This window comes from Streptomyces chattanoogensis (assembly GCF_001294335.1).
Taxonomy (GTDB): domain Bacteria; phylum Actinomycetota; class Actinomycetes; order Streptomycetales; family Streptomycetaceae; genus Streptomyces; species Streptomyces chattanoogensis.
The window spans coordinates 113,767-228,221 of the sequence record NZ_LGKG01000101.1 but is presented as its reverse complement, the minus strand read 5'-3'; the positions used below and the strand labels follow the sequence as shown (position 1 = coordinate 228,221).

The following is a 114,455-nucleotide window of genomic DNA, read 5'->3' as shown; positions in this document are numbered from 1 at the left end:
GCGGTTGACGCTCACCGGACCGTAGCCCTGTGGCCCGCCGAGGTCGGCGACTTCCACCGGTGAGGATTCGTTGCTCGGCCACCGGGATGTGTGCGATCGCGCGGATACGAGGTCGGCTGCGCGAAGCCGAGCGGTCCGTACGTTCCCGGAGCGGGGTTTGCGGAAGTAGACGCGGATGCCGTCGCCGTCTCGCCGGACGGTCAACGGCAAGGTGGTGGGCGGCAGCCCGGTGGGCAGCGGACCGTGAGCGGATGTGCCCGGCTGGTCCCTGACCCAGGCCAGCACGGAGTGTGGCGTGCTGGCCAGGACGTAGGTGCGGCCCATGCTGTCCCTGCCGACGACCGGGTCACCGTGCACCTCCTCGCCGCCCAGGTGTCGCCAGGGCGTCCAACTTCCGCCTGCGAGCCTGGTGCGGGCGGTCAGCTGATGCCTGCTGTCGCGCAGGAACACCGTCATCGTGTGGTCGGCGTCCACCGAGACCGCGGGGGCACTGATATCCGAGGTGCCGGCATGGTCGCACGACTCTGGGGTGCCCAGCGAATGCCAGGGTTCGAATGAGTGGTCCGACTCCCGCTGAACGGTGAAACCCACCTCCCTGCGATAGTCCCCTGGTTGCTTGCCGGTGAGGGTGCGGGTGCCGAGGACGGCGATGCGTCCGTCGGGGAGCGTGATCGGACGGACGCCCGCATCGATGCCGATCCCCGGGAGGAACGTGGGCCCACGCCACTGCCCCTCGCTCAACAGACCGGTGCCGCCCGCCGGACGGTGCCAGAACACGATCCGGCCGCTGAGCACGGCGAAGGCCCACAGGCTGTCGTCCTTGCCGGTCTGCAGCCAGCAGGTGCCGGTGTCGCGGGCGTGGTGGATGCTGTGCGACCAGTGGCGCTTGGGGTGGGCGGCCACGTTTTTATCGCCACAGCCCGCCGGATCCTGGCAGGAGTTCCGCGGCGCACCGCTCCAGGAATATGTCTCCATGGTGCGGGCCTTGGATTCGCCAGAGGCCGGGTCGAGAGTGCCTGGCAGGCCACCGTTGAAGTAGCCGAGGTAGGTCTGGACGGTGAAGTGCGGGCGCTCGCAGGCGGAGGCGTAGCGTGCGAGAGCCCGCTGGACGAACCGGGCGCCGTACAAGTGATCCTGATGGTCGGCGTACTTGTGGTTGCGGTCCAGTCGACCGGGGGTCGGGTCCTGCATCCGGACATGGGTCGGCCGGAAGAGCCTTAGATAGCCGACCAGGGTCTGGATGAGCTGTTCCGCGCTGTAGGAGAAGTCGCGGATGACCAGACCGCCGTACGCAAGCTGGGAGCGGATGCTGCGGGTCCGGCCGTCCCACAGCGCATGCAGGCTCTGCGGGCGGTCACCAGTGATGCTGCCGGCCTCGTGAAGCAGCGTCCAGACCAGGTGGATGTGGGGATGCCCTTGGAGCGTGTCAAGCTCGGCGAGGCCGCCGCCCGCTGTGGCGATGACGGTGCGCCGCCAAGGATGGACGGCGTCGCCGGTCACCATCTCGGCATAGGCAGCGCGGATGCCGTTCTGCCGCGCCTTCGCGTACTTCGCCTTGTCCGGCACGGGTCGGCACAGTCCGGAGTGCACGCCCGGGTCCGGGCCATTGACACCGTTGGACTCGCCAGACGTCAGATAGACCGAGGCCAGCGGTCGGCCACTGCGCAGTGACTGGCCGACCTCCGGGTTGATGAAGAACAGGTCGTCGTCAGGGTGGGCGACGATCTGCAGGACCGACTCCTTGGTTCTGGCTGGCCCGGCGGCCGCCCAGGAACCCGCGGATGCCGCCGTGCTCAGAACCGGCGGCCAATACTTCGGCCTGGCCCGTGAGTCCCGTTTCCCCAAGCCCGCCAGCACCCCTACAGGGACGGTGGCGCCCAGCACCGCGGCGGTGAGTACATCACGGCGGGATACTGATGCGAAACCTCGCACTAGAGGGAGCATGAGGCGGTCGGCTTTCTACAGAGTGCTTGTCGTGAGCCAATGAACATGGTGATAGATCACTTGGGCAACTGGGCAAGGTGGCATTCACCTGGGCGGGTTATGCCTGTGGTGCCGTCGCCAGGCGACAGGGTTCGTCCCGCGAGGGAAGGACTCATAGCGGTTGACGATGCCGAGCGCTTCACGGCGATGTACCGCGCCCGTCAATCACCATGGTCGCCATGGCTTCGGCTGTTTTGGCCGGCACATCTGCCGACGAGTTGGTGACTTCTGTGGCGCCCACTGTGATGCCGCAGACTGGTGGCGACTCCTGACAAACGCCGTCACGAGAGGCCCTCTGCCTGCTTGGCGGCGACGTTCCCTGTGCGAGTCCGTCGGCACGGGTGCGCCAGCCCGTCGTGCGTACGCGTCGACCGCTTCGAGAATCCCACTGGGCCGTATGGGCGAAGGTGTGTTGACGTCCGCCCCTTGAGGGGGAGGTGCCATGCCTGAAAAGACGGCACACGCAGTCTGCAGCAGCGGTAGGAACAACGGGACGCATGCGTATTTCATTCCTGATCCACCATGCCTACGGAATCGGCGGGACCATCCGCACCACGTTCAACCTGGCCAACGGTCTTGTCGAGCGGCACAAAGTCGAGATCGTCTCCGTGTTCCGGTACCGGACGGAACACCAACTCTTCCTCGACCCGCGAGTGCGGCTGCGATACCTCGTGGATCTGCGGAAGAAGAGCGCGTCCTACGAGGGCGATCACCCGCTTGCCAAGCGCCCCTCGGGGGTCTTCCCACGCGAGGACGGCCGCTACCCTCAGTACAGCGAACTGACAGACGAACGGCTCGGCGCCGATCTGCGGGGCTTGGACGCCGACATCGTGATCGGAACCCGACCGGGCCTGAACGTGCACATCGCCCGGCAGGCCCCACGCCGGCTGGTGCGGATCGGTCAGGAGCATCTGACGCTGAACACCCATCCCACCCGGTTGGTGCTCAGAGTGCGCCGTCTGTATCCACGGCTGGACGCGATCACGACGACCACCGAAGCCGATGCCGCCTCCTACCGCCGCAGGCTGTGGCTACCAGGTGTGCGGATCCAGGCGATGCCCAACAGTGTCCCTCATCCGGGGATCGCGCCCAGCACTCTGGACGCCAAGTATGTGGTCGCGGTCGGCCGGCTGGCTCCTGTGAAACGGTACGGGGACCTGATTCTGGCCTTCGCCAAGGTCCGGGCCGAGCGGCCGGACTGGCGTCTCCGGCTGTACGGCGGGGGACCCGAGAAGGAGGAGCTGTCACGGCTTGTCAGCCAACTGGATCTCGACGACGCCGTAACGTTGATGGGCTCGGTCGCGCCCGTCGAACCAGAGATGGCCAAGGGCTCCATGCTGGTCGTCTCCTCAAACATGGAGTCCTTCGGCATGACCATCGTCGAGGCGATGAGGGTCGGTCTGCCGGTCGTGAGCACCAACTGCCCACTGGGACCGGGAGAGATCATCGAGCACGGCGGGGACGGCCTGCTGGTCCCGCCGCGTGATCCCCAGGCGTTGGCCGACGCGATACTGGATTTGATCAATGACGACGAGCGCCGCAAGCGTATGGGCCGGGCAGCCCTGGAGAAGGGCTGCAGGTATGACACGGCGCGGATCGTCGCGATGTACGAGGCGGTCTTCCAGGAGTTGCTGGACCGCAGGGCGGGCACAAGGGGACGCTTGCGGGGACTCAGTCACCAGACGGCAGCGTACGGCGTGAGGGTATGGTACGGGGCCAAGGGGCTGGCCAAGGCGGTGGTCCGCAGGGCCTTTCCCCCTCGTCGAAATCCCGTCGTCTCCCCGGAGGACAGGCGGGAGCCTGGCGACAGGCCGTAGGGCCTGTGGCGCCCGGCTGGTGGCCGGACGCCGACACCCGTCAGGTCAGGCCGGTGACGTGACGGCCCGACCGAGATGCCGGGCGAAGAACCGGACCGCGCTGTCGGCCTCGAACCTGGGCAGCTCCTTATGCCTGCCCGCGTTGGCGTGCAACGTCTTTTCCTTCGAGACGAAGGCATCGAACAACGCGAGACCGGATGGGCGCGGAATGTGCTCGTCGTCCCACTGGAGCACGAACTCGACCGGAATGGTGATCTGGCCAGTGCTGTGACCGCGTAGGTTCGCCGGGTTGGTGGTCGTGGCAGTTGGATGTGCGGTGACGTCCGATCCGACCGCTGGAGGCGCGGTGGCTGAGCCTGTCCGTGTGCGCAGACTGACCGACCAGGAGGGGCAGCGGCTGCAGCAGATCGTGCGCCGCGGCAGCACGAGTTCGGTGCGCTACCGGCGCTCGATGATGCTGCTGGCCTCGTCCGGCGGGAACCGAGTGCCGGTGATCGCCCAGTTGGTGCAGGCCGACGAGGACACGGTCCGGGAGGTGGTCCACCGGTTCAACGAGATCGGCCTGGCCTGCCTGGACCCTCAGTGGGCGGGAGGCCGTCCCCGCCTGCTCAGCACTCACCACGAAGACTTCGTCGCCCAGACGGCCACCACCCGCCCCACCAAGCTCGGCCAGCCCTTCACTCGCTGGTCATGGATTCCACGGACCCCTTCTACGGCGACGCCAGCAAGCTCGGCACCTCCATCACCGTCTCGTCACCGGCCGACGACCCCTCCTACCTCGAAATCCCGCTGGCCTGACCGTGTCCTGTAGCAGTCGTCGAGAACGGCGAGCCGGACCACAGCAGGACCGCGTCGAACACCACGCAGCAGGCTCGTTCCCGAACGCAGAAACCCCCGCCGGAGCCAGCCGACGGGGGTTCCTCACCTCTCACTTGCTATCACAGGCGTCTCACCAACAGCGTCGACGCACCTGGACCACAAGGACCTGACCTGCGAAATCGATCCTGAGCTAGACCACCTGGACGGCACAAGACGCTTCCGACAACATATGCCATGTGGTTCCGCAGTTGCCGCCGACGTCCCTGCTTCCGCTGCGGAGGCGACCGGTACCGCGCAGGGCAGCGGTGAGGTCGTCCCCGAGTCAACCGTCGAACGCGCCGCGCCCCTCCTCAGCGCCGGGGCCTGGCAACGGTCATCCTCCCGAGCAGTGCCAACAGCCCTTCCTGAGTTTTCGGATGGTGAGGCCAAGATCCGGACCATGCACGGACCAACACGCTGCCGACAGCAGGCACGGCCGCCAATTCAGCAGGTCAGCACCACTATGAGCGCTGTACCACCAGCAGACGAAGAACCTGCTTGTACTTTGGGCGCCTCACGTTCGGAAGTCACTAACCGTGACTACTAGAGCTCGTCGTGGTCTCCGCAACGGCGAATGCGTGTAGGCGCGCGCCAGCGAAAGTCCCCTTGCCACTCCCCCAGCCCTCACCGAAGTCTTCATCCGGCGTAGTGCGGACAGCGCGTACGGCACGCACCACCTTCGCCAACCAAACCGTTGCCTCCGCTCACTGACCTGGCCTATCGTCAGCGGTTCCGATACTGCTTTCCTCAGAACTTCGCAGGGCCATTGACAGCCCTCCCCACGCTGGCCCACAGTCTCGTGTGCGACCCGGACCCCGTTCCACCGGGTGGCGTCGGCACCGTGCGGATCATCTTTGGTTGCCCCACGGATGCCGCTGAGGTGCTGTGCGACGGCATCTCTGTCAAGGTGAACGCCGGGGGCTCCCCTGCCGATCTGGTACCTCTCAACGCGCTTCCGGTACCACAGGTGTCCTCCGTGAGAGCGACTCCGGACCCTGGCTGGACCATTTCCGCCGAATGGCGTGAAGACGGCGGACCCGGAAGATCATCGAACTCGTGGATCGCCGCGCCCGACGCCGACTACGTCAGGTTCATCAGCAGGAACCCTCAGAAAAATCCGGATGTCCCGGAGCAGATGGGGCTGGTCATCTCCTTCGACGGGATTCCCATCACCCAATGCGCCGGGATCGCCCATGTGACCGTACAAGCGCGGGCGAAACGCGGAAACACGGAGGAATCAGAATGGGGAGCTGAGCACCGGCTCGTCGTCGTCAAGACCGCCTGGAGGAAAACCGTCGTTCCGGCTCCGCCGTTGACGTGTTTCCACGGAGATCGCAGCAGTTATCCCGCCGGCCCGGTCTCCGCCGGTTCGCCCGTCGTACTCAATTGGGACGGGCCCACTGCAGCCGTCTTCGGGGTCCAGTACTTCCACGATGCATACCCGGTGGAGAAGGTGAAGGACGGCCTGAAGAACCTGGCCGTCGCGGGCGGCACCGACGTCTTCCTGTACGAGATCGGACTTCCGGAGAGCCGGGTACCCGACACGGCCGGCGACCTGCTGTCCGATGGTGAAGCACGGCAGTACGGTCAAGGGGCGGACGCCTTCTGGGCGTATCGCGCCGAGGGGATGGTATGGCTGCCGGCCTGCCTCTCCGCGGTGAACGACACGCGCCAGTACGTTCTCCCGTCGGCGATCCGGAGCCAGTTGGTGAAGGACACGACACTCGCCGTGCGGTTCCGCTGCCTGAACGGCGGCATGGTGAGGCAAGAACGCACCACGACGACCCTCAACGTGGACCAGCCGCAGCTGCTGCACACGCCACCTCACCGTGGGCCGCACCGCGGCCGTCATTGGCACGCCGAGCTATAGCTCGTTCATCTTCAACAGCTACCCTGACCAGTGGTCTCCCGGCGGCTGGACGTTCAAGATCTTCAGGGACGGGCAGGACGTCACCACATGGTGGGTGTATCGCACAATTACCTATGACACCCGCACCGCACTCGTCAGTGTGGATGCCCGGCTTCATGGGACGGAGCCTCCGAACCTCACGCTGCAGGTCGCTCCCTCCGGGAACGACATCTATCCCGGTTTCGCGCTCAAGCCGGAAGAGCACAGGAGGATGGTGGGCCTCGCCGAAGACCGGTTCGGCGGCAGGGAGATCCATCTGGGGCTGCTTTACGAAATCCAGCCAGGGTTGAACAAGCCGAAACCGTCGAAACCGGTGTATGCCCAATTCGAGACAGCTGTCCTGCCGCTCGGACACTGACGGTCAATGGGCAATAAAAGGAAGAGGCCCTTCTGATGCTCCACATCAACCAGCAATTGGAAGGCACCTCATGACTTTTCGTCAGGTCGAGGTCACAAGGCGCGAGCGGCGACGTGCGACGCATGGGCCCGCGCTTCATTGTCAATGGGGAGCAAACGGCGGACGAAAACGGGCACATCGAATTCTTCCGTCGGCCGCGGACAGCACCACGACACGGCACCAGGAGGCCGCCTTCCGGCGGGCTCTGCCATGACAGGTGACCCCTGGCATGGGTCTTGCGGCCCTTGAGTGCTCGGTGTCAGCCTGGTCCGCGGCACCTCCGCGGTGCCAGTGTCACCGCGGGCGCGCGGGGACCTGACGGGCGGACCTCCGACGGGTACGTAGTCGCCGGGTAGGGGCCGCGAGTTGTTCGCCGGGCACACGGTGCCTAAGAGGTGATCTCGCTTGGTGTCGAAGTGGCAGGAGTTAAGTTCAGTCGGTTCAGTTCAGGGACAGGGAACGTCGTTAGCCTCGATCTTGCATGAGGGCCCGTCAGCTTGCTGACGGGCCCTCATGCAAGATCGAGGCTAACGATCCATCGTGTCTTGTTACGGAGAGATTGCTGGATCTACCGTGCTCACGGTGCCGGCCGACTCGCTCCCGAATGCGCACTGCGTCTGAATCGCCTGAAAGACCAGCGCCTGGTGCTGACCGTGCGCCCTCGAAGCATCGAGGGGCTCTGAATTAAGCCTTGCCGACAAAAAGAGATGATTCTCGGATATGAGTAATCAGAAGATCACTCGGTCAGGTCGCTGCCATTCGCGAGTTAAAGTACGCATGCTCTGAACTGGAATAGTTGAGGGGTACGATCCCCTATATCGTGATGTCTGTTGTGCAGGGAGTGTCATGCAGATGATTGCTAGCCAGGCGACTGACGAGGGCGCGGCACAGTTGGTCGATGGGCTCGTGGAGTCCCTGTTCTTCACTCCCGAGGGGTACGAGAGCCCGTATCCGCTCACGGCCAGGATTCGCGAACTGGCTCCTGTTCATTACGTTTCGGCGCTGAATATGTACACGGTCAGTTCCTATGACGGATGTGTACGCGCCTATGGCCGGGATATGCGCTTGGGGACTTTGGAGGAGCACGACAAGGAGCAACCTGGTTGGCGTGACCATCCGGGGCTGCACATGTTCTTTCGGTCCATGCTCATGAGTAATCCGCCTGAGCACACTCGGCTGCGGCAAGCCGTTGTTCCGTTCTTCACCGGTCGGCGCGTTGCTGAGCTGAGTGCCACGGTCGAGGGTGTCGTGGATCGGGCGCTGGATGCGTTGGCGGATGCGGGATCGGACGGCAGCGCCGTCAACTTCCAGGAGTTTGTGGGATTTGCTATTCCTTCGGCGGTTGCGGGACGTCTCATGGGGGTGGCGGAGGAGGACCGTGCCAGATTCCAGTGGATCGCTGAGGCGACGAGCAGCCTCACAGACCCTGTTCTGACTCCGGAGGTCCTGGCCAAGGGAGACGAAGCGGTTTTGGAGGCGATCGAATACTTTCGGCGGGTTATCGATGACCGTCGTGCGCACCCCGTGCAGGACATCCCCTCGATGCTGGTGGAGACAGGAGATCTGAGGGACGACGAACTCGCTGAGCTCCTGGTGTTGATGTACGCGGCCAGCTACGAGACAACCGCGTGTCTGCTGGGCAGCGGGGTGGCGGCGCTCCTCACACATCCGCAGGAGAACCGCAAGCTTCAGCAGGACCCCGGACTCGCTGCGAACGCGGTGGAGGAGATGCTCCGCTGGGAAGCACCCGCGCAACTCGCGTACCGGTACACGACCGTGGACACGGAAGTCGCCGGTACGGTGGTCCCGCAGGGTACCGGCATGATCTTGCTGCAGGGCGCGGCCAACCGTGACCCGCTGCGGTTCGCGGACCCGGACCGTTTCGATATTTCGCGCCAGGATGCCCGGCACGTCGCTTTCGGCGGCGGCATCCACCTGTGCCTGGGTGCGCACCTCGCGCGCCTGGAGGCCCGCCTGTTGTTCGAGCGGCTGCCGCAGCGGTTCCCGCGCCTGGCGCAGGCCGGGGAAGTGCAGGTCCGCAAGGCGGTCGACATCCGCGGGCCGCTGATCCTCCCCGTGACGGTGTGACGTGACCGAGACCGTGCTCCTCACCGGCGCGTCCGGGGCTGTCGGCCAGGGGCTCCTGCCGGCCCTGTGCCGACGCCACCATGTCATCGCGCTGGCCCACTCCATGCCTGTCGCCGGCGTGGAGAACATCGTCGGGGAACTCGCGGAGGACCGCTTCGGCCTGGACGCCGGAGCCTACCGGGCACTGGCCAGGCGGGTGGATACCGTCCTGCACTGCGCTGCTGTCACCCGGTTCGACGCCGATCCGCAGACCCTCCACAGGGTGAATGTGGCCGGCACGCGGCGCGTGGCCCAGTTCGCGGCAGACGCCGGCAGCCGCCTGCTTTTCATGAGCAGCGCGTTCACCGCGCGGGCCCACCTCGCGGGCGGTACGGGCCATGGTGCTCCGGCCAATCACTACGTGCTGAGCAAGGTCGCTGCCGAGGAGGCGCTGGCGGAGAGCGGCGTGCCCGTGGTGGTGTTGCGGCCGTCGATTCTCATCGGGGACTCCCGTACAGGGAGGATGTCGCAGACCCAGGGAATCCATGTGCTGATGAGCTCGGCCGTGGAGCGCCGGATCGCCATGATTCCCGCGCACGACAAGGCCCCCATCGACTTCATCGCCCAGGACGTACTCGCTCGGGCGACCACGGCGCTGATGGACTCCGGCAGGACCACCGGGGAGTTCTGGCTGACTGCTGGTGAGGAGAGCATGTCGCTTCGGCAGGTGACTGACCTGTGCCTGAAGTACAGCGCGGGAAGTGCCCTGAACCGGGTCGGGCCCCGTCTGATCCCCCAGCAGACGGTGGAGCGCCTCATCCGGCCGGCATTCGCCGATTCCCTCAGTACCCGGGAGCTTCGCGGACTGGACCGATTGCAGTTGCTCATGTCCGTCCTCGACGTGGATACCCCTCTGCCCTCAAGTTTCGGGTCCACGCCGGAACTGCCCGCGCTCGGTGCGGCGCACTTCCTCGCAGCCCTCGAGGCGACGGTTGCCCACCTCGCCGCCCCCCGCCGACGGGCCGCAGCACGGTGACGGCGCCCGTGCTGGATCTCGGCGACCGCAACCAGGTACTGGCGGTCTACCGCAGCCACCTCAGCAAGGGCCGTGCGTCACTGGTCCAGCTGCTCGGAGCGCCCCTGGAGGTCTCCTCCAGCGGCACACGGGTCATGGACTCGCAGGGAATCGACTACCTCAGCTGCGGCGGCTACGGGGTATTCCTGCTCGGACACTGCCACCCGGCCGTTACCGAGGCCGTGGTCCGGCAGGTCGGACGGCACCCGCTGGCGACCAGGCTGCTTCTTGAACCGTCGGCGGCCGGGGCGGCGCAGGCCCTGGCACGGGTGACGCCGCCCGGTCTCGACTGGGCGCACTTCGTCAACTCCGGTGCGGAGTCGGTGGAAGCCGCGCTCAAACTTGCCCGCGCGCACGGCAGACGCACGGTGATCACCACCTCGGGCGGCTACCACGGCAAGACCCTGGGAGCACTGAGCATCACCGCGAACCCGCTGTACCAAGGGCCGTTCGAGCCCCTGCTGCCCGGTGTGTACGAGGTCCCCTACGGCGACTCCAGGGCGCTGGGAGCCGTGCTGGACGAGTACCCCGAGTCCTGCGTGGTCCTGGAGCCCGTTCAGGGCGAGTCCGGCGTCGTCATTCCGCCCTCGGGCTACCTGCGCGAAGTCCGGGAACTGTGTTCCCGCTACGGAGCCTTCATGATCCTCGACGAGGTGCAGACCGGCCTGGGCCGCACCGGGCGCTGGTGGGCGGCACAGCGTGAGGACGTCGTCCCGGACATGCTCCTGATCGGCAAGGGTCTCTCGGGCGGGGTCGTCCCGGTTGCTGCGCTCGCCACGACCACGGAGCTGTACAAGCCCTTCAGCAGTGACCCCTATCTCCACACGTCGACCTTCGGCGGCTCGCCCCTCGCGATGGCCGCCGCGCAGGCCACCATCGAGGCCATCGAGTCCGAAGGGCTCGTCGAGCGGGCCCGCGACCTGGGTGCCGATCTTCTTGGGCAACTCCGGTCGATCACGGCCCGTTGCCCGGGCAACGCCGTCACCGAGATCCGTGGGGCCGGGCTGCTGATCGGTATCGAGTTCCGCGACTCGGGCAGTGCAGCGGAGTTCCTGCTGAACATGATCGAGCAACGGGTCCTGGTGAATCACTCCCTCAACTCGCAACGAGTCGTACGCCTGACGCCTCCGGCGATCCTCTCGCACGACGACGTCAGCTGGCTTCTCGACGCCTTCGAGAAAGCAGTGCACTCCACCACCGATCGCATCTGATCAGCGAAGGAAGCACCCAGTGCCATCTGCCACCATCCGCGCCACGCTCCCTGATGCCGGCCCCGACGCCACCTTGGAGACACTCCGGGACTTCGCGTCCTTCCCCGACCACACCTCCGTCGTCCACGAAGTGCAGGTCGTCGAAGACGCCCTCGGCACCTTCTCCAGCTGGAACGTCGAATTCCGCGGTGGACTGCTGCTCTGGACCCAGCGCGACAGCATCGACTGGGCCAGCCGCACCGTCTCCTTCGAGCAGACCGAAGGAGACTTCGAACAGTTCAACGGGTCATGGCAGGTGCACCCCGAGGGAGACGCCACCTGCATCGAGTTCACCGCGCACTTCGACTTCGGTATGCCGAGCCTGAGCGCCGTCATCGACCCCTTGGCACAGGTCGCGCTCCGCGACGCCATCCACGCGGTCCTCCGCGGCATGTTCGGCGACTCATTGATCCTGCACGAGCTCTCCCCGGTCCCGGCCGGGCTGTAGCCACCTGCCCCCGAACCGTGGCATCCGGGCCCACCACGCAACTCCCGCCGTCAACTCAACGACCGACGGAACGTCGGCGCGAGGCGGCCGGGCCATTTCCCACCCTCCCACCACGTAAGGACCACGCTCATGGCTGACGTCACCGTCATCGGAACCGGATACATGGGGACCGCCCTCGCCAAGGCAATGATCGCGTACGGACTCAAAGTCAACGTATGGAACCGCACACGGTCGAAAATCGCGGAGTTCGTGGACAGCGGCCACGCCGTCGACAGTCTCGACGAGGCCGTCCGCTCCGCCCCCGTCCTCATCCTCGGCCTGCCCGACTACCCCACGACCCAACAGGTCCTCTCCACGGTGACGGACTCCCTTGACTCAACCGTGCTCGTACAGACTGCCGCCGGCACCCCGGACGAAGCCCGCGGACTGCAGCAATGGATCACCGAGAAAAACCCCGACGCCCGCTACCTGGAGTGCGGAATCCTGTGCTACCCCCGCCACATCGGAACGGAGATGAGCGCCGTCATGTGGTCAGGTGCCCCACAAGACCGGGCCGCCGTCGAGGAGATCGCCAAGGCGTGGGGGAACAACCACGACTATCTCGGCCCCGACATCGCCGCCGCGAACGCCTACGAGGCATCGCTGCTCGCTCTGTACTACGGAACGGTGCGAGGAGCCATCGAGGCCGTCTGCATGGCCAGGGCCGAGTCACTGCCCATGGCAGCCTTCAGCCAGGCAGCGATCCGCAGCATCCCGACCCTCGCGGACACCCTCGAACGGGCACTGACCAGCGCGGCCACCGGGAACTACAGCACCAACGACTCGACGCTCGGCACCCACCTGGCCGCCATCGAAGGAGTCACCCGCTCTGCCCGGGCAGCGGGCCTGTCCGACCCCGTCACCACCCCGATGGCCGAGTACCTTCAGCGGCGCATGGCCAAGGGCCACACAGACGACGACATGATGTCCGTCGTGGAGGAGCTCTGACGTGACGTTCCCCCTGTGCCACCGGGCCATGGGAGAGGGTTTCTACTCGGCCCGCGCCGGCCGTATAGGCCGGGGCCGCGTCATGAGGCTGGTCACCGAGCTCAAGCAACATCGTTGACGGCGAGGGCGGATCGACAAGCTCATCCTCCCAAGCTGCGTTCGGCGGTTGCGAACGTGTACTCGCCCGCTGCGGGGAGCATCCTGCGGCGGGTTGTACTCCGGCCCCGATCGAATCAACTGACCTTGCGGGGACTCATGTTACTAATCGCTCGTTTAGGTGCAGTTGTCCGCGGATCGGCAAAACACCAGGCACTCAGCTGGATGATTTGGAGTGTCCCAATACTTACGCACAGTGCAGGGGTGCCCATGCCGAGTGATCTGCGGACCCGTAAATTCGACCGCTTCTTCAACCTGCTCGACACCGACGGCAACGGCTTCATCGAGGCGCAGGACTGGCCGAGGGCGGCCGAGGAACTCGCGCGCGGCTTCGGCCACGCTGAGAGGTCCCCGCGGGCGATCGCCCTCCGCGAGACCTACGAACAGGTTCACCGGAACATCTGCTCGTCCATGGACGCCGACGGCGACGGACGGGTCAGCCGGCAGGAGTTCCACGACGGGCTGCACCGCCACGTCGCTGACCCCGCACTCCTGGACCGCACCTTCCGACCCGCGGTCGACGCGGAGTTCGACACCGCCGACACCGACGGAGACGGCGTGCTCGACGGCGCCGAGATCCAGCGCGTCTGGGACCTCTGGGGCATGACCGCAGAAGACGCGAAGACCGCGATGAAACACATGGACCGCGACGGAGACGGCCGCATCTCCCGGGATGAGTACTACGCCACCTGGCGGGAGTACCTGCTCAGCGAGGACCCCGACGCGCCCGGAAGCTGGATGCTCGGACAGCTGTGACAACCGAGCCCGGCTCTCGCCTGGAGGACACCCGCTGTGGGTAGCAGCTTCTGACCCGACTCAGGCGCTCGTTGCGCAGCTTCCCGGACCAGCCCCCACTCCACAGCCGTACAAGAACGCGCAACGAGCCGTCTCCCGCCCCTTGCGGGCGTACCGACAGGAACGGCAGCCCAGCATCAGACCTTCCACGCCGTGGCCAGCAGACCGGGACAAGCGGGCCTATGGAGTGATCTGCTGGGCAGCTTCCCGTTCGGGCCGTTTCCTGCGCCATCGACGGAGACGGGGCCTGCCCGCGCCAATGCCCACGGTCACCTGCGCCGCGTACGCGACGTCACTCGCTTGCTCCACGGGCGTCTGGCACTCGTAGGCGTCTACCTCGCCGACCAAAGCCTCGCGGCAGCCACTACCAGCTTGGTAATCGCGGTTCGAATTGCCGGCTCACCCGTCCGCCATGCGTGAGCGATGCGTGAGCGGACGGCGCAGCAGAGGCCGTCCGGCGCTGGACCAGGCGTCAGGAAAGTCGTCCCTGAACAGGCAAAACCGGACCGCGGTGGACCAAGCAGCAGTGTCGGTCATGAACCCGCCGGGACTTGCAAAGCGAAAGGTCGTCGGTTCGAATCCGACAGGGGGCTCTGAGCACACCGCGCTGACCCGGGGTTTCTCCCCAGGGCGGCGTCCTATTCGGCCCCGGACTCCTCGGCCGGGGCCGTTTGTGTGCACGGGGCGTGAGTGGATGGGCGCCAGGGCCCTGCCAACCGCTCGTACGTCCACTACGGCTTCACCGGCACCGACATGTGGATCTCCCCAAACGAGGAACCTGAGCCGTCCTGCTGACGAACAAGCTCTACTACACCCGCGACCGCGAGCCGTTGCCCCTTATCCGCAGCCTTCCGAACCCTGATCTTCAGTGGAAGAAGCTGCACGATCCGAGCCCATCTCAGGCATGAATAAACCGCGGTCTCTCGCTCCTGCGCCACCACCCAGCTCGCTCGCCGGAGCCTGGCGGTGAGTACACGCACAGCGCCCGCGGGGACCACCCCGAACTTCTCCCTGCGCTTCAGTACCTTGCAGCAGAACTGTTCTGACGGCGTCACTTCACTCCGGCGACTCGATCCGTTCACCACAGCCGTGGGAAGCCGCACGTCGGCCGCTCTGCGTCAAGCGCCGCTCGTAGGCACGGCAGCCGTTGTGTTTCGGTCACGCCGATCGGTCTGACGACGCAGATCGATGGTTCGCAATGTGGCGGGGAGGTCTGCCCGGTAGGGAGTCAAGCCGAATCGCCGATGCTTGATGGTGGCTGCCACCGTCACGTGGGCCTGAACGGGAGCGCCGGCAGCGGCCTTGACGATCAGCGTGAAGGTCTCGTCGCCGATCAGGGGGTGACGCCTGGTCGCCTGGACACGCCATTCCGGGTCGCTGTCCCTTTCGCCCATTCCGATGACGAAAAGGTCCTCCCGACCTTGGCCGGGGGTGATTTCGAGCGTGGATTCGACGATCGCGAGCTTGGCACTGAGCCCAATGGTCGTTGCCCGCTCCACCGGGTGGGAGCGCTTCTTGGGGGAGATCGACCAAGCGATCGGCTGTCGCTCCGCAGGCTCACCAGGGGACTCCAGGAGAACGCCGACGGCAGCGTCAGCGAAAGGATCACCGTTTGCCGATGGGCGGAAGGCGCACGTGAGGCTGAGGAGGAGATAGTCGCTGTGCGACGCCTCCGCGGTCAGGAAGCCGAGCCAATCCGCCTCGCCTGCAGCTGCCTCCTCCGCAGTCAGGGGGTGAACGACGGCCGTACTGAGCGATACCCGCCCTTCGATGCGATGCTGCGGGGCGGGCAGCTGCAGCCGGGGCACCTCCACCAGGTCGATCTCGTGGAGCGGGGTCAGGGGCAGTTCCAGATGGGTCACGAGGCAGCTCCTTGGTTCGAATCCGAATGGCGCCAGTCGCCGATGAAGCAGAACGAGCACCAGTCCCGGAATGCCGGATGGCGGTCGCGGACGGCCGACTGCGCAGCATGGAAGGCGGTCCGTGGACCTGGTGATCACCACGCACCTGCACACCGACCACGTCGGCTGGAACACCCGCCTCGCCGGCGAGGACTGGGTTCCCACGTTCCCCAACGCCCGCTACCTCACCAGCCGCATCGAATGGGACCACTGGGCCGCCACCGACCTGGACGAGGCCCGCCGCCAGATGTTCCGCGACTCCGTCACCCCCGTACGCGACGCCGGACAGTACGACCTCGTGGACGTGCCCGAGCGGGGGCACGAGGTCGCGCCCGGCGTCTTCCTGGTCCCTGCCCCGGGCCACACCCCGGGGCAGGTCGCCGTGGAACTGCGCGGCAGCGACCGCCGCGCGCTGATCACCGGGGACAGCATCCACCACCCCGTGCAGCTGTCCCACCCTCATGTGACAGCTGCGTCGACATCGACGCCGCCCAGGCGGTGGGTACCCGCCGCCGACTGCTCGACGCCCTGGCAGACACCGACGCACTGCTCCTGGGCACCCACTTCCCGCAGCCCACGGCCGGCACCGTCCGCCGGGAGAACGGCCGCTACCGGCTGCTCGCCGAGCACGGCAGCGAGATCCCGACCACCGCGGCCTGACCATGCGACCGGCCCCGCCCGGCCGCCCCCGCAGGGGCCGCCGAGCAGCCATGGCGTCTGCCCGTTACATAAAGCGAATTCTTGGCCTTTAGGGCCTCGCTTGCTCCGCCGCTCCAGCCTTGACCGAGAGGGAGAACATCCATGTCCGCCGTCGAACTCACACCTCCGGAGGCCGCCCGCTGGGCCGCCCGCGCCGGACTTGTGCTGCCCGCCGAGCGCCACGCCGCGGTTGCCGCGGTCGCCAACCACATCCACAGCGTCGTCGCGGTCCTGCGCGAGCTGGACTTCGCGGACGTCCCGCCCGCCGCCGCCTACCGCGCCGGAGAGGAGAAGCACGATGCAGCCGTATGAGCTGTCCCTGGCCGCCGCCGCGGACGCGATACGTGCCCGGCGACTGTCCCCCGTCGAACTGGTCGACTCCGTCCTCGATCGCATCGAGAAGGCGGAGCCGCACCTCGGCGCCTACGTCACGGTCGCCGCGGAGCAGGCGCGCCGGGCGGCGAGCGAAGCCGAACACGAAGCGGCGCAAGGCCGTTACCGGGGACCGCTGCACGGCATCCCGATGGGGCTCAAGGACCTGATCGATGTCAGCGGGATGGCCACCACGGCCAGCTCGCGGGTCCGCGCCGGCCATCGCGCGACAGCGGACAGCACGGTCGCCGCGCGTCTGAGCGCAGCCGGCGCGATCCTGCTCGGCAAGACCCACACCCACGCATGCGCGTTCGGCCTGACCACCCCGCAGACCCGCAACGCCTGGGACCACGGCCGGGTGGCCGGTGGCTCCAGCGGCGGCTCCGCGGTCGCCGTCGCGTCGGGCACCGCGACCTTCGCCCTGGGCACCGACACCGGCGGGTCGATCCGGGTGCCCGCCGCGCTCAACGGGGTCGTCGGCCTCAAGCCGACCTACGGTCTCGTCCCCCGTCACGGCGTCACCTCCCTGTCCCGGTCGCTGGACCACGTCGGTCCGGTCACCCGCACCGTCGAGGACGCGGCCCTGGTCCTGACCGCGCTGGCCGGACACGATCCGCGCGACCCCGCCTCGCTGTCCGTGCCCGCCGCGGACTACCGGCCCGTTGCCGGCACGGACCTGACGGGGCTGCGCATCGGACTGCCGCGCACCTACTACTTCGACAACGTCCACGCGCAGGTGGGGACCGCCGTCCGGCACGCCATCGGGCAGCTGGAAGCCCTGGGCGCACAGCTCGTCGAGGTCGACATCCCGATGACCCGCTACATCCAGGCCACCCAGTGGGGCCTGATGGTGCCCGAGGCCGGGGCCTACCATGAAGGCAGCCTGCGCACGGTCCCCGAGCTGTACCAAGAGGACGTCCGCATCCTCCTGGAGGCAAGCGAGTTGATGAGCGCCGGTGACTACCTGCGCGCTCAACGCTCCCGCACGCTCATGCGCGCCGAGTGGGCCCGGATGCTGGAGGAGGTCGACGTGATCGCCGCCCCGACCGTTCCGATGCCGGCGGTCGGGGCCGACGAGGAGACGGTCACCTGGCCCGACGGCACGGTCGAGGGCGTCTCCGACGCCTACGTGCGCCTCTCTTCCCCCGCCAACATCACCGGAGTGCCCGCCCTGACCGTTCCGGTCGGCCACGACGCGGCGGGCATGCCCATCGGCATGCAGCTGCTCGGCCGGCCCCTCGGCGAGCCCACACTCCTGCGGGTCGGCCACGCCTACGAGCAGACGCAGCCCGCCCGGGCACTCGCCACAGCGGCCTGAAAGAGCGTTTTCCCGGTGAGGTTGATTGGTTCGAGGTTCAGGTGGCTTTGTTCACGACACACCGACAAAGCCACCTGAGTACACAACAGGCCGTGCACTGCGTCACCGACCTCGTACTGCTCGAGACAAAATCGATCCTCGATGAAGGGGGCCGTAGACCAGTTCGCTGATGAAGCACCGGTCGAGGAGGATCCGCCCGGCCCCGGCAAGGATGCTCCGGTCGCGGCTCGCCAGGTCGAGGTGGTCGGGAGTCTTAGGGGAGTGCACCACAGCGAAGCCGTAGTCCGTCGATAAGCGTTCGCCGAGTGTGCTCTTGCCGACCCCGTCGCAGCCTTCGAGGACCAGGGTCTGGTGCTCGCCGGTGACCTCGTCAAGGCTCATGGGGCCAGCCAGGACAGCGTCGCTGTTATCGAGGTGGGCGTCGGAGGCGTACTGGATCATGAGGTTCCGCCAGTTGGGCTCCCGGCCGTGGGCGTGCGTGAACGTCGGTCGTGGCTGGAAGGCCGCGATCCGTACGCCGCTGGCCGCAGCCGCGCCGATGAGCAGAGCAGTTCCCGGCGGCGTCTCCGGGCCGGAGACGTCTGCCAGCAGCCGGGCAGACGAGCACACCGCGGTCAGGTCAGCAAGGGCCCCTACCACGGGGTCCGCCGCCGCGAACCGCTGGCGGCCCACGCGCCGTCCCGGATGGCGCCGTCCGGTTCCACGGCCACCGTCCAAAGCGGCGGCGGGAATCTTCAGGACGGCCCGGTGCATGGCGTCGGTGATGGTCATGCCGACCGAGTACGACAACCACATTCCGCGCTGGGCGAGCCAGGCGACGAACTCGTGGGTGCCGCCGCCGGAGTCGGCTCGGCCGACATCGGCCCCGCCGAGTGCAGGGCGTCGAACCCGCCGGTCTCCCACGCCCGCCGCCAGCTCCGCAGGTGTCAGCCCGCCCCCTTGTGCGTACCGCATGGTGATGTCGTACCGCGACGATCACGCCGTGCCGCGAGTAGCGGAGACCACGAGTTCAACCTGAGTATGTGTGGTACTCAGGTTGCGGGCCGGGCCTCAAGGAGGGAAAGGCCCGATGAACTGATGGCAGTTCGAGCGACCATGAATCCTGCCCGTTCCAGAAGCTCTTCGTACTCCCTGGCGGTTCGGTCCATGCTGCCGAACAGCACAAGCATGACCATGTCGCGGATGGCCGCTTCCCTTGGATTGTCCTCGCCCATCGCGCGTTCAATGAGCAGGAGGGTGCCGCGACCGTCCATTGCGGTGCGGCAGTTCTCCAGGATCCGCAGCGCCGCCTCGTCATCCCAATTGTGGATAACGGACTTGAGGATATAGAGATCGGCGCCCCTCGGCACTTCGTCCAGCAGGCTCCCGGGGACGTACTCGCAGCGGTCGCCGAGTTGCCGCTTCTCCAACGACCGGTGGGTGTGCTCGATGACCGAGGGCTGCTCGAAGACGATGGCCCGCAGCTCCGGAAAGCGGGAGACGAGCCCCGCCACCAGCGCCCCGTCACCTGCGCCGAGATCGGCGACGAGGCCGCGTGCCGGGAAGGCGTAGAGACCGAAAATCTCGTCCAAGGCGCGCTCGGTGTTGGTCCGCATGGTACGGGTGAACGCGGCGGCGACTTCAGCGCTTTCGGCGAACCGCCCCCACAGACTGCTGCCGTGATGGTGTTCGAATGCCGATTCCCCGGTGCGGAGCGAGTAATCTAAATGAGCCCAGGCCTCATAATAGTCCCCGCCTGCCATCAGCGCCTGTCCGTACAGGCCGCCGGCGTCCCGCTGCAGATGCCTGGCCAGGGGGCCGGCGCGATACCCGTCTGGTGCGGCCTTCTCTACCACGCCCAGCCCCTGAAGAGCACGCAGGAAGCGAGTCAGTTCCCGCGGCGCGATGCCGGTTTCGTGGCTCAGCCGCTGGGTGGAGACCGGTCCTTCTTTCAGCAGGTCGGGAACCCCGAACCGTACAGCTGAAGCGATCAATTGGGTGGTGATGTGACCGTCGATGATGGCGGCGAGGTGCTGTTCCTCGCTCATTGTCATGACCCTCCAGACCTTCCCTCGGCAAGACCGACCTTGATGGTCATCACGATTTCCTCACGCAGGCTCTCCCACTCACCCCGGTCGGCGTGGTAATACACCTCGGAATGCCAGGCCTCCACAGCCGCAACCGGGCCATCGGCACGGCGATAGGCGGGCAGTGCGCCCCAGCGGTACAAATGGCTTCCCGGGGCCTTCAGCAGCCGGAGGCCGCAAGGCAACGGGCTCTTGGTCACGCCGGCGTTCAGCTGCGTGAAAAAGGACCGCAGATAGTCGGCATGGGCTTCTCGGAAGTCCTCCCGGGCGCAGGAGAAACCGAAGTCCTCCTTGATCAGGGCGATATCGGCCGGCCCTGACGCCCGAAGAAGGCGCCCGTACAACCGTTCGTCCTCGACGCCCCCGAGGGGGAATGTGACGAAGGGTTCGCTCGTGAGTCCGCTGCCGAGGTCTCGTCCGTACTCACGATCGTGGGGACTCATCAGGTGGTTGTACATGCCCCTCCGGCTGCCGTCCGCCGTGACGACTGTCCAGTGCACACGGGCGGCCAGCGGACTGTCCCACCAGGCCAGCCACGCTGGGGACCAGCCGCGGCCCGCTAGGACCAACGCGTACATCACACCGGAAAGCAGCCATGGCGCCCAGCCGAACGCCACCGAGGCCACGTCATCCGGCAGTTGGGCAACGGTCACGGCCAGCACGAGGGCCATGGCGATGTTCTCCCAGAACAGCAGCCCTGAGCAGACAGCCACCACCCCGTTGAAGGCCGCTGCGCCAGCCAGGGCCGCGACCAGCGCCCAAGGACCCAGAAGGGCGGCGAGACCCAGAGCCTCCACCACCAGGGTCGCGATGTTGAGCGGCACACGGAACGGTGCCATAGCGCGGATCACAACGGCGACGGCCCGCTCGGGCAGGAAACGCGCCCATCCCCATGTGTAGGACGAGGCAACCAGGGTCTCCGTCCGGTTGCGCACGGCCCAGTCCCATGGCCTGCGCCCCAGACGCAGTTTGGCCACAAACGCCACCACGTAGTGCGAGAGCAACAGTGTCGAGGCCAGCACTAGCCACGCCGCGGAATCCACGGCGGGCTCCCGGTGTCCGCTCAGTAACAGCGCCACGTTGTCCGCTGCCATCCAGGCGACATACGCCTTCACGAGGCGAAGACTCGCCATCGCGTGATGGGTCCAGGCACCCAGTCGACCGCACAACATCACGACCGCGACCGGCATCAACGGGGGCCAGACGAGCGCCCCCACGCCGACCGCCGCGGTCGCCAACCGGTCCCAGCGTTGCCAGCGCAGGTCATGGGCGATGTCGAAATCCGCGGTGAGGGCCTTCCACAGCACGAGTGCCAGGGCGCACACCGGGACGAGGCCCAGCCCCCCGGCAGGGCGCTGCGGGGACAGCGCATCCACTATCACCAGCGGCAACACTGCCGCGACCGCCCGGGCACCTGCCGTCGGCGTGGCCGGAGCTGTTGGGTAGGCGCCGTTGCTGGCCCGCTCCGGATACCGTCCGGCTCCGGCCGCGCGGGCGCCCCAGCGGACCGCCGGCGAGACGGCCCACCGATAGAGCACGAAGGCGCCCACCATCTCGGCGCACAGCCGGAACAGCTGGCCCTCTGCCGTCATTGTCTCCTCATCACGGCCGGTTCATCTTGGTGACCACGTCCTCCGCCGCGCTGAGCGATGCCCGGCACTCCGCCTCGTCCGCGCCCTCGACGATGACCCCGCCGACGACGGCCCCCGAGTGGTCCCGGCTGGCTGGCATCGTCTCGCCGACAGCGAACCCCATCGCCACCTCGACCACTCCGGGCAGCGCGCTCAGGTCCGTGGCGGCGACCCGGTTGGTCTGCCCTGGTGTGATGGGCAGGCCGACGTATCCGAAGGTCCTCAGGGAGGGAGTGCGGGGTGGCGGCTTCTCGCCAGTTGCCGCTTTCACGGCACACTCCCAGACATCGATACCGAGCACGTGGCGCATCAGAGAGGGCATCATCTGACCGCCCGGCCGTGCCGCGAGTTCCCCGGCGGCGAAGGCTCCAGGGGTGCCGAAGACCTCGAAGTGGAAGGTGGAGTCGCGCAGTTCCAGCGCGGTGACCGCGCGGCGCGCGAAGTCGGTCGCCGAGGCATACCAGGCGGCATGGCCGGCCGGTGGAAGGGAGATGATGCGGACTGGGTTGTCCACGGTGCACTCGATGATCGGCGCCAGGAACCGCGAGAGCATGATCCACGCGATCTCGCCGCCGGACACCATCCCGTCGATGATCCATTCGGTGCCGTCGTTGCGCTCCTCGATCATCAGACGGGCCAGTTCAGGATGGTCCCGCGTCACACCCGCGACCAAGGTGTCGAGCTCGGCGCGATCATCGACGATGAACGTATGCATCGCTCCAAGACCCGCCACCGGTTTGACGACGAACGGGGCACGCAGGCTGGCCCGCTCCACCAGATCGGCTGGGCTGGCTTCGCACCCAGTGGTCACGATATGGCGGGCCGTGGAGATCCCGGTTTCCTGCCAGGCGCGCTTCTGCATCGCCTTGTCACGACACCGCAGCGCGGTGTCAGGACTGATCGCCCGTGCCCCGAGCAGCGACGCCACCACCGCCGCAGGGACGACCGCCTGCTCGGTGAGGGCGACCACCACGTCCACCCCTTCGGCGATGGCCTTCATGTGGTGGAGGGCCGACCACAGGGATTCCACTGTCCTGTACGAGTCGATGACACACATGTGCCTGAGCCGATCCCGGTAGGGAGCTAAGCGTTCCCAGTTCTGAGGGGTGTTCTCGAACACTGCGGTGACTTCGTGCCGGCTACCGAGCAGGGCGTCGAGGACCTGCGGCCGGGGGCCGCCCACGATGACGACGTGCATCTCAGCGCCCTAGTCCGGTCTCACCGACGAGCTGGTCGAAGAAGGCCGACCACAGCATCCACATCTCGTCGGCGGCGGCCACCACCTGGTCCTCGTCGGCCTCGGTGAAGCCCTCCATCAGGGTGTGGCCGGCCTCCTCGACGTGGTCGGGTTCCTGCTCGACATGGATGGCCACCCAGGCGTTGTCCCGGTCGCCGGAAGCCTTCTCCACGGCCGTCCCGATACTGGAGACCATGAGCAGGTCTGTGACCTCGGTGGCATAGACGCCGCCCAGCGCGGTCAGCCGCTCGCCGGACAGCCGTTCGTACCCCCGCAGCAGAGCCGAGGTCGCGGGCAGCGGCGCGGCGCCAACGACCGCCTCGCGGTCGAACCCCGCCCGCGTCATGCTCTCCACGTATATCGACTCGTGGGCGCGCTCGGGTTTGCCGTGCCCGACCTCCTGATCGAGGATCCGGGTGATCGCGCTTTTCGACTTGATATCCGGCAGCACAGCAACGCAGCGTGCGAGGAACGTCGGGAAGTAGCGCAACGGGTGCCACCACTGGCCGAGGAAGCAAACCGCCTGGCGGGCCGTTACCTCGGAGTCCTGTATCCCGCGGAAGAAGGGGTTCGCGACGAAGCGCTGACGCGCCTCACTCGTCTCAAGCCGCTCGGACAGCGGCGACTGGATTAGCTGCGCCATCATTATGCTCCTGCCATTCAAATTGATCTGAGCGAATATACGGTGCGCTGTGTCATACGCCCGGCGAGCAGCCCCGGCCGGTCGCGGTGAACCGGCCGGGGTTGCGTGTCGACTCATTGATTCGGATCACGCTCAGTGGTTGTACATCATGGCGACGTCTCCTCTCTTTCGGGTTCTTCATACGCGGCCGCGAAACAATTCGACCGCAGCTTCGCAACAAATTCCGTAAAACCAGGATTAGTTCGAAGCACGGCGACACTAACTATGGCGGCTCGGGGGTGTCAACGGTGCGCCAATTGCACGGATAACAGAACAGGGAATTGACACCTCTTGCACGCGGAAGGCAGCGCGACATCCAGGAGAACCCCTTGGGTCCCTGGGTCAGTCGGCCAGACGTGCGATGAGCTCCCGAATCTCACCGTAGGTCTCGGCGATTTCCTTGGCCCAGCCGAAGCGGTGGTACTCCAGCAGCAGTCCCACGGCGTGTTTGGCCTCATAGACCAACGCCCGCCAGCGGGCGTGCTCGCTCTGCCCGACCTGACCGTAGCTCTCCCAGAACGCGTCCCGCTCGCCGCCCGGCTTCCGCTGAGCCAAGTAGATCGGCCAGTCGGCCTGCGGATCGCCCCACCAGGTGCGGTCGCAGTCGAATACACCGGTGATGGTGGGTTGCGCCACTCCCTGGGCCAACATCACGTTGCCGACCCACAGATCGCCGTTCAACAGCCGCGGCTCGACGACTTCGTCGAGCAGGGCGCGGTTGCGGTCGGCCACCTCGACCAGCTTCGCTAGGTCGCCTGCCTCATGCCCGTTGTCGGTCAGGTCGGCGGCAGCCCGGTCGAACCAGGTGAACAGCGCGTCGCTCCACCGTTCGTGCGTGGGGCCGGCGACGCGACCGAACCCCGGTCCGCGTACCTCGTGGATAGCCCGCGCGATGCCGCCGAGATCGCGGAAGAATGACGCGCGTTCTGGCTGCGGATAGGAGTTGAGGGCCGACGCCGCGGGCACCCCGTCGAGCATCGTCTGGAACAGGTAGTCGCGGCCGATCACCTGGTGGGTGAAGTCGGCCGCGAGGTTGCGGGGCAGCAGGTTGGCCACCGGCGCCAGATACGGCACGCTGATGTACTCGTTACGCATCAGTTCCGGATCCGCGTGCGACTGCCGCCCAGGTTCCGGGGCGATCCGCAGGATGACCGGCTTCCCCTGCCCAAGGTCAACCCGGAAGGTGGTGTTGTAGTAGCCGCCGCCGAGTTCGATCGCGGATAACACCTCGACGTCCGCGCCGAACGCCGCGCGGCTGACCGCTTGGATCTCCGCTGCGCTCACCGGCCGCTGAAAGTCGCCTGCCTCGCGGGTGATGGGTTGATAGTCCATGGCTCTCTCGAACACCTCAGGTCGGAATCTCTTTGCTGCGACGCCGCCGCACTGCCGCACAGCCATACCGATACAGCGGACTGCGGCCGTGTGCCTCCGCGTAGGGTTCACCCACCACGAGAGGTGAACTCGCGGGCCAGTCGGGTGCGCAGGTCCTCACGCCTCTCGTGGGTGTCATAGACGAGGCAGAACATGAACGCGGCGCCGCCGTCCTCGTCCCACAGCGGGGCGGTGGACACCAGTGCGCCCAGGCGAGTTGACGGGTCGTAGAGGCAACCGGCTGCCCGCGCGCCCGCGACGAAGTCGGTGACGTGCCGTAGGCCCCACTGCTCGGGCACCTCGTACTCGGCGACGGTCCGCTCGGGATACGTGGAAACGCCGACCAGCCGCTCGGCTATCGCGTCGTAGAGGTGCAGCGACCCGGAGACATGCGCGTTGACCTCGGTAAAGACGATCCGGCCCCGTGTGTCGACAATCGCGTCGGCTGAGAGGTGCCCTCGGTACCCGGTGGCCCGGTATGTCTCGGCCAGCCGTTCGCCCTGCGCCAGCAGGAGCCGGTGCGCCTCCGCCCCGATGTCCGCCGGACGCAGCGGGACCACCTGCACGTCGAGCAGGCGGTCCGCATAGCCGAGGATCCCGGCCCCGGTGTGCGCCACACCGTCGTCGGTGACGCGGTACTCGGCGTATACCGAGACCGCACCTGGCACGTACGCCTCGACAACCACGGGAAAGCGACCGCCCGCCGATGCCCAGCTCCACTGCCGCTCCCAGAACTCCCGCACCTCGCCAGGCCCGGACCCGAGCACGGAAACGTGCCGGGCACCGGCGTGTCCGGTGTCCGCGGTCGCACCGCCGAAGACGATGTGGTTGCCGTTGCCGGAACCGTTGTGCGCCTGCTTCACCACCACGGCGGCTCCGGACTGAGCGATCCGCTCGGCCAACGCCTGCTCTGCCTCGGCGCGGCCATGGCACACCGTACCCTCAGCCACCGCGACCCCGGCGCCCGCCGCGAGCGCGCGGAAGAACGCCTTGGAATTGACCGGTTCGCCACCGCCTTGCGCGATAAACGCGGCTCCGGGCAGCGCGTGGGCGATGCCGAGCGAGTCCGCGAACCGGGCCACCGAGGCGGAGGGCCACAGCGCGAAGACCTCGCTGACCGCCTCCGGGTCCAGCCCGGCGGCTACCGTGCGCAAGAAATCCGGGTCGGTCAGACCCTGCGGATCGAGCAGCCGCCCGCCGTGCCTGTCCGGCGGCGTCACACACACCCGCAAGGTGGACGGGTCCGTGCCGGTAAGTCCGGTTACGTGCGCCACGTAATCAGGGTCCGGCACGGTGGGCAGCACCAGCAGGTCGTGGTCGTTCGCGAACCACAGCACCCGCTGCGCGGCCGCGCTCATGTCGCCGACCCCCCGGATCGTGTCGTCGATCTGGTTACCGAGCAGAATCCTCATGACTGCTCCCAATTTGCTGGCAGGCAGGAGTGACGACGTGGCGTCACGGCAGGTCGGCGTAGCGGGTCGTCGCTTCAAGGATGGCGTCTCGCACGGACGGGCTCGCCGGCGTGTGGCCGACGCCGGGCAGGGTGCGGAATTCGGCGGTGGGCCAGGCCCGCGCCAGCAGCCAGGCCATGTCATAAGGGTTCGCGCGGTCGTCGCGGCCGTGGATGATCACGCCAGGGATGTCCATCAACCGATGCGCCTCGTTCAACACCTGGTTGGGCTCAAGGAAAGCGTCGTTGCTGAAGTAGTGCGTGGTGATCCGGGAGAACTGCAGCACGAAGTCGGGGTCCCCGTAGAACGGACCAGGCCGCCAGCCCGGATCCAGGCTGGAAATGACGTCCTCCCACGCACACCAGTTACTCGCCGCGGCCCGCCGCACCGACTCGTCCGTGGTTTCGTTGAGGAGATTGTTATACGCACTGAGCAGGTCGTCTTCGTTCTCCTCCCCCGCGCCCGCGCGGAACCGCTCCCACTCCGCCGGAAAGTAGCGCCCCATCTCCTGGTAAAGCCAGCGGAGGTCGCCGCGGCGGGCGAGCATCATGAACACCAGCACCATGGCGCGCACCCGCTCGGGGTGCTGCTGCGCGTAGACAAGCGCCAGCGTGCTGCCCCACGACCCGCCCCACAGCACCCAGCGGTCGACGCCGAGGTGTTCACGCAACTGCTCGATGTCGGACACCAGGTGCTGGGTGGTGTTGTCCGTCAGGCGTACCGCCGGGTCGGCCGCGGACGGCGTGCTGCGCCCGCAGTTGCGCTGGTCCATCTGAATAATCCGGTAGCGCTGGGGGTCCCACATCCCCCTCTGTCCGGGGCTACTGCCAGTGCCGGGGCCACCGTGCAGAATCAGGGCAGGTACTCCCAGCGGACTGCCGCTGGCCGTCCAGAACACCTTGTGTCCGCCGCCGACATCGAGGTATCCCTCGTCGTGCGGTTCTGTGGTCGGGAAGTACTCCACGTGTCCGTCCTCCTCACATCAGGCCGTAGGGCGGCGTTCAACTGAGCGCGGCGCTCAGTTGAACGCCGCCAGGAAGCAATTCGACCGCAGCTTCGCAACAAATCCCACAAACCCAGGATTGGCTCTGAGCGCAACGAAACTAACTACGGCGCATCAGGGTGTCAATGGTGAGCTCATTGCACGAATAAACCCCTGAACAATTGCGTTTGACCAGCCGAAGGCCGTGCTGCACAATCGCCAGCACATTCCCACTTGCGCCCGGCCGTCAGATTGCTCCCGCATGCCGGGATATTCCTCCGAATGTCAAGGAAGAGACCGTGAAACTCAACAGCCACAACGAATGGTCTCCACTGAAAGAGATAGTCGTCGGCTCGGCGGAGAATTACGTCTCGCACGACCGTGAGCTGTCGTTCGACATCTTCTTCCACGAGAACTTGTTCCACTCCGCCTGGGCCTACCCCCGGCTGACCCAGGCGACCGGGTCCTCGTTGGAGTCCCGCAGCTACAAGATCAAGCAACGCTACGCCGACGAGCTGCACGAGGACGTGGAGAACCTCGTCGAGACGCTTTCTGGGCTCGGGGTACGGGTACACCGGCCGCTGACCCTCCCGCCCAACCCCGAGCCGATAGCCGGGTTCGGTTGGACCGCGCCGCCGGTACCGCCGCTGAATATCCGGGACAACACGCTCATCATCGGCGACGAGATCATCGAGACTCCTCCCGCGATCCGCTCGCGCTACCTGGAGACCCGCCTGCTCGCCCCGGTCTACAAGCAGTACTACGACCAGGGCGCCAAGTGGACGACCATGCCCCGACCGATCCTCACCGACAGCTCGTTCGACCTGTCCTACGCCCGCGACACCGAGACCACGCTGGGCGGCCCCACCGAGCCCATCGAGGATCCCGCGCCCTCGCCGTACGACGTCGGCCACGAGATGATCCTGGACGGCGCGCAGGTCCTGCGACTGGGCAGGGACCTCATCGTGAACGTGGCCAACGCCAACCACGCGGCGGCCTGCGGATGGCTGGAGCGGCACCTGGCGGACACCCACCGCGTACACCGCGTCCACCGCATGAGCGACAACCACATCGACAGCATGTTGTTGGCGTTGCGGCCAGGCGTGTTCCTGGCCCGCCACGAGGCCATCCGCGACCTGCTGCCGTCCCCGTTCAACACCTGGAAGCTGATCGTCCCACCTGCGCCGGAGGAGGGCCACTTCCCGGTATACGAGGACGACGATCTGATCCTGACCAGCCCTTACATCGACCTGAACGTGCTGTCTGTCGACGAGAACCTGGTCATGGTCAACGAGGCGTGCGTGGAGTTGATGCGCACCCTTCAGAACGAGGGCTTCACGGTGGTCCCCGTACGTCATCGCCACAGGCGTCTGTTCGGCGGCGGCTTCCATTGCTTCACCCTGGACACCGTCCGGGATGGCGAACTGGAGGACTACACCGCCTAATCCACCCAGGCGCACAGCGACAAACGGTGCCGGCGCGCCGTGAGGAGCGCGCAGCAGAGTGAGTTGGAATGGTTTTCGCAAACACGACCGCCTCGCCGGGCACGCGTGGCAGACCGCTGCAGCACCCAGCGTTCCGGTGGTACCTGTTCGGCACTTCGGTGTCTCAGCTGGGCAATTCGGTCGCACCAGTGGCACTGGCATTCGCCGTGCTCAGCTTCTCCGGCAGTACGTACGACCTGGGGCTGGTGCTGACAGCGCGCAGCGTGCCGCTGGTGGTCTTCCTACTCATTGGCGGCGTGGTGGCCGACCGGTTCCCGCGTACGACCGTGCTCATCGTCGCCAACGCGGGGGCCGGGCTGACTCAGGGGGTCAGCGCCTTCCTGCTGATCACCGGCCGGGCAGGGATCGGTGCGCTGGTGGGGTTGGCCGCGCTCAACGGTGCCCTGGGCGCCTTCTCCCTGCCCGCGATGCGGGGGATCGTACCGAGGCTGGTCCAGCCAGACGAACGGCAGCGGGCCAACGCGTTGCTTGGCTTGTCCCGCAGCGCCGCCCAGGTGCTCGGTCCCGCACTGTCCGGCGCGATGTTCGCGGTCGTCGGAGGCGGCTGGGCGGTGGCGGTGGACGCTGCCACGTTCGCGTGCGCCGCGTGCTGCGCGCTCATGCTGCCGCGTACGTCCGCCAAGCCCGCCCGCGGCCGGCGCGGCCCCTGGGCGGACTTGCGCGAGGGCTGGTCCACCTTCCACGGCATCTCGTGGCTGTGGAAAGCGGTGTGCTCGTTGTGTATAGCCAACCTGCTCGTAGCCGGCACGTGGGGCGTGCTCGGCCCCGCGATCGCCGCCACCACGATCGGCGCGGGTGCGTGGGGGCTCGTGCTCGGCGCGCGGGCGGTCGGTCTCTTCCTCACTACCGCACTGGTCTACCGGATACGGATCGCCCGACTGCTGCTCGTCGCTCAGGTGGGCTTCGCCGTCACCGCACTTCCGTTGCTCGCCCTCGGACTGTGGCCGGCCTTGCCGGTCCTCCTGGTGACCTCGTTCGCAGCGGGGCTGGGCTCAGGCGTGTTCAGTCCGGTGTGGCAGACCCTGCTGCAGGATCAGATACCCGAGCATCAGCTCTCTCGGGTATCCGCCTACGACGATCTCGGAGCCTCACTCGCCGTCCCGCTCGGCCAGGTCCTGGCCGGCCCGGTAGCCGGTGCGCTCGGCGAGCAACCCACTGCGGCATGGGCCGGCGTGGCGTTCCTGATCGCCGTTCTGGCACCGCTGGCCTCCCGATCGGTGCGCGAGGTGCGCGCTCTCAGCCAGTGAGCTGGCCATCGAGCTCTTTGGCAAGGGAGCGCCAGGCCCGCGCGTAGCGTTCAGCCAGCTCTGCCACCACCGGCGCGCAGTGCGCCGGAATCGTCTCGACATAGGCCGACCAGTCGGACGCGGGGACCATGTGCGAGTTCAGCCACTGCAGTAGCGCGCGGCCCCGGTTGTTGTATTTCAGCGCCGGATCGCGCTGCAGCACGGCCAGGAGCTGCGACACCTCCCCCGCTGACACCTCGGCGGGCGACTTGCGAGCCAAATTCCTGCGCGACGCCGGCACAGGCGACTGCCCTTTGCGGGTCCGTTCCCGCACGTCGCGGGCGGTACCAACGGAGATGCCGGAGGCGGCCGCGATCTCCCGCAGTGACGCGTCCGGACGGACGGCGATGAACTCGCTCGCGCGCCGCCTGCCTTCTGCTGTGGAAAGCGGCCGTACGCGGCCGTCCCGGCCGACCCGGATGTTCGACTGAAGCGAATCAGCGGTTGCACGCATGCGCACAGACGCGACGGCCTTGGCCGATAGGCCGGTAGCCGCGGCGATCGAGCGGTCCGACCAGTGCGCATGGGTGCGCAGGATCCGCTCCGCAGCCGCGGAGCGCTCGGCTAGTGACAGCGGAAGCCCGTGCGCGATGTTCATCTGGACCGAGATTATGAACGCGTCATCCTCGTCGACGTCGACGAAGCGCACCGCCACCTCGCGGCTCCCCTTGAGTTGAGCCGCGCGTAGCCGGTGCATGCCGTCGATGACGCGCATTGTCCCCCGATGCACGAGGATGGAAGGTAACGCGGAGTCAATGGCCGCCAACACCTTGACGTGTTCTTCGTCATCGCCGCCCATCCGAGGCGAGTCGGCAGGCAGCAACGACTCGATCGGCACCGTGACTGGTGCACCGAAATCCGCGGCTCCTTCCAGGCCGGCGGCCGCACGCAACGCGCCCCCGCGAGGATGTGCCGCCTGCTCCGCAGAGTTGACACCGCTGTCGTAGCTCATGGCAAATCAGCTTTCGAGATAGCTTTCGAGATACTTCGTTCCATAGGGGCGCACTTACGTACTCCGAGGCGATGGCCGGAGCACCCGTTGAGTTCACACATAACAGCCACCGATGCACAGGGCCGAGGCCGCAGGTCGGGCTACTGCCGGAAGGTGACGGGCAACTCGGCAAGGCAGCGCACGGTCGCCGTCGAGCGGCGGGTCGGTTCACCCGCGAGACGGAGCGGCCGAGGGGCTTCCAGCAGTCCGCCCACCAGGGCGCCGATGGCCAATTCGCCGAACATCTGGCCCAGGCAGGCGTGCGGCCCCCAGCCGAATCCGAGATGCTGGTTGGGCTTCCGGTCGAGAATGATCTGGTCAGGAGACGGGAACTGTTCCGGATCGCGGTTGGCGGCGGCCGTGAGCGTCAGCACGGTCTGGCCGGGCTCGATCACCTGGTTCTGGAGGACCGTCCGCCTCATCGCGAAGCGACTCGTGCCCTGAGCGGGGCCGTCGAACCGGATCAGCTCGTGCACACCGGGAGCGAGCAGACTCTCGTCCTGGAACTGGGCAAGTACGTCGGGGCGTTGCAGCAATGCCAGTGCCACATTGCCAGCCGTGGCATACAAGGTGCCGAAGCTTGCGTTGAAGGTAACGGCGGTGGTGTTCCGCATGTAATGATCGGGCACCCTGGCCCGGTCCGCCTCAGCTCTGATCGCTTTCAGGGCTCCCGGACGGTCCTGGGTCTCAAACCACGAGTCGACGATCGCGTTGAATTTCTTCCGCGCTTCATCTCCCGGAGGGACGGCCTGGGGCCGCAAGCCGGCATCCATGCGGTATGCCAGCGCCTCCGAGACCTCGACGTAAGGGCGCAACTCTGGTTCTTCGACACCCATCAGCTCAGCTGTGATGCTCAGCGAAACGGGCGCGGCGACCTCCAGCATCCAGTCGAACTGCTCCTTGTCAAGGTTGCGTTCGAAGATCCGATCGACCCGTCGCCGCGCGCGATTCCCAATGGATTCGGTATCTTGAGCGTGCAGAGTGTTGACAAAAAGGCTTCGCAGCGGCTGTTGGGTCGGCGGGTCGAGTGTCTGGACGCTCTGCTGAAACTCGGGCACCTCCTGTCCCACGCGGCGGCCGTCCCGAGCGAAGAGCTCGTTGTTTCGCAACACTTCTCGGCAATCACGGTACCTGGTCACCACCCACGACTGCATCTGCTCATGCCAGAAAATCGGCTGCCTCTCACGCAGTTTGGCATAGAGCGGATACGGGTCCGCCAGCGTCTCCGGGCTTAACGGGTCGTATTGAAGGGGAAATGCCATGAGTTGCCCTCGCTAGATCTTGAGCCGGTTTATGGTGCTCTCAACTTCGTTTCGTCTCTTACATCCGGGAACGGCCGAAGGCGGGTATCGCTGACCGCGTCGGGCCGGGACCCCCTAACCCAAGCGCCCCTCGACGTCTGCTTCGGCCTGGATCACGGCTAGGACCTTGTGCCTGGTTCCGCCCGCCGACCAGCGTCGACGCCGGTCATTAGATGGTCTTCCGCGAATTGAATGGACGCCCCTGGAAGACTTTGGGATGGCGAACTTCGGCAGAGAAGCCGGAAGCATTCATTGCGGCAGCTTGATGCTCTGATTAATGAGACCCGTCGAGGGAAGGATAAGCCCGATCGAGCTGCACCTAATGCCCGGATACGGCCCCGAACTCTGCAGCACAGACAACGCCAACCCCGCATCATCCGCGCCCACTTCAGAGCCATCGGGCGCCCTTTGCCCTCTCGAACGCCGTCGCCGTAGCAACGTGCCCCGCGATGGGCAGACACAATCTGAACAACGACATGCGGACGACGCGGTCGCCGCGAGCGGCTCGTCCTGCAGAAGAGTGGGACAGGATCTGACCGCGGATCGAGTAACCCCAGCAAGCCTCCCTGTTGCTGCAGTTAAGCAGACTCCGTGGTCTCGTTCACCGAGCATGCATCGCACCTCCGGGCAGTACAATGTCACACGTCGCATATCACTACAGTGCAACTCCATAAATGTGATCCACTACACAACGGGGGCGCTCGGGCCTGGTGGCCGAAGGAGAGCGGGCACCGGTAGCCCGCGAGCCAGGCGATGAACTCATAGGTGCCGCCGCCAGAGCCGGTGCGGATCAGGGTCTGCCGTCCGCGCCGGTAGGGCTTGGGCAGCTGAGCCAGGGCCAGTTGCGTGGCGGTGATGTGGTCGGCTGACGTGTTGGAGCCAGCGTTGCCGGGCCGCAGCAGGCCCACGAGCGGCTCGCCGGACCCGCCCCGGCCGTGGTCGACGAACCCCATCAGCGGATGGTGGCCGAAGGTCTTCTTCCAGGTCGCGGCGGCGTCCTGCTTTTCGGAGTGCGCGAGCACGAGGATGCCGTCGATGTCCACGATCATCTGCCCGCCCGAGTCCGGCGCCGCATCGCCAGCCAACTGCCCGACACGTTCGCACACTTCGGCGCAGGCGGTGCGGAGCGCGGCCAGGACCCGCTTGCCGCCCGACGCCAGACTGCCGACCAGGCGGGAGACCGTCGGGTCGGAGGCCACCGGCCCGAAGACGGTCGGCTCGGCCCGCAGCATCCCGACATCAGCGAGACAGTCCCCGCCGAGCGCGACCGCCAACGCGACGTCCAGGAGGACCTTGCCCGGGTCGTGGACGGCCCGCGGCTTCCGCCACGGCTCAAGCGCCGCCGATATCGCTGTATCCAGACCGGTCTTGCGGACCGTCTCGACCAGCAGCACCGCACCGGCCTGCGAGACCACCCCACGGCCCCCGCCCTCGACGCGGACACGTGGGTAGGACCCGATACGCTTGTCGGGTAGCCCCGGTGCATTGTTCCGTCCGTGCCCGCCGCAAACAGGCGGCAGTCGAGGCATACGCCACTTACCTCGTCCCGCACGCCGACCACCTGCTGGACGCGGCCCGCCACACCCTCGACGAGCTGCCGCCCGCCCAGCACATCGCCGCCTACAGCCCCGAAAGCCTGCCCGTCCTGGAAGCCGCCGCCCTCGCCTGTCAGGGTCGGCCAGAGGCGCGTCCAGGATCGGTCTCTGCATCCGTGGGCTGGGCGCCTATCTTGGTGAAGCGATCCTGTTCACGGCCGGAGGGTACTGGACCGCTCCGAGCATGAGGGAGATGACCCTGCCGTGATCGTCGACCCCGTGCACAAGGCCGGGCCGGTCTACGTGTGCGACATCGTCCGCCGCGCCCTGGACGAAGGAACGGGCGAGGTGTTCGCCGAGGAGCACGGGTGGCTGCAGATCGCCGCGGATGCGCAGAGGGAGAAGGATCCCGCCTGGCGGCCGGTGAAGGCTGAGGACGGCGTGGAGCGGCCTGAGACTGGGCGGGCGCTCCCAGGGACGTCGACATCTGCTCCGCGGGCGCGTCGTTGACTGCGCCAGGAGCGTCTATGTCCCGGCACTCTGGTGCGACTTCGTGGCCGCGTGGCTGAAAGCGCGGATGAGCGGGCTCTCGTCGGCGGTCCGCCATACCAGGCCCCAACGTACCGGTGGCATGTCTCGGACGGGGATGAAGGCGAGGCCGGGCCAGGGATAGAAGTGAGCGGCATCCCGTGCCACACCCAGAACGCCGTGTCCGGCCGTGACGAGGTCGAGCGCCTCGTGCCAGGTGGAGGGCCGCCGCGGAGCGCGGGCGATCGGGCGGCCGGAAGGAGTGTGGAACGGTTGGAACGCCGCTTCCATGGAAGCGGGGAGCCGCCCGGGCAGGAACGCGCAGTGGTCGCCGAGGTCCTCCACGCAGATCGACTCGCGTCCGGCATAGGGATGGCCGGTCGACACCATCAGGAGGACGTCCGAGACGTGGACGACGGGGCCGACCGTCAGATCTGGCTCGTCGACGGGCAAATACACCAGCGCCACGTCGGCATCGCCCGAGCGCAACAGGTCCAGCGGCGCGGGTGGTTGGACTTCCCGGTGGCGCAGGTTCACGTCCGGGTAAGTGGATTCGAACAGGTCGAGGACGGGCTTGATGGTGCGCGCCATCGGCCCCATGGTTCCCAGCGTCAGCGTCCCTGACACGGCGCCTGCAGCGGCGCGTGCCTTCGCGATGCCCTCTGCGATCTGCCGATAGCCGGCTGACAGGTCCTGCCGGAGCTGCTCGCCCAGCACCGTGAGCCGTACGTTGCGGCTGTTGCGCTCGAACAGCCGCCCGCCGACGCGGCGCTCGGCCTTACGGATCGACTGGCTGACCCTGGCCGTGGCGATGTGCAGCCGCTCGGCCGTCCGGCCGAAGTGCAGTTCCTTGGCGAGCGCCAAGAAGATCTCGATGTCCCTGAGCTCCATCACCCCTCCCCCGAACGTAAACCTATCGCTTAACGCTGCGTTGCCGGACTCCTCGTTGCCGCCCCCGGCTTCCGCCCAGCAAGCTGTTCCCCTACTCCCTGACCAGGGGGGCGAAGGGGGATTTCGTGATGGACGTGATCACGATCGGCGGCGGACCGGCCGGCTTCTGGGGCTCATTCCGGCGAAGACTGCTCGTAGGACAGAGTCGATGTAGTCGTCCGTGACCGGCTGCTGCGTGATCAGGAGTCGGTAGTACAGAGGGCCGGACAGGATGTCGAAGGCCAGGTCGAGGTCGAAGTCGGGCGCGATTTCCCCCTGCTCCTTGGCCGCCTTGAGGCGTGCCAGGGTGTCGGCGGTCTGCGGCTCGATGAAACGCCGGTTGAGCGCGGCGGCGACCTCGGGATCGTGCTGCGCTTCGCCGATGAGGGCCCGATACAGCGGACCCCAAGGGGGGTGGGCCAGCAGCTTGACGGCCTTGGTCATCGTCTCGCGCAGGTCGGCAACGACGTCGCCGGTGTCGGGGTGGCTCAGACCTTCGGTGTTCAGGCTGAGGACCGCGTCGAGGAAGAGCAGGCCACGGGAGCACCAGCGGCGGTAGACCGTGTGTTTGCCGACGCCGGCCCTGGTCGCGACCGCCTCGATGCTGAGCCTTGCATAGCCGACTTCCAGGGCCACGTCGAGTGCGGCCTTCATGATCGCTTCGGTTCGGCTGTCGTGACGACTGGCGCGGCTATCGGTCATGACACCACCCTAGCGGCACGGCACGTGCCGTATTGACAGAAGGCCGCCTGTTGATCACACTCCCGATTTCGACACGGACCGTGCCGTGCCGTGCGGATCAACCTACCGAGTCAGCCATCGAAAGACTGCGAGAGAAGTGGCCAGTGATGGACGCCGATGTGATCGTTGTGGGCGCCGGCCCGACCGGCCTGATGTTGGCCGCTGAACTGCGTTTGGCCGGTGTGCGACCGCTGGTGCTGGAGCGAGCGCCGCAGCGCCGGAACACCCCCAAGGCCGGTGGCCTCGGCGGGCAGATCCTCCAACTGCTGCGATACCGCGGCTTGTTGAAGCGCTTCGCGGCGGCCTGCACCGACCCCCTCCCGGCTCCCCGGTTCCCGTTCGGCGGTGTGCATCTGGACCTCACCCGGCTGACGGATCCGCCGATGCACGCCCTCCCGCTGCCGCAACCTCGGCTTGAGCGACTGCTCGAGGAGCGCACCGGCGAACTCGGTGCCGACGTCCGCCGTGGACACGAGGTGGCCGGGGTGAGCCAGGACAACGCCGCAGTGATCGTGGATGTGCGTGGCCCGGACGGGCCGTACCGGGTGACCGGCCGCTACCTGGTGGGGTGCGACGGTGCACGCAGCCGGGTCCGCGATCGGGCCGGCATACCGTTCCCCGGCACCACCTACCCGGAAGTCAACCGGCTGGCCCAGATCGCCTTGCCCGACACGGTGACCGTGCTCGGTAGCGGCGATCTCGACGTTCCCGGTTTCGGTGCGATCCGCGCCGGTTTCACTCGGACCGGCCAGGGGCTGTTCGGGCTCGGTGCGTCGCCGGACTCCAAGGTCGTCTCCCTCTACACCATCGAAGACGAGAGCACCGAATACGACGACGACATCCCCATGACCGTGGCCGAACTTCAGGGCAGCATCCGCCGCGTGCTCGGCGCGGACCTGCCCTTGGGGGAACCGCTTCGGCTGTCGCGGTTCACCTTCAAGGCCCGGCAGGCCGAGCGCTACCGGGACGGACGGATCCTGCTGGCCGGCGATGCGGCGCATCTGTTCCCCGCCACCGGCGTGGCACTCAACGCCGGCCTGCTCGACGCGGTCAACCTGGCCTGGAAGCTGGCCGCCGACGTCCACGGCTGGGCACCGACCGGTCTGCTGGACACCTACCACGACGAACGCCATCTCGCCGGGGCCCGCACCATGCTGCACACCCAAGCCCAGGTGGCGCTGCGGCGCGGACACGACCCGGCCGCCGAAGCGCTTCGCGAGGTCCTCCAGGAACTGCTCGTGGACGAGCAGCCGTTGCGCCGTATGGGAGCTCTCGTCGCCGGATCCGACATCCGCTACCCGATGCCCGGCGCCCACCAGCACACGTTGGCGGGCACCTTCGCAGCCGACCTCACGCTGCACACCGGCCAGGGCACCACCAGCGTGGCCGAACTCATGCACACTGCACGACCCCTCTTCCTGGACCTCGCCGACCGCCCGGAGCTCCGCGGGACCGCCCAGGAATGGCAAGAGCGCGTCGAGGTCCACACCGCCAGAACCGACGATCGGCCGACCGACGCCCTGCTGATCCGCCCGGACGCCCACATCGCCTGGGCGGCGACCATCGACGAACCAGCCGACAGCGCCGTACCCGCGCTGCGAGAAGCGCTCAGCGGTTGGTTCGGCACTCCCTGAGGACGACAGCCGATCACCGATGCCTGACGTTTCCGGCGCGGATGCCGCCTGTGCCCGACGATCCGACCGCCACGCGCAGCCTGCCGCGAAACGCGGCGGCCACTGACCCGCCCCACCGACGATCACGCCCGACCGCCTCGCCCACCAGCGGCGACAGGCCCCGCGAAGAATCCATGAGGAGAACCGCCTTGCAGATCACCGCATCCACCGTCTCGCTCACCGTCGACGACGTCGCCGCGTCCCAGCGGTTCTTCACCAGCCACCTCGGCTATGCCGAGCAGGCCGTCGCCGAGGGTGTCGACATCACCATGCCACTGCGTGAAGAGCCCTGGGGTGAGCGGCTGTTCCAGATCAAGGATCCGAACGGAGTTGTCATCCAGTTCGTGGAGTGGGCCACCCCTTCCACCCCTCCCACCCCTTCCGACCCTGCCTGACCACTCCGCGCGAAGCCGGGGGCGACACCACGCCAGCTGGCCATGCGCATGAATGCCACGTCTTTCACCACGGCCCGACATCCTCCACGCCAACCGTCATTCCCACAGCAAGGAAGCACTTCGTGATGTCTCCTGTTCCCGCCGACCCGACCGTGGTACATCCCATGCCCCAGCAGCCGCGGGTGGTGCTGCTCAAGCCGCTGATCACCTCGCCGCTGATCGAGGTCGGAGACTTCTCCTACTACGACGACCCTGATGACCCGACCGCCTTCGAGACCCGCAACGTGCTCTACCACTACGGGCCGGAAAGGCTGGTCATCGGGAAGTTCTGCGCGCTGGGCGAGGGTGTGCGGTTCATCATGAACGGCGCCAACCACCGCATGGACGGCCCCTCGACGTTCCCCTTCCCGATCATGGGTGGTTCCTGGTCCGAGCACTTCGACCTGATCACCGGTCTGGCCGGACGAGGGGACACGGTGGTGGGCCATGACGTCTGGTTCGGCTACCGGGCCACGGTGATGCCCGGGGTCCGGATCGGTCACGGAGCGATCATCGCCTCCGGCTCCGTCGTCGTCGAGGACGTCCCCGACTACGGCATCGTCGGCGGCAACCCCGCCCGCCTCATCCGCCGCCGCTACAGCGACGCCGACACTGCCCGCCTCCTTGCCCTGGCCTGGTGGGACTGGCCGCTTCAGCACCTCACCGAACATGTCCGCACGATCATGTCCGGCAGCATCGACGACCTGGAGAAAGCCGCGCCCCCGCTCCGGTGATCCACTCGCTTCCCCGCACGTCACCGTCCCCACATCCCAGAATCGAGCCATCATGACCCACCAGCAGGTGGAACGCACCGTCAAGGCCACCTTCAAGATCGTCGAGTACGACGAGAGCGTCTACGACGAGCGCGCCGACGGCCCCAAACTGACCCGGGTCACGATCCGAAAGCACTACCAGGGCGTGATCGAAGGGCGAGGTGTCGCCGAGGTGCTCACGGCTCAAGGCAGCGCCGGCGGTGGGTACGTCGCCTCGGAGCGCATCGAAGGCACCCTCGACGGCCGCCAGGGCACCTTCGTCATCCAGCACTGGGGAGTCGCCGACGGAGCCGACCAGAGCAGCGAGGGAAGCATCGTCCCGAACTCCGGGACGGGCGAACTCGCCGGGATCGCCGGTCGCGCCATGGAGCGCACGTATCAAGAACTCACGCTGGCCTACACGTTGTAACAACAGAAGACCCGGCCCCTGACTCGCGGGTTGCTGCCCACTCTCCGGATGGCATTCGACGACCCACGAACCCTGCGACTCCCGTTTCAGTTTTCCAGCACTCCGGAATCGAGCTGACAGCATGCCTGCTTCGCCGCCCCACAACCCGTTCGCCGACTGGCTGCGCACCCACGCCGTCCCCCTCACCCACCTCGACCCCGAGGCGCCGCTCGATGAACTGGAGCCGCTGCGCGCCATCGTCGGCGCTGCCCGCGTCGTCGCGGTCGGCGAAAGTTCCCACTTCATCGACGAGTTCGCCCTCATGCGCGAGCGCATCCTGCGGTTCCTCGTCGAACGCTGCGGCTTCACTGCCCTGGCCTTCGAATACGGCTTCAGCGAAGGCATCCCGCTCGACGCCTGGGCTCAGGCGGACGGAACGGACGACGAACTGTCGGCCCACCTCGCCGCCGCGATCCCCGTGGGCGTGGACGAACCGCTGCGCTGGATCCGCCGGCACAACCGCACCGCCTCACCACCAGTGCGCTTCGCCGGCATCGACATCCCCGCGGCCGGCGGATCCCTGCTTCCCGCCCTGGCCCCGGTCGCCGACTACCTGCGCCAGGTCGACCCCGAAACCCTGCCCGCGCTCCAGACCGCGCTGCAGATCGCTGAATCGTTCGCCCGCGGCTCGGCTGCCGATGCCGCGCCCGCGTGGGCGCGCCTGTCCACCACTGAACAGGACACCCTCACCGCGACCCTGACGCGCCTGCTCATCCGGTTCCGCTCCCTCGAACCGCTGTATGTCTCCCGTAGCGACCAGCACGGCTACGACATCGCCCTGCGCCGCCTCGAAGGCGCCTGCTACGCCGACTACACCTTCCGCGCCATGGCCGATCTCTTCGTCGGCAAGGGGCTGACCGCCGACACCTCGGCCCGGGATGTCTACATGGCAGAGTCGGTCCTGTGGCACCTCGAGCGCCTCGAACCGGGGGCCCGCGTCGTACTGGTGGCGCACAACGCCCACATCCAGAAAACGCCGGTCTCCTTCAATGGCCACCTCACCGGGCTCCCCATGGGACAGCACCTGCACCGCGCACTCGGGGACGACTACGTCGCCCTCGGCCTGACGAGTACCACCGGTCACACCGCGGACATGCCGCGTGACGAGAACGCGCGCTTCGGTTTCACCATCGAGGCCACGGCGCTGGAGCCGCCCGAGCCGGGCAGCATCGAAGCCGCCTTCGCCGAGGCCGAACTCCGGCTCAGCATCGCAGACCTTCAGCAGGCCCGCCGGGAGGCCGGTGGGAGCGTCGGCCTCGCTCCGGGCCCCGACCGCATCCGGATACAGAGCGCCTACCTGCATACCCCTGTCCTGGAGGCGTTCGACACCATCGTGCACACCCCGACCTCCACCGTGTCCGCCCACCTCGAGAACCTGTGAACCTCATGGAGATCCGCACAACGGAGGATGGTCTGGTCCGGGGCTATCGGCCGGCCCTTGGGGTCAACCGCTTGCGAGCCCTGCTCGATTCCCTCGCCGCCGACCTCGCCGACCTCGCCGACCAGCACTACCAGCGCGAACCCGAGCTGACCGACGGGGAACGTCAGCTGTGGACCGAGATGGCCCAGGCCGCGCAGCGACGGGGCGAGCTGAACCTGATCGAGTCGTGGTACGCGGCCGACGGCCGACGCATCACACTCGCCTACCTGGCCAAGGACGACACCTCAACCGTGATCGCCCTCGCCGGAGACCCGGACGCGCCGGGCTGGGAAGTGATCGGGCACTACCTCAACGAGTACTCGGCTGGGCAGGCGCTGCCGCGAGCAGTCCCGCCCGGAGTCCTGCGCCCGGACGCCTCACGGTTCAACCGCCCAGCACCCGCGCCAGAGGTGGCCCTGCAAGAGCTGCTCCAGAACGTGGTCGAGGCCCGCGCCGCCGGGGATGTCTCCGAGGCGCTGCTCAGCGCCACGCAACAGGGATACGACGCCGGCCCGATGGTCCGCCTGCAGGAACTCCTCTATACGGTGGCAAGTTCGCGTACGCCCTGGAAACCGCGCAGGGCCGGCAGGTCGCCGCCCGGCTCCACGCCCTCGACAGGCAACTCGACTTCCTCACCCGCGAAGTCCGTTCCGCGGCCGAGGACCTCGGCGCCACCATCACCGTCCTGCCACCGCACCGCACCCCGCGCCCTCAGTTCGTCAACGCTCCCGCGCGGCCGGCACTCGACACGACGCCTCCCTCCGGCCCCGCAGTGTCCGCGCCCACCGGCGCCGCCCGCTCCCGCTAGCACCCCGAGCGCAGGGGTGACCCGATCACGGAAAGCACCCCGTTCGCATTGGCCTCCACCACCCGCCGCTCCCACAACGGCTCCGGTCCGCTGTTTCGCCAGAGGTATGTCGCCCGCCTGCTGGTGGGAACCCTGATCGGCCGCCTGCCAGGTGGCATGGCGCCCGTCGCGATCCTCCTCCTGGTCGCCGACCAGGGCGGATCCCTGGGCTCTGGTGGCCGTTGATCTTCCAGCAGTGGGACTGCGGCCCGCTGCTGCCGCCCCGGCCCGAGGGCGCTCCCTCCCCCGAACCCGACCGGACCGAGCGCAAGAGCAGCTCGAAGCCGCCGTCGGCGCCGGTATTCGCCGTTGCACCGCAGGACAGGACTGCCAGCCCGCCCGCACGTGCTCAAGCCCGCCGAGGGGCACGCCGCCGAGCCGGTCATGAGGCGCGCGGCGCGGTGGGGGTTGAGCCACCCGGGCGCCCTGCGCTGAGGGCCACCGCAGCATCACGCTCATCCCCCGACCACCACTCCGCGTAGAGGCCGTGCACGGGGCCGCGCACCCTGGAGGTCGTGCTGGTGAGTGGCGAGGTGAGGTGGATGGCGGTATAGCGGTGCTGCCGGTCCTGGGTCCGCCGTCATCGGTAGGCGAGCCGGTAGAGCTGGATGCCGGATCGCTCCATGACCAGGCGGTAGCCGAGTGAAGGAATCTCCGGCTGGCGGGGCAGCTCCCATGGGAAGCCCGGCATGCCGCCGCGGGCGGGGTCGCTGATCAGCAGCCATTCCGGTTTGGTGCCGCTGTCCAGGGCCTGCGGGAACCGGTAGACGTGGGCCCGCGAGGTGAGCTGCGGAGCGAGGTAGTTGACGGCTCCGATTTCGGCACCGTCCGGCACGGCGGCCATGACCTCGCAGGCCGCGCCGGCCCAGGGGCTGGGACGCCACGCGGGGCCGGCCAGGTCCCGCAGCGGCAGGAACGGAAGCGCCAGCAGGCTCGCCGCGACACTGACAGCCACGGCCCGGGTGACGAGTCCGGTCCGGTTGAGCCTGCCCAGTGCGTCGGCGAAGGCGAGGAAGATGATGGGCATCACGACGGCGCTGTAGTGGTGGTCCAGCCCCCAATAGGCCGGGGTGGTCGACCAGAAGCGCCAGGCGAGGGTGGGCAGCGCGAGGACGATCAGCGGTGAGCGCAGGGCCAGGAATGCGGTCGGGGCGAGCAGCGCGAGCAGCGTGCCGAGTTTCTGCGGCGGCAGGAGCAGTCGGGTGATGGGATTGCCGCCCGTAGCCTGGGTGGCGGTGTGGAGGTAGGCGTAGTGGCCGTCGGGGCTGAACGCGGGGATGACGACCAGCACGATCAGCAGGCCGGACAGCACGCCGTAGGCCAGTACGGCGGTACCCAGTAGTCGGCGACGGCCGGACAGCAGGATGTAGAGGCCGATCGCTGCGACGGTCAGTGGCAGATCTTCTTTGACCAGGATCAGTGGGAGTGCCCAGGCTGCGGCGGGGCGCCACTGGCGCAGGGCCAGGTGTTCCAAGGAGAAGGCGAGCAGGGGGACCGCGAAGGCTATTTCGTGGAAGTCGAAGGCGACGGCTTTCTGGAGGCCCCAGGACAGGCCGTAGGCGATGCCGATCGCGGTGCCGAGCCGTGGGGTGGTGGTGCGGATCGCCAGCCGGGTGACTGGGATGACGGACACGGCGAGCAGCGCGGCCTGGGCGGTGAGGAGGGTCAGCGGGGTCGGGAAGAGCCGGTAGAGCGGGGCAAGGGTGGCCAGGATCGGGTGGAAGTGGTCACCGAGGAGGTGGTAACCGGCGCCCTTGAGTTCCGAGACCGGGGTGCGTAGCTCGGCGTAGGCGCGTACGGCTTGCTCAAAGATGCCCAGGTCGTAGCCGGTGGAGCGGAGCTGGAGGTGCTTGGTGACCGACAGGGCGGCGTAGGCGGTGAAGAACAGTGCTGCCAGCAGGTGTGGGCGACCCACGCGCCGCCGCTGGACTTCGCCACCGCGGGGAAGCACCGGGGCCGCGGACGGGCGGCGGAGGCGAGGGCGGAACAGGGCGAGGGAGGACACCGGGCACTCCTGGCAGGACGCGGACAGGGCGTCCACCGTCAGCCAGCCGGCATGAAGCAGCGATGAAGCCACATGAAGCGATCTTCATGTGGAGAGAGGGGCGCATGGCACGATTGCGGCATGCGCGTACTGGTGGTCGAGGACGAGGAGCGCCTCGCTTCCGTGCTCCGTCGCGGCCTGGAGTCCGAGGGCTACGCCGTCGATGTGTGCCATGACGGCCGCCACGGCCTGTGGATGGCCAGGCAGCAGCCCTACCAGGCGATCGTCCTGGACATCATGCTCCCCGGCCTGGACGGGTACCGCGTCTGTGACCAGCTGCGACGCGAGGACATCCGCACCCCGGTCCTGATGCTCACCGCCAAGAACGGTGAGTACGACGAGGCCGAGGCCCTCGACACCGGGGCGGACGACTACCTGACCAAGCCGTTCTCCTACGTGGTGCTCCTGGCCCGGCTACGGGCCCTGATCCGCCGCGGCGGACCCACCCGCCAGCCTGCCGTGCAGATCGGCGACCTCTACCTCGACCCGGCCACCCGGCGATGCCGCCGCGGCGAGACCGAGATCGAGCTCACGGCCAAGGAATTCGCCGTCCTCGCCCACCTCGGGCTCCGGGCCGGAGACGTGGTCAGCCGCGCTGACCTGCTGGAACAGGTCTGGGACGCCCATCACCAGGCCGCCAGCAACATCATCGACGTCCATATCAGGGCCCTGCGCCGCAAGATCGACATCCCGTTCGGCCGCTCCACCATCCACACAGTGCGTGGCGTCGGCTACCGGCTGGTCGACGATGACCGGTGATCGGTATGCGGATGATCGGTAAGCGCCTGCCGATCCGCCTCCGCGCCGCCCTGGCCGCGGCCCTCACCGCTGCCCTGGCCTTCACCGTCGGCGCGTGGTGGCTCCGCCACGAGGTCTACGCCTCGAAAATGAACGATGCCCGCAACCGAGCCAGCCTCAGCCTGGGCATCATCGAGCAGCGCTACCAGCGCGGCGCCGACAGCCACCAGTTCCTCTCCGAGAACGCCGACGCGTGGGTGATCGTCGACCATACGGGCCGGTTCGTCGAAGGCGACCCCGACCTGGAGCCCTTCGTACCCGATCCCCTGGGTGTGCACCCTGACCTGCCAGGGCCAACCGTCATCATCGAGCGGGACCTCCACTTCGGCACGGTGACCAGCGAAGCCCGGCCCGGCAGCGAAGAATTCGCGGACCGCGACTTCAGGGTGATGTCCTCGACCTTCCGGGGCCGTGGCCTGCTCGACGGCAGGCCGACCGCCCCCGTCGAGAACCTCACCCTGCACGTTCTCGTCACCCCCCGGGACGCCGAAGCGGCCGTCGGCGCCGTCGACCAGGTGCTGTACCTCGGCATTCCCGCAGCGGTCCTCCTGGTCGCGCTGATCGTCTGGGCCACCACCGCACGGGCCCTGCGCCCCGTGGAGGACATCCAGCAGCGCCTGCGCACCATCACCAGCCGCGACCTGAGCCTGCGCGTCCCCGTCCCGCCCCGCCGCGACGAGATCGCCCGCCTGGCTGCCACCACCAACGACACCCTCGACCGGCTGGAGCGAGCCGCCGAGCGGCAACGGCGTTTCACCGCCGACGCCTCCCACGAACTGCGTACGCCGCTGGCCTCGCTGCGCGCAGACCTCGAAGTGGCCCTGCACTACCCCGACGACACGAACTGGCACGACGTCATCCGCGACACCCTCGGCGACGCCGAACGCCTGGAGCAGCTCACCGAAGACCTGCTCCTGCTCGCCGAGCTCGACAACCACACACCGCCCGCCCCCCGCCCCGTCGAACTGGGAATCCTGGCCCGGAAAGCAGCCGCACAGGCACGCCGGCACGCCCCCACCTCCATCCAGATCGACTGCTCAGTCAGCGGCAACGCCACCGTCCAAGGCGATGCGCGACAGCTGGAACGACTCCTGCGCAACCTCCTCGACAACGCCGAGCGCCACGCCCGCAACCGAGTCCTGGTCACTGTCTCCGCGCACGACGCCACCGCCCTGATCGAAGTCCGCGACGACGGCCCCGGCATTCCGGCCGAACACCGCGAAAGGATCTTCGAGCGGTTCACCCGCCTCGACGCCTCCCGCAACCGCACCAGCGGCGGCACCGGCCTCGGCCTGGCCATCGCCCGCGAAATCGCCCACCACCACGGCGGCACCCTCACCTTCAACGACACCCCACCCGCTGCCGGAGCCCACTTCGTCGCCGCACTCCCCCTCACCCCCGACACCGCCACCACGCCCGGCACAGCCTCCGGGGCGCCCAGCCAACCGGCCTGACGGGACGCCTACGTTCGAGGACAGGACCTGGCGGAACCCCGGACTCAGGTAGGCGGGCGAGCGAGGGGGAGTGGCCGCTCCACCGCGGCGCGGTGGCGGGCGAGGTGGGCAATGCCGACCGGCGCGTTCCGCCCTGTGGGAACCGGTGCCGCCGTGGGACGGGGTGGCGGCGGCCGCACGCCGACTCCCGGCCGCCGGCCGCGGCCGGTCACAGGACATCGTGTGCCGTGCGGCGGTAGGTGGAGCGGCGGTCGTCGTCGGAGGGTCTGCCGGCATGCCGCCGACGGCCGCTTTGCGACACACTGGGCCTTGTCCAACCCGGTGGCGGGGCGGGTTGGAAAAGGCCCAGTGGCGTGAGGACTTCGACGATCTCGGTGCCAGATCGGTCAGAGAATTCTTCAGTCGGCCGCTGGCTCGCCTACTCACAGGCGGTTCGGGTCTGCCCCCACACCTTCGACTTCCGCGCCGCCCCGGCCCTATGGCTGTACGGCGTTGTGGCGCCCGACCGGGTCCTGCCGCCATGGTGCAGAAAGCCGCCAGCACCGCCAGGGCATCCCCCTGCCCGGTATCGACACCGACACGGTCTACCGCCATTCCCCGCTCCCGACCTGAGACAGGCGAGATCGGCGGCGAGATCGGCGGCGAGCACGGTGGCGGACGCGGGCTTGGGGGCGAGGGCCGACCTCGGGGCCGGCTTGGGTGCCTCGGTGCCGACCGGTGCCGCCCCGCCGTTGGGGGCGAGCATCGTGAGCCCCAGGCCGGCCGCAGCCACGGTGGGTATCAGCAGTTGAACGAGTTTCCGGAAAGTGGGGGGTCTACGCATAGCGATGGCCTCCAGGCCAGTCGGCAACCGTGCGAGGGGCACGGCAGTGGGGGGTACGGGCCGTGATGGCAACGGCAGTTGAGCACTCTCGGAGCTGCGATGCCCGCTGGGGAGTCGTTGGTCAGTTGGGTGGACGCGGTCGCGGATGCCTGCTGAGCGTCAGCGGGGCGTCAGCTGCGCGTCAGGTGAGGATGAGCGGGCGCAGGGTGCGGTGGGCGATGCGCAGGCCGTCTTTGGCCTTCTGCTCATCGCCGCTCCAGACGGGGTCCTCGTGTTCGACGGAGAACACACCGGTGAAGCCGCCTTCATAGAGGGTGTCGACGATGCACCGCCAGTCAATGTCGCCAAGGCCGGGGATGCGGTGTCGCCACCAACCGTTGTCCCACGGGTCGTCCCACTCGAGGCTGCCGGCGATGCTCCGCCAGTCGATGTCGCTGAGTCGGGGGATGCGGTGCGGCCACCAGCTGCCGTCCCACGGGTCGTCACGCTCGATGCTCTTGCCGAAGATGCCGTGGCGGTTCCGGCGCACCGGGTCGATTTGGGTGTCCTTGGCCCGCGCGTGCGGGATGTGGTCGACGTACGGGCGGAGCGCCTCGACGGGGTCGATGCCCTGCCAGATGAGGTGCGAGGGGTTGTAGTTGAGGTAGAGGCCGAGCGAGAACATCCATTCCCACAGCTCCGGGGAGTAGGCGAGGTTGCCCGGGTAGCCGTCCGGGTGCCACCCCGCCATGAGGCAGTTCTCGATGATGATCTTCACGCCGCGTTCGTTCGCGTAGTCGACGAGTTGCGGTAGCTCCTTCTCGGCCAGCGCGATGTTCTCCTTGACGGTGCGGCCGGGGTCGCGGCCGACGAAGGTGCCGACGTACGGCACGCCGAGCAGGGAGGCGGCATCGATGTTGTGGCGCAGGTGCGCGGCGATCTCGGTGCGGCGGTGCTCGTCGGGGTGCAGGTTGTTCTCGTAGTACGCGAAGGCCGACAGTTCGAGGCCGTGCCGGTCGAAGAGCGCACGCACCCGGTCGGCGTCGGCCTCGCCGAAGCGGGCCACATCGAGGTGGGCGGCTGCCGAGTCGCGGGAGCCGGTGGCAGGCCAGGTGGCCACCTCCAGCGCCTGGTAGTCGTGTTCCGCGGCCCAGGCGGCGATCTCGTCGAGCGACAGACTGGGCAGGCACGCGGTGAGGAAGCCGAGTTTCATCTGGTCAGTTCACCTTCGTTCCAAGGTCGGTTGCGGGCGGCGGCGAGCGTCGCGTCAGTGAGTACCGCGGCACGGCGCGTCGTGGAACGTGGGACGTACGGGGGCTGTCGTCGCTGCGTATGGCTGTGAGCACCTCGCGGTCGCGGGCGTGCAGCAGTTGTGTTAGCCCGTGAGATGGCCGGCGGAGAGCCTGGGCGCCGCGTCGGAGAGGACGGTGGCGTCGCGCGGCAGGTGCTCGTGGACTGGCGGGTGCCGACGGCCAGGGTCTTCCGGGTTCTCCATGCCGGCAGGGACGCCGGGCAGGGCGCCAGTCAGTCGTCTGAGCCCGTCCGATGGCCATCGGCATACGGCCGCCGAAGCGCCCTACAGGGAGCGGTGTTTCATGTGAGGGGGCGCCGGACTCCGTAGCAGGAATCCGGCGCCGGCATTCTCCTCAGTCGGGTTTGGCTGGGCTTCGCAACGGAACACCCAGGTCAGCGCGGCCTGTCAACTCACGTACTACTCACTCCGGTTGCGGAGCCCTGTGTCCGCCTCCGGTTGCGGAGCCGTACGGCGGTGGCGCCGCCGACCAGCGCGGCCGCCACTACTCCCGAGGCGCCGAGTTGCATGGGAGCCGAGGACGGAGATGACGGCTCGGACGATGCGGACGATGCGGACGGCTTGGATGCCGGACCGAATCCGCCGGCCAGTCCTTTGCGGTCGTACGCGGACCCCGGCAGCTTGTCCGCGTAGCGGCCGTGTACCAGCTTCTGGTAGTCGGCGAGCGTCACCGCCCGCTTGCCGCCCAGTCCTGCGGTCGCTTCCCGGTTGAGTGGTTCGACGGTGTTGTTTTTCAGGCGGTACCAGGCATGGATCTGCGGCTCGGTGAAGACTTTTGAGCCGCCCGTGGCCTTTTGGCCGTAGGTAACATCGCTGTCACCGTCGCGCACGCCCGTCAAATGCCAGCTGTCGCCGCTGCCGCCACCGCTCTTGGCCGTAGAGGAGAGCAGGACCGTGGCCTTGTGCCCGCTGGCATCGTTCGCGCGGGCGGCCAAGTACGACAGGCGTGACACGTTGCCCGCTGTCGGCTTCGTTCTCCCGGTGACGAATTCGGGTGCAAGCTCGTACAGCGCGACCGGGTCTTTCAAGCTGAACGTCTGCTGGTCGTTGTGTGCCCCAGGCGCCATCGGCGCCGCCGCACCCGTGCCGCCGTCAGCGCCGACGTTCGCCGTCGCGCCGAAGAATCGGGAGACCACGGTGTGCACTTGCCGGGATTGGAGCACCTGCCGTGCGCCCTGGTAGTCGGAGATACCGCTCGGACCATCGTCCGCCTGGGCCTGGCCGCACAAGGCGGTGGAGAGCAGGGTCGCCGCCGCACCGAGGGAAAGGGCGAGACGAGGAGCACTTCGCTGTAAAGAATTTGCCTTTTCGCGCATTGGCGTCCGCCTTACTTGTGTATCCCGATACGGGAGTGGGTCCACTGGAACTTTGAGTTGTTGACGTAGTCGTCGTAGTTCCACCAGGTGTAGGTCTGCGTGGTCTGCCAGGGGTCACCGACCGCGATCATTTGTGATGACGGGTCATAGCCGTAGATGACGTTCATGTGGCCACCGCCGGAATTCCAGCCGATACGGACGGGGAAGGGACGTTTGCCGTCGATCTCCTTGCCGACCTCCGAGAAGGAGGCACTGCGGTCGAGACCCTGTCCGGTGTCGCCCAGGCCGATGTTGGCCAGGCCGTTGGCCACGTCGTCGAGCGTGGCGGGCTGGTTGTCGCAGCTGAGGTTGCTGTTCTGGGCCGCAAGCCGGCAGAAGTCCTGCTGGTTGACCTGGTTGAAACCCCAGTACTTGGCGATGGTCAGACCGCTGGCATCCCAGCACCACTGGTCCTGATCCTGCTTCTGCATGTCTATCTTGAGGGACACGCGCCCGGCGGGGTCTTCGGTGTCGGGGTCTTTGGGGTCGGGGTCCTTGGGGTTCCCGGACGAGCAGACCGGCAGGCTGTCGGTGTCTCCTTCGATGAACGCGTTGGCTATGTAGAAGGAGCCAGATTCCGACCAGATCCAGCGGCGGTCCTTCTCCACGGCCTCACCCTGGACGCGGCAGGTCATCGAGACCTTGCTGCCGACCGTGGCCTGACCCACGACATCGGCGGAGAGGCTGGCCGATGCCCTTTCGTTGATTCCGGAGTAGCCGCCCTGACCGCCTGTCACGGTCCCGGTTACCGAACCGGCCTTGGCGTCGCCACCGCTGAGCAGGAACCCGGCGGTGATCGCAATCGACGCGATCACCGTTAATGCTCTCCACAGCGTTTTGAAGCGGGGAAGATGCATAAATGGACTCTTTCGAGATGTGGGGGAATGTGTTGCCCAGACCATGAGGAGGTTGACGCCGAAGCACGCCGAGTCGTCACCGGCGAAGTCCGCATGGAACCAGCCGGTGCGCGTTTCACCAAATGCGGTCTGGACCTACCTGTCGGCACCTTTTTGCTTTGCATGCGCGCTCTGTCACCTCTTGGTTTCGCTGCGCATGCTCACTGTCGCACATAGAGCGCACGGCAGTGAACGTCGGCGAAACCTCCACGGCTGTTGCACTCGGAATGCGCTGAGGAATTACTACAACACCTTCATCGGCTGCACAAATGACGCTCCGTCAACTCGCTTTACCCTACTGGCGGGTTTGGGGAAAAACTGCCGTCCCTCATATGCCGCAAGAGCTTCCGATGGCACGAGGATTGCAGGGACCTGCACACCTTTGCGTAGTTCGAGACGTCGCGTTGAGTAAGGCGACTCGATACCGACAGTCACCTGCCGGCTGTCTTCTTCTTTACGGATTGCCGACGCTGCCGACGGCAGGCGGCAAGCTCGGCAACTGGGCACGCTCCATCAACTGTGCGGTAATAAGAACTCTCCGTATAAACAAGCGACTTGGGCTTTGCTGCGGCGAATCACCTATTACGATGAGCGCCAACCGATCGTCATTCAGGCGGCGTTCGCCTCAAGGAGAAGGGCTGCCCATGGGGAAACACGCACGAAGTTGCCAGAGCCGGTTGGGCGCCCGGGTCGCCTGCACCACCACAGGAGGACTGGCCGTCGCCCTGAGTGCCGGAGTCGGCTCGGCTGCCGCCGCCACGAGGAGCACCGATACGCCCATGACCGCGGCGGCATCGTTCGTCGACATGGCGCAAGCCCCTTACCAAGCGGTGGCGTTGGACGCGCCGCCGACCCCGAGCCGGTTCACCCCAACAAACAACCGGGCGGGGTGGCCTGCCCACCACGGCCGACGACACCGGCGCCCTGGTTGACCACCGGGCCGGAAAGCTGCCAGTGCTGCTGAACTCGCCTGGGCTGCACGGGAACCAGGGCCAGGCGACTGCACTGGTTCAGGCCTGGCCAGCCGCGGCTACAAGGTCGTCATCCTCGCTGGGCACGGTTCTGGAGACATCTGTACGAGGAACGGCTCGGCCTGAAGCTGCGCGGCTCCGGGCACAACTCCTTCGTCGACATCCAGGTCCTCTCCCCCAGGCTCGGGCTCATAGGGGACGGCCTCGCCCCAACTGGAGCAGATCCTCGGCACGATCGGCCCCAACCGCTCCATCGAGATCCAACGCAGCCTCCCTTTCACTGAGATGTGAACTGTGACATTGTACGGTCACACTTTTGCGGCATGGCAGCTCCGAGAGTGCTCAACTCCCGTTGCCATCAGGGTCCGCACCCCCCACTGCCGTGCCCCTCGCGCGGCTGCCGACCGGCCTGGAGGCCATCGCAATGCGTAGACCCCCCACCTTCAAGAAACTCGCCCAACTGCTGATACCCACCGTGGCCGCCGCCGGCCTGGGGCTCACCCTGCTCGCCCCGAACGGCGGGGCGGCACCGGCCGGCTCCGGCGCCGGCGCCAAGGCACCCAAGCCCGCACCGAGGTCGGCCCCCGCCCCACAGCCCGCCTCCGCCACCGTCCTCGCCACCGATCTCGCACCCGGACACCCCACCGCCCCCGCGCAATCGGCCACGAAGGCCGCTCAACGCCCGCCGCTCGCCGCGGCCCAGAACGCCGCCGAGCGCAAGAAGGCCCGCTCCGCGGCGAAGGGCGCGGCGGACTGCAACGTCAGCGACTTCACCTCGAAGACCGGCGCCGAACTGGTCGAGCAGATCAAGCAGTCGGAAACCACCTGCATCAACACGCTGTTCACCGTGACCGGTGAGGACTCCAAGGCCCTCTTCCGCGAGGAACAGATGGTGACGGTGGCGAACGCGCTAAAGGACGTCGCGGCCAACTACCCCGGAGACAACAGCACTTCCACCGCCCAGGTGGTCCTGTACCTGCGCGCCGGCTACTACATCCAGTACAACCAGCCGGATAACGTCGGCAAATACGGCCCGGAGCTGAAGAGCGCCATTGAGGGCGCTCTGGACGCCTTCTTCGGCTCGTCCCACGCCTTCGACGTCACCGAGGCCAACGGGGACACCCTGGCCGAAACGGTCACCCTGATCGACAGCTCCGCAGAGAACGCCCGTTACCTCAACGTGGTCAAGCGTCTGCAGAAGGACTACGACGCGTCGTACGACAAGTTCTACGGGATGCTCGCCGCGGTCAACAACACCTACACCGTGCTGTTCCGCGGCCACCAGCTGCCGGAGTTCGTGAAAGCCGTGAAGGCCGACCCGAGCGTCCTCACCGGACTGCGTGACTTCGCCGTCGCCCACGACGATCTGCTCGGCACCGACAAGGCCTACCTGGCCAGCAACGCCGGACGCGAACTCGGCCGCTTCCTGCAGCACGCCGACCTCAAGGACACCGTCAAGCCGTTGGTCAAGGAGCTGCTCGGCCGCAGCAAGATCACTGGGCGCACCGCCCCGCTCTGGGTCGGCCTCGCCGAGATGACCAATGAGTTCGACAAGGCGAACTGCGCCGACTACGACACCTGTGACCTGCAGAACCGCGTACGCGACGCCGTGCTGACGATCAAGCACAAGTGCGGTCCGAGCGCCAAGATCCTCGCGCAGGAGCTGACCGAGTCCGAACTCTCGGCCACCTGCAACAGCATTCTCAAGCAGAACCCGGTCTTCCACGACATCGTCAAGGACAACGGCCCGGTCAAGGACGACAAGAACACCAACATCGAGATCGTCGCCTTCAACTCCAGCACCGACTACAAGACCTACGCCGGCGTCATCTTCGGTATCGACACCAACAATGGCGGCATGTACGTGGAGGGCGACCCGGCCGCCGAGGGCAACCAGCCGCGCTTCATCGCCTACGAGCAACCGGCCGACGACGGCGCCTTCCAGATCTGGAACCTCAACCACGAGTACACCCACTACCTCGACGGCCGCTTCGACATGTACGGCGACTTCGCAGCTGGGCAGACCACCCCGGCCGTGATGTGGATCGAGGGCTTCGCCGAGTACGTCTCCTACACGTACCGCGATGTCACCTACGACCGAGCGATCGAGGAGGCGGGCAAGGGCACTTACAAGCTGAGCCAGCTCTTCGAAACCACCTACAACAACACCGACACCACCCGCACCTACCAGTGGGGCTACCTGGGTGTCCGGTACATGCTCCAGTCACACCCCGAGGATGTGACCACCCTGCTCGGCCACTACCGCGCAGGCGAGTACGACGCCGCCTACAGCCTGCTCCACGACACCATCGGCACCAAGTACGACGCCGACTTCGCCGACTGGCTGAGCAAGTGCGCCGACGGTGACTGCGGCAAACTACCCGCCCGGAGTGCACAGTGACCGAGACCTCGGTCACTGGCAAGGACTGAACGAGAACTGAGCCAGGAGAACTTGGTGTCCCGCGCACCGTGCGTGCGCGGGACACCGGCCTGTATCCGAATCCGAATGCCCCTTCGCGGCCGGCTGCGCATCCTGCTGGGATGCGCTTCTCCATCAACATCCCCAACTTCGGCGACTTCGCCGATCCCCGTAACGTCGCGACCGTAGCGGCTGCCGGCCGAACAGGCCGGCTGGGACGGGCTCTTCGTCTGGGACCACGTACTGCACCGACAACACCAAGGGCGCCCCTTCGGAGACCCCTGGATGCTGCTGACCGCGGCCACGCCGGCAACCTCCCGGATCCGACTGGGCACCCTACTGACGCCGGTCCCCCGTTACCGTCCGCAGCAACTCGGCCGCCAAGTGGCCACCCTGGACCACCTCAGCGGCGGCCGGGTGATCTTCGCTGCCGGCCTGGGCGGTCCGATCGAGGACGAATACCGCAGCTTCGGCGACACCGCCGAGCGACACCTCCTCGCCGAGCGGTTGGACGAGGGTCTGGAGCTGTTGAGGCGCTTCTAGTCCGGCGCGCCAGTGAACCACCACGGACGACACTACGAGGTCCGGGACGTGACGCTGCTGCCTGCCACGGTGCAGCGCCCCGGTCCCCCTGTGTGGATCGGCGGATTCTGCCCGCGTCGTCCGCCCATGCGGCGGGCAGGGCGCGCCCCGTTCCCCGGTGAACAGCGGCCCGTCGTCGTCCTTTTCGGCGAACCATTCGAGGTGCCGCTTCACCTCCATGTAGAGGAAGGCCGGGAGATAGAGGGTGCGCTTGCCCGCAGCGGACTTGGGGTCGCCGACGACACGTCGGCCGATGGGGCGAGTACTCGCCCCACTCACCCCACCACCAGGCGAGTTCGCCGCGCGAACGCGTGGGCGTAGTGGTCGCGTCGGACTGCCGACCCCAACCCCACCGCTCATTGACGGGTCGCACTCCCCCCGCGGCCCGCTTGGCGACCACATGCGTCCCTACGCCTGCACTACCTGCTTGGGCCGCGGGGCACGTTGGGGAGTACCGATTGTTCTGGCGTACTGACCTGCGTTAACGTCCCAACCCCCGATACCGCTTTCCTCAGAACTTCGCAGGGGCGAGGTTCACAGAAGCACCATCAGGGCTGATCGTCGAAATCCAGGCGATGGGCCGCGGCACGACCACCGCGGTCAGGAGCTTGTAGAACTCGTTGCGGGACCTCTCGGCGGGATCAAAGTCAATGCGCATGGTGATCAGTATCCACACGGGCGGCCGCGGATCGTACAGCGGATCCGCGGCATCACCAAACCCCTGAGTTCGGCGGAAAGTGCCCGGTATCGGGAGCTACCGAGCCCAGGAGCCACCGCCGTGCCAGCAGCCCGAGCCAGCCGACAGACACCCCCGGGTCCGGCCGGCTCTCCGCTGGCCGGCCCCGGGGGACTCAAGACCCTCTTGACCCACCCGCCCTGCACGCGCACGTCCGTCTCGGCACACACACCGACCACGCCAGCGCTGTCACCGCCGCCATCACCGGCAGTCGGCCCCACGCCGTCCGCGCCCTGCTGACCACGCACGGCATCGTGCCCACCGGCGAGCACACGATGGCCCTGGCCCGCGTTGACCGCGAGGAGCCGCACTGCGTCGAGAAGGCCAGCCATGCACTGAGCATCCACGGCATCACTGTCGAGAACGCCCGCAGGCTGCAGGATGCCACCGACACCGCCGCCTGCCGCCGCTGGTGTGGCATCCGCCGTCATGCACGTGTCCGGAGCACAACGGCCGGACACCGGGCACGGCGTAGGCATCGAGGTCGGGTTCCGCGCCGCGATCACCGACGACCTCGGCCCCCCCCGGCGTCCTGGCCGTGCTGCGACACGTCCCATCCGAACGAGAGATTCCAGACAGCGCCAAGTTCGAGGGCTTCGCCTGCCTGGACCGTGTCCTCGGCCCAGATCTTGTCCGTGACGTCGACCGCACCTATCGTCAGGGCCCGGCTGCAGTCGACTGGCCAACCGGAGGGCCGGCCGCCCACGCGACGGCGTCATCGAGTTCGTCGTATGCGAACCGCCGCACTTCCGCCCGAACGAAGTGGTTCGCAAGCTGGGGCACCAGGGCGGCGACCTTGCTGTCAGCCGCCAGCGCGATCTTCCTGACCTTCCGGTGGTGGTCGCGAATGAACCGCACATGACGGATCAAGCCGCCGATGTTCTCCCATCCGGGGAACTCTCGCGCATGGATGACGACGCCGGTCAATGCGTCGTGCGTCCCGAGCCAGGTGTCCACGGTCAATGCGAGGGCGTCGAAGTCCTGTGCGCGCAGGGGCTGTTCGACCTCGACCACGAGGACTTCGGAATCGGTCAGCTGGTGGGAAATGCCGGGGCCCTCGGGAAGCGACGCCAGCCAGCGGAGTGCCTCGTCACGCTCCTGGCTTCCGAAGACGCGCACCGGACAGGCCATCAGGAAGCTCGTCAACCGGGTCGACTCACGGATCCAGCGCACGTCACTGACGACCGCACACCCCTCGAACAGTCTCAGGGCACCCATGCCGACCTTGAGGTCCTCCCAGGCAGCTGCGGGGGTGAAGGACGTGAACTCGGGGCCGATCTCGCACAGGATCCGAATGCGGCGGCCTTCCCTCCGAGCATCCTCGATGAGTGGCTCGACCACCGTTTGGTAGTCGCTCTTCGACACGGTTCCGATCGCCTTTACCGCGTCGACGCCGGCGGGTGCGTCCGTAGCTCTCTCCAGCATGCCGTTCCCCTCTCCGCGCACGGTGCGGTGTGTGACCCGAGCGGAGGCCGGCACACGGCCCAGTGCGACACAGGTTCAATTTTTACAGGGATTTCTCTTTCGAGCACGATTGGCCTTTGTGGGCACCGGTGACCGCGACGTTCCGCCGGAGTGGCACCCCGGCCGGACGGAGCCGACAGGTCCTATCCGTGCGGCGACGAAGGGCGATCGGAAGTCTCGGGCCGATCGGCGTGGAACGTCACGCCGATCCAGCAGGCCCAGCCGATAGGCTGCAGCGCCCAGTAGCTGATGGCCCGGTACAGCAGAGTCGCACCGATCGCCGACCCCGGCGCCAAGCCGTACAGCACGAGCAGCACGGACAGGCTCGCCTCGATCACACCCAGGCTGCCGGGCGTCAGGCGCAGGCTGCCGGGGATCTGCGTGAGCCCGTACGCAAGCAGCAGTCCGTGCCAGGGCACGCCGACGCCCAGTGCCCACAGGCAGGCGGCCAGGCACGCCGCGTCGAGAGTCCAGTTCAACAGCGCGAGCATGGCCGGTCGCAGCCACGTCCGAAAGCCGGGCCGCAGGCTCCGGATCTGCTCCACCACTTGCACCAGTGCCTGCTGGGCCCTGCGCACACGCGCAGACCGCTGCCCCACCCGGTCCCACCACCGTCGCAGCGCTGCACGGAAGCCTGCGAAACGGGACAGGCTGAAGAGGGCCAGGCCGAACAGGAGCGCCAGAGCCAGGAGGCCGGCAGCCGGGCGCAGAACGGCGGCGGCCCCGGTTGCACCCACGGTGAACATGCCGACCACCATCAGGATGCCCAGGCCAAGCGCCGCAAGCGCCCCGGCCGAGACCAGCACGGCGGCTGCCAGGGCCGGTTCGACCCGCCGGCGGTTCAGCTGCCGGAACGTCCAGGCGCTGGCAAGGGCCGCCCCACCGGGCAGCGCGCCCGCCACGGCGTTGGCCGCTACGACGAGCGCAGCCATCCGCCGCAGACTCCACCGCACCCCGCCCTCCCGTAGCAGCCAGCGCGGCACGGCCGCGAAGCACGCCACCGACAATGCCTCGAGCCCCACAGCAACCGTCAGCTGAGGGACGCGCACCCGGGAGATGAGGTCGAATGCCTGCGCCAGCTCGTGCCGCCGCCAGACAGCCACCCACACCGCGGCCGCCAGCAGCAGCGCGGCACCGCGCCAGGTCAACCAGCCTGGGCGAACGAGACGGCCGGCACGCCTCTCCACTGTGGTGTACGACCGTTCGGACACCGCCCGCTCACCACCGGCGGCAGGTACAGCACCGGAAGCCGATGCTGCCCGTGATGGCCTCGCATGCACACACGTAAGACTGCAGAGCCAACTTCCTCAAAAAAAGGGCAGATCCGTCCCATTCCGGTTCCACACAGGCAGGTGTAGCACCGACCGGGCCGGGTTGCGGTGCAGCGCTGCCCGTCCGAGTGGCGCTGATGTCCGTTCAGGGTTGAGCTGGAAGCAGGCACCAGGCTGCCGTGGTGCCTGGTGACGCTTGTGTCGACCGGAACCGACCGGGAGATGGGATCAGCGATGGGCCCTCGATATGCGCTGGTGAGGCCAGAAACCGGTTTGGTCATTCGGGAAGCAGCCCTGAAGGTGTTGCGACGCGAGGTGGATCCGTACGGCGGTGATGCGTTCGGCTTCGTCATTCACCGCGCGTCCGGTTCCAGTGCGGGGATGCGTGGGCTCATCGCCGACACGGCCATGCCGGCCAAGGACAGGTACCCGCCGATCACCTCGCGAGTCGGCTGATCGGTGCCTTGGGTGGACCGGACCATTACTGGTTCGGCGGTGTGGCCATCTGCGGTTATCACCTGGGGAGCGAGGGCGAACCCCTACTGTGCGGCCTCAGCGACAGTCAGTGTCACCTCATCACGCAGCTGCACTCGGCGCTCTACGAGGAGGCGTAGGACGCGGGGATCACCACCACAGCCCGACCTGGCAGCCGCAGCCTGCTGCGGCTCTCACCTCGGCGGCCGTGGCCGACGGGTACTACGTCTGCTCGACCGGCGCACAGCAGGTGTTGACGCCGCAGCAGGCGTCAACAGAGGACACTGTGCGCGCCGCGGCAGTCTCACTGGTGGCCGGCTTGGCCGCGCGGACGATCGCAGCGTGCATGCCGTCCGCGACCATGGGGGTCCCCCCTGCTCGAGCGGAGCCGAGAGCTTGGGGGAGCATCGCGGCAATCTCGACGTCGATGAACCCGGCGAATTCCAGGCCACTGCGGTATTCGGTGAAGGACAGGGCCCCTGCGATGCAGCCTGCGTAGTCGCCGCGCTCGGCCCTCTGTTCGAGGGTGAGGTCGTCGTCGGCGACGACGTCGGAGATGCCGATCCGGCCGCCGAGCTTCAGCACCCGGAAGGTCTCGGCGAACACGGCCGACTTGTCCGTGGACAGGTTGATGACGCAGTTGGAGATCACCACGTCAATGGTGTACGCGGGCAGCGGGATCGCCTCGATGGTGCCCTTGAGGAATTCCACGTTCGTCGCACCCGCCTTGTCGGCGTTGGCCAGGGCGAGGGCGAGCATCTCCTCGGTCATGTCCAGCCCGTACACCTTGCCGGCCGGGCCGACACGGCGGGCGCAGAGCAGGACGTCGATGCCGCCACCGGAGCCGAGGTCCAGGACGTGTTCGCCTTCGCGCAGCTCGGCGACGGCGGTGGGGTTGCCGCAGCCGAGGGAGGCGGCGACAGCCTCGGCGGGCAGTCCGTCGCGCTCGTCGGCCGCGTACAGAGTGGAGCCGAAGTTCTCATCGACCTCGACGAGCTGTGGACCGCAACAGGCGGTGCCGCCCTGGGTGACTTTGACGGCCGCCGCGGCGTACCGCTGGCGGACGGTCTCGCGCAGGTCTGGGGACTGCTCGCTCATGACGCACTCACTCCTCGTCTGACAACGCCTCGCCGACCCCGGCTTGCTGTATTGACATTCGTTGATGCAACCTTGCGCCTTGCATCGAAGAACGTCAAGATAGAGAAATGTCGAAACAAGGACGTGGGACGGACAGCGAGGGCGAGGCTTGCTGCCAGGGCGTGGCCTCAGCGCCGCTGGGCGAGGAGCAGGCCGCCGATCTGGCGAAAGCGTTCAAGGCCCTGGGCGATCCAGTGCGGCTGCGCCTGCTGTCGATGATCGCCTCGCGCGACGGCGGCGAGGTGTGCGTCTGCGAGCTGACGCCCGCCTTCGAGCTGTCCCAGCCGACGATCTCCCACCACCTCAAGCTGCTGCGGCAGGCTGGGCTCATCGACTGCGAACGTCGTGGAACCTGGGTTTACTACTGGGCGCTGCCCGCGGCCCTGAACCGGCTGGCTGCGTTCCTGCGAAGTGCAGAGCCCGCCGGAGTGGGCGCGTGACCGCCTCGTTGGGCCGGCGCGTCGCCGCCGAGGCGGTGGGTACGGCCGCCCTGGTCGCCGTGGTGGTTGGCTCCGGCATTCAGGCCACCGGGCTGTCCCGGGACGTCGGGGTGCAGCTGCTGGCCAACTCGCTCGCCACCGTCTTCGGCCTGGGCGTGCTGATCACCCTGCTCGGACCGGTCTCCGGCGCCCACTTCAATCCCGTCGTCTCCCTCGCGGCCTACCTCACCGGCCGCCGCACCGGCGGTGGTCTGACCCTGCGCGAGCTGACCGCGTACATACCTGTGCAGATCGTCGGCGCAGTCGGTGGCGCGGTCCTGGCCGATGCCATGTTCGCCCAGCCGCTGGTGAAATGGTCCAGCCACGACCGCTTCGCCGCTCACCTGTGGCTCGGCGAAGTCGTCGCGACCGCCGGGCTCGTTCTGCTGATCTTCGGGCTGAACCGGACCGGCCGCATGCACCACGCGCCGGTCGCGGTGGCGTCCTTCATCGGGGCCGCGTACTGGTTCACCTCCTCCACCTCGTTCGCGAACCCAGCAGTGACCATCGGGCGCGCCTTCACCGACACCTTCGCCGGAATCGCACCCGGATCGGTCGCGCCGTTCATCGCCGCCCAACTCGCCGGTGCCGCAGTCGGCCTGGGCCTGCTCGTGGTGCTCTTCGGCCGATCGGCTCCCGCCGAGACCGAAGCCGTCGTCCCCCACGGCGAGTCCGCACTCGCCGCCCCCTCCGCCCACTGACCAAGGAAGTCACCCGCCGTGAGCGCTTCCGTCCCGCGCCCGTCCGTGTTGTTCGTCTGCGTGCACAACGCCGGCCGCTCGCAGATGGCCGCTGCCTTCCTGACCCACCTCGCCGGCGACCGCATCGAGGTCCGCTCGGCCGGCTCCGCCCCCGCCGACACCGTCAACCCGGCCGTGGTCGAAGCGATGGCCGAGGCCGGTATCGACATCTCCGCCGAAACGCCGAAGGTCCTGACCACCGAAGCGGTGCAGGCATCCGACGTGGTCATCACCATGGGCTGCGGCGACGCCTGCCCCGTCTTCCCCGGCAAGCGCTACCTCGACTGGAAGCTCGACGACCCCGCCGGGCAAGGTGTCGATGCGGTCCGCCCGATCCGCGACGAGATCGAGCAGCGCGTCCGCACATTGATCACCACGATGGCGTAGCGCCACCAGTCGCAAGCGCATCGATCTGCAGATCAGTTAGCTGCGGCAGTCCGGCGACAAGCGCAGGTCAGGGGCCGGTATCAGCCGAGAGCGAGCGCCCCGGCCTCCGGACCGGCTTCGCCGACGAGGCCATCCGCCTGCCGCGGGATCCGCGTTGACGATGCAGGTCTCCCGCCAGCCGTCCCTCCACCGTGTCCGCTAACGCGTGCCGGTGCCAGGGCGCTCTTCCATCTGGAGGAAGCGGCCGTGCCAGGTGTGATACCAGACCGCGCCGTCCGCGGCGCGGACGGAGAGCATGCCGACGATCCGGTCGCCGCGCAGGATGTGCAGGGTGTAGTAGCCGGGGAACCTGTCGGGGTCGGCCGCGTGCAGGCCGGTCCTGTGCTGGTGCAGCCAGCCGTCCGCGATCCGCACTGCCTGGCCGGGCCCGATCGCTGAGGGACCGGTCGGCGTACGGCCGGGCATCATGCCGTAGGCGGTGTTCCGCGTCATGGCCGGTCCCCACTCCTCGTGTCCGCCATGCCGCGCACGCGCTCGCCGCTGCTGATGGCCGTGCCCATCATCGTCGCGGGACCGGACCGGCCGACGAGACCACCTGCGGCCCACACCACCGAGGCGATCAAAGCGGCCAGCGATACGACCAGCACCACCAGCGGCAGCCGACGGCCATGCAGCACGCTCACTGTGCCCCCGGCTCATGCTGGGCGAGCCGCTTCTTGGCCTCCGAGTAGGTGTCCGCATCGATCTCGCCCGAGGCGAAACGGCGGTCCAAGATCTCCCGTGGCGATTCCCGCCGCTCACCCTCGCGTGCGCCTGTGCCTGTGCCGGAGGACCCGTGCACCAGGCGGATGACCGCCCAGACCACCAGGCCGATCAGCACGATCCACACCAGGGGCATGAAGGCCATCCAGGCCCAGCCACCACCGTCCCAGTACATCACTGCCCTCACCGCCTTCACCGGCGAGTTCTCATCCTCATTCCAGTGTCCGCCCGTGGACGCGACGACGAGCCAGGGGCGGCCGGGCCGTGGCGGAAACCTCATCTGTCCGTGGTAGATCTATCCGTGGCAGCCAGGTCGCGAGGCGCATGTACGCCGCACAATGCACCACGACTGCTCAGGTCATCTTCCGGCCGTGGTGCGCATGCCGAGCAACCGGTACGTCGCAGCAGGCGTCGGCAGTGCCGTACACCCCAGGGATCGCCCCGGCGCCGAGGAGCGCAAGGACAGTGCGGCTCGCCCGCAGCGAGGAACGAGATCAGGTTGCCGACGGGCATGCCGAGAGCCAGTGCGCCGACGAGGACGATGGCTCGCATCACTGCCACGCTCCCCCGTCCTCAACTGGAAGGGCAGGGCCGGAGGACCCCTTGCCTCGGGCCATTCAGCCCGGCCCCACAGGGGTAGCGGCATACAGACGCGAGGCACACGCTGGGGGTATCCCCATGGAGAGGACACGAGAGGACGTCCGCCATGGATGTCACCGATGTCATCGTGATCGCCGCCGCAGCCGTGGTGATCGCCGGTCTGGGCTGGTTCTTCTTCGGCCCGCGCCGGGCCGGTAGCGCCCGGATGGAAGGCGGAGTGCAGCGTGTCGAGGTGACCGTCCGGGGCGGTTACCGCCCGGACGTGATCCGCGTACGGCAGGGTGTGCCCGTCGAGCTGGTCTTCGACCGGCAGGAGAGCGGGGAGTGCACCTCCCGCGTCGTCTTCCCGAACCTGCGGGTCAGCGCGGGGCTGCCCGCGTTCGCACGGACCACCGTGCGCGTCAGCCCCGACCGGGCCGGGACCTTCGGCTTTGCCTGCGGAATGAACATGATCCACGGCACGCTGTTGGTGGAGCCCGACGACGGAGCCGGCACCGGGCAGGCGGCTTATGCCGTCGGACAAGCCGTCGGCTCCGGCACGTCGGCCTCCACTACGAAGGCGGCCGCAGCGCCCACACAGGGAGGCGATGCAGCCGAGGAGGAAGCAGCCGAGACAGCCGAACGCCGCGCAGAGATAGCGGACTTGGGCCACCGCGTCACCGTGGGCGCGGTCCTCACCCTTCCTGTCCTCTTCGGGGTGATGGCACATGAACTGTTCGGCGCCGACTGGGTACCGGGATGGCTGCTGAACCACTGGCTGCAACTGGCCCTGATCACCCCGGTGATGTTCTACACCGGCCGGCCGATCCACTCCACCGGCTGGCTGACCCTGCGCCACCGCGGCGCCGACATGAACAGCCTCATCACCCTCGGCACCACGGCCGCCTACGGCTACAGCCTGCTCGTCACCCTCGCCCCCGACCTGCTGCCGAGCGAGGTACGCGCGGTGTACTTCGAAGCCGTCGGGGTCATCCTCACCCTGATCCTGCTCGGCCGGCTGCTAGAGGCCCGCGCCAAGGCCGGCACCGGCGAAGCCATCCGTGCCCTGCTGGGCCTGCAGGCCCGCACCGCCCGGGTGATCCGCAACGGCACACCGACCGAGATCCCGGTCGACGAGGTCGTCGTGGGTGACGAGCTGCTGATCCGCCCCGGCGAGAAAGTGCCGGTCGACGCCCAAGTCCTCTCGGGCGCCTCCCCGGTGGACGAATCCATGGTCACCGGAGAGCCGATACCGGTCACCAAACGCACCGGGGACACCGTGATCGGCGCCACGGTCAACGGCACCGGCTCCCTGACGGTGCGCGCCAGCAAGGTCGGCACCGACACCATGCTCGCCCAGATCATCCGCCTCGTTCAACAGGCACAGGCGTCCAAGGCCCCGATCCAGCGACTTGCCGACGCGGTCTCCACGTACTTCGTGCCTGTGGTGATCACCATTGCTGTCGGCACCTTCGCCCTCTGGTTCACCCTCGGCCCGGCACCGGCCCTCACCCTCGCACTCGTCTCCGCGGTGGCCGTGCTGATCATCGCCTGCCCCTGCGCACTCGGCCTGGCCACCCCGCTGTCGGTCATGGTCGGCACCGGCAAGGGCGCCCAAGCCGGCATCCTCATCCGCTCCGCCGAAGCCCTGGAGACCGCCCACAAACTCGACACCATCGTCCTCGACAAGACCGGCACCGTCACCAAAGGCGAACCCGTCCTCACCGACGTACGCGCAACCGACGGGTTCAACGAGGACGACGTGCTGGCGATGGTGGCAGCCGCCGAGGCACTGAGCGAGCATCCCCTCGCCACGGCGATCGTCACCGGTGCCCACGACCGCGGCCTCAACCCGCCCCCGGCGAGCGGCTTCACCTCCGTCACCGGCAAGGGGATACAAGCCACCATTGCAGGCCGGACAGTCCACGTCGGCACCACGCGTCTCCTGGCCGATGCCGGACTCGACACCACCGAACTCGCCCCCATCGCCGCCGGCTTCTCGGCCCAGGGCAAGACCCCGGTACTCGCCGCCGTCAACGGCCAACCGGCCGGAGTCCTCGCTGTCGCCGACACCGTCAAGGACGACTCCGCCGCCGCCATCGCCGCACTGCGCCGGCTCGGCCTGAACGTCGTCATCATCACCGGCGACAACGCCCGCACCGCCCAGGTCATCGCCCGTCACGTCAGCGTCGACGACGTACTGGCCGAGGTCCTGCCCCAGCACAAGGCGGATGAAATCCGCCGCCTGCAACGGGAGGGCCACACCGTGGGCATGGTCGGCGACGGCATCAACGACGCCCCGGCCCTGGCCGCTGCCGACGTCGGCCTGGCCATCGGCACCGGCACCGACGTGGCCATCGAAGCCGCCGACATCACCCTCATCTCCGGCTCCCTGGGCGGCGTCGTCACCGCCGTCCAGCTCTCCCGCGCCACCATGCGCAACATCCGCCAGAACCTGTTCTTCGCCCTCATCTACAACGCCGTCGGCATCCCCATCGCCGCCGGCGCCCTCTACCCGCTGTGGGGCATCCGCCTCAGCCCCATCATCGCCGCGGCCGCCATGGCCCTCTCCTCGCTCTCCGTGGTCACCAACTCCTCCCGGCTCCGGCGCTGGCACACACCGCTGCTGAGCACCGCAGAACCGGACCTGCGGACCCGTCAGCCTGACGCCGAAACCTCTGCCGACACGGAGCACCAAGCGTCAACGGTGCACGGCTTCCGCGAAGAAGACGAAGAGCAGTGACCACGGTCCCCGACATCACCTCCGCTCGATCGGCGCGCTTCACGCAAGCAATCCACATGCCGACGACAGCACCGCTCACTCCCCTGATCGAGCAGCAGTCGATTTCGGGCAGCGTGCGGTGGAAGGTCGACTCCCGCTTCGCGGTGGTGGTGCCTGTGCAGCAGGGTCGGCAGAACGCTGGACGGGGCGGTCCCAGAGGTGTCGGGCACCTGACGGTAGCGTTCAAGGTAATCCGGCGCAGCTCCCACGCTCGGGCCACAGCCAGGCCGGCAGGAGGCTGGCCAACCCTGCTCGGCGGACCGACCTCGCGTAGCGTCGGAAGGAACACGTGCCAGCGGTGTGGCCAGTGGAGGCCGGAGTGGGCGTCGATGACTCCAGGAGCGCACCCGCCACCTCGGCGGGCCTCTCAGAGGAAGAAGCCGCGCGTCGGCTGACCGCATACGGGCCCAACGCTCTTCCTGCGGAACCGCGCACCCCTGTATGGCGGCGCGTGCTGCAGCAGCTGCGGGACCCGCTGATCCTGGTGCTTCTCGTAGCCGCCGCATTGACCATCGCCACCTACGACCTGGCCGACACCGCGGTCATCCTGCTCGTGATCACGGTGAACACCGTGGTCGGCGTCGTGCAGGAAGTGCGCGCGGAGCGGGCCGTGGCGGCTCTGGCGGCGACGAGCGCGCCTTCCGCCAGAGTGGTACGGGACGGCGAGGAGCGATCCGTGGCGGCGGCCGAGGTGATCCCCGGTGACGTGGTTCTGCTGGCCGAGGGCGACATCGTCCCGGCGGACGGTGACGTGCTGGATGCGGCGTTGCTACTGCTCGACGAGTCCTCGCTGACCGGGGAATCCGTTCCGGTGGAGAAGGCTCCCGGCGAAGACCGGTCGCGCGGGACGGTGTCGGCGGGCACGGTCGTGGTGCGGGGCCGCGGCCGTGTCGTGATCAGCGCCACCGGGGCTCGGAGCGCGCTCGGCCGGATCGCGTCGCTCCTGGGTACCGCGCCCGGCCCGACCCCGCTGCAGCGGCGGCTGGTGGGGTTCGGCAGGGTGCTGGCCGCCGTCACCGTGGCGCTGTGCGCACTGGTCCTCGCCCTCGGGCTGGTGCGCGGGCAGCCGGTGGAGCTGATGATCGTTGCGGCGATCAGTCTCGCCGTCGCGGCCGTGCCGGAGTCGCTGCCCGCTGTCGTGACGCTTGCCCTTGCCCTCGGGGCGCGGAGGATGGCGGAGCGGCAGGCCATCGTCCGTCGGCTGCCCGCCGTGGAGACCCTGGGGTCCGTCACCGTGCTCGCCACGGACAAGACCGGCACCCTGACGGAGGGCCGGATGGCCGTCGAGGAGCTGTGGACACCGCTCGGCGAGGCTACGGTCACCGGCGCTGGTTACGCACCGGACGGCCACGTTCTGCGCGGCGGCCGGACGGTCAGCGCGCCTGACGCGCCCGACCTGGCCGCGCTGCTGCGTGCGGCGATGCTGTGCAATGACGCGGCGCTGGAGGCCCCGACGGAGGGCGGCACGGAGTGGCGGGCCCTGGGCGATCCCACGGAGGCCGCTCTGCTCACGGCCGGCGCCAGGTTCGGGCTGGACCGGGCGGCACTGGACCGCGAACTGCCCCGGGTGGAGGAGATGCCGTTCGACAGCGGCCGTAAGAGCATGACGACGGTGCACCAATGGCCGGACGGTGGAGTGCATGTCGTATGCAAGGGCGCGCCGGAAGCGGTGCTCCGGCCGGAGGTCCTGACCGATGGTCCGGATGTGCGCACTCGGGCGGCCGCCCGAGCCGAGGACATGGCGCGCCGCGGCTACCGGGTGCTCGCCGTTGCCGCCGGCGACCCCAAGAAGCGGCGGGAGCGCCCGGGTACCTGGGAGTCGGGACTCCGACTGCTTGGGCTGATCGGCATCCTGGACCCGCCCCGGCGCGCGTCGGCCGCCACCGTCGCCTCCTGCCGGCAGGCCGGTATCGCCCCGGTACTCATCACGGGCGACCATCCGCTCACCGCCCGTGCCGTGGCCGAGCGCCTGGGTATCGCGGTGGCGGGCGATGAGGTGGCCACCGGTGAGCAGCTACGACAGGGCTCGGCGGGCGCATTGATGAAGGTGCGCGTCTTCGCCCGGACCACGCCCGAGCAGAAACTCGACATCGTCCAGGCGTGGCGCGGGGCCGGGCATGTGGTGGCGATGACCGGCGACGGCGTGAACGACGGACCGGCCCTGCGCAGGGCCGATATCGGTGTCGCCATGGGCCGGCGCGGTACCGAAGTGGCACGTCAGGCCGCCGAGCTCGTGCTCGCCGACGACGATCTGTCCACCGTCGTGGCCGCCGTCGAAGAAGGGCGCCGCGTTTACGCCAACGTACGCAGGTTCCTGCTGTACGCCCTCACCGGAGGCACCGCGGAGATCCTGGTCATGCTCCTCGGCCCCTTCCTGGGGATGCCGTTGCCGCTGCTCCCCGCCCAGATCCTGTGGATCAACCTGCTCACCCACGGTCTGCCCGGTGTGGCCCTCGGCGCGGAACCCGTCGAGCCCGGCGTGATGCATCACCCGCCGCGGCCGCCCGAGCAGAGCGTGCTGGGGGCCGGCCTGTGGCCGCGCATCCTGGCCATGGGGGCATTCGTCGCCGCCGTCACCCTGGTGACCGGGGTCTGGGCACGGGAGACCGGCCGTCCCTGGCAGTCCATGATCTTTCTGATCCTCGGCGCGACCCAGCTGGGCGTGGCCCTCGGGTCACGTGCCCGCCCCGGCAGTCTGACCAATCCGTTCCTGCTGGCCGCCGTGGGAGCGGCGCTGAGCCTCCAGGCGGCGGGCGTGTATCTGCCGCCGTTGCAAGCGCTGCTGGGTACGGAGCCGCTGCCGCTCACGGACCTGGTGATCGTGTGCGGGGTGTCCGGTCTTGGGCATGTCGTCATGCGACTGCAGGCGCGGCTGTTTCCGGAGCGACCACCGCGGGTGGGGGCGCAGACCCCTGTCAGGACGTCCCCTTGAGGTGATCGGTCACCTAGACGGCTACCCGTCCGGCGCCCTGCGGTACCTGGGAACCACGGCTTACCGGCGCGACCTCGGTCCCGCGACGTCGCTGGCCGACGCTCAACGCGCGGTCGGAGCAACCCTGTTGTGGCATCTGCGGGTGCTGGCGGGCTGGCAGCCCCGCAGCGGGGCGAACGCCGTCCGGCTGCTGGCCGCCGGGTTCGAGATCGCCAACGTGGAGGAGCACCTTCGTACGGTGTCGGGCACACCGCTCCCCCGGCCGGCCCGGTCCTACCGGCTCGGCACGCTGGCGACCGCCTGGCCCCGGCTTGCCCGGACCGGATCGCCGGCCGAGTTGCGCCGCGCCAGCCGCTTCCCTCTGGGGTGATCCGGGCGCCGAGTCACCGGCCGCGGTGGCCACCGGCATGCGGATCTCCGCCGCCGTGCGTACCGCGGCCGCTCTGCCGGAGGCCGTGCGCTGGGCGGCGGGCCGACTGGCGCTGGTGGCCGGGGTGCAGGCGCTGCGCCTTGAGTTCTACGAGCTGTTCTCCCGCGTCTTCAAAGGTCAGGGCCGTCCGTTCCGCCCCTGGGGGGCAGCCCTCGCAATGTCGGCGGCGTCGACAGCGCCGACCCGCCGCGGGGCGCGGACATTCGCGAACGCACACGGAACGGCATCCGTCAGTTCCAGCGCGAAGAGCGTTCGTTCAGTCAGTCGATGACGGTGGTGGCTTCGATCTCGACCAGGTGCTCGCGGACGTCCAGTGCCGCGAACCCCAGCAGCGTGGCCGGCGGTACCGGGACGACGCCCAGCTCCGCGGCCAGGGCGGTGCCGATGTTGAGGTAGCACTGCTCGACCTGGGCGGTGAGGTCGCCTTCGCCGACCATGATCCCGTCGACATCCCAGGAGACCTGCCCGGCGATGAAGACCAGCTTCGACCCGGTCGCGATCGACACCTGCCGATAGACGTCGATTTCCGGCAATCCGCTGGGGTTTACGAGAGTGATGGCTGTGCTGCCTGCCTCCATTGCCATGAGAGCCGCTCTCTTGTGGTTACTGGGCTCACCCAGAACCTGCGCAGGCTGGAGCGCAACGGTCTGATCGAGCGGACGGTGCACCCCGTCGTACCGCCGCGGGTCGAGTACACCCTCACCGAAGCGGGCCAGGCCCTGACGGTGACGCTCGACGGACTGTGCGACTGGACCCACCGGCACCTCGGCCACATCGAAGCCTCTCGCCTCCGCTTCAACGCCTGACGGGGGGAGCACCCGCTTGCCGCCGGCGGCTCCACGACCGCGCCGAGGCGTGGGGTTCTGTGCGCTGCCGCAATTGGTCGAGACAAGGCCGCACCCCTTGATCACGCATCAACTGCCGGGAAGGCAGCGGCTGAAGGAGGCAGCCGTGGCAGCCGTCGACTACCGCGGACAGACCACCCTGATCACCGGCGTCGGCGCGGGCCCCGGCGCCGAGTTCGCCTGCCGGCTTGCCGCCGCGCCTCCGGCCTGGTGCTGGTCGCCCGCCGCAAGGAATGCCAGGAGGAGCCGGCCCCCGGGGCCGCGCGCGCATCACCGGATCCAGGCCCACGTGGTGCCGATGGACCTGGCCGAGGACCACCCCGGGCAGGCACTGGCCGCGCAGGTTGAAGCGGCTCGGCCGACACGCCACCAGCGTGATCAACAACGCCGGGGCCAGCGGCTTTGCTGGATCAGCGCTGCAGCCACTCGTCGAGAAGCGTGGCAGACTGCCGCTGGCCACGACGTACCTGCTGGTGCCGATCGCCTGCTGCAGCACGTCCAGGCATCGACGCCTTGTCCGGCGGGGTCGTCGAGCTTCCACCTGCACCGCACCGGCAGCGAGAGGGCCGAGGAGCAGCCGACCGCCACTGTCGAGCAGGTCGGCGCGCTCGCCGACGTGGTCGGTCCGCGCTGGTGCCTGTTGGTCTACTGAAGACGGTGACGGAAGCTGCGCCCTGACCGGTGTGATCCCCTCTCGGCACCTCAGGGCGGACGTCGATGCCGGATACTCTGGAGGGGTGATCGAGAACCTTCCTTCCTGTCCAAAGTGCTCTTGTGAGTACACCTACGAGATGAATGCCCTTGTGGTGTGCCCGGAGTGCGGCCATGAGTGGGTTCCCGCCGAGAGTGGCGTGGCGGGCGGGGACGCTGCCGCAGGGCCGGTCGTCAAGGACTCGGTCGGCAATGTGCTGCACGACGGCGACACCGTGGTCGTCGTCAAGGCGCTCAAGGTCAAGGGAAGCCCTTCGGGCATCAAGGCGGGCACCAAGGTGCGCAACATCCGGCTGGTCGACGGAGTCGCCGGCCATGACATCGACTGCAAGATCGACGGTTTCGGAGCCATGCAGCTCAAGTCCAGCGTGGTCAAGAAAGCCTGATCTGCGCTCGCTCCCCCGCCACACGGCGCGCTCCGCGCCTTCCCGTACCCGACGGGTCCGCCCGTCGATGACCCGGGAACGGGACGGGCAGACCCAGGGGCAGTGGAACAGTCCGCTCAGCCGCGGGCGTGGACCGAACAGCCCCGTCGTGGCGGCAACCGCCTCGTGTCCGAGTGGGACGGCTCCGACGCCCTGCGGCTCTCCGGTAGCGTCCCGCTGGGCCGGATCGCCTTCACCCTGTAGGCGTTGCCGGCCATCCGTCCGGTCAACCACATCGTGGACGACGGCGACATCGTCATCCGTACCCACGAGGGTGCGACTCTGACAGCCCAGGCCCAGCCGGCCGGCGCCGAGGGCGTCGTGGTCGCCTACGAGGCCGAAGACATCGACCACAACGCCCGCCTCGGCTGGAGCCTCGTGGCCACCGGCGACTAGCCCCTCGCGATCAGCCCTCGGGCCGGCTTGATCTTCACCAGGGGCTGTGACGTCCGTGGACGCCGATCGGCTGAGGTGCGGTTACGCACGGGCTGGGGTGCGCAGAGCAAGGATGGCCATGTCGTCGTGGCCGTCGCCGGGGTGTTGGTCGGCCAGGGTCTGGCACAGCTCGTTCAGGGGCAGCTCGGCGTGAGCGGTGGCAATGCGGGCGAGGGCGTTCAGACCGGCGTCGAGGGAGTGCTGGGGATGTTCGACCAGCCCGTCGGTGAAGAGGATCACGGTGGCGCCGGCGGGCAGGGGGTGGGTGTGGTCGGGGCGGGGCTGGGCGGTGTCGACGCCAAGGGGGACGCCGGGGTCGGCGTGCAGATACTCGGCCCGGATGTCGGGGGTGATCAACAGCGGTGGGAGGTGGCCTGCGGTGCTCCAGCGCAGCCTCCAAGCGTCGCCGTCGGGTTCGATGCGGGCCAGGCAGGCGGTGGTGACGGGGTTGTCGGTGATCGCGCACAGGGTGCGGTCGAGCTGGGCGAGGACGGCGCTGGGCGGGGTGCGCCGCTCGTAGAGCAGAGCGCGCAGCATGTTGCGGGTCTGGGCCATGGCGGCCGCAGCGTGCATGTCGTGGCCGACGACGTCACCGATGACGGCCGCGCAGGCGTGGTCGGGCAGCAGGACGGCGTCGTACCAGTCCCCGCCCAGGAGCCCAGGGGCGGTGGCCGGCCGGTAGATCGCGGACGCGGTGAAGGGCCGCAGGTCGGGCAGGTGGGGCAGGAGCAGGCGCTGGAACTGTTCGGCTCCGGCGCGGACCTGCTCGAAGAGGCGGGCGTTGTCGATGGCCACGCCCGCGGCGCCGGCCAAGGCGAGCACCACACTCTCGTCGTGGGCGTCGAAGGGTTGCCCGTCCAGCCTCTCGGCCAGGTAAAGGTCCCCGTAGATCTCGCCGCGCACGTTGATCGGCACACCGAGCAGGGTGCGCACAGGTGGATGTCCGGGCGGGAAGCCGGCGGCGTGGGGGTGGGCGGGGACGTTGTCGGTCCGCAGCGGTTCGGGGTGGTGGATCAGATGGCCCAGCAATCCCCGGCCCTGTGGCTGCCCGACACCGGCCAGGTCGGCCACCTCGCGGTCGGTGAGGCCGACCGGGATGAACTCCGACAAGCCCGTGCGCTGCTCATTCAGTACGCCCAGGGCGCCGTAGCGTGTGCCGACCAGGTCCATCGCGGTGGTGACGATCCGGCGCAGCACCACGGGCAGCTCCAGCTCCCGGCTGATGGTGAGCGCGGCGTCCAGCAGCCCCTGGAACTGTTCTTGGGCGTCTGCCAGGGTGCGGAGCCGTTCGGTGACACGGTCCCACTCGGCATCCAGGCGCAGCCGCAGCGCGGGCGGCAGCGGATCCTCTCCCTGCTCCATGTGCAGCTCTTTCCTGCCACTGCCCTGCCAGACCATGGCTTGGATGGCGCATGCCTCAGTACCGGCGGCTGGGCGCCTTGGTGTCCACCATAAGGAAGGCGGTCGCCTACCGCCGCCGCTGCGGAGATCAGGCGTCCGGCACGCCGGCGACCAGGCGTATGCCGGTGCCGACCGGCGTCCACCACCTCGTCGTCCCCACCTGCTGGCCACCTGGACCGGTCCCTGCCCCGCCTGCCACCGACCCACCCCATGGCAGCCCTACGACACCGCCGAGTCAGTCGGTTGCCTCGGCCTGGGCCTCGACGTTCTCGATCCCGCTGGGGCGTCCTGCGTGGGCCCACCTGAGGTACAGGCCGCCGGCGATGACGAGGGTGGCGGCGAGGGAGAGCACCGGCCAGCCGCGCAGCAGGTTCACGGCGAGCGTGAACGCCACTGCGGCTGCGGCCAGGGCGTTGACCCATGCCAGGGCAGGCTTCTTCTCCGTCCGGGCGAAGCGGGTCATCGCCACCAGGCCGACCAGGAAACTGACGAAGACGGCGACCGCGTAGAAGAGGACCAGTTCCTGTTCCTGACCTGCCGCGGCCACGATGATCACAGCGGCGGCGATCAGATAGACCACGACGGACCAGTACGGCGTGTGGTGCTTGTTCGTGCGGCCGAGGACCGGGGGCAGCACGCCGGGAGCGCCCGCCGTTCCGGCCAGGGCCTTGAGGAGGCCGGGTCCCGCTTGGAAGGAGGAACTGGCAGCGGCGAGCAGCAGGAGGGAGCTGGTGAGCTGGAACGCGCCGTACAGCCAGCCGGATCCGGTGGCGGAACGCGCGATGTCGGCGATCTGGGTGGAGTCGGCACCCGGGATGCCTATGTGCAGGCGCAGCGCGAGCGCGGTGAGCCCGATGGTCAGACCGCCGACGATGACCAGGAGCAGGGCAAGGGTGCCGCGGCCGAAACGGCGACGGTGGGTGTCGTCGAGCTGCCCGAGCTGGGCGATGGCGGTGGAGGGCGCTTCCACGCCGGTGGCCAGGGCCATCGCGACGGGGAAGGCGAGGACGACGGCGAGTGCTGCGGGCCGGCCCGCGTCGGTGCCGGCCGGGGCGTGGCCCATCGCGTGCGGGCTGATGAAGCCGAGCACCAGTACGGCGACGCAGACCAGCACGAACAGCACGGTCATCACCGCGAACAGGAGACGGCCGCCGTGCCCGAACCAGGTCAGCCCGGCCACCAGCACCAGCAGCCCGAGGGCCAGGGGGACGCGGGCACTGGCGAGTGCGGGGAAGAGGGCGATGGCGGCGCTGGCCGCTGCGGAGATCGAGATTCCGATGGTCAGGACGAAGTCGACCACCAGCGCACCGATCGGCAAGAAGGTCCAGCGCGGCCCGAAGGCCCGCCCGGCTGCGGCCGCCGCGCCGCCGCCCTTGGGGAAGCGGCGTACCAGCTGCCAGTAGTTGGCGGTCACCACGACAACCAGGCCGACCACCAGGGTCATGGTGGGCAGCAGCAGCGCCAGGTCACCGTGGAGGGCGCGCAGGGCGGCCTCGATGGCATAAGCGACCGAGGAGACCGGATCCGCGATCACCGCGAAGGCGAAAGCGATGAACAGCACCGAAGTGCGCGGCCCCTTGCTGGAGCGCACACGAACCGTGGTCGCGGATACCGCGGTCTGGGAGAGGGGCATGCCCGGAAAGCCTTTCTGGCCGACGAGGAGAGACTCACTACATGCCGACCAGACTTCCCGGCTCACCTGGCGTTAACGGTACGTCAACGATGCGCTATGAAGGCGCTAAGGAAGCGTCAAGATCTGGTTCCTCCGTCGGCCTGGCACGTGGTCTCGGCCGTCTGGTCGGCACGGCGAGGCGCGCCTGATCACTCCCCGTATCCAGAAGTCCCCTCGGCTCCTGTGGGCCCGCAGCAGGTGAGGCGGCGTCCTCGGCGCGGCGGCGACCATGGGGGTATATCCGCCGTGGTGGATCTCGACCTTGTGCGGTGGGTGTTTGTCGTCGACGGAGATGCGGGTGATTGCGTAGGCGCCAGGTAGGTCGGCGATGCGTACGCCGCAGAGGAGGGTGCGGCTTCGGTTGCTGGAGCCCGGCGTCAGGGACGGTCGGCGGGGGTGTGCAGGGGCGTACGGCTCGGCCGTCGGCGCCGTGGCACTGTGCGGCCGGTACGGCGTGGAGGGCGCGGTCGAGGGCTTGTTCGGTGGAGGTGTCAGGCATCGAGTGGTCCTCGGTTCAATCGAGTGGTCCTCGGTTCAGGTGCGGAGGGTGACCTTGAAGGGGTGATCGGGGGTGCCCGGTTCGCCGATGGGTGGGGAGTCCACTTCGATCCAGGCGTGTGACTCGCATGGGGCGAAGCGGCAGCCCATGTACCAGTCCACGGCCCTGCCATGGAGCGTCGAGGCGAGGGAGGCTGCCAGAGACATCTCCAGGCAGGAGGCGCGCCCAAGGAAGAAGCGGCTGGCCCAGTCGCGGGCGACCACAACGCGTCCGGCTTCCGCGGCGCTGGTCGTCACGCTCAACGGCCAGATCCGCAACGCCGCGCTCGGCTCGGTGGCCACGCGCCTCATCCGTGCCGTGGAGGGGTGTCGTCGACGTTGAGTGCCGTCTGGAAAAGTCACTCACCTCCCAGGCGGCTGTGCTGACCCACGTATCAGGTGCTGACCCACGTAACAGGTTCCGGAATTCTCGCCGGACGGTTCGGACGGCTTCGGACGGCTAAGGCTCGATGTCGAGCACGTCTCCCACCGTGCGCCGGGGCGTCGTGAGGCCCTGCGGGCCATATCCGATACGCAGCACCATCTGCACGTATCCCTTCCCGGACACGGGGTCGCGGAGCGCCCAGCGAAGGTCGGACCATTCGAGGGCCTGAGTGGCGGGCGAACTGGCAAGTCCCTCAAGGGTGGCGAGCAGCAGGACGCGTTCCATGGCCTGGCCCGCCCGCAGCCAGTCCTCGGGACGGTCGCGGGCCGTGCTCAGCAAGGCCAGATGCGGGGAGCCCTCGAACGCCGCGGTGGCGCGGCCGGGCACCGGCCTGGTGCCCGCGAAGTCGCGCATCGGGGCCTTGCCGCCGAGTTTGCGCGGTCCGAAGGCGTACTCCGGGATCCCGTCCCCGGTCGCGTCCGCCGCTGTGGCGCCGATGTGGGTCCAGCGCGCCAGATCCTCGTTCTCGCCGCGGTCGGTGAGGTTGCGTGCCTCGGCCTCTTCGGCCAGCTCCTGCACCCACTGCAGATGCCACCGGGTGGCGAAGTCCAGTTGGGCTCCTTCCCGCCCGGCGGCGTCGCTCAGAGCGGACCGGACGGCCTCGGGTATGTCGGTTTCGGCGAACGGGTAGCGGCTGGTGTGCCGGCGGCGGACCGCCGGATACAGCGCGTCGAGGTCGCTCTGCCCGCTGCCGAGGCCGGTCAGCTGCACCGTGGCGAGGAGAGCGGGGTCCCCGGGATCCGGAAGGAGGCGGGTCGACGGATACCAACCCGCGTGGGCCGCCGCGACCCGGAGGTTCAGCAGGGCCGCGCCACAGCCGATGTGCAGGGCGCGGTTGTCGGGGTCGGCATGCGGCAGGGCGCGGTCGAGGTCCGCGCGCACGTCGAAACTGCGGCTGTGCCGGCAGTAACGGAAGTGCCACGGCTGCGCGTTGTGCATGGACGGGGCGGTGGCCGCGTCGTCGGCCAGCTCCATCACGCGTTCCTCGGAGAGTAGTTGTGCGGTCACCGGAGCCTCCCTCGGCCCTCCTACGGATCAGTCCGTGTGGATGCGCCGCCCGGTCAGGCGCTGGGGCTCGATCAGCACCCACAGCGGGCGCTCGCCGCCTGCCCAGGGCTTGGAGTGTGCTCGCTCGGCCAGCCGTCGCATGGCGTCGATGTCGGTGACGGCTCGTGCCGGACCGTGGACGAGCACGCTCCACCCCTGACTCATGGCCTCGTCCACGTGGTCGACCTCGAATGCCGCATCGGTCCCGACGGCCGCTGCCGGAACGGCTTGGGGCGCGGTCCGGAAGGCGATGGCGCCGTCGATCATCTCGTAGTTCACCGGGACCACCGTCAGCCCGTCCGGTGTCGATACGGCGATGCGCCCGACCCCATGTGTGCCGAGCCGGTCCCGGCATTCGTCGGGGCTCAGCTCGCGTAGCTCGGGGTGGTAGGCGGCCTGGCCCTCGCCGGGCGGCAGATCGGCTCCGCCGCCGCGCAGATGAGCCGCCGTGGTCCCCAGTGCGTCGGCCAGGCGGGTGAGTCCCCCGATGTCCGGAGCGGCCGGCCGCTCCTCGACGTATGCCAGATACGACGCGGACATGCCGGCGCGTTCGGCCACTTCCGCGCGGGTGAGCCGCTGCCGCCTGCGCTCGTGTGCCACACGCCGGCCGATATCGCCGGGGTCGAGCCGCCGGTGGGAAGGCTTGCCGGCCCCGGACGGCTCCGCTTCGGGGTGCCCGACCTCGGGCTGGTCCGTGATGTGGTGGATATGCGCGTCGGGCCCCGGAAACACGAGTGTCACGTCGTTCGTATCCGACCAGCGCACGTCATAGGGCGGCGTTCCGTCGTCGTGATGGACTCCGACGATTTCGCCGTCCCGCCTGGTCGCGCCCGTGGCCGGACTTTCGACAACGAGTTGATCGCCGATGTGAGCCCGCATGGTCATCACCGCTCTCCGGCTTCGCGCTCTCCTCCTGCATACCGCCTCAAACGTGACACGGCAGCACGTCGACGGGCATGGGGCCCAGAAGCCCCGAGCACAGGGCCGAACGGTCCTGATCCGCAGATGGGGCCCGTCGGACCATTCAGGAGAGCCCGGAGCGGAACAGGATGGAGAGGTGGCCGGCTGCTCCACGACTCGCGCAGAGGAGAGGGACATGCAACACCGAACAGTCGGAGAACTCATGACCCGGGACGTCGTCCATGTGCGGCCGGACATGCCGTTCAAGGAGATCGTCAAGACGCTCGCGGACAACGACGTCACGGCCGTCCTGATGCCGATTCCGCCCCTGGAGGCGTGGGAGCGCGCCAAGGCCGAAGGCGCCAGGGCTGAGGAGCTGATGTCCGCTCCCGCGGTGTGCGCACGCCGGGACTGGCACGTGGTCGAGGCAGCACGCCTCATGGAGGTGCAGAACGTCAAGCGGCTGCCCGTGGTGGACGAGACCGACAAGCTGGTGGGCATCGTCAGCCGCCGCGACCTGCTGCGGGTCTTCCTGCGACGCGACGACGCCATCCGCGAGGAGATCCGCCGCGATGTGCTGGACCGGACGCTGGGTCTGGCTCCTTCCGGGGTGACCGTCGAGGTACGCCAAGGGCAGGTCAGGCTCGGCGGATCTGTACAGCTCAAGAGCCTGATCCCGATCATCGAGCGGCTCTGTCGATCTGTCGACGGCGTCGTCTCGGTCACCGAGCACCTGGCGTACGAGACCGACGACACTCACAGCGACGGCACCCGAACCGGCACCTCCGAGAGGTGAGAACCCACCACATTCCGCACTGAGCAGAGCGCGGATGCGCGGGTCTTTCCGCCCGGGGCCCGCTCTCACCCACGGAACCGTGCGGACCACAGCGGTTCCACCAGGACCCACTCGGCGTCCCACTGCGCGTACCTTCTGCGGTCCAGAAGCAGGTGCATGCCTCCCCTGGCCGCGCACGCCAAGGTGGCCACGCCGACCGCCGTCGTGCCGCCCGTCAGCCAGCCCATTGCCACGGCGCTCTGCAGCGGCATCGGTGCCCCCTTGACGGCTCCGCTTCCGTCCACCCAGATCCACGTGGTGGCACCCGCGTGCATACCGGAAGCCACGCGAACCGTGCCTGTCCGTTGCGTGCCGTCCTTCTCCGTCCAGCGGACTTGCGCCTTCTGCCGGTCGTCCGCGCGGGTGGCCCGCGTCCCACCCGGAGCATCCTTGATCAGCGACGCCGTGACCTGGTGCCGCTGGGCGGACTGGGTGTGCACGACGCGCATCTGGGACGAATACATCGCCGATCCCGCACTCAGAGAGGCCGCCGGCAGCCCGACGACGAGTACGAGCAGCAGCAAAGCGGACACCCACGGCTCGATACGGTCGCAGGGCCGACACAGGGAGTTGGCTCCTGTGCAGGGTCGCTCGCGGCCGGGCGGACAGGAGCCGCCGGGGTTTGGCCGACCGGTCCCGGAGCAGCCGCTCCCGCGACTGCTCAGCCGAACATCGGCATCCCGGCGCCGGAGGAGCGATGTTCAGATCTGCGGGACGACGGCGACCGGGCACGGCGAATGGTGCAGTACTCCGTGGTTGACCAGGCCCAGCTGCAGCCCGAAGTGGCCGCGCCGCCGGCGGGCTCCGACGACGAGCAGGTCGGCGCCGGATGCCGCCTCCAGAAGCGCCTCCCGCGCCGGTCCCTCAACCGCCCTGCGGCTCACCACGACGTGCGGGCACCGATCTCCAGGTCCGTGCAGCGCGTCGTCGAGCACCTGCCCCGGTGAGCGCCGCTGGGCTTCGGGCGTCCAGTCCGCAGGGGCTGTTGTCTCGGGGGATCCGCTGGTGGCCGTACAGCGCGCATGCACCGCCGTGAGGCCGCAGCGCCCTACCTGGGCCTCACGGAGCGCGAACTGCAAGGCGGTGCCACTGCCCGCCCCGTCCTCGATGCCCACGACGACGTTGCCGAAGCGGGAGTCCCGGTGCTCCACACCGCCACGCACCACGACGACCGGGCAGTCGGCGCGCGCGGCGACGGCCAGGCTGACGGAGCCCAGCAGCAGCCCTGCCAGATCTCCGAGCCCCCGGGATCCAAGGACGAGGGCGAAGGCGTTACGACCTTTCCCGGTCAGGGCTGCTGCGGCATCTCCGTACAGCACTTCGCCCGACAGCTGCACGGTGGGGGCACGCTGCCTGGCGCGCGTCGTCGCGGAGGTGACGATGCTGTCGGCTGTCTCCTGAACGTCCTGGTCAGAGGCGGGTTCTCGGCCGACTCGCACGGCGGGTGACGCATGATTCGGATGACCTGTGAGGGGGTGCGGCAACTGATCCGGGGTGGCAACGTGCACGAGACGCAGCGGCACTGTATGACGCACCGCCTCGTCGGCTGCCCAGTCCACGGCCTCCAGACCGGCCTCGGAACCATCGACGCCGACAACCACCGGAATCCCCACCGCCTACACCTCCTGCCCCTACCGATCGCGCATCGGGCACCCCGTCCGGAGCTTCCCCTGGCGCCGTCGATGGGGCCCACGGTCCTGTCGCCTGCCAAACCGGGCGACGGCATGCTGGGAAGGCGGAGGCGTTTTCCCGTTTCCCTGGTGATCGGCCGGCGCGCACAACGTCCCGCCATGGCCCCGCGCCTGGGCAATGTTGCGCATGCCGCCGCACACCATGCGGCCTGCCCGGTCGCTGTCGTTCCGCACGATTGAACTGGGGCAGGGAGCCAACGCGCGGGACAAACCGAAGTGATGGCTGGTCCGGACGGCACAACGCAAACGGCACAACGCAAAGGGAGGCCGCTTGGTCCTCGAATGAGCCCAGCAGCCCTGGCCACCGAAGCCCTGCGAGGGGCGACCCCGGAAATGCGGCAGCAAGGGAGTGACACCATGCGAGCGCTCGTCTATCAGGGCCCCGGGAAGATCTCCTGGGATGCAGTCCCGGATCCGGTGATCGAGGATGCGACGGATGCGGTCGTGCGCGTCGAGACCACCACTATCTGCGGAAGCGATCTACGCATCCGGGCCGGAGAGCTGCCCGAGGTGAAGCCGGGCACCGTCCTTGGCCACGAGGCCGTCGGCGAGGTGGTGGAAACAGGGCCCGAGGTACATGCCGTGCGCCCTGGTAGCCAGGCGATCGTTTCGTGCGTCTCGGCCTGCGGGCGCTGCACGTTCTGTCAGGGCAACGCGTACGGGCAGTGCCGTGGAGGAGGCGGATGGAACCTCGGAAACACCATCAACGGCACGCAGGCCGAGTTCGTACGCGTACCCTTCGCCGACCAGTCCACCCACCAGTGGCCCGGCGCGCTCCCTGGCGACGACGCGGTCCTGCTCGCCGAAGTCCTCCCCACCGCCTACGAAGTCGGAGTGCGCAACGGACATGTCAGCCCTGGAGACACCGTCGCCGTCGTGGGAGCCGGCCCCATCGGTCTCGCCACCGTCATCGTTGCCCGCCTCTACTCGCCCCGCAGGACGATCGCCGTGGACCTGTCCCCGTCCCGCCTCGAAACCGCCGCGCGCCTCGGCGCCGATGCCGCCGAACTTCCTGGGCGACTGATCAGCGACCTGGCGGACGGGCCGGGAGCCGACGTGGCCATCGAGGCCGCCGGCGCTCCGGAGAGCTTCGTTCTGTGCACGCGGATCGTTCGCCCGGGAGGGCACATCGCCAACATCGGTATGCACGGCAAGCCCGCGACGCTGCATCTCGAAGCGTTGTGGCGCAAGAACGTGACGATCAGCACCGGACAGGTCGACACCTTTTCCACTCCCTGGCTGCTGGACCTGGTCGTATCCGGTCGTCTGAGCATCTCCCAGCTCATCACCCACACCTTCGGCCTCGGCCGGATAGAAGAGGCGTACGACGTGTTCTCGCGAGGCGTCGACTCCGGAGCCCTCAAAGTCGCACTGCACCGGGAGTAGACGGCCTTCCAAGGCCACGACCCGGTCCCCCGCGCGATGAATCGTCCGGCCGTGCAGCCTCGGCCAGTTGGCGACAGGCAGCGTCTCAGCCGTATTCGACGGTCAGATCGAGGAAGTGGGTGGAGCAGGAGATGCACGGATCGTGGTTGCGGATCACCCGTTCGCACCGGGCGGTCAGCTCGGCGTCGGTGGGATGCGGACCGGTCGTCAAACGTTCCTGCACCGAGCGGAGCAGGTCCTGCTCGATTGCGGCCTGGTTCTGCGCGGTCGGCGGGACCAGCGCGGCTGCGGTGACGGCGCCGTCCGTGTCGAGGGTGTAGCGGTGGTAGAGGAGGCCACGGGGTGCCTCCGTCGCACCGTGGCCGGTGCCCGCTCGCACAGGCACGTCGACGCAGGGGCGCGGTGGCGGGTCGTACCCATCGATCAGGCGCAGTGCCTCACCCACTGCGTACAGCACTTCCACGGCACGGACGATGATGCTGCGGAAAGGGTTGCGGCAGACCGTGCCCTCGCGGGGGTCGCCGAGGCCGGCCTCGCGTGCGACCTGGAGTACGTCGGGCGGCAGCCAGCGGCCACTGATGGCGTAACGGGCGAGCGACCCGGTGAGATGACGGTGCCCGTCCAATAGCGAGTGCAGGGCGGTGGAGTGCGGAACCTGGGACTCGACAACGTGGTCGGGGAAAGTCGGGAGCGGGAAGGTGTGGGTGGGCAGTGCCCGGTCGGTGTCCTCGGGCAAGCCGACGGTGCTTGGTGCGGCCATGGCGGTGGGGGTGCCGGAGTCGATGGCGTAGGTGCCTGGTTCGGCGAGGGCGAGCAATTGCGTGTCGATCCCCGCGTCGGGGAAATCGAAGCCGGCGACCCACCGTACGGTTGCCTCCGCATCGTCCCGGGCACGCTTCAACCGCTCTTCCAGCGGCCGGAGTTCCGTCCTGCTCGGTACGCGGTGGAAGCCGCCGATACGTGCGTTGACCGGATGGATGGCGCGGCCGCCGAGCAGTTCCACGATGGCGTTGCCGGCCTGCTTGAGTGCGAGGCCCCGCTCGACGTGGGTGCGGTGGGTGCGGGCGAGGTCGATGACGCTGTCGCCGCCCAGGAAGTCGGGGGCGTGCAGCAGGTGGATGTGCAGGGTCTGGCTCTCGATCCATTCGCCGCAGTAGAGCAGTCGGCGCAGCGCGGCCAACTGCCCGTCCACCACGACGCCACAGGCGTCCTCGATCGCGCGGCAGGCACTCATCTGATAGGCGACCGGGCAGATTCCGCACACCCGGGAGGTGATGTCGGGCGGCTCGGTGTACGCGCGTCCACGCAGGAATGCCTCGAAGAACCGCGGGGGTTCGTAGATCCTCAGCTGTGCCTCGGTCACCTCACCATCGTGGAGGCGCAGTTGCAGTGCGCCTTCGCCCTCGACGCGAGCGAGGGACTCCACCTTCAGCACCTTCGCCTCGCGGTGGGTCATCCGGAGAGTTCCTTCCGTGATGCTGCATCGAATTCCTCCGCAGCGGTGTTAAAGGTACGGAGCACTCGCACGACATCGAGGGTGTCCATGCCGTCGCGGCGCAGCAGTGGGATGAAGGAGGGGAAGTTGATCGAATTCGACGGGCCGAAACAGCCGTAGCAGCCGCGGTGGTAAGCGGGGCAGAGGGCGCCGCACCCGGCGTGGGTGATCGGACCCAGGCAAGGGGTGCCGTGGGCGACGGTCACGCAGGTGGTGCCGCGCCGCTTGCATTCGAAGCACACGCTGTGGGCGGGCACATCGGGCGTGCGGCCGGCCAAATAGGCGGTGATGACCTCGATGAGCTGGCCGCGGTCGATGGGGCAGCCGCGCAGTTCGAAGTCGACGGGCACATGAGCGCTGATGGGGGTGGAGGTGGCGAGGGTGTCGATGTAGTCCGGCCGGGCGTAGACCGCGGCCTGGAATTCGGCGACGTCGGCGTAGTTGCGCAGCGCCTGGACCCCGCCCGCGGTGGCGCAGGCGCCGATGGTGACCAGACGCCGGGAAGCGGCCCGGATCCCTTGAATGCGCTCGGCGTCCTGCGTAGTGGTGACGGAGCCCTCGACCAACGACAGGTCGTACGGCCCCGGACCGGGCGCACTGGATGCCTCAAGGAAGTAGGAGATCTCCACCCGCTCCGCGATGCCGAGGAGTTCGTCCTCGCAGTCGAGCAGGGTGAGCTGGCAGCCGTCGCAGGAGGCGAACTTCCACACACCCAGTTGGGGACGCGTCCCGGGCATGTCCGCCATGTCACAACTCCCTTACGGGCAGGAGGGGTTCGGCTCGGGTCCAGGCAACGACAGGGCCGTCGCGGCAGAGCAGGAGCGGACCGAGCTGGCAGTGGCCGCAGTGACCGGTGCCGCAGTGCATGGTGCGCTCCAGGGAGACCCGGATGCGGTCTGGGGCAAGTCCGCGGTGGGCGAATTCGCGAGCGGTGGCTCGGATCATCACCTCGGGACCGCAGAGGAACGCCGCCGCGTTGCCCGGAACGAACTCTGCCCGGTCGAGCAGGGTGGTCACCACGCCGACATCCCCCGTCCAGTCAGTGTCGGGACGGTCGACGGTGATGTGGACGTCGGCACCGTTCGCCCGCCAGGCGTCGATGTCCCGGGTGCAGAGCAGGTCACCGGGGGTACGGGTGCCAATGAGGACGGTGAGTCGGCCGAAGCTCGGTGGGGCACCGAGCGCGGCGGCAACCAACGGCCGCAGCGGCGCCAGGCCGAGCCCGCCGGCCACGATCACCAGATCACGTCCGGTCGCGGTGTCCAGGTCCCAGCCGGTGCCGAAGGGTCCGCGCACCCCGACCGTCGCGCCGGGCCGCAGGCCGTACAGCGCGCGCGAGACCGCCCCGACCGCGCGGACGGTGTGGGTCAGTCTGTGCCCGTCGATGCCGCTCAGTGACAGCGGGATATCACCGACACCGAAGGCGTACACCATCGCGAACTGGCCGGGCCTGCAAGGGGGCAGGGCCGATGACACCGGTTCCAGGACGATCTCGGCGGTGTCAGCGGTCTCGTCTCTGCGTCGCACCACCCGGTACGGGACCGGCGCCATGTCGGCGTGGAGGGCTGTCATGGCGCTGCACCGCCGGACCTTGCTTGCCGGGCGGTGCCGGGCGGGGCGTACATGTCCAGCAGGCGGGTACGGGCGGCCCTCAGCCGTCGGCCGATGGCCACTGCAGCGACGCACCGCGTGACCGCCAGGCCGAAAGCCGGGTCCTCGTCGATGGCCGACCGGATCTGGTCCGCGTCGAATTCGTACGCCGCCACCGCATCGCGGGTCTGCGCGCCCAGGTGCCAGCGGTAGGGCTCGAACAGCCAGGACCAGCCCAGCAAATCCCCCTCACCCAGAGTTTCGACCACCATGGCGCCGCGGCCGGGCTCATGCGTGTCGAGGGCGACCCGCCCTGAGCGGAGGATCCAGAACCGGTCGGCCACGCCGCCCTCTTCGAAGATCCGCATGCCCGCAGGGAAGGACACCTCGCGCGCGACGGTGAGCAGCCGTTCGCGATGCCCGGGCGGCAGGTCGCCGAGGAACCCAGGGCCCTTGGCCGTCATGAGGAAGCCTCCCGCGGTGGCACCCCGACTCCACCCGTTGCCGCGCGTTCCTGGTTCAGGGCGTGAGCCTCTTCGGTGATGTCGATACCGACCGGGCACCAGACGATGCACCGCCCGCAGCCGACACACCCCGAGCTGCCGAACTGGTCGTACCAGGTGCCAAGTTTGTGGGTGGCCCACTGCCGGTAGCGGCTGCGACCGGTCGCGCGGACCGGCCCGTCCGGCAGATGGGAGAACTCCAGGTCGAAACAGGACTCCCAGCGCCGCCACCGCTCGGCGTGGTCTCCGGTCAGGTCGGTGACGTCCTCGGCGGAGGTGCAGAAGCAGGTCGGGCAGGCCATGGTGCAGTTGCCACAGGTCAGACAGCGGGAAGCGACATCGTTCCAGCGCTCGGCCTCCAGGGTCTCGCGCATCAGCAGCTGCAGATCCACCTCGGGCATGGTGCGGCCCATCCGGTCGGCAGCCCCGGCCACCCGCTGCCGAGCGGTGCTCTCGGTCGCCGGGTCGGCCGGCCGGCGCGGCAGCTGTGCCAGCACGGCCGCGCCCTCTTCGCTGCCGGCCCGAGCCCAGAAACGGTGCCCGCCGTCGTCCACCACCTCGGTCAGCGCCAGGTCATACCCGCCGTCCACCGCGGGCCCGGCGCCCATGGATGTGCAGAAACAGGTGGCTCCCGGCTCGGTGCACTCCACAGCCACCAGGAACGCCCGCTCACGGCGCGCCCGGTACCGGCTGTCGGTGTGCGGGCCGCCGGCCAGCACCCGGTCCTGCACTGCAATGGCCCGCAGATCGCACGGGCGCATCCCAAGGAACGCATACGAGGGCACCGGCGCATCCTCCTCCGTGACGACCAGTGCCCCATCGGCCCCACGGTCGGCAGTCCATTGCCGTTCCCGCTGCGGATGCAGATACGTCTTCCACGATTGCGGCCCGGCGCTGTGCGCGAACGCTGCCCCGTCCGCACGTCTACGCAGCCGGTAGTGCCCGGCCTCCAGCTCCACACCCCAGCCGTACGGCAGTTCGTCGCCACCGGCGATTTCGGTCAGCACGATCGCGCCGTCGCGCACGGTGGGCCCGATGACCGTACGGCCACCCGCTGCGAGGGCCCGGATCAGCGCGTCCAGGCCGTCCTTGCCGATCACCGCAGTGGCACCGTTGCCCGTCATCGCCCGCCTCCCGGAGTGGATCATGCCAACGCGACCACTATGTGCCCGTTGGCTCCGCGGACACGGGGTGACGGCCCTCGCTGTGGCCCATACGGCCGTGCCCATACCCCGGACGGGTCCGAAGTGGCGGACCGCGCCGCGGGAAGGACGTCGTGCGCGTGGAAAGGGAAGACAGTGCGTCATGGACGTTTCACCGGCCACCCCGCGGATCGCTGTGATTGGTGTCGGCAATGACTACCGGCGCGACGACGGCGTGGGCTGGGCCATCGTGGCCGGCCTCGCGCAGCGGGAAGTGCAGCGGCCCCTCCCCCACGGCACCAGGCTCACCCTCACCGACGGTGAACCCACCCGCCTCATCAACGCCTGGGAAGGCGCCGACCTGGCCATCCTGGTGGATGCCGCCCGCGTCCGTCCCGCACGGCCCGGCCGCATCCACCGACTCCAGCTCCATGACGATCGGTGGCGAACGCCCCACCGCGAGACCAGCTCACACGGCTTCACGCTCGGCGACGCCGTGCAACTCGCCCGCACGCTGGGCCGGCTCCCCGGAGCACTGCTCGTCTACGCCGTCGAGGTCGCCGACACCAGCCATGGCACTGGGCTGTCGCCGCACGTCTCGGCCGCCGTCGAACCGGTCATCGCCCGCATCCAGGAGGACCTCGCACACCGCTCCCCTGCCGGTCAGTGAGGTACGGCCCACCTGAAGTTGCTGGTCTCACCGTGATGCCATCACCAGTGACGTGCATCACGTCGCGAGTGAACTGCTCTCGCCAAAGCCGGCTGTACCGGGTCACCTACGCGCGCGTCCGGGCGGGGCCACGGCGCCCTCCAAGCGCCGGGCCGGGTACTCGCGCGAACGCGTCAGCCACCTGGCTACCCGGCTCGGCGGCTCTCCGTGCTCGGGAATCCCCGTGTTCGCCATGACCGGCCATCTCGCAGGACGGCGAAGCCCTCGTAGCCGTCGAGGTGTTCCAGCCAGTTTCTTACCCTCCCGCCCATGGCGAAGGCTGCTGTCGCATAGGCATCGGTCATGGTCAGACGGTGGCCGACCACCGTGATGGAAGCGGGTCCGTCGGCGGGTGCGCCGGTGTACGGGTCGAGGATGTGGGTTCCGCGTTCGGCGGTGCCCGAGGTGGCGATTGCGAGGTCGTGACCGGTAACGATGGTGCACAGCTCGCCGGGGCGCTGGGGGTGGGCGATGCCGATGGACCAGGGAACGCCCGGGGCGGACTCCCCGCTGAGCTGGAGGTCGCCACCACCGTTCACGCAGATGTTGTGCGCTCCCGCCTGGCGCAGGATCTGCCAGGCACGTTCGACGGCCCATCCCTTGACCAGGCCGGAGGGGTCGAGGGTGCCGTCCGGTTTGTGGCTGAACCAGCCGCCGGTGGCACGGCCGGCGTGCGTACAGAGGTCGAGGACTTCGCGTACCTCCGACGAGCAGTCGTCACATCCTGTTTCACCTCGTGCCAGTCGGCTGATGACGCTGTCGGGACGGAAGGTCGAGAAGACCCTGTCGACGTGGTGGAGCCAGGCGACAGCATCGCGCAGGGCGGATTCGATGGCTGCGGTGGGTGTGTCGCGGATGTCGAAGGAGAACACCGTGCCCATCGCATGCTCGACATGACGCAGACCGCGCCCGCGCTCAGACACCGGCTCTGTCCAGTGCGCTCTGAAGGGACCGGACATAGCCGGCACTCGTATAGCTGGCACCGGACACCGCGTCGATGTGGGCGCTTTGGACATTCAGGGCCTCTTGCGTCAGACGCGGCAGGGCGTAGGAAGCGATCTCCCGGTCATGGCCGTTCTCGGACGGTGACCGGAGCACCTTGACGGCCGTCAGTCGGCCGGCCCTGACAATGGCCTCGACTTGCACGGTGCCGTACCGCGTGTCGATCGGCGCTCCGGTGTATGTGCCGTTGGCGGGACCGGAGCCGCGGCGCGGGGTGCCGGCGGATGTGGCTGCCGGGGCAACGCCGGAGCGCGCCGTTCCATCCGCCGGGCCGGCGCTGTGGTGCGGCTTCAGGGTGAGCAGCAGGAGGATCAGGGTGCTGGTGGACACGGTGGTGAGAACGGCTCGGCGCACGCGGCGGCTCCTCAGAACTCGAACGACTCGTGGTGGACGGAGCGGCGGGGCACGCCGGCTCCCCTCAGGGCACGTCGGGCGGCTTCGGTCATCCCGGGCGGGCCGCACAGGTACACCTCGTGCGCGGCCAGGTCCGGTATCAGGCCCTTCAGCGCGCGGGCCGTCAACGGGCAGGAATACTCGGCCGGTTCGCTGACGAAGTAGTGCACGGCCGCACCGCGGACGGCGGCGATGGCATCGAGCTCGGCGCGCAGTGCGAGATCCTCCGGCCGTCGTACCCGGTAGATGAGGGTGACCTTGATCTCGCCGGGGAGGGTCTCGAACAGGGCGCGCAGCGGCGTGATGCCGACGCCGCCGGCGAGCAACAGCACCTTGTCGGCGCTGCTGCGCGCTGCGGTGAATCCGCCGTACGGGCCTTCGACCCATACCCGGGTGCCGGGACGCAGCCGGGCCAGGGCCGCGCTGTGCCCGCCTGCCGCCTTCACCGTGATCCGGAGGCGGTGAGGGAGCGGCGGCGCGGAGAGGGAGTACGGGCTGGCGGTCCACCACAGGCCCGGCGCTTGGAAGCGCCAGCGGAAGAACTGGCCTGATTGTGCGCCCAGTTCGGTCAGGTACCTGCCGGTGAGATGCACCGAGACCACGCCCGGTGCCTCCTGGCAGATGTCGGTGACACGGAGCCGGTGGCGCAGTGACCGTCGCACGGGAAGCAGAAAGCGGTACCAGGCGATGAGTGCGGCCACCGTGAGGTAGAGGGTGTACCAGGCCAGTTGGGCGGGCCGGTGGCCCACGAAGTCGGCGCCGTTGGAGAGCTGGTGGCCGAAGGCGAGGAAGACGGCCAGATAGGTGGCGAAGTGGAGGTAGTGCCAGGTTTCGTAGCTCATTCTGCGGCGGGCGGCCCGCGCCGAGACGATTGCGGTGCCGCTCAGCAGCAGGAACGCCGCGGTGGCCTTGAACATGTCGGGGTAGTCGAGGACGAGGGTGGTTGTCTCACGTATGACGCCGCTGTGCGAGGCGAGGGAGTACCCCCAGACGATCAGCAGGGTGTGGGCGAGGACGAGGGAGAGGGTGTACCGGCCACCCATCGCGTGCCAGCGAGCCAGACGGTCCGTGCCGAGCCGGTGGTCCAGCAGTGGAATCCGGGCCATGAGGGCGACCAGTACCGCGCAGCCGTAGCCGGCGAGCAGTCCGGTGATGCGGCCGGCGCCGGTCAGCCAGTCCGGCGGGCCCACCACGGACGTGGTACCGGTCCACCACAGGCCGAGAACGCCGGCGGCGCCCGCCCAGATCACACCCTGTACCAGGAGCGGGACGAGGGATGGCGAACGGCGCCGGAACCGGCTGCGGACAGCACCGCGGCGGGGGTGGGGCATGCTGCTCATACGGCTCCCTTTCCGAGGTGGGGGCCACCGTCGCAGCGAAACCTCTGAAGATCCTCTGAGCGATGGCGCCATGAGGCGATGCACGGCGGATTCACAGGAAACTCAGAGCAGGACCGTGTCTCCGTATGCCGGAGCAGGGGGGATCCTGGAGAGACCATGGACAACCACCGCACCACAGCCCACCTGCACAGCGACGACGGCTCTCCGGTCCGCGTCCTCGTGGTCGACGACGAGCCGGACCTCACCGAGGTGCTCTCCGGTGCCCTGATCGGCGAGGGCTGGTCGGTCCGTACCGCAGCTGACGGCGCCACCGCCCTCTCCGTGGCCCGGGTCTTCCGCCCGCACGCCGTCGTCCTGGACTGGATGCTCCCCGACATCGACGGGCTACGGGTGCTGCACCTGTTGCGCCAGGAGCTGGACACCGTGTGTGTCCTCTTCCTGACCGCACGTGACGCGGTCGAAGACCGGGTCGCGGGGATCACCGCGGGCGGCGACGACTATGTAACCAAGCCGTTCAGCCTGGAAGAGGTGCTGGCGCGGCTGCGCGGTCTGCTGCGCCGGGCCGGCATGGCACGGGAGTCGGAAGGCGACCACCTCGTTGTCGGCGACCTGGTGATGGACGAGGAGGCGAGGGAGGTCGTCCGGGCCGGCGAGCTTGTCGAGCTGTCCCGTACCGAATTCGAGCTGCTGAGATTTCTGATGCGCAATCCGCGGCGGGTGCTGTCCAAGACACAGATCCTCGACCGGGTCTGGTCCTACGACTTCGGCGGACGGTCGCATGTCGTCGAGCTCTACATCAGTTATCTGCGCAAGAAGATCGACGCCGGCCGGGCACCCATGATCCACACGGTCCGGGGCGTCGGCTACGTCCTCAAGCCGGACACAGCATGACCCGGACCCTTCCGCGCACATTGCGCGGCCAGCTCACCGCGGGCCTGGTCGCCCTCCTCGCCCTGGCGTGTGTGGCAGTGGGGGTGAGCACGGTCTTCGCACTCGAAGGCTTTCTCGTGCGTCGCCTGGACCAGCAGCTCACCGCGTCCGCCGGCCGTTTCGCGGCAAGCTTGGAGCACGAGACGAGGCCGGACGTCGACAATCGCCCCGACACCCGCGGCCAGTCGGAGGGCACATTCGGCGCACGGTTGCTGCGCGGCACACCGACGCAGGCCGCCGTTGTCCGTGCGGCGGCCGACAAGCGGGTACCGCTCACCGGCGCCGACCGCCGGGCGCTGGCCGGCCTGCCCCCCGACGGCACCGGCCACGACATCCGGCTGTCCGCACTGGGGCGCTACCGCGTCAACGCCGTACCGGGAGACGACGGCGATGTCCTTGTCACGGGCCTGCCGCTGCACCCGGTGGAGGAGACCGTGCACCGGCTGGAGGCAGTGGAGACGGCGGTCTTCGGCGGGGCCCTGGTGGTCACCGGCGTCGTAGGAGCGATATGGGTACGGCTGTCCCTGCGCCCCCTGCGGCGAGTTACCGCCACGGCCGCAGGAGTGGCCGAGCTGCCACTGGCCAGTGGTCAGGTGGCCATGCCCGCACCCGTCCCGGTGGCGGACCCGCGCACCGAGGCCGGGCAGCTGGGCACCGCCCTGAACCATATGCTCGGCCATGTCGGCAACGCCCTGGAGCGCCGTCAGGCGAGTGAGGAGCGTCTGCGGTACTTCGCCGCCGACGCCAGTCACGAGCTGCGCACGCCAGTGGCGAACATCCGAGGCCACGCCGAACTGGCCCTGCGGCACGATGGGCCCGTGCCCAGCGATGTCCGTCGCGCGCTGGACCGCATCCAGTCAGAGTCGGAGCGGATGAGCCGCCTGGTGGACGACCTCCTCCTGCTCGCCCGTCTCGACGCGGGCCGCGCCCTGGATCACACACCGGTGGATCTGACCCGCCTGGTACTCGATGCGACGGACGATGCCCGCGCGGCCGGCCCTGACCACCGATGGCTGCTCGATCTTCCCGAGACGGCAGTGACCATTACCGGGGACAAGCACCGGCTGCACCAGGTGATCGGAAATCTGCTGGCCAACGCTCGTACGCATACGCCCGCGGGAACCACGGTCAGCGTGCAGCTGACGGCCGATGAGCGCGGCACACAGCTGACCGTCGCGGACAACGGCCCGGGAGTCCCGGGCGAAATCCAACCCGAGATCTTCGGCCGCTTCGTACGCGCGGACCACAGCCGCTCGCGCGCCGCCGGGAGCACCGGACTGGGGCTCGCCATTGTGCAGGCCGTCGTCACCGCGCACGGCGGCACGGTCACCCTGGCAAGCCGGCCTGGGCGAACGGCATTCGTGGTGAGCTTTCCAGCGGAGGAACACGGCAGACCGGCCTGACCGCGCGGTGGCTCGGCGGTTTTCCGCGTCACGAGGCTGACCGCCCGGCCACCGGGACAAGGCTCCATGAGGGGCCTGTCGGCCATGCCCGGCGGCCCCGGCTCACGGACCGGAGCCGTCTCGCACAGGTCGTGACTGCGGTAGCAGGACAGCCCTGAAGCCAGTGCGGTGCGGCGTGCTCCGCTGCGCCGTCACGTTCTTGGCAGCCCAACAGCTCACGGTGACACTCGTCCGCCCAGGACCAAGATCCGGACCATTCGCGGACCAGCACATCGTCAACCACCCGCGGGACCGCTGTTTCAGCAGGTCAGCGACCACGGCACGGCTGTACCACCAGCAGACGAAGAACCTGCTGGGACCACGCCTCCAGCGAATGGGAGAGCATCGCCGTCCCCCCCTGCGCGTGTGAAAGTACCGGCTGCCCCGGCGCGGCCCTGGGATACCGGCACCTCACTCCAGCCAAGCACCCGCCCTCCACGGCTACGTAGCCAGCTACCTCACGACCAGCCGCCATCCTTGAGCGGCGCCAGGCCCCTGAGCTACACCCCATGGCGTAGACCACTTCCGTCACGCGATACTGCAGCGGTCCGGCAGTACGCGCGCCCCCACAGCGACGGAAGGACCCCAAGTCCCTTGAATTCCCTACGTGTTCGGATCGGCGTACTCGGTATGGCTCTGCTGGCGGGGCTGGCGGCCCCCGCGACCACGGCGGCGGCCCGGGCCGCTCAGGGCGCCCCGACCCCGACCGTCGAGGAGCAGCGCCTCGACAAGGCGGCACCGCAGGAGATACTGCGGCGCTCCGGATTCGACTCCGTGGCCCCGGACTTCGCCCGCGAACTGACCCGTTCGCGCTCCTTTGAGCAGGCCCGCGGCATCGTCGTACGAGACGGTACGGCGCTGTGGCGGCGCGCCGTCGACCGGGCGCAGGGGCGGGGCCCCGCGGGCGGCGGCCTCAGCCGGGACGACGACCGGCCGCTGTACTGGGCGCGGCTCGGGATGACGCGGGACGTGCGCACGTGGGAGCCGGGCTTCGGGCTCAGTGACGCGCAACGCTCGGCTCTGCTGGGCCAGTTGGAGCGGACCTCGCGCGGCCAGACCGACATCCGCTACCCGTCGCGCGCCACGGGCATCAGGCGCATTCTCGTCACCGGCTTCGACCCGTTCACACTGGACCGGGACCTCAGGATCTCCAACCCGTCCGGAGCCGTCGCGCTCGCTCTCGACGGGAGGGTGATCCAGACCGACTCCTGTCCGGCCCGCATCGAGGCCGTCACGTTCCCGGTGCGCTGGCAGGACTTCGCGGCGGGGACGGTGGAGCGGACGCTGGCGCCGTACCTGCCGAAGGTCGACCTGTACACGACGGTGAGCCAGGGCCGGATGGGCCGCTTCGACATCGAGCGGACGAACGGGGCCTGACGCGGCGGCTACCCCGACAACGACAACATCAGCAGCACCGGGACCGTCCCGGTCGCCGCCCCGGCCACACAACCGCAGTGGACGACGACCACCCTCCCCTACAAGGCGATCGTGACCGCGCACACCGGCCGGTTCCCGGCCTACGACCACACCGAGGTCACCGAGATCCCCACAGGGAGCACCGAACCCGTCGTACGCCCCGACGGCCCCACCCCGGGCTCCACTGCCCGTGAGGGCGGCGGCGGCAACTACCTCTCCAATGAGATCGCCTACCGCGCGACGCTGCTGCGCGACCGGCTGGGCCTGCACGACGCCCTGCCAGGCGGGCACGTGCACACACCGGTGCTCCAGTTCGGCGCCGGCAACACCGATCCGGCGACCGGAAAGATCACGGATCCGCAGTTCGTGCAGAACCGGCTGACCATCATTGCGCAGCTACGGTCGATCCTGACGGTGGCGGCAAATACAGCGCTGAAGTGACGTCGCCCCCGCCCGGGTTCCGGTCGTCGCCCTGATCCCGGTCCTCGTTCAGCAGGTGCCGTGCCGGGCCATCCAGCGCCTGCCCCGTAGGACGTAGCAGGATCCGGCTCAGGGAAGGCCACGGGCGCTGCACGCCTGCCTGGCTCCCCCGGCTCGACTCCCTCGTCCCAGCGCCATCATCCGTGCCCTCCAGGCAGGCGCCCCAAGCCATTCGAGATCCGCACAAGCCCCTGCGCCAACGTCCCGACGCCCGATACCACTCTCCTCAGAACTTCGCAGGGGCGAGGTTCTGAACCCCGTCCGTCGAGACCGTGGACACCCAGGCGATCGGCCGCGGCACCACCGTCGAGGTCAGCAGCTTGTAGAAGTCATTGCGGGACATCTCAGCGGGATCAAAGTCAATGTGGATGCTGATCAGCATCCACACGGACGGTCGCGGATCCTATGGCGGATCCACGACACCACCAAACCCCGAGTTCGACGGAAAGTGCCCGGTATCGGAGCCACCGAGCACCAAGGGCCGAACACCGTGACAACCGCAGCTGCCACCGTCCGGGAGGACTTCGACGTCCCCGCGCACGCCCGCGGTGGACAGGTCACCCTCAGCCTCTACGACCACCTGGCCCATACGCACCCAAACGCCCGGCGCGTATCTACGTATCTCCTCCGACCGCTTCGGCATGGAAGCCGGCGTCGACCGCCAGCTCGAGGACGCCGAGGACTCACGCGCCCGCCTGCGCTGGGGCCCGTTCGCCAAGATCTACCGCGAGAACGACACCTCGGCTTTCAAGAAGCGCAAGGTCGTCAAGTCAGATGGCTCGGTCGACTGCGTGGTCCTGCGCCCGGAGTTCCGCCAACGGCACCGTCAACTTGAGCGCGAACCCTCTGTGAGACGATCGCTTTGTTGATGGTTTCGGGGACGGTCTGCTCGTGGACGCGCCGCCGTCGTACCGGGGGGTCCGCTACTCGGAGGAGATCATCGCGCACGCGGTCCGGCTGTTTTTCCGCTTCCCGCTCTCCTTCCGCGAGGTCGAGGAGCTGTTCTTCGAGCGTGGCATCACGGTCACCTACGAGACGGTGCGGCAGTGGTGCGCGAAGTGCGGGCAGACGTACCCCAACGGGCTGTACCGGCGCCGTCCGCGGCTGGGCGATAAATGGCACATGGACGAGGTCTTCCTCAAGATCAAAGGGACGATCCATTACCTGTGGCGCGCCGTGGACCAGGATGGCAGCGTCCTGGACATCCTCGTGACCGACAAGCTGCGCTCCTACGGCGCCGCCCACCGCGAGGCGATGCCCTCCGTCGAGCGCCGCTGTTCGACGTACTTGAACGACCGGTGCGAGAACTCACACCAGCCGACGAGACAACGCGAGAGAGCGATGAAACGCTTCACCTCGGCCGGACACGCCCAGAGGTTCCTGTCCACCTTCTCCGGCATCTCACCTCATTTCTGTCCCCGCCGCCACCTGCTCACCGCACACACCTACCGACACGAAAGTGCGCAGCTTCGGCAATGACGGCGCGGGCGGTCAGTTCGGCTTCGGCGACGACGAGTTCGGCGTCGGCTTCGCGTATGTCGCCCACCGCATGATCGGCCATGGCGATGCCCGCGCCAATCGCCTGATCGAGGCGTTGCGCGGCTGCCTGAACGCCTGACGCCCACGGGGGACAGCACCGGGAAGGGAGCTTAAGGGCGGTCCGGTCCCCGGGTCTGGAGACCCGAAGCGGGCCGGCCAGGGCCCGGCGACGTCACTCTGGAGGGCCACTGAGGATGCGGGAGACCAGGCGAGCCAGATCGCGGAGCAGACTGGCGGATGTCGCCTGTTTGGTCACCCTGAAGCGGAACTCCGACTTCCCCTCGGTGCGCTTGATCTCGATGTCTATCTTCGTCTGAAGCCAGGACACCAGGGCGCCCAACAGTACTGCGGAAGCAACGGCATGCTCCACGCTCATCTGCTCGTCCGCGGGTGGATCGGCCAGGACGGCCGCCGTGAGCTGCGCTGTCTCGGCGTCATGGGACAGCTCGGCAAGGAGTCGACGTGCGGCGGCATGCTCGTGCACGCCCTCCAGCGCCGCGGCCACGGCCTCGGGCGATCGGCCACCCGCACGGAGCAGGGCCTCGATCAGAGCTTGGGCCTCGGAGGCATCCAGGGGCGTCTGGATCGGGTCGGAACCGCCGAGGTCCTCGGCGATCTCCTGGAGGGAGAGCTGCACCGCACGGTCGGTCAACATGCCGAACTCCTTGGGGGGTTCGAGCGGAGTGGTCACAGTCGGCTCCAATCGCCGGAGAGGGAAGAGGCAGCCCAGTGGTAGGGGTGTGCCTGCCAGTCGTGGTCTGGCCGCGCGAGCATGTTGCGTTGTGCCTGCCAAAAGGCGCGCCAGACCGGCTTGTGCGGGTCGGCGGCAAGACGCTGGTAGAAGTCCGCGAGGAAGCATCGGGAGCTCGTCTCGTCGACGTTCCACAGCGCGGCCACTACGCTGCCGACGCCCGACCCCAGCAGCGCCTCCACCAGGTCTTCGACGTCGCCAGCGGCGAACTCGTCGTATCCGGTAGCGCAGGCACGCAGAGTGAGGAGGTCCAAGTCCAGTACATAGCGGGCAAAATCTCGGACCGTGATCAGGTGGTCGAGACGCGCGCGGACCGAGAGCTGGCCGGGGGCCTTGCTCGGGAGCTTCCCGTCATGGGAGACCAGGAGTCCGGAGTCCATTGGCTCGCGCCGGTCGAAGTATCCGTGGCAGGTGAGGTGGGCGATCTGGGCTGTGGCCAGACGCCGGAGGACCGTATGCCGGTCCGCAGCCGTTCCGGTCAGCCGGTCCACCGACCAGGAGGGGACGGTCAGCAGGTCGGCGTCGTTTTCGAAACGCTCCGGGGCGGGGTCCTCCCGCGCGGCCACGCCCGCGCAGAACACCGGCCGGGTTCCAGCTGTTGTGAATCGGGGCCTGCCACCGGCGACCAGAGCTTGGGGGTGGGGCACCCGGACAACGGCGTGGGCGGCGGCGAGCGGTCGGCCGTCCGGCATCGGGACAGCATGCAGTGGGATTCTCTGCATCGGCCCTTCCCCGGCGACGAGCAGGAGTTCCCGGTCGCGCACGTGCGGTAGGAAGGCCGCGATCAGGGGCGTGAGCGAGTCGAGGAATGGGGTGGGCCGACGCCATGGCCGGCGCGGATGCAGTGGTGGCAGCGGCGGGAAGGTGTGCGGGTCGCCGTCGAAGGCGCGGTGCAGATCGGTGACCGCGTCAGTGAGCTGCTTGTGTCCGATGGGCACCCGGTTCACGCGGAGCGTGTCGGTGGCCGGGACGTACGTGAAGACCGTGGTCTGGTCGTCTCCGGGGAAGAATGCCAAAAACGCGCATGGCTCGGCCGAATGCTCACTCCGCAGACGCTCGCGAACGGACGCGAACCCGGTGCGGCGTCCGGGCTGCACGACCTCCTCGTGGATGTCGAAGGCCAGTTCTTCCGGGGATCGGGCGCTGGACACGTGCAGCTCCCGCCCGTGGTCGAGCAGCAGGTCTGCGAGGAGGTGGTGGAGGGCCCGGTGCTGCTGGACGGCCGCCCGCATGCTCTGCGGGTCCGCGACGCTGGTGTCCGCGTCCGCCTCTGCGGCGAGGCGGCGCAGGAGTGCTGTACGCGACTGCCACAGCAGATCGACGGCGAGTTGGCGGTCTGCGTGCGAACCGGCTGCAAGCGTCTCGGCCAGGTCGGCCGTCACTGCGTGGTACTGAAACTGCTCCGGATCCTCCTGCGTCTGCTGACGAAGACGGCTGAGCAGCGTCGCTGCTTCCCGACGTCGCCCCTGTCGACGGTGCTGGAGGGCCAGAGCGCGATCAAAGAGCAGCGAGACGCGCCGGTACCCGGGAGAGGAGGGTTCTTTCGGGCCGGCGAAGCCGTCGAGAAAGATCTCAGCGAGCGAGATCAGCAGGTCTGTCTCCGGGACGTCTTGGGTCAGCCGAGAGGCGAGCCGACTCAGGCCGGTGCCGAGCGACTGCCGATCGGGGGTGAGCGTAACGATGAAGCCCTGGAAGAGGTTCTCCACCATCTCCTCCCCGCTGCCGGTCTCCAGGGCCGCGTCGCTCAGCCCGAACCGGGCCGCCGACTCGACAAGAGCCCAGCCGTCTTGGCCACCCGCCAGCTCCAGCGCGCGCTGGTGGCAGGAGCGGGCCCCCGCTGCGTCGCCGGCCATGCGCAGAGCCTCACCGAGGTGGTTGAGCGCATGGGCCAGCGCCACGTCCTCATCGGGACGCCGGGTCTGGATGAGGTCGATGACCCGGCGGTGTTCGCGCACTGCGTCGCGGTGCCTGCCCACTGCGGAGAAGGCATCGGCCAGCCCCGTCCGAGCGAGTGCCTCCAGCAGATCGTCGCCGATCGGCTCGGCCAGTTGGCAGGCACTCGCGAAGGCGTGCCGCGCGCGGCCGTGCAGCCCGAGGCTCTGGTACAACGATCCGCGCTTGAGGTGGAGATGACCGGCGGCAAGGTAGGCCGGGCCGCCGTGCGGCAGCAGGTCCGGGCCCTCCGGGTCGGCGTCGAAGGACTCCAAGATATCCAGCGCCTCGCGGTTGCGGTGCACACGTTGGAGCGCATAGGCGAGATGCACCCGCACCTCAGCGATGCGGGCCTGCTCGTCCCGGTCCGTGCAGGGCAAGGCGTCTGTTTTCCGGGCACTGGCGAGCGCGGCCTCGAGGTCACCGCGGTCGAGGTGTTCCAGCACTATCTGTTCCAGGACCATGCGCGGTTTCGTGGGCGCGACCGGGAAGACCGCGTCGATCCGGGAGCGCTGCCTGCGCCGGTGCGCGAGGAGTTCCCAGCTGCCCCGGCTCTCCTCCACCAGCCGCACTACCTGGAGGGCGGCCTGCTCGGCGGCCGGGCGCCCGGTCGCACGGAGCCGGTCCCTGCGGAGCAGGAGCACCCCCCAGAGTTTGTCCCACGCGCACACGCCGGCGTTGTCGAAGAGCAGGGACTCCGCCTGGAGGAGCGACGAGGCGGCGAGGAGTTCGTCGACCAGGCGCTCGGCGGGGTCTTTCATGCACCGCGCTCCCCGCGCCGCGGGCGGTTCTCTTCCAGCAGTGACTGAAGATCGCTCCGTGCCCGGCGGACCAGGTCCAGAACGGGTGCGTCTGGCGCCCGCGCCTCCAACTCTCGTGTAGCTGCGTCCAATTCAGCGTCCCACCGGGAGTCCCCCGCCCCTACTCGTGCCACACAGAGCGCCCCGACCAGGACCTCCAGCGGCTTCGGATCGCTGGGGTCGGCGGCGTGCGCCCAGCGCACGGTCTCGAGCAACTCCTCGTCGGTGACCGGGCTCAGCACCATTGACTTGAGCTCGTACATGGCCGTCGCCAGGCGGCCCGCATCGCCAGGCTCCGCCCGGCCCTGCTCGATCGCCTCACGCAGCGCCTCGATCCTGCGCTCGACGAACCTGCGCTCCTGAGCCAACCGCATCTCGATATCGGACACTGCTCCCCCATCTCAGATCGCCCAGCGGCCAATCGGGTCTGCTGACTCGGACGCGTCCAGGAAGGAAAGGGTTGCAGGACAGCGGAAGGACGCGGTGGAGGCTGCCCGAACCCAGCAACTTGGCAAGCCGCTGCGGGAGTTCCACGTCATCGACGATGACCTCCGTGCCGCACATCGGGCCGAGGCCAGGGAAGCTCCCTGCGCAGACCATGACGATCAAGCCCTGGTGGAGGACTTGTCGGCGTCGGGAACATAGCTGGTCCACAGGCGCAGGCAGGGGTGGTGGCAAGCACCGTCCCCGCCTCGGACTGTTGGAAAGGCCAGCCATCATCGAAGGGGAAGGGCCGTACTGTGCCGATGTCGACATCATCGGCGCCTGCCAGATAGCGGGGGTAGGACGCGCACCGCCTGGCCGGAGTTGAGGTTGAGGTCTCCGAAGGGGACGGACGACATGGAGGGACTCCTGCCGGAAAGACCGCGCTCGGCAGCGGGGTGAGGACTTGGGCGCAGACAAACTCACCACGATGCACGCACTGGATGCGTCCCGAACCGTGCTTCGCACTCGGCCGGCCACTGGTAGTGAGGCGAGGCGGTGTAGTCGCAGAACGTCCGGATCGCGCCCTGACAGCCGCGGACCGTGGACTCCGCCCGCTTCAACTCACCGATCAGGTGCGTCATCCACTCGTCCGCCAGCACCAGTGCCTGCGCACCGTTGCCTCCAACGGCGATCACGCCGGCCAGATCATCCACCGCGCAGGCCCGGTCGTAGTCGCCTGGAGTGGTGGCGTCTCCCGCCAGGAACCCGGTCTCCGCCCCCACCATGCGGCCAACGGAGGCACCGGCGTGCCGCAGATGGCGAGTGGAAGACGATTTCCAGGACGCGAAAGGGACCTGCCACCTCGACAAAGGCCAGGTCACCTGCTGGAACTCCTGGCATCGCTGGAGCATGATCACCCTGGTCGCCTACGCCTTCCTGGCCGTCACCGCCGCCCTCGAACGTACCGCCCAGACCGGCCGGAACGACTCCGCCGAAGCCGGCCTCGTCCTCCTCAGCAGCCACGAACTCCTCCGCCCGCGACGGGCCTTGATCCTTCCACCGCCCCGGCGAGACCCCGAACACCTGCTGTGGTGGTCCACCTGGCGCCGCCATCAACACCGCGCCCGCCTCTGCCACCGCCGATGGCACGCGTACGCCGACACCACACCATGATCAGATACGCCGACACCACACCATGATTCAGACAGGACACCAGCAGCTATCTCCAGATCACCGAAATGCCACCCCAACCGTGATCTACAACTGAAGGGTCATGTCAGGTGTCATTTCCCCATGGGGCGTCGAGTCGGCAACCAGGTGTCGATGACGGCTGCCAGCTCGTCGCGGTCGGTGAAGACGTGTCCGTTCATGCCGGCGGCCCGCGCGGCGCGTACGTTCTCTCCGCGGTCGTCGACGAAGAGGAAGTCGGCCGGGGCGGCCCGCATGGCGACGACGCAGTGATGGAAGGCTGCGGGGGCCGGCTTCGCCACTTTGATCTTCCCTGAGAAGGCAACGTGGTTCAGATTGTGCAGCCAGGGCTGTGCGGCGAGGAAGGCGTCCGCGTGGTCCGAGGGGATGTTGGACAGCAAGGCGACCTCGGCGACGTCGCGCAGGGACTGGGCGTAGGCGACCATCCGGTCGTCGACGCGTGACCAACTGTCGATGTCGGTGAGGCGCAGTTCCTCGATCGTGCCGGCGTCGACGGACAGGGAAAGCCGTCGCAGTACGGCGGTCCAGTACTCGGGCGCGGACTGCTGGCCGGCGTCGTAGGGCGGGCGGCAGGCCCAGTAGGCCGTGGTGAAGGCGTCGGTGTGTGCGTGGCAGCGGGCGGCCATCTTTCCCAGGGCGCCCGGGCGTTGGTGGCGGGCGATGACCCCGAAGAGGTCGAACAGCACGATGTTCCGGTCGGTGGACATGGTCGTGGGTTCCTCCGGATCCCGAGGGGCATTCAGTGGCTGCTTACTGCCGTCTCGCGCGTGCGGTCGGATCCGGTGCGCAGGATCCCGGCGGCCGCAGCGGTGGCCGCACACAGCAGGGTCAGCAGCACGAAAGCGTGGTTCAGGGCGACGAGGTGGGTCAGCCAGCCGATCACGGCGGGGCCGGCGAGCATGCCGACGTAGCCGAGCCCGGCGACGCGGGAGACATTGGCCCCTGCGGCGGAGGTGTCGGCGTGCCCGGCCGCGCTGAACAGTTGCGGGACACAGCCGGACAGCCCCAGACCGAACAGCGCCCACCCCGCGAACGCGGCCGACATCCACGGGCAGAGCGCCACGATCGTGATGCCGACGGCCGCCGTGGCCGCACCGTGGCGCAGGATCGCCATGGACCCGAACAAAGCGGCGAGGCGGTCGGCGAGTAGCCGGCCGATGGTCATCGTCGTAGCAAAGGTGCCGTAGGCGAAGGCGGCGGTGCTCGCGGGTGCGCCGAGGATGTCCTTCAGGTGCAGGGCGCTCCAGTCGTTGGCGGCGCCCTCGCACAGCATGACCATCAGGGCCAGGGCGGCGAGGAGCCAGACGCGCCCGCCGGTGCTGCGGTGCTCGGCGGCCGGCGCCCGCTCGGCCTCCTCCACAGGGTCGGTGTCGGCGGCGGTGGGTGCGGCCGGCAGCAGGGCACGTGCCGACGCGAGGGCGATCACGATGCCCAGGGCTCCCATGGCGACCATGCCTGCGGCCGGACTCAGGCCGGCGCTCGCCGTTGCCGCTCCGACGAGCGAGGCGAGGACACCGCCGACCGAGAACGTGGCGTGGAAGGCCGACATGACGGGACGGCCGTACGCCTTCTCTACATGTACGGCGTGGGCGTTCATGCTCACGTCCAGGCAGCCGTTGCAGAACCCGAAGGCCAGGAGGGCACCTGCCAGCGTCCACGGGTCCCGGGGAAGACCGGGCAGCGCCAGGGCAGCGCTGCACAGCACGCCGGTGGCTGGGACGACGATGCGCGCTCCGAGCCGGTCGGTCAGACGCCCGGCCGTCTGCATGCCGATGAAGGCCCCCACGCCCAGCAGCACCAGGAGTCCCCCGAGCGTCGCGTGGCTGATGCCGACGCGCTCCTCGATGGCGGGGATGTGCACCACCCAGGTGCCCATCGTAGTGCCGCAAAGGATGAAGTAGACAAAGGTCGCCACTCGGGCAGCTCGAAGTGAGTGATTCATGACGGGCACCGTAACGAACATTTTTGATGATTGAATACTGTTGCTTCGCACACATTGATTGTTCGTTTCGGGGGGTGTTCAATCGCGGCATGAGCAACGCAGACCGACACGGGATGATCGCGCAGGCCGTCAGAGAGTCGGGAAGGATCACGGTCCAGGAACTCGCCGAACTGACCGGCGCCTCCGAGATGACCATCCGGCGCGACCTCGACACGCTGGCCGCACAAGGCGTCCTTGAGCGAGTCCGTGGCGGGGCGCGCACTCTGCTGCTCCGGGGCGAGGAGCCACCCTTCGCGCTACGTGCTCACGAGTCCGTCGATGCCAAGCGCCGCATCGCGGCCGAGGTGTCCTCGCTCATCGCCGACGGCGAGACCGTCCTCCTCGACAGCGGCACCACCTGCCTGGAAATCGCCCACCTGCTGCGCCGACGGCCGGTCACTGTGATGCCCCTGTCGTTGCAGGCCATCCATGTACTCGGTGAGGGCTTGGGCCCGGCAACGCTGATGGTGCCCGGCGGGCAGCCTCGGGCCGCCGAGGGAGCCCTCACCGGCCCCCTCACCCTCGCCTCCCTGGCGGCACTGCGTTTCGACACTGCCGTCATGGGCTGCTGCGGTCTGAGCACAGCCGAGGGCCTGACCGCCTACGACCTCGATGACGCAGCCGTCAAAAAGGCCAGCATCGCCTCCACGCGCCGCATCATCGTCGCAGCCGACGGCAGCAAGCTCGGCCACACCGCCTACGCGTATGTCGGCCCCTCCACACTCCTGCACACCCTCGTCACCGACACCACAGCACCCGCCGACGAAGTAACCGCGCTCGAAGGCACCGGCACCGTCGTCAAGGCCGTCTGACAAGACCGTTCCGCCGAAGCGGCCGTCTCGTTCTGATGTTGCATCACACCCCGTCATGATCGAGGCGGCCGTCCTCGTGCCCGCAGCCACCCCCTCAAGCCGCTGAACAGCAGCTACGAGCATCAGCAGACCTATCTACAGCTGCCGTGTCAGTAACGTCCATCTGGACCTGCCCCGGGCGGGCGGCGACCGCCGGCGGGTGCTGGCGGTGCTGGCGGTGCTGGCGGTGCTGGCGGTGCTGAGACTCCCGGAAGGAAACGGCTGACCCCGGGCGCTCACAGACGGCCCGGCCGCCGCCGGGGCGGCGAAAAGCTGGTGTGCGGGGCCGACGGAACCGGGTAATGTCTTTGTCATGTTCTTCCAGACGCCGATTCACGAGTGAGAGCGTGATGGGCCCCTGCCGGCATCCTTCGACGTCGCCGCGCCCATCCCCCACCGATGAATCCGTAGATCACTTCACTTCATTCCGGGAGAACCCGTGAGCAAGAACATCAACAACCCCGTGGGCATGGGCGGCGGCCAGCGCAAGAAGCTGTCCCGCACCGAACGGCAGAACAACGGTCCGCACCGTAACCTCGACCGCCAGGGTGCCGCCGACCGGAAGGCGGAGCTGGTGCGCAAGATGCGCGAGAAGGCAGGCGCAGCTGAGGGCGCCGGGCAGACGGGCGACGACACCGCACAGAGCTGACGCACCGCCGCCGCAGGGCGGCACCGCACGGGGCAGGGCCTGGACCGCGACGCGCGGTCCGGGCCCTGCTGCCGCATCGGGTGGCTTCGTTCACGAGAACCGGTTCTGGTGAACAAAGCCAAAGGGCTGTCTCATAATGCGCCCGCTGCGGCAAGCAGTACGGGCACACCCAGTCCCACTGCTGGAAGATCAACCGGGTCTCGACGCGCGCCACTTCGGGCCGTGAGGTGAACCCGTCGAGGACCAGCCGCTGCAGATCCGCCATGTCCACGACCGCGACATGGACGAGATAGTCGTCGGGCCCGGTCAGATGGAAGACCGTAATGGACTCCGGCAGCGCCCGGATCCGCTCCACGAACGGCCCCACCAGCTCCCGCCGATGCGGTCTGACCTGCACGGACAGCAGTGCCTCCAGGCCCCGGCCCAGCTTCGCCGGGTCCAGCCGCAGCTGATGGCCGAGAATCACTCCCGAGCGTCGCAGCCTGGTCACCCGGTCCAGGCAGGTCGAAGGCGCGACACCGACCTGCGCGGCGAGATCGCGGTACGTCATCCGTGCGTCGTTCTGCAGCAGCCGCAGCAGATGGAGATCCACCGGATCGAGTACGACAGAATCCGTCATATGCCGAACGTAGCACGGGGTCCGGCGCTCCGACCCCGTTCGGTGTTCAGACTCCTGCGCATGGACTCCGGCAGCTTTGACGCAGATGACGTACCGGCCGACCCGCAGGGAATCGGCCATTCTCCCGACGGCACCGGTCGTGGTGTCCCGGGCGTGCCGGCACCCCGGGCGCTCGCCACCGAGGCGGTGCACGCCGGGCGGGACGACCTCGCGCGGCAGGGGGTGCACGCCGCGCCGATCGACCTGTCCACGACCTACCCCTCGTACGACAGCCGGGGCGAGGCCGCCCGGATAGACGCCTTCGCGGCCGACGGCGGCGAACCGGAGGGCCCGCCCGTCTACGGCCGCCTCGGCAACCCGACCGTCGCCCGCTTCGAGACCGCCCTCGCGCGTCTTGAGGGCACCGAGAGCGCGGTCGCGTTCGCCACCGGGATGGCCGCGCTGAGCGCCGTACTGCTCGTACGCAACGCGATGGGCCTGCGCCATGTCGTCGCCGTACGACCGCTGTACGGATGCAGCGATCACCTGCTCACCGCAGGGCTGCTGGGCTCCGAGGTGACCTGGGTCGACCCGGCAGGCATCGCGGACACGCTGCGCCCCGACACCGGACTGGTGATGGTCGAAAGCCCGGCCAACCCGACCCTGGCCGAACTCGATCTGAGAGCCGTCGCGCACGCCTGCGGTTCCGTCCCGCTGCTCGCCGACAACACCTTCGCCACCCCCGTGCTGCAACGCCCCGTCGAGCAGGGAGCCCGTCTCGTCCTGCACAGCGCCACCAAGTACCTGGGCGGCCACGGAGACGTCATGGGCGGCGTGGTGGCCTGCGACGAGGAGTTCGCCGGGCGGCTACGCCAGGTGCGGTTCGCCACGGGCGGAGTGCTGCATCCGCTCGCGGGCTATCTGCTGCTCCGTGGTCTGTCGACGCTGCCCGTACGGGTCCGAGCCGCGTCCTCGAACGCGGCGGAGCTGGCCGGCCGGCTCGCCGCCGACCCGCGCGTCACCCGCGTCCACTACCCGCGCATCGGAGGCGCCATGGTCGCCTTCGAGGTAGCCGGCGACCCCCACGACGTCGTCGCGGGCGTCCGACTGATCACCCCGGCCGTGAGCCTCGGCAGCGTCGACACCCTCATCCAGCACCCCGCGTCCATCAGCCACCGCATCGTGGACGCCGACGACCGCCGCGGCGCGGGAGTCAGCGACCGGCTGCTGCGGCTCTCGGTGGGGTTGGAGGACGTGGAGGACCTGTGGGCCGACCTCGACCGGGCGTTGGGGACGACGTCGGGGACGGGCAGGGTACTCCGGGAAGCGGCCGGCGCGAACGGGTAGACCCGAAGACGACGACCAGCCCGGCCAGGTGTCCGCGATGGCCCGGCATGTGGACGACCAGGTCACCGCGTTCTGTGATCGGCCTCTGGACGCCGGGCCGTATGCGTTCATCTGGGTGGACGCGCTGACCCAGAAGGTCCGCGAGGGCGGCCGCATCATCAACGTGCACGCCCTGATCGCGGCCGGTGCCGACGCCGACGGACACCGCGCGCCGACCCGTCGCACCCGCCCCCGCGTGGACGGGCCAGCGCAGCCCGTGCCGCCGGGCTGCCATCCGCTCGACCGTCGCCGCGGGCAGCAGCCGCAGAGGAGGGCCTGTTGGTCGGGACAGCGGGAAGGAGCCGTGCAGACGCGACGCAGTAGCCGTCAAGACTGTTCTGTGAGGAAGGCCACCACAGCGTCCACGAACTCCGCCTGCCCTTCGACGTTCGCCATGTGCACCGTGGGCAGGACGGTGAACCGCGCGCCGGGGACGGTCGCGGCGAGCTCCTTCCCGTGGTCGGCGGACGTGACGGTGTCGTGCTCGCCCGCGATGACCAGTGTCGGGTTGTGGATGAGCGTGGCCGTGCGGCGCAGGTCGTAGTCGCGCACCGCAGCCCAGCTCCCGGCCACGCCCTCGCGCTGTGTAGCGAGCAGGGTGCGGCGGAAGCCCTCGACAACCTCGTCGTCGCCTTGCAGCATGCGGGCCGGGAACCAGTTGTGCAGGAACCTCTCCGCGGTGACCTGCATGTCGGGGGCTTCCAGCAGTTCGGCGATCGGTCGATCCCACTGATTCGCCGGCCCGAGGTACGCGGCGGTGTTGGAGAGCACCAGGCGGTCAACGCGCTCCGGAACGTGGATCCCCAACCACTGCGCGACGATTCCGCCCAGAGACAGGCCCAGCACATGCACCCGCTGCAGGCCCAGGGCATCCAGCAGTTCCACCACGTCGCGCCCCAGTCGGTCCAAGGAATACGGGCCGCTCGGGACGTCGGAGGCGCCGTGGCCGCGCGCGTCGTAGCGCAGCAGCCGGAAGTGCTCGGTCAGAGCCGACACCTGGCCATCCCACATGTGGAGGTCGGTGCCGATGGAGTTCGAGAGCAGCAGCACCGGCTTGTTCTCGTCACCGTCGAAGCGGTAGACGATGCGGACGCCATCGCCGGTGGTGATGGCAGTACGGGTCTGAGAAGTCATGTCAGCTCCAGTGATCCAGCGGTATGCGCACAGCCTAGGAACGCCACCTGCAGAGTTCTATTACAAAGATCAAACGAGCCCTGTAGGTTAACTGGACAATGTCAAACTTCACGCTCCACGAGTTGCAGTGCTTCAACGCCGTTGTGCTCGACGGCGGCTTCCAGGCCGCCGCCGAGCGGCTGCACCGCTCGCACCCTTCTGTGTTCGCAGCAGTCGCCAAGCTGGAGCGCCAGCTGGGCCTGGACCTGCTGGATCGCTCGGGCTATCGGGTTCAGCTCACCGAGGCGGGACACGCCTTCCACCGCAAGGTGCGCTTCCTGCTGCACGAGGCCGAGGAGCTGCAGACCTACGCCGCGCAGTTGGCGATGGGCGAAGAGGCCGAACTGCGAGTGGTGCTGGGGGACCTGTGTCCACTCCCACCGGTGTTGGAGATGCTCAGCCGCTTCTTCGCGCAGCGCCCGCAGACACGACTGCACCTGCAGTTCGAGACGGTCACCGGCCCCTGGGAGCGGCTGCTGGAGGACGAAGCCGACCTCATCGTGCACCGCGTCCCCAAAAGCGACGTGCGGATGGAGTGGATCGATCTCGGCCACGTCGCGCTGGTGCCCGTCGTGGCGCCCGGTTTCCTGCCTTTCCCTCCGGACACCGACATCACACCACAGCGGATGCAGGCCTTCACCCAGTGCATGGTCCGGGATTCGGCGCGGCATCCGTCGGAACAAGGCCATTTCTTGGTCGAAGGCGCGCCCCGGAGCTCCGTTCCGGACCACCTCATGAAGAAGGAGCTGATCTTGCACGGCATGGCGTGGGGACACGTCCCGCGGTTCATGATCGAGACCGAGTTGCGTGACGGAAGCCTGCTTTCCATCGCCGGACGGCACTTTCCCGGTGTGGTCGAGGAACTCTCGGCAGCTCGCCGGCGCGACCGGCCGCACGGGCCAGTCGCCGACCAGCTGTGGGACTTCTTGGCCCGCCATGCACCGGTCCTACGGCCGACGCTAGGCCGTGTACCCAAGGCGAAGAAAGCACCGGAACACCACAGGTGACATCGCCACGATCGCCATTGGGGTGTCCCACGGCCACTTCTATGCGTCGTCCAGAGGGTTGCCGACGTACGTTCACTCTTCGGAAGAGTTCGCGGGTGAGGTAGCGCCCCCGTCCCTCACCGCGTGAGCAAGCTGCGGCACTGGCGCAAGACCCCGGGCCGTAGGGGGCACAGGCATACCCATGGGCCCGGCCATCATCCTCAGGTCTTATGCGCACAGAAAGGATGCGACTTCAAGGCGACCGCGAATCGAGAGGCGGGGACGACGCGGTCAGCAACGCAAGCGGCCACCATGGATGTCAGTTCGACGGCAACACGCACATAGTGAGGACACCATGCCGGCCCACCAGATCAGCCTCGCCATCTCCAGCAACCCCTACCTCATGGGATCCGCCGCTGTAGCCCTGATCCTCACCGCTGCCTACGTGGCCGTGATCGTCAGCGCCGTCGTCAGCATCAGCACCTCCCACCTCAGCACGGGCACGAAGCTGGTCTGGATCGTCTTCGCGTTCATGGCACCGTTCCTCGGAAGCGTGCTCTGGTTCCTCATCGGACGCCGCGACGCCCGACGCACACCTGCCACCCGCTGATTACAGTTTCGTACTCGGCGGGACTGCGGTAGCCAAGGCGGCTGTACAGCCTCCGCAAGGTGTACCAGCTCTCGATCCACTCAAAGATCACGGCGTGAGCGGCTGCCCGGCTGGGCCACAACCGATCACCGAGTCAGCGGGATCAAAGTCAATGCGCATGGTGATCAGTATCCACATGGAGGACGACGAACCCCAGGGCGGATCCACGGCGCCACGAAACCCCTGAGCTCGCTGGAAAGTGTCCGGTATCGGGAGTCACCGAGCGCCAGGAGCCGACCCGTGCCCACGCCAGCTCCCACCGCCTGGGAGGACTTCGACGTCCCCGCGCACGCCCGCGCCGGTCAGGTCACCCGCAACCTCTACGACCACCTGGCCGCATACGCCCCCAAACGCCCCGGCGCGTATCTGAGCATCTCCTCTGAGCGACCGGGAGGCCGCCGTACTGCTCTACGCGACCAGGCTGTACGTCACGCGGGAGACGGTCTGGCTCACCTGACCCGGCCGGCCCAGCACTGGAGACCTCGCCATGTCGAACAACGAACAGGCGACAGGCAGCGCCGGGACCCAACCGCACTCGGAAGCTGGGAGAACGGCGCTCACCGTGCTGCAGTCGGCAAAACTGCCGTGCGTTCCGGAGGGGGCGGAGGCGGTGACGGTTCTCATCGAGTACCCTCCCGGCGATCCCGGCGCCCCTCCGCACCGGCACTCAGGACCTGCTTTCGGCTACATGCTGGAGGGGGAGATGCTGCGCACCGGGCCAGCCCATGCTCACCCTGGTCGACGACGGCGAGCTGGCCCGGCGCCGGCACCTACGAGCTCCCCGCCCAGGCACCTGACTCACCACTGACAGTCGATACTGACCGCGATGAGCTGTGGGGCGTCGCCCCAGCACCCCGGAGTGAGCATGTGGCTTTCCGTTCCTGTGGGTGAAATGGCAACGCGTGCACGTCCCTTCAACGTGCGTGGCGCCGCCTGCGGGGACCGCGGAGCGCGTCTCGCTCCAGTACGTGAGTGAACACCGTGGGGCGCAGCAGATCGGGGCCACAACTGGTGAGGGACGGGCCGCGGCGTTGAAGCATTCACCCTTGAATCACACGCGATCCCGTCGGTGAAGGTTGGTCGGCGTATCCGCTCGTCGGTGGGCCTGTCACCGAGGAGGCCGTGTCGTCACCGAGCCGAGCACCCGGCGAACGGATTGGGCGGTTCCTGGGAATGCATCTGCGGAGGACGGGCAATTACAATGGACATATACACCCATCAGGGGCTTGAACAAGGGCGGAGGCTCTGCTGACCGCCCTGCCGCCCGAGCGTAGCGCGGCGCTCTTCAGCGCCCTGCGCTCGTCACGATGCGCTCCAGGGAGCATTTTCATGGCTGGCCAAACCGCCTCAATTGTCCTCGAGCCCGAGGCACAGGAGCTCGCCGACGCAACCTCGCACCATCCTTTCCTGTACGAGCTGGATCCGACCGCAGCCCGCAAGGTGCTCGACGACCTCCAGGCCGCGCCGGTCGACAAGCTGCCGGTCGACGAGGAGTGGGTCACCGTTCCGGCGGCCGTGGGCGATGTACGGGTACGCATCGTCAAGCCGCAGGGTGCCACCGGAACGCTGCCCGTCGTGTTGTACATGCACGGCGGTGGCTGGGTGCTGGGCAACGCCGGTACTCACGACCGCCTGGTCCGCGAGTTGGCGGTCGGCGCACGTGCGGCAGTGGCCTTCGTGGAGTACACGCCGTCGCCCGAGGCGCACTATCCGGTCGCCATCGAGCAGGGCTACGCCACCGCGCAGTGGATCGTCCGCGAAGGGGCGTCCAAAGGGCTGGATGCACAGCGCATGGCAGTGGCCGGGGAATCGGTCGGCGGGAACATGACCGCCGCACTCGCCCTCATGGCCAAGGAGCGCGGCGACGTCACGTTCGTACAGCAGTCGATGTACTACCCGGTCACGGATGCGGCCATGAACACCGGTTCCTACGACCAATTCGCCACCGGCTACTACCTGAGCCGCAAGCTGATGGAATGGTTCTGGGACGCCTACACGACCGACCCGAACCAACGCGCGGAGATCACCGCGTCTCCCAACCACGCCACCATCGAGCAGCTCTCCGGCCTGCCGCCCGCCCTGCTGATCGTCGACGAGGCCGACGTGCTGCGCGATGAGGGCGAGGCATACGCCGCCAAGCTCCGAGCAGCCGACGTTCCGGTGACCACGGTGCGCTACGACGGCACGGTCCACGACTTCATGCTGCTCAACTCACTGAGCCAGTCCAAGGCCGCCCGCGGAGCCATCGACCAAGCAACAGCCTTCCTGCGCAACGCCCTTGGTACCGCCCAGTCCTAACTGATCGTTGCCGGAATGCGGTGCGTAATGGCCTCAAGCGGATGCAAGCAGACACCCGTGCCCGGTTCGGGCTGAGCGACGCCACTCACATACGCCAACCGGGGCCACAGCCGCTGCACGGCTGGCCCCGGTTGTCGCTGGCCGCAGGCCCCGCCCGCTCTATTGGGTCTGCAGTTCCCCGATCCGTGCCACTGCCGTTCCCCTCTTCGGGCATACCCATACCGCCGTGTCCGCGCGCACTGTCGCCGTCAGCGGATGCGTGTCCGGGTGTGTCGGGCACTGTGGCCAGACCGCCGATGCACCTTCGGACCATAGTGCCTCCACCGCCCAGTCCTGGACCTGATCCGCCAGGTGCACGAGCAGCTCCGCGGCGGTGCCGTCCTGATGTGGGGTCACACCCTGACCTGAACCGTCCGGGGCCCAGAGCACGATCCCGAACCTGTCGTCCGTACGTACATCCGGCTGCACCGCGCACTGTGCCTGGAGGTCCCGCAGGACTGCCTCCAGAGCTTCGGCGAATTCCATGTCGGCCACTGGGTCTCCTGATCACATCAGGGAGAACTGCCTCACAGTCTCCACTGCCCCTGAAGCTTACGATGATCTTTTCCGGCCCAGGCCCCGCTTCAGCAGCCGCCTCAATCCCGGCGCTGCTGGCCGACTGTCCGGCAATTGACGCCCAACCACACCGCCGGGGCTGCACCGCCTCCTTGGGCATCAGCCCACCTCCACACGCGAGACGAGCGAACGACCCACTCCCATCCATCCCGCCAACGACAAGAGTTCATACCCACCCACCCGGAATCAAAGGGTCACGTTCAGGAGGTGAATGGCATCTCGGGCCAACGACCGGCTGATCCAAGCGAAACCGCACCGTTGCAGTCAGGTGTCTTCGGGATCCGGCTCGAACGTGAAATAGATACTCAGCGTGTAGGGCTCGCCCTCGCCGTCCAAGAGAGTCCACGACACGTCTACCAGGCAGACGCTTTGTTCCCGGAGCCACTCATGGGCTTTCCTGAAAACTTCCACGGCAGTTGTGCCAAGGAACAGCTTCCTGGCGATGGGATGCACCCCGGTCTCAGCATCTGAATCGTCGAATCCCGCCGGAACGTCCAGGCAGAAGTGGGCATCGAGCACCGTGGAATGCACCCTTTCCAGTCGCATTACCCGTACAAGTCGACAGATATTGCCCCTCTGAGCACGACGCCTGGTAAGACTGCCGCACTCCCGGAAGGGCTGTTTCTGCCGACCATGTGGTGAGGTGACGCTGCCGGTGGAACGGCCCCGCGACGATCCCGCCTGGCCACAGTCAGCCCGCGAACGGCCCAGTTCGGGCCGCGCCGCGAGCTTGAGGCCGTGTCCGCTCGCTCGTCCACCACACACGCCGGGGTAGGTGCCGCGTCGTGCACGGGGACGCGAGGGGCTGCGGGGGCACTGACAGCCGTACCCGCCATCGAGCAAGAGCGGGAGGCCGCCGGCCCCGGGGCCGAGCGTCAGCTGCTTCGTACCATCTCGCGTTCGGCTACTGCGCGGAAGCTGTGCGGCGGGCGGCCGATGAGGCGCTGGACGGTGTTGGTGATGCGGTCCTCGGCTCCCTCGGCGATGACGCGGTCCATGCCGGCCAGCATCGCCGCGAACTCAGGTGGCATCAGCGCCGTGAGACGGTCACGCATCTGTTCATACGTCAGGTGGTGGTGGGTCACCGGCCGGCCGGTGACCTCGGTGGTGATCGTGGCGATGTCGTCGTGGCTGAGCGCCTCCGGTCCGGTGAGGACCAGATCGGTATTGGGCGGGCGGCCGTCGGTCAGAGCGCGTACGGCGACGGCGGCGATGTCCTCGGCGTCGACGAAACCGACCCGGCCGGTCCCGGCGGCGGTAAGGATGGTGCCATTCGCGCGGATGCTCTGGGCGTGTGCGTGCGTGCCGGTGAAGTTCTGCATGAACCAGGAGGGCCGCAGCACTGCCCATTCGTCGAACAGACCGGGCAGGGCCTGGTGCACCGCTCCCACCGCCGGGCCGCCCTCGGGGATGGCCGAGGAGCTGAGCAGCACAGCGCGGCGTACGCCGGCGGCGCGGGCCTGCCGGAGAAAGGGGAGCATGACCGAAGCCGGGTCGGAGTCGCCCAGGGGTGGGATGAGGTAGAGGCGGTCGATTCGGTCGAGGGCGTCGGCGTGGGTGGTGGGGTCGTACCAGTCGAAGCGGACCGATTCCGCGCCCGGGACCGGGGTGGCGTGACGGCTGGCGGCCTTGACGTGGTGGCCGACGGTGATCAGCTGTGCGGTGGTGCGGCTGCCGGTGGTGCCGGTGGCTCCGATGATCAAAGTGGTGTGGGTGTCGGTCATCGGGTGCTCCCGGCGAAGTCGGCGCCGGATTCGTGGACGCCGAGGGGGTTCCAGTAGTCGCGGTAGGTGGCGAAGCGCCCGCCCTGAACGGTCACGACGGCGATGTAAGTCATGTTGAAGGGCTTGCCGTTCTCCATCAGGCGGCCCACTCCGCGCATCTCGACCACGATCGTCTCGGGGGCGGTGGTCTGGTGGATCAGCACATCGGGGAAGTCGTGCAGGTCTATGTGGTCGGGGTAGTGGCGCATGTAGGCGGCGATGGACTCCTTGCCCTCGAGCCGCCCGGGCCAGCCCTGGGGGGCGAAGGGGAACTCCAGGATGCCGTCCTGGGCCCACAGGTCGACCCAGGCGGGAATGTTCTTGTCCAGCAGCAGTCGCAGGCTGTGTCGGTACAGATCTGCGGGTGAGGTGTTTGCGGGCATGGGTTTCTCCGTCCCGTACGATACGGACCCACGGTCCGCTTCCCCGGGAACGATACGGACCGCTGGTCCGCATCGCAAGCAGAGGGAGTCGTATGACCGAGCGCAAGCCACGCAAGGACGCCGTCCGTAACCGGGCGGCCGTCTTCACAGCCGCCGACACGCTCTTCGCTCGCTGCGAGAGCCCCGCAGACGTCACCATGGCCGACATCGCGACAGCAGCCGGCGTCGGCAAGGGAACACTCTTCCGCGCCTTCGGTGACCGCAGCGGGCTGATCCGCGCGCTGTATGAAGCGCGACTCGAACCGGTCAGGGCGGCCATCGAGGAGGGCCCGCCGCCGCTGGGGCCTGCCACCCCGCCGCTTCAACGGGTACCCGCCCTGCTCGACGCCGTCCTGTGCTTCAAACTCGACAACCGCCACCTCGCGCTGGCCCTGGAGGGAAACGGGAGCGACAGCCCCTACCGGGCAGAGCACTACGAGCAATGGCACACCATGCTCCGCGACATGCTGGAGCAGATTCCCGGCCTCACCGACAGCGCTTTCACCGCACACGCACTGCTCGCCGCCGTCCGAGCCGACCTCGTCGAGCACCTTGCCGGACACAAGCGCGTACCCCGCGAAGAAATGAGGGGGCACCTGGCGAGCTTCGCCGCCAAGGTCCTGGGCACTCACCCCCGCGGGGACTGATCTTCAGGGGTTGATGAGACAGTCGGCTGGTCGCCCGGAACCGCTGCGACTTGCCCCCGCCTTCGGCCACCGCCGACCCGCATCCCGTCGAGCGCCGACATCCGTGAACGACCGAGGAATGGCACCGGACTGTTCCCGTGCGAAGAACATTCGTCAGTCGATGACGGCGGTGGCTTCGATCTCGACCAGATGCTCGGGTACGTCCAGTGCCGCGACGCCCAGCGGCGTGGTCGGCGGTACCGGGGTGACACCAAGCTTCGCGGCCGCCCGAGTGATTCCCTCATTAGAGCAGGGGCATCTTGTCGGGGGTCCAGTCGACGACACAGGGTCAGTTTCGC

Annotated in this window: 99 protein-coding genes and 17 pseudogenes (2 of these 116 only partly in view); 58 read left to right on the top strand and 58 right to left on the bottom strand. The window is 68.4% G+C overall.

Annotation, left to right across the window (positions count from 1 at the left end; genetic code table 11):
* Positions 1–1,845 carry the 5' portion of a PIG-L family deacetylase gene (locus ADL29_RS12800; protein WP_157878476.1) on the bottom strand. Its footprint begins 315 nt before the window's first position, so the window shows 1,845 of its 2,160 coding nt (coding positions 1–1,845); its start codon is at positions 1,843–1,845; the stop codon falls past the left edge of the window.
* A 635-nt stretch (positions 1,846–2,480) separates the two neighbouring features.
* Between ADL29_RS12800 and ADL29_RS12795 the strand changes: the two genes are divergently transcribed.
* Positions 2,481–3,800: a glycosyltransferase family 4 protein gene (locus ADL29_RS12795; RefSeq protein ID WP_078970939.1), complete on the top strand. Its 1,320-nt coding sequence runs from the start codon at positions 2,481–2,483 to the stop codon at positions 3,798–3,800.
* Between the two features lie 45 nt (positions 3,801–3,845).
* Here ADL29_RS12795 and ADL29_RS12790 read toward each other — a convergent pair.
* Positions 3,846–4,055: pseudogene (locus ADL29_RS12790) on the bottom strand (alpha/beta hydrolase); the annotation flags it as partial.
* 91 nt (positions 4,056–4,146) lie between these two features.
* Between ADL29_RS12790 and ADL29_RS40920 the strand changes: the two are divergent.
* The 10 genes and pseudogenes from ADL29_RS40920 to ADL29_RS45170 all read left to right on the top strand — a co-directional run.
* Positions 4,147–4,491 (top strand): annotated as a pseudogene (locus tag ADL29_RS40920) (helix-turn-helix domain-containing protein); the annotation flags it as partial.
* A gap of 1,008 nt (positions 4,492–5,499) precedes the next feature.
* Positions 5,500–6,528: a hypothetical protein gene (locus tag ADL29_RS12785; RefSeq protein ID WP_157878475.1), complete on the top strand. Its 1,029-nt coding sequence runs from the start codon at positions 5,500–5,502 to the stop codon at positions 6,526–6,528.
* Positions 6,488–6,925: a hypothetical protein gene (locus ADL29_RS12780; RefSeq protein ID WP_053923787.1), complete on the top strand. Its 438-nt coding sequence runs from the start codon at positions 6,488–6,490 to the stop codon at positions 6,923–6,925. The genes ADL29_RS12785 and ADL29_RS12780 overlap by 41 nt, the downstream gene beginning before the upstream one ends.
* Before the next feature lie 885 nt (positions 6,926–7,810).
* A complete protein-coding gene (locus ADL29_RS12775) occupies positions 7,811–9,052 on the top strand; it encodes a cytochrome P450 (RefSeq protein WP_053923786.1) in 1,242 nt (413 codons plus the stop codon).
* 1 nt (position 9,053) lies between these two features.
* Positions 9,054–10,067 carry an SDR family oxidoreductase gene (locus ADL29_RS12770; protein WP_053923785.1) on the top strand — a complete coding sequence of 338 codons (1,014 nt, stop codon included), beginning with the start codon at positions 9,054–9,056 and terminating at the stop codon, positions 10,065–10,067.
* Between the two features lie 8 nt (positions 10,068–10,075).
* Positions 10,076–11,317 (top strand): aspartate aminotransferase family protein, encoded by a 1,242-nt coding sequence (locus tag ADL29_RS12765; RefSeq protein ID WP_245689351.1) that lies wholly within the window; start codon positions 10,076–10,078, stop codon positions 11,315–11,317.
* A gap of 19 nt (positions 11,318–11,336) precedes the next feature.
* Positions 11,337–11,804 (top strand): type II toxin-antitoxin system RatA family toxin, encoded by a 468-nt coding sequence (locus ADL29_RS12760; protein ID WP_053923783.1) that lies wholly within the window; start codon positions 11,337–11,339, stop codon positions 11,802–11,804.
* Positions 11,805–11,933: 129 nt separating this feature from the next.
* Positions 11,934–12,791 carry an NAD(P)-dependent oxidoreductase gene (locus tag ADL29_RS12755; protein ID WP_053923782.1) on the top strand — a complete coding sequence of 286 codons (858 nt, stop codon included), beginning with the start codon at positions 11,934–11,936 and terminating at the stop codon, positions 12,789–12,791.
* A 366-nt stretch (positions 12,792–13,157) separates the two neighbouring features.
* Positions 13,158–13,703: an EF-hand domain-containing protein gene (locus ADL29_RS12750; protein WP_053923781.1), complete on the top strand. Its 546-nt coding sequence runs from the start codon at positions 13,158–13,160 to the stop codon at positions 13,701–13,703.
* Between the two features lie 762 nt (positions 13,704–14,465).
* Positions 14,466–14,654, top strand: a pseudogene (locus ADL29_RS45170) (serine hydrolase domain-containing protein); the annotation flags it as partial.
* A gap of 206 nt (positions 14,655–14,860) precedes the next feature.
* Here ADL29_RS45170 and ADL29_RS12745 read toward each other — a convergent pair.
* Positions 14,861–15,604 carry a hypothetical protein gene (locus tag ADL29_RS12745; RefSeq protein ID WP_053923780.1) on the bottom strand — a complete coding sequence of 248 codons (744 nt, stop codon included), beginning with the start codon at positions 15,602–15,604 and terminating at the stop codon, positions 14,861–14,863.
* A 118-nt stretch (positions 15,605–15,722) separates the two neighbouring features.
* On the opposite strand from ADL29_RS12745, the pseudogene ADL29_RS12740 reads away from it, so the two are divergent.
* The 3 genes and pseudogenes from ADL29_RS12740 to ADL29_RS12730 form a co-directional block, all read left to right on the top strand.
* A pseudogene (locus ADL29_RS12740) lies at positions 15,723–16,303 on the top strand (MBL fold metallo-hydrolase); the annotation flags it as partial.
* 141 nt (positions 16,304–16,444) lie between these two features.
* A complete protein-coding gene (locus ADL29_RS12735; RefSeq protein WP_053923779.1) occupies positions 16,445–16,654 on the top strand; it encodes a hypothetical protein in 210 nt (69 codons plus the stop codon).
* Positions 16,641–18,032 carry an amidase gene (locus tag ADL29_RS12730; RefSeq protein ID WP_053923778.1) on the top strand — a complete coding sequence of 464 codons (1,392 nt, stop codon included), beginning with the start codon at positions 16,641–16,643 and terminating at the stop codon, positions 18,030–18,032. The genes ADL29_RS12735 and ADL29_RS12730 overlap by 14 nt, the downstream gene beginning before the upstream one ends.
* 102 nt (positions 18,033–18,134) lie before the next feature.
* Here the strand turns inward: ADL29_RS12730 and ADL29_RS45165 are convergent, their stop codons facing one another.
* The 9 genes and pseudogenes from ADL29_RS45165 to pip form a co-directional block, all read right to left on the bottom strand.
* Complete coding sequence (locus ADL29_RS45165) at positions 18,135–18,641, bottom strand: ATP-binding protein (protein ID WP_245689349.1); 507 nt, start codon at positions 18,639–18,641, stop codon at positions 18,135–18,137.
* Between the two features lie 53 nt (positions 18,642–18,694).
* Positions 18,695–18,962: pseudogene (locus tag ADL29_RS42575) on the bottom strand (IS1380 family transposase); the annotation flags it as partial.
* 101 nt (positions 18,963–19,063) lie between these two features.
* A complete protein-coding gene (locus tag ADL29_RS12720) occupies positions 19,064–20,059 on the bottom strand; it encodes a methyltransferase (protein ID WP_053923777.1) in 996 nt (331 codons plus the stop codon).
* 2 nt (positions 20,060–20,061) lie between these two features.
* A complete protein-coding gene (locus tag ADL29_RS12715; protein ID WP_053923776.1) occupies positions 20,062–21,690 on the bottom strand; it encodes a hypothetical protein in 1,629 nt (542 codons plus the stop codon).
* A gap of 10 nt (positions 21,691–21,700) precedes the next feature.
* A complete protein-coding gene (locus ADL29_RS12710; protein ID WP_053923775.1) occupies positions 21,701–22,927 on the bottom strand; it encodes an ATP-grasp domain-containing protein in 1,227 nt (408 codons plus the stop codon).
* Between the two features lies 1 nt (position 22,928).
* The gene (locus tag ADL29_RS12705) at positions 22,929–23,609 is read right to left on the bottom strand and encodes an iron-containing redox enzyme family protein (protein ID WP_053923807.1); all 681 of its coding nucleotides are present in this window, start codon (positions 23,607–23,609) and stop codon (positions 22,929–22,931) included.
* A gap of 381 nt (positions 23,610–23,990) precedes the next feature.
* Positions 23,991–24,980: a phosphotransferase family protein gene (locus tag ADL29_RS12700; protein ID WP_053923774.1), complete on the bottom strand. Its 990-nt coding sequence runs from the start codon at positions 24,978–24,980 to the stop codon at positions 23,991–23,993.
* A gap of 107 nt (positions 24,981–25,087) precedes the next feature.
* Positions 25,088–26,431, bottom strand: coding sequence for a preATP grasp domain-containing protein (locus ADL29_RS12695; RefSeq protein ID WP_053923773.1), 1,344 nt, complete (start codon positions 26,429–26,431; stop codon positions 25,088–25,090).
* Positions 26,432–26,474: 43 nt separating this feature from the next.
* Entirely contained in the window at positions 26,475–27,434 is a 960-nt protein-coding gene (pip, locus tag ADL29_RS12690; RefSeq protein WP_053923772.1) for a prolyl aminopeptidase, read from the bottom strand.
* Between the two features lie 317 nt (positions 27,435–27,751).
* Here pip and ADL29_RS12685 point away from each other — a divergent pair, with 317 nt between their 5' ends.
* Positions 27,752–28,897, top strand: coding sequence for a hypothetical protein (locus tag ADL29_RS12685; RefSeq protein WP_053923771.1), 1,146 nt, complete (start codon positions 27,752–27,754; stop codon positions 28,895–28,897).
* 68 nt (positions 28,898–28,965) lie between these two features.
* The gene (locus ADL29_RS12680; RefSeq protein ID WP_053923770.1) at positions 28,966–30,204 is read left to right on the top strand and encodes an MFS transporter; all 1,239 of its coding nucleotides are present in this window, start codon (positions 28,966–28,968) and stop codon (positions 30,202–30,204) included.
* Here the strand turns inward: ADL29_RS12680 and ADL29_RS12675 are convergent.
* From ADL29_RS12675 to ADL29_RS12665, 3 genes are all read right to left on the bottom strand, one after another.
* Complete coding sequence (locus ADL29_RS12675) at positions 30,194–31,195, bottom strand: ParB/RepB/Spo0J family partition protein (RefSeq protein ID WP_053923769.1); 1,002 nt, start codon at positions 31,193–31,195, stop codon at positions 30,194–30,196. The two genes, ADL29_RS12680 and ADL29_RS12675, sit on opposite strands and share 11 nt — an antisense overlap.
* A 140-nt stretch (positions 31,196–31,335) precedes the next feature.
* The gene (locus tag ADL29_RS12670) at positions 31,336–32,496 is read right to left on the bottom strand and encodes a cytochrome P450 (protein ID WP_053923768.1); all 1,161 of its coding nucleotides are present in this window, start codon (positions 32,494–32,496) and stop codon (positions 31,336–31,338) included.
* A 677-nt stretch (positions 32,497–33,173) separates the two neighbouring features.
* A complete protein-coding gene (locus ADL29_RS12665; protein ID WP_281181822.1) occupies positions 33,174–33,995 on the bottom strand; it encodes a transposase in 822 nt (273 codons plus the stop codon).
* Between the two features lie 339 nt (positions 33,996–34,334).
* Between ADL29_RS12665 and ADL29_RS12660 the strand changes: the two genes are divergently transcribed.
* On the top strand, positions 34,335–34,580 hold the full coding sequence (locus ADL29_RS12660) for a hypothetical protein (protein ID WP_053923767.1): 246 nt from the start codon (positions 34,335–34,337) through the stop codon (positions 34,578–34,580).
* Positions 34,581–34,595: 15 nt separating this feature from the next.
* On the opposite strand, the gene ADL29_RS12655 is transcribed toward ADL29_RS12660, so the two are convergent.
* Both ADL29_RS12655 and ADL29_RS12650 read right to left on the bottom strand, forming a co-directional pair.
* Positions 34,596–35,489: a LysR family transcriptional regulator gene (locus tag ADL29_RS12655; protein ID WP_053923766.1), complete on the bottom strand. Its 894-nt coding sequence runs from the start codon at positions 35,487–35,489 to the stop codon at positions 34,596–34,598.
* A 138-nt stretch (positions 35,490–35,627) separates the two neighbouring features.
* Positions 35,628–36,230 carry a TetR/AcrR family transcriptional regulator gene (locus ADL29_RS12650; protein ID WP_053923765.1) on the bottom strand — a complete coding sequence of 201 codons (603 nt, stop codon included), beginning with the start codon at positions 36,228–36,230 and terminating at the stop codon, positions 35,628–35,630.
* Positions 36,231–36,376: 146 nt separating this feature from the next.
* Between ADL29_RS12650 and ADL29_RS12645 the strand changes: the two genes are divergently transcribed.
* From ADL29_RS12645 to ADL29_RS40900, 6 genes and pseudogenes are all read left to right on the top strand, one after another.
* Positions 36,377–37,903, top strand: coding sequence for an FAD-dependent monooxygenase (locus ADL29_RS12645; protein WP_053923764.1), 1,527 nt, complete (start codon positions 36,377–36,379; stop codon positions 37,901–37,903).
* A gap of 188 nt (positions 37,904–38,091) precedes the next feature.
* On the top strand, positions 38,092–38,337 hold the full coding sequence (locus ADL29_RS12640) for a VOC family protein (RefSeq protein ID WP_053923763.1): 246 nt from the start codon (positions 38,092–38,094) through the stop codon (positions 38,335–38,337).
* A 125-nt stretch (positions 38,338–38,462) separates the two neighbouring features.
* The gene (locus tag ADL29_RS12635; RefSeq protein ID WP_053923762.1) at positions 38,463–39,110 is read left to right on the top strand and encodes a CatB-related O-acetyltransferase; all 648 of its coding nucleotides are present in this window, start codon (positions 38,463–38,465) and stop codon (positions 39,108–39,110) included.
* A gap of 52 nt (positions 39,111–39,162) precedes the next feature.
* Positions 39,163–39,558, top strand: a complete 396-nt coding sequence (locus ADL29_RS12630; RefSeq protein ID WP_053923761.1) for a DUF3224 domain-containing protein — start codon at positions 39,163–39,165, stop codon at positions 39,556–39,558.
* A 121-nt stretch (positions 39,559–39,679) separates the two neighbouring features.
* The gene (locus ADL29_RS12625) at positions 39,680–40,978 is read left to right on the top strand and encodes an erythromycin esterase family protein (RefSeq protein WP_053923760.1); all 1,299 of its coding nucleotides are present in this window, start codon (positions 39,680–39,682) and stop codon (positions 40,976–40,978) included.
* 92 nt (positions 40,979–41,070) lie between these two features.
* Positions 41,071–41,825, top strand: a pseudogene (locus tag ADL29_RS40900) (hypothetical protein); the annotation flags it as partial.
* A gap of 619 nt (positions 41,826–42,444) precedes the next feature.
* Here the strand turns inward: ADL29_RS40900 and ADL29_RS12620 are convergent.
* Positions 42,445–43,941: a DUF2079 domain-containing protein gene (locus ADL29_RS12620; protein ID WP_053923759.1), complete on the bottom strand. Its 1,497-nt coding sequence runs from the start codon at positions 43,939–43,941 to the stop codon at positions 42,445–42,447.
* Between the two features lie 48 nt (positions 43,942–43,989).
* On the opposite strand from ADL29_RS12620, the gene ADL29_RS12615 reads away from it, so the two are divergent.
* Positions 43,990–44,667 carry a response regulator transcription factor gene (locus ADL29_RS12615; RefSeq protein ID WP_053923758.1) on the top strand — a complete coding sequence of 226 codons (678 nt, stop codon included), beginning with the start codon at positions 43,990–43,992 and terminating at the stop codon, positions 44,665–44,667.
* An 11-nt stretch (positions 44,668–44,678) separates the two neighbouring features.
* Complete coding sequence (locus ADL29_RS46015; protein ID WP_063788458.1) at positions 44,679–46,160, top strand: sensor histidine kinase; 1,482 nt, start codon at positions 44,679–44,681, stop codon at positions 46,158–46,160.
* A 1,004-nt stretch (positions 46,161–47,164) separates the two neighbouring features.
* Here ADL29_RS46015 and ADL29_RS12605 read toward each other — a convergent pair.
* The 3 genes from ADL29_RS12605 to ADL29_RS12595 form a co-directional block, all read right to left on the bottom strand.
* Positions 47,165–48,175 carry a sugar phosphate isomerase/epimerase family protein gene (locus ADL29_RS12605; RefSeq protein ID WP_053923756.1) on the bottom strand — a complete coding sequence of 337 codons (1,011 nt, stop codon included), beginning with the start codon at positions 48,173–48,175 and terminating at the stop codon, positions 47,165–47,167.
* 491 nt (positions 48,176–48,666) lie between these two features.
* Positions 48,667–49,590: a hypothetical protein gene (locus ADL29_RS12600; RefSeq protein ID WP_063788454.1), complete on the bottom strand. Its 924-nt coding sequence runs from the start codon at positions 49,588–49,590 to the stop codon at positions 48,667–48,669.
* 11 nt (positions 49,591–49,601) lie between these two features.
* Positions 49,602–50,444, bottom strand: a complete 843-nt coding sequence (locus ADL29_RS12595) for a papain-like cysteine protease family protein (RefSeq protein ID WP_053923754.1) — start codon at positions 50,442–50,444, stop codon at positions 49,602–49,604.
* A 1,476-nt stretch (positions 50,445–51,920) separates the two neighbouring features.
* Here ADL29_RS12595 and ADL29_RS12585 point away from each other — a divergent pair.
* Both ADL29_RS12585 and ADL29_RS12580 read left to right on the top strand, forming a co-directional pair.
* Positions 51,921–53,897 (top strand): collagenase, encoded by a 1,977-nt coding sequence (locus ADL29_RS12585; protein ID WP_053923752.1) that lies wholly within the window; start codon positions 51,921–51,923, stop codon positions 53,895–53,897.
* A gap of 140 nt (positions 53,898–54,037) precedes the next feature.
* Positions 54,038–54,602 (top strand): annotated as a pseudogene (locus ADL29_RS12580) (LLM class flavin-dependent oxidoreductase); the annotation flags it as partial.
* Here ADL29_RS12580 and ADL29_RS45150 read toward each other — a convergent pair.
* The 4 genes and pseudogenes from ADL29_RS45150 to ADL29_RS12570 form a co-directional block, all read right to left on the bottom strand.
* Positions 54,597–54,749: pseudogene (locus tag ADL29_RS45150) on the bottom strand (tyrosine-type recombinase/integrase); the annotation flags it as partial. The pseudogenes ADL29_RS12580 and ADL29_RS45150 overlap by 6 nt on opposite strands.
* Before the next feature lie 262 nt (positions 54,750–55,011).
* A pseudogene (locus ADL29_RS40890) lies at positions 55,012–55,155 on the bottom strand (flavin reductase family protein); the annotation flags it as partial.
* 735 nt (positions 55,156–55,890) lie between these two features.
* Positions 55,891–56,658, bottom strand: a complete 768-nt coding sequence (locus tag ADL29_RS12575) for a SpoIIAA family protein (RefSeq protein ID WP_053923751.1) — start codon at positions 56,656–56,658, stop codon at positions 55,891–55,893.
* 182 nt (positions 56,659–56,840) lie between these two features.
* A complete protein-coding gene (locus ADL29_RS12570; protein WP_078970932.1) occupies positions 56,841–57,845 on the bottom strand; it encodes a lysylphosphatidylglycerol synthase transmembrane domain-containing protein in 1,005 nt (334 codons plus the stop codon).
* Between the two features lie 312 nt (positions 57,846–58,157).
* Between ADL29_RS12570 and ADL29_RS43440 the strand changes: the two genes are divergently transcribed.
* Positions 58,158–58,424 (top strand): hypothetical protein, encoded by a 267-nt coding sequence (locus tag ADL29_RS43440; RefSeq protein ID WP_157878473.1) that lies wholly within the window; start codon positions 58,158–58,160, stop codon positions 58,422–58,424.
* A 240-nt stretch (positions 58,425–58,664) separates the two neighbouring features.
* Here ADL29_RS43440 and arsM read toward each other — a convergent pair whose 3' ends face one another.
* Positions 58,665–59,540, bottom strand: coding sequence for an arsenite methyltransferase (arsM, locus tag ADL29_RS12565; protein WP_053923750.1), 876 nt, complete (start codon positions 59,538–59,540; stop codon positions 58,665–58,667).
* Positions 59,541–59,647: 107 nt separating this feature from the next.
* Between arsM and ADL29_RS12560 the strand changes: the two genes are divergently transcribed.
* From ADL29_RS12560 to ADL29_RS12550, 3 genes are read left to right on the top strand one after another with little or no spacing between them, the layout of a single operon-like run.
* Positions 59,648–60,019 carry an ArsR/SmtB family transcription factor gene (locus tag ADL29_RS12560; RefSeq protein WP_053923749.1) on the top strand — a complete coding sequence of 124 codons (372 nt, stop codon included), beginning with the start codon at positions 59,648–59,650 and terminating at the stop codon, positions 60,017–60,019.
* Positions 60,016–60,759: an aquaporin gene (locus ADL29_RS12555; protein WP_053923748.1), complete on the top strand. Its 744-nt coding sequence runs from the start codon at positions 60,016–60,018 to the stop codon at positions 60,757–60,759. The genes ADL29_RS12560 and ADL29_RS12555 overlap by 4 nt, the downstream gene beginning before the upstream one ends.
* Positions 60,760–60,777: 18 nt before the next feature.
* The gene (locus tag ADL29_RS12550; RefSeq protein WP_053923747.1) at positions 60,778–61,185 is read left to right on the top strand and encodes an arsenate reductase ArsC; all 408 of its coding nucleotides are present in this window, start codon (positions 60,778–60,780) and stop codon (positions 61,183–61,185) included.
* A 198-nt stretch (positions 61,186–61,383) separates the two neighbouring features.
* Here the strand turns inward: ADL29_RS12550 and ADL29_RS44520 are convergent, their stop codons facing one another.
* From ADL29_RS44520 to ADL29_RS12535, 3 genes are read right to left on the bottom strand one after another with little or no spacing between them, the layout of a single operon-like run.
* Positions 61,384–61,677 (bottom strand): hypothetical protein, encoded by a 294-nt coding sequence (locus ADL29_RS44520; RefSeq protein WP_053923746.1) that lies wholly within the window; start codon positions 61,675–61,677, stop codon positions 61,384–61,386.
* Positions 61,674–61,868: a hypothetical protein gene (locus ADL29_RS44515; protein WP_053923745.1), complete on the bottom strand. Its 195-nt coding sequence runs from the start codon at positions 61,866–61,868 to the stop codon at positions 61,674–61,676. The genes ADL29_RS44520 and ADL29_RS44515 overlap by 4 nt, the downstream gene beginning before the upstream one ends.
* Positions 61,865–62,227, bottom strand: coding sequence for an SHOCT domain-containing protein (locus ADL29_RS12535; protein WP_211274302.1), 363 nt, complete (start codon positions 62,225–62,227; stop codon positions 61,865–61,867). Before ADL29_RS12535 ends, ADL29_RS44515 begins: the two co-directional genes overlap by 4 nt.
* A gap of 426 nt (positions 62,228–62,653) precedes the next feature.
* Here ADL29_RS12535 and ADL29_RS12530 point away from each other — a divergent pair, with 426 nt between their 5' ends.
* From ADL29_RS12530 to ADL29_RS12520, 3 genes are all read left to right on the top strand, one after another.
* A complete protein-coding gene (locus ADL29_RS12530; protein ID WP_053923743.1) occupies positions 62,654–65,269 on the top strand; it encodes a heavy metal translocating P-type ATPase in 2,616 nt (871 codons plus the stop codon).
* Between the two features lie 328 nt (positions 65,270–65,597).
* On the top strand, positions 65,598–68,240 hold the full coding sequence (locus ADL29_RS12525) for a cation-translocating P-type ATPase (RefSeq protein WP_425424232.1): 2,643 nt from the start codon (positions 65,598–65,600) through the stop codon (positions 68,238–68,240).
* 1 nt (position 68,241) lies between these two features.
* Positions 68,242–68,610 carry a hypothetical protein gene (locus ADL29_RS12520; RefSeq protein ID WP_053923741.1) on the top strand — a complete coding sequence of 123 codons (369 nt, stop codon included), beginning with the start codon at positions 68,242–68,244 and terminating at the stop codon, positions 68,608–68,610.
* 320 nt (positions 68,611–68,930) lie between these two features.
* Here the strand turns inward: ADL29_RS12520 and ADL29_RS12515 are convergent, their stop codons facing one another.
* Entirely contained in the window at positions 68,931–69,248 is a 318-nt protein-coding gene (locus ADL29_RS12515; RefSeq protein ID WP_053923740.1) for a RidA family protein, read from the bottom strand.
* A gap of 33 nt (positions 69,249–69,281) precedes the next feature.
* Here ADL29_RS12515 and ADL29_RS12510 point away from each other — a divergent pair.
* The 5 genes and pseudogenes from ADL29_RS12510 to ADL29_RS40880 all read left to right on the top strand — a co-directional run.
* Positions 69,282–69,476 (top strand): annotated as a pseudogene (locus ADL29_RS12510) (winged helix-turn-helix transcriptional regulator); the annotation flags it as partial.
* A gap of 145 nt (positions 69,477–69,621) precedes the next feature.
* Positions 69,622–70,167: a hypothetical protein gene (locus ADL29_RS12505; protein WP_053923739.1), complete on the top strand. Its 546-nt coding sequence runs from the start codon at positions 69,622–69,624 to the stop codon at positions 70,165–70,167.
* An 85-nt stretch (positions 70,168–70,252) separates the two neighbouring features.
* A complete protein-coding gene (locus ADL29_RS12500; protein WP_053923738.1) occupies positions 70,253–70,612 on the top strand; it encodes a zinc ribbon domain-containing protein YjdM in 360 nt (119 codons plus the stop codon).
* Positions 70,613–70,714: 102 nt separating this feature from the next.
* The gene (locus tag ADL29_RS46260) at positions 70,715–70,855 is read left to right on the top strand and encodes a hypothetical protein (protein WP_342671154.1); all 141 of its coding nucleotides are present in this window, start codon (positions 70,715–70,717) and stop codon (positions 70,853–70,855) included.
* Positions 70,856–70,858: 3 nt separating this feature from the next.
* On the top strand, positions 70,859–71,047 hold the full coding sequence (locus ADL29_RS40880) for a pyridoxamine 5'-phosphate oxidase family protein (RefSeq protein WP_053923737.1): 189 nt from the start codon (positions 70,859–70,861) through the stop codon (positions 71,045–71,047).
* A gap of 81 nt (positions 71,048–71,128) precedes the next feature.
* Here the strand turns inward: ADL29_RS40880 and ADL29_RS12490 are convergent, their stop codons facing one another.
* The 5 genes from ADL29_RS12490 to ADL29_RS12470 all read right to left on the bottom strand — a co-directional run bounded on the left by ADL29_RS12490 (position 71,129) and on the right by ADL29_RS12470 (position 77,067).
* Entirely contained in the window at positions 71,129–72,448 is a 1,320-nt protein-coding gene (locus ADL29_RS12490; RefSeq protein ID WP_078970930.1) for a PP2C family protein-serine/threonine phosphatase, read from the bottom strand.
* 274 nt (positions 72,449–72,722) lie between these two features.
* On the bottom strand, positions 72,723–74,120 hold the full coding sequence (locus tag ADL29_RS12485; protein WP_078970929.1) for an amino acid permease: 1,398 nt from the start codon (positions 74,118–74,120) through the stop codon (positions 72,723–72,725).
* Positions 74,121–74,693: 573 nt separating this feature from the next.
* Positions 74,694–75,008, bottom strand: coding sequence for a lasso peptide biosynthesis B2 protein (locus ADL29_RS12480; RefSeq protein ID WP_078970928.1), 315 nt, complete (start codon positions 75,006–75,008; stop codon positions 74,694–74,696).
* Between the two features lie 148 nt (positions 75,009–75,156).
* Positions 75,157–76,149 carry an Acg family FMN-binding oxidoreductase gene (locus ADL29_RS12475; protein WP_425424231.1) on the bottom strand — a complete coding sequence of 331 codons (993 nt, stop codon included), beginning with the start codon at positions 76,147–76,149 and terminating at the stop codon, positions 75,157–75,159.
* 27 nt (positions 76,150–76,176) lie between these two features.
* A complete protein-coding gene (locus ADL29_RS12470) occupies positions 76,177–77,067 on the bottom strand; it encodes a DUF1918 domain-containing protein (protein WP_053923803.1) in 891 nt (296 codons plus the stop codon).
* Between the two features lie 217 nt (positions 77,068–77,284).
* Between ADL29_RS12470 and ADL29_RS12465 the strand changes: the two genes are divergently transcribed.
* Entirely contained in the window at positions 77,285–77,884 is a 600-nt protein-coding gene (locus tag ADL29_RS12465; RefSeq protein WP_053923734.1) for a CBS domain-containing protein, read from the top strand.
* A 65-nt stretch (positions 77,885–77,949) separates the two neighbouring features.
* Here the strand turns inward: ADL29_RS12465 and ADL29_RS12460 are convergent, their stop codons facing one another.
* The gene (locus ADL29_RS12460; protein ID WP_053923733.1) at positions 77,950–78,588 is read right to left on the bottom strand and encodes an Rv1733c family protein; all 639 of its coding nucleotides are present in this window, start codon (positions 78,586–78,588) and stop codon (positions 77,950–77,952) included.
* A gap of 36 nt (positions 78,589–78,624) precedes the next feature.
* Positions 78,625–79,536: a universal stress protein gene (locus ADL29_RS12455; protein WP_053923732.1), complete on the bottom strand. Its 912-nt coding sequence runs from the start codon at positions 79,534–79,536 to the stop codon at positions 78,625–78,627.
* 435 nt (positions 79,537–79,971) lie between these two features.
* On the opposite strand from ADL29_RS12455, the gene ADL29_RS12450 reads away from it, so the two are divergent.
* Positions 79,972–81,000 carry an alcohol dehydrogenase catalytic domain-containing protein gene (locus tag ADL29_RS12450; RefSeq protein ID WP_053923731.1) on the top strand — a complete coding sequence of 343 codons (1,029 nt, stop codon included), beginning with the start codon at positions 79,972–79,974 and terminating at the stop codon, positions 80,998–81,000.
* An 85-nt stretch (positions 81,001–81,085) separates the two neighbouring features.
* On the opposite strand, the gene ADL29_RS12445 is transcribed toward ADL29_RS12450, so the two are convergent.
* The 5 genes from ADL29_RS12445 to ADL29_RS12425 are packed head-to-tail and all read right to left on the bottom strand — an operon-like array spanning position 81,086 to position 85,712.
* Complete coding sequence (locus tag ADL29_RS12445) at positions 81,086–82,456, bottom strand: Ni/Fe hydrogenase subunit alpha (protein ID WP_053923730.1); 1,371 nt, start codon at positions 82,454–82,456, stop codon at positions 81,086–81,088.
* The gene (locus ADL29_RS12440) at positions 82,453–83,241 is read right to left on the bottom strand and encodes an NADH-quinone oxidoreductase subunit B family protein (protein WP_053923729.1); all 789 of its coding nucleotides are present in this window, start codon (positions 83,239–83,241) and stop codon (positions 82,453–82,455) included. Before ADL29_RS12440 ends, ADL29_RS12445 begins: the two co-directional genes overlap by 4 nt.
* Position 83,242: 1 nt before the next feature.
* Positions 83,243–84,067, bottom strand: a complete 825-nt coding sequence (locus ADL29_RS12435; RefSeq protein WP_053923728.1) for an FAD/NAD(P)-binding protein — start codon at positions 84,065–84,067, stop codon at positions 83,243–83,245.
* Positions 84,064–84,549, bottom strand: a complete 486-nt coding sequence (locus ADL29_RS12430) for a cyclic nucleotide-binding domain-containing protein (protein WP_053923727.1) — start codon at positions 84,547–84,549, stop codon at positions 84,064–84,066. Before ADL29_RS12430 ends, ADL29_RS12435 begins: the two co-directional genes overlap by 4 nt.
* The gene (locus ADL29_RS12425; RefSeq protein WP_078970926.1) at positions 84,546–85,712 is read right to left on the bottom strand and encodes a 4Fe-4S dicluster domain-containing protein; all 1,167 of its coding nucleotides are present in this window, start codon (positions 85,710–85,712) and stop codon (positions 84,546–84,548) included. Before ADL29_RS12425 ends, ADL29_RS12430 begins: the two co-directional genes overlap by 4 nt.
* Positions 85,713–85,893: 181 nt before the next feature.
* On the opposite strand from ADL29_RS12425, the gene ADL29_RS12420 reads away from it, so the two are divergent.
* Positions 85,894–86,400 carry a hydrogenase maturation protease gene (locus ADL29_RS12420; RefSeq protein ID WP_053923725.1) on the top strand — a complete coding sequence of 169 codons (507 nt, stop codon included), beginning with the start codon at positions 85,894–85,896 and terminating at the stop codon, positions 86,398–86,400.
* 185 nt (positions 86,401–86,585) lie between these two features.
* Here ADL29_RS12420 and ADL29_RS12415 read toward each other — a convergent pair whose 3' ends face one another.
* From ADL29_RS12415 to ADL29_RS12405, 3 genes are read right to left on the bottom strand one after another with little or no spacing between them, the layout of a single operon-like run.
* Positions 86,586–87,320 (bottom strand): FAD:protein FMN transferase, encoded by a 735-nt coding sequence (locus ADL29_RS12415; RefSeq protein ID WP_211274309.1) that lies wholly within the window; start codon positions 87,318–87,320, stop codon positions 86,586–86,588.
* Positions 87,321–87,354: 34 nt separating this feature from the next.
* Positions 87,355–87,795: an FMN-binding protein gene (locus tag ADL29_RS12410; protein ID WP_053923723.1), complete on the bottom strand. Its 441-nt coding sequence runs from the start codon at positions 87,793–87,795 to the stop codon at positions 87,355–87,357.
* Between the two features lie 11 nt (positions 87,796–87,806).
* A complete protein-coding gene (locus ADL29_RS12405) occupies positions 87,807–89,165 on the bottom strand; it encodes a ferredoxin reductase family protein (RefSeq protein WP_245689359.1) in 1,359 nt (452 codons plus the stop codon).
* Positions 89,166–89,330: 165 nt separating this feature from the next.
* Here ADL29_RS12405 and ADL29_RS12400 point away from each other — a divergent pair, with 165 nt between their 5' ends.
* The 3 genes and pseudogenes from ADL29_RS12400 (at position 89,331) to ADL29_RS12390 (ending at position 93,403) form a co-directional block, all read left to right on the top strand.
* A complete protein-coding gene (locus ADL29_RS12400; RefSeq protein ID WP_053923721.1) occupies positions 89,331–90,065 on the top strand; it encodes a response regulator transcription factor in 735 nt (244 codons plus the stop codon).
* The gene (locus tag ADL29_RS12395; protein ID WP_053923720.1) at positions 90,062–91,507 is read left to right on the top strand and encodes a sensor histidine kinase; all 1,446 of its coding nucleotides are present in this window, start codon (positions 90,062–90,064) and stop codon (positions 91,505–91,507) included. The genes ADL29_RS12400 and ADL29_RS12395 overlap by 4 nt, the downstream gene beginning before the upstream one ends.
* Before the next feature lie 633 nt (positions 91,508–92,140).
* Positions 92,141–93,403 (top strand): annotated as a pseudogene (locus ADL29_RS12390) (pyroglutamyl-peptidase I).
* A 268-nt stretch (positions 93,404–93,671) separates the two neighbouring features.
* On the opposite strand, the pseudogene ADL29_RS40870 reads toward ADL29_RS12390, so the two are convergent.
* Positions 93,672–93,785: pseudogene (locus ADL29_RS40870) on the bottom strand (flavin reductase family protein); the annotation flags it as partial.
* 298 nt (positions 93,786–94,083) lie between these two features.
* On the opposite strand from ADL29_RS40870, the gene ADL29_RS12385 reads away from it, so the two are divergent.
* The 3 genes and pseudogenes from ADL29_RS12385 to ADL29_RS40865 all read left to right on the top strand — a co-directional run.
* Positions 94,084–94,311: a hypothetical protein gene (locus tag ADL29_RS12385; RefSeq protein ID WP_053923719.1), complete on the top strand. Its 228-nt coding sequence runs from the start codon at positions 94,084–94,086 to the stop codon at positions 94,309–94,311.
* Between the two features lie 16 nt (positions 94,312–94,327).
* Entirely contained in the window at positions 94,328–94,921 is a 594-nt protein-coding gene (locus tag ADL29_RS12380; protein WP_169795223.1) for a DDE-type integrase/transposase/recombinase, read from the top strand.
* A pseudogene (locus ADL29_RS40865) lies at positions 94,905–95,060 on the top strand (carboxylesterase); the annotation flags it as partial. The gene ADL29_RS12380 and the pseudogene ADL29_RS40865, both read left to right, overlap by 17 nt.
* A 93-nt stretch (positions 95,061–95,153) precedes the next feature.
* Here the strand turns inward: ADL29_RS40865 and ADL29_RS12375 are convergent.
* From ADL29_RS12375 to ADL29_RS46255, 4 genes are all read right to left on the bottom strand, one after another.
* A complete protein-coding gene (locus ADL29_RS12375; RefSeq protein ID WP_053923717.1) occupies positions 95,154–95,636 on the bottom strand; it encodes a hypothetical protein in 483 nt (160 codons plus the stop codon).
* Between the two features lie 32 nt (positions 95,637–95,668).
* Complete coding sequence (locus tag ADL29_RS12370; protein ID WP_053923716.1) at positions 95,669–98,425, bottom strand: CHAT domain-containing protein; 2,757 nt, start codon at positions 98,423–98,425, stop codon at positions 95,669–95,671.
* Positions 98,422–98,853, bottom strand: a complete 432-nt coding sequence (locus ADL29_RS12365) for a hypothetical protein (protein ID WP_053923715.1) — start codon at positions 98,851–98,853, stop codon at positions 98,422–98,424. The genes ADL29_RS12370 and ADL29_RS12365 overlap by 4 nt, the downstream gene beginning before the upstream one ends.
* 516 nt (positions 98,854–99,369) lie before the next feature.
* Complete coding sequence (locus ADL29_RS46255; protein WP_063788452.1) at positions 99,370–99,675, bottom strand: Imm21 family immunity protein; 306 nt, start codon at positions 99,673–99,675, stop codon at positions 99,370–99,372.
* A 37-nt stretch (positions 99,676–99,712) separates the two neighbouring features.
* Here ADL29_RS46255 and ADL29_RS12355 point away from each other — a divergent pair, with 37 nt between their 5' ends.
* On the top strand, positions 99,713–100,063 hold the full coding sequence (locus tag ADL29_RS12355) for a hypothetical protein (RefSeq protein ID WP_211274301.1): 351 nt from the start codon (positions 99,713–99,715) through the stop codon (positions 100,061–100,063).
* A 110-nt stretch (positions 100,064–100,173) separates the two neighbouring features.
* On the opposite strand, the gene ADL29_RS12350 is transcribed toward ADL29_RS12355, so the two are convergent.
* Both ADL29_RS12350 and ADL29_RS12345 read right to left on the bottom strand, forming a co-directional pair.
* A complete protein-coding gene (locus ADL29_RS12350) occupies positions 100,174–100,806 on the bottom strand; it encodes an HAD-IA family hydrolase (protein ID WP_053923712.1) in 633 nt (210 codons plus the stop codon).
* Between the two features lie 32 nt (positions 100,807–100,838).
* Positions 100,839–102,041 carry an MFS transporter gene (locus ADL29_RS12345; RefSeq protein WP_245689346.1) on the bottom strand — a complete coding sequence of 401 codons (1,203 nt, stop codon included), beginning with the start codon at positions 102,039–102,041 and terminating at the stop codon, positions 100,839–100,841.
* Between the two features lie 89 nt (positions 102,042–102,130).
* Here ADL29_RS12345 and ADL29_RS12340 point away from each other — a divergent pair, with 89 nt between their 5' ends.
* Positions 102,131–102,892: a DeoR/GlpR family DNA-binding transcription regulator gene (locus ADL29_RS12340; RefSeq protein ID WP_053923802.1), complete on the top strand. Its 762-nt coding sequence runs from the start codon at positions 102,131–102,133 to the stop codon at positions 102,890–102,892.
* A 478-nt stretch (positions 102,893–103,370) separates the two neighbouring features.
* On the top strand, positions 103,371–103,580 hold the full coding sequence (locus tag ADL29_RS12335; protein ID WP_053923710.1) for a DUF6243 family protein: 210 nt from the start codon (positions 103,371–103,373) through the stop codon (positions 103,578–103,580).
* A gap of 148 nt (positions 103,581–103,728) precedes the next feature.
* Here the strand turns inward: ADL29_RS12335 and ADL29_RS40860 are convergent.
* Positions 103,729–104,199: pseudogene (locus ADL29_RS40860) on the bottom strand (Lrp/AsnC family transcriptional regulator); the annotation flags it as partial.
* A gap of 60 nt (positions 104,200–104,259) precedes the next feature.
* On the opposite strand from ADL29_RS40860, the gene ADL29_RS12330 reads away from it, so the two are divergent.
* Both ADL29_RS12330 and ADL29_RS40855 read left to right on the top strand, forming a co-directional pair.
* Entirely contained in the window at positions 104,260–105,525 is a 1,266-nt protein-coding gene (locus ADL29_RS12330; RefSeq protein WP_425424230.1) for a trans-sulfuration enzyme family protein, read from the top strand.
* Between the two features lie 25 nt (positions 105,526–105,550).
* A pseudogene (locus ADL29_RS40855) lies at positions 105,551–105,733 on the top strand (transposase); the annotation flags it as partial.
* A gap of 158 nt (positions 105,734–105,891) precedes the next feature.
* Here ADL29_RS40855 and pcaD read toward each other — a convergent pair.
* Positions 105,892–106,698 carry a 3-oxoadipate enol-lactonase gene (gene pcaD / locus ADL29_RS12325; RefSeq protein WP_053923709.1) on the bottom strand — a complete coding sequence of 269 codons (807 nt, stop codon included), beginning with the start codon at positions 106,696–106,698 and terminating at the stop codon, positions 105,892–105,894.
* Between the two features lie 98 nt (positions 106,699–106,796).
* Here pcaD and ADL29_RS12320 point away from each other — a divergent pair, with 98 nt between their 5' ends.
* The 4 genes and pseudogenes from ADL29_RS12320 (at position 106,797) to ADL29_RS12310 (ending at position 110,670) form a co-directional block, all read left to right on the top strand.
* Positions 106,797–107,744 carry a LysR family transcriptional regulator gene (locus ADL29_RS12320; protein WP_053923708.1) on the top strand — a complete coding sequence of 316 codons (948 nt, stop codon included), beginning with the start codon at positions 106,797–106,799 and terminating at the stop codon, positions 107,742–107,744.
* Between the two features lie 334 nt (positions 107,745–108,078).
* On the top strand, positions 108,079–108,333 hold the full coding sequence (locus ADL29_RS12315; RefSeq protein ID WP_053923707.1) for a PLD nuclease N-terminal domain-containing protein: 255 nt from the start codon (positions 108,079–108,081) through the stop codon (positions 108,331–108,333).
* A gap of 526 nt (positions 108,334–108,859) precedes the next feature.
* A pseudogene (locus ADL29_RS45135) lies at positions 108,860–109,169 on the top strand (cupin domain-containing protein).
* Between the two features lie 532 nt (positions 109,170–109,701).
* Positions 109,702–110,670 (top strand): alpha/beta hydrolase, encoded by a 969-nt coding sequence (locus ADL29_RS12310; protein ID WP_053923706.1) that lies wholly within the window; start codon positions 109,702–109,704, stop codon positions 110,668–110,670.
* An 879-nt stretch (positions 110,671–111,549) separates the two neighbouring features.
* On the opposite strand, the gene ADL29_RS12300 is transcribed toward ADL29_RS12310, so the two are convergent.
* The 3 genes from ADL29_RS12300 to ADL29_RS12290 form a co-directional block, all read right to left on the bottom strand.
* A complete protein-coding gene (locus ADL29_RS12300; RefSeq protein ID WP_245689344.1) occupies positions 111,550–111,804 on the bottom strand; it encodes a hypothetical protein in 255 nt (84 codons plus the stop codon).
* A gap of 356 nt (positions 111,805–112,160) precedes the next feature.
* Entirely contained in the window at positions 112,161–113,009 is an 849-nt protein-coding gene (locus ADL29_RS12295) for an NmrA family NAD(P)-binding protein (RefSeq protein WP_053923704.1), read from the bottom strand.
* A complete protein-coding gene (locus ADL29_RS12290) occupies positions 113,006–113,431 on the bottom strand; it encodes a nuclear transport factor 2 family protein (protein ID WP_053923703.1) in 426 nt (141 codons plus the stop codon). The genes ADL29_RS12295 and ADL29_RS12290 overlap by 4 nt, the downstream gene beginning before the upstream one ends.
* Positions 113,432–113,523: 92 nt before the next feature.
* Between ADL29_RS12290 and ADL29_RS12285 the strand changes: the two genes are divergently transcribed.
* Positions 113,524–114,117 (top strand): TetR/AcrR family transcriptional regulator, encoded by a 594-nt coding sequence (locus ADL29_RS12285; RefSeq protein ID WP_053923702.1) that lies wholly within the window; start codon positions 113,524–113,526, stop codon positions 114,115–114,117.
* A 153-nt stretch (positions 114,118–114,270) separates the two neighbouring features.
* Here the strand turns inward: ADL29_RS12285 and ADL29_RS40845 are convergent.
* Positions 114,271–114,455: pseudogene (locus ADL29_RS40845) on the bottom strand (RidA family protein) (its annotated part continues 144 nt past the right edge of the window); the annotation flags it as partial.

Coding starts and splice junctions, on each gene's coding strand:
- ADL29_RS12405 (WP_245689359.1), bottom strand. CDS start 89,165: ATGCCCCACCCCCGCCGCGGTGCTGTCCGCAGCCGGTTCCGGCGCCGT.
- ADL29_RS12530 (WP_053923743.1), top strand. CDS start 62,654: ATGGATGTCACCGATGTCATCGTGATCGCCGCCGCAGCCGTGGTGATC.
- ADL29_RS12715 (WP_053923776.1), bottom strand. CDS start 21,690: ATGACGGCAGAGGGCCAGCTGTTCCGGCTGTGCGCCGAGATGGTGGGC.
- ADL29_RS12485 (WP_078970929.1), bottom strand. CDS start 74,120: ATGCCCCTCTCCCAGACCGCGGTATCCGCGACCACGGTTCGTGTGCGC.
- ADL29_RS12585 (WP_053923752.1), top strand. CDS start 51,921: ATGCGTAGACCCCCCACCTTCAAGAAACTCGCCCAACTGCTGATACCC.
- ADL29_RS12670 (WP_053923768.1), bottom strand. CDS start 32,496: ATGGCATTTCCCCTTCAATACGACCCGTTAAGCCCGGAGACGCTGGCG.
- ADL29_RS12445 (WP_053923730.1), bottom strand. CDS start 82,456: ATGACCCACCGCGAGGCGAAGGTGCTGAAGGTGGAGTCCCTCGCTCGC.
- ADL29_RS12330 (WP_425424230.1), top strand. CDS start 104,260: ATGGACTCCGGCAGCTTTGACGCAGATGACGTACCGGCCGACCCGCAG.
- ADL29_RS12630 (WP_053923761.1), top strand. CDS start 39,163: ATGACCCACCAGCAGGTGGAACGCACCGTCAAGGCCACCTTCAAGATC.
- ADL29_RS12465 (WP_053923734.1), top strand. CDS start 77,285: ATGCAACACCGAACAGTCGGAGAACTCATGACCCGGGACGTCGTCCAT.
- ADL29_RS12450 (WP_053923731.1), top strand. CDS start 79,972: ATGCGAGCGCTCGTCTATCAGGGCCCCGGGAAGATCTCCTGGGATGCA.
- ADL29_RS12655 (WP_053923766.1), bottom strand. CDS start 35,489: ATGGAGCTCAGGGACATCGAGATCTTCTTGGCGCTCGCCAAGGAACTG.
- ADL29_RS12400 (WP_053923721.1), top strand. CDS start 89,331: ATGGACAACCACCGCACCACAGCCCACCTGCACAGCGACGACGGCTCT.
- ADL29_RS12290 (WP_053923703.1), bottom strand. CDS start 113,431: ATGCCCGCAAACACCTCACCCGCAGATCTGTACCGACACAGCCTGCGA.
- ADL29_RS12730 (WP_053923778.1), top strand. CDS start 16,641: ATGCAGCCGTATGAGCTGTCCCTGGCCGCCGCCGCGGACGCGATACGT.
- ADL29_RS12315 (WP_053923707.1), top strand. CDS start 108,079: ATGCCGGCCCACCAGATCAGCCTCGCCATCTCCAGCAACCCCTACCTC.
- ADL29_RS12650 (WP_053923765.1), bottom strand. CDS start 36,230: ATGACCGATAGCCGCGCCAGTCGTCACGACAGCCGAACCGAAGCGATC.
- ADL29_RS12435 (WP_053923728.1), bottom strand. CDS start 84,067: ATGACAGCCCTCCACGCCGACATGGCGCCGGTCCCGTACCGGGTGGTG.
- ADL29_RS12755 (WP_053923782.1), top strand. CDS start 11,934: ATGGCTGACGTCACCGTCATCGGAACCGGATACATGGGGACCGCCCTC.
- ADL29_RS12515 (WP_053923740.1), bottom strand. CDS start 69,248: ATGGAGGCAGGCAGCACAGCCATCACTCTCGTAAACCCCAGCGGATTG.
- ADL29_RS12350 (WP_053923712.1), bottom strand. CDS start 100,806: ATGTCCACCGACCGGAACATCGTGCTGTTCGACCTCTTCGGGGTCATC.
- ADL29_RS12750 (WP_053923781.1), top strand. CDS start 13,158: ATGCCGAGTGATCTGCGGACCCGTAAATTCGACCGCTTCTTCAACCTG.
- ADL29_RS46015 (WP_063788458.1), top strand. CDS start 44,679: ATGATCGGTAAGCGCCTGCCGATCCGCCTCCGCGCCGCCCTGGCCGCG.
- ADL29_RS12795 (WP_078970939.1), top strand. CDS start 2,481: ATGCGTATTTCATTCCTGATCCACCATGCCTACGGAATCGGCGGGACC.
- ADL29_RS12480 (WP_078970928.1), bottom strand. CDS start 75,008: ATGAGGCGCGTGGCCACCGAGCCGAGCGCGGCGTTGCGGATCTGGCCG.
- ADL29_RS44520 (WP_053923746.1), bottom strand. CDS start 61,677: ATGACGCGGAACACCGCCTACGGCATGATGCCCGGCCGTACGCCGACC.
- ADL29_RS46255 (WP_063788452.1), bottom strand. CDS start 99,675: ATGGTGGGGGCGGAGACCGGGTTCCTGGCGGGAGACGCCACCACTCCA.
- ADL29_RS12700 (WP_053923774.1), bottom strand. CDS start 24,980: ATGGACTATCAACCCATCACCCGCGAGGCAGGCGACTTTCAGCGGCCG.
- ADL29_RS12440 (WP_053923729.1), bottom strand. CDS start 83,241: ATGGCGGACATGCCCGGGACGCGTCCCCAACTGGGTGTGTGGAAGTTC.
- ADL29_RS12345 (WP_245689346.1), bottom strand. CDS start 102,041: ATGAATCACTCACTTCGAGCTGCCCGAGTGGCGACCTTTGTCTACTTC.
- ADL29_RS12425 (WP_078970926.1), bottom strand. CDS start 85,712: ATGACGGGCAACGGTGCCACTGCGGTGATCGGCAAGGACGGCCTGGAC.
- ADL29_RS12695 (WP_053923773.1), bottom strand. CDS start 26,431: ATGAGGATTCTGCTCGGTAACCAGATCGACGACACGATCCGGGGGGTC.
- arsM (WP_053923750.1), bottom strand. CDS start 59,540: ATGAGCGAGCAGTCCCCAGACCTGCGCGAGACCGTCCGCCAGCGGTAC.
- ADL29_RS12310 (WP_053923706.1), top strand. CDS start 109,702: ATGGCTGGCCAAACCGCCTCAATTGTCCTCGAGCCCGAGGCACAGGAG.
- ADL29_RS12285 (WP_053923702.1), top strand. CDS start 113,524: ATGACCGAGCGCAAGCCACGCAAGGACGCCGTCCGTAACCGGGCGGCC.
- ADL29_RS12705 (WP_053923807.1), bottom strand. CDS start 23,609: ATGGCGCAGCTAATCCAGTCGCCGCTGTCCGAGCGGCTTGAGACGAGT.
- ADL29_RS12710 (WP_053923775.1), bottom strand. CDS start 22,927: ATGCACGTCGTCATCGTGGGCGGCCCCCGGCCGCAGGTCCTCGACGCC.
- ADL29_RS12775 (WP_053923786.1), top strand. CDS start 7,811: ATGCAGATGATTGCTAGCCAGGCGACTGACGAGGGCGCGGCACAGTTG.
- ADL29_RS12735 (WP_053923779.1), top strand. CDS start 16,445: ATGTCCGCCGTCGAACTCACACCTCCGGAGGCCGCCCGCTGGGCCGCC.
- ADL29_RS12605 (WP_053923756.1), bottom strand. CDS start 48,175: ATGAAACTCGGCTTCCTCACCGCGTGCCTGCCCAGTCTGTCGCTCGAC.
- ADL29_RS12415 (WP_211274309.1), bottom strand. CDS start 87,320: ATGGGCACGGTGTTCTCCTTCGACATCCGCGACACACCCACCGCAGCC.
- ADL29_RS12600 (WP_063788454.1), bottom strand. CDS start 49,590: ATGCGCGAAAAGGCAAATTCTTTACAGCGAAGTGCTCCTCGTCTCGCC.
- ADL29_RS12385 (WP_053923719.1), top strand. CDS start 94,084: ATGGAAGCCGGCGTCGACCGCCAGCTCGAGGACGCCGAGGACTCACGC.
- ADL29_RS12430 (WP_053923727.1), bottom strand. CDS start 84,549: ATGACGGCCAAGGGCCCTGGGTTCCTCGGCGACCTGCCGCCCGGGCAT.
- ADL29_RS12615 (WP_053923758.1), top strand. CDS start 43,990: ATGCGCGTACTGGTGGTCGAGGACGAGGAGCGCCTCGCTTCCGTGCTC.
- ADL29_RS12375 (WP_053923717.1), bottom strand. CDS start 95,636: ATGTTGACCGACCGTGCGGTGCAGCTCTCCCTCCAGGAGATCGCCGAG.
- ADL29_RS12395 (WP_053923720.1), top strand. CDS start 90,062: ATGACCCGGACCCTTCCGCGCACATTGCGCGGCCAGCTCACCGCGGGC.
- ADL29_RS12535 (WP_211274302.1), bottom strand. CDS start 62,227: ATGAGGTTTCCGCCACGGCCCGGCCGCCCCTGGCTCGTCGTCGCGTCC.
- ADL29_RS12490 (WP_078970930.1), bottom strand. CDS start 72,448: ATGGAGCAGGGAGAGGATCCGCTGCCGCCCGCGCTGCGGCTGCGCCTG.
- ADL29_RS12295 (WP_053923704.1), bottom strand. CDS start 113,009: ATGACCGACACCCACACCACTTTGATCATCGGAGCCACCGGCACCACC.
- pcaD (WP_053923709.1), bottom strand. CDS start 106,698: ATGACTTCTCAGACCCGTACTGCCATCACCACCGGCGATGGCGTCCGC.
- ADL29_RS12675 (WP_053923769.1), bottom strand. CDS start 31,195: ATGAGCTACGACAGCGGTGTCAACTCTGCGGAGCAGGCGGCACATCCT.
- ADL29_RS12420 (WP_053923725.1), top strand. CDS start 85,894: ATGGACGTTTCACCGGCCACCCCGCGGATCGCTGTGATTGGTGTCGGC.
- ADL29_RS12575 (WP_053923751.1), bottom strand. CDS start 56,658: ATGCTGGAGAGAGCTACGGACGCACCCGCCGGCGTCGACGCGGTAAAG.
- ADL29_RS12560 (WP_053923749.1), top strand. CDS start 59,648: ATGTCGAAACAAGGACGTGGGACGGACAGCGAGGGCGAGGCTTGCTGC.
- ADL29_RS12720 (WP_053923777.1), bottom strand. CDS start 20,059: ATGAGCGAGGAACAGCACCTCGCCGCCATCATCGACGGTCACATCACC.
- ADL29_RS12340 (WP_053923802.1), top strand. CDS start 102,131: ATGAGCAACGCAGACCGACACGGGATGATCGCGCAGGCCGTCAGAGAG.
- ADL29_RS12680 (WP_053923770.1), top strand. CDS start 28,966: ATGGTTTTCGCAAACACGACCGCCTCGCCGGGCACGCGTGGCAGACCG.
- ADL29_RS12625 (WP_053923760.1), top strand. CDS start 39,680: ATGCCTGCTTCGCCGCCCCACAACCCGTTCGCCGACTGGCTGCGCACC.
- ADL29_RS12470 (WP_053923803.1), bottom strand. CDS start 77,067: ATGCGGGCTCACATCGGCGATCAACTCGTTGTCGAAAGTCCGGCCACG.
- ADL29_RS12635 (WP_053923762.1), top strand. CDS start 38,463: ATGTCTCCTGTTCCCGCCGACCCGACCGTGGTACATCCCATGCCCCAG.
- ADL29_RS12645 (WP_053923764.1), top strand. CDS start 36,377: ATGGACGCCGATGTGATCGTTGTGGGCGCCGGCCCGACCGGCCTGATG.
- ADL29_RS12320 (WP_053923708.1), top strand. CDS start 106,797: ATGTCAAACTTCACGCTCCACGAGTTGCAGTGCTTCAACGCCGTTGTG.
- ADL29_RS12370 (WP_053923716.1), bottom strand. CDS start 98,425: ATGAAAGACCCCGCCGAGCGCCTGGTCGACGAACTCCTCGCCGCCTCG.